The sequence below is a fragment of the Paenibacillus sp. CMM36 genome, assembly GCF_053570945.1.
On sequence record NZ_JBSEDY010000003.1, the window covers coordinates 346,028 to 461,370 of the forward strand.

Consider the following 115,343-nt stretch of genomic DNA (forward strand, 5'->3'; position numbering starts at 1 on the left):
ATCTTTTTTCTAATCCAGGTAAATCTATATACAAATCCTATGGAAGTAAAGGAGGAAAGAACGTGTGGCAGGTCATCGGAACTCATATACCCAAATGGAACGTATGGATAGAAGCTGTCTTTTTGTTCATCATACCTTTGATTATTTTTCTGACGGTACGACAAATTAAAGCGATGGATGGTCGAGAGAGCAGACGTATGGAACGATTAAAGCTTCTAGAAGAAGAAGACCGTTCGGAGCAGGCAGATCGCAACCCGTCTGTAAGTGAGGCAGAGAAGGAAAAGGGAACCTTTACCGAAGATTATGAGGCGAATATAGAAAAAGTCAGACAAGCCGTCGCGGATATGGCAGATGTGAACGAACGATCTATTTTCCTGGGAAAACTGAACGCTGTAGGTACACTTTTTTTTGTGGATGGATTAACAGACAAGGTTGGCATGGATCAGAACATTTTAAAGCCACTGATGGATTGGGGCAGTTCAGGACAAGGCGGGGAGGATCTTCCGAGAGGAAAAGAGCTTCGGGATATGTTTATTCGTCAGGTCATGCTGGTATCGGAGACAGAGTATACGTTAGAGGTGCAGTTCTCCTTGCAAAAGGTGCTGTTCGGTTCTGTCATACTTATAATTCAGGGCATACCCGGCGCTTTTGTGCTGGGTACACCCAAAGGGAATACACGAGGGGTGGAGGACCCGATATCGGAATCGGTGCTGCGAGGACCGCGAGTCGGTTTTACCGAGACCCTCAGCGATAATACGGCAATGCTGCGCAGACATGGAGAAAGTACGGAACTGGCCATGTCGTCCTTCAAAGTTGGAAAAAGAGTGGAGAAGCAGTTGATGGTGGTGTATTTCAGAGACATTGCCGACCCGGAGCTTGTGGATGAGGTGAAGCGGCGGGTCCAAACCATTGATATGGATGAGGTATTGGAGTCGGGCTATGTGGAGCAGCTTATTGAGGATAATTTTCTTAGCCCCTTTCTGCAAATTCAAAATACGGAGAGACCGGATCGGGTCATGGCTGCATTGCTGGAGGGACGTGTGGCGATTCTGCTGGACGGTACACCTTTTGCGCTTCTTATGCCTGTAACGTATGGGATGATGCTCCAGTCCCCCGAAGATTATTATGAACGATGGATACCGGGTTCGCTTATACGATTCCTTCGTTTTATGGCAACTTTCATATCGTTGTTCGCCCCGGCGCTCTATATCTCCTTTATCTCGTTTCATCCCGGATTGATTCCAACCAAGCTGGTCATTTCCATTATCAGTGCGAGACAAGGGGTTCCGTTTTCGACGCTGGTTGAGGCCCTGATTATGGAGATTTCTATCGAAATTTTACGTGAGGCGGGACTTCGGCTCCCCAAACCCATCGGTCCAGCGATGGGCATCGTCGGCGGTTTGATTATTGGACAGGCCGCTGTTAACGCCGGGATTGTAAGCCCGATTCTCGTAATTGTGGTGGCCGTTACAGCGATTTCTTCCTTTTCAGCCCCTGTATACAGCGCTGGGATTTCCATGCGTGTCATGCGCTTTGGAGCCATGTTTACGGCGGCCACCTTCGGGTTGTATGGCGTAATCATGTTTTTCCTAATGCTGAGTATTCATATGGTTAAATTACACAGCTTCGGTGTGCCGTTCCTGAGTCTAACGGTCCCCCGTTCGTTGAAGGACTGGAAAGATTACTTCATACGAGCACCGCTGCAATTTATGAAAAATAGACCCATTCTTTTGAAGCATAAAGACCCTAAGCGACAAGGATGAGCTCAACACAGGAGGGAGCAAGATGGCCCGTGGGAAAAAAGCGGATAAAATTACAACGTTGCAGACAACGGCAATTGTGGTTTCCTTTATGCTGGCTGCCGGGTTGCTTACCCTTCCCAGAGTAGCAACTGAAGTTGCAAAAACACCGGATGCGTGGATATCTGTCATTTTAGCAGGGGGGGGGCACTTTCCTGCTCGGATGGATTATGATCAAACTAAGTTCAAGGTTTCCAGAAAGTACCTTTTACCAGTATGTTCAGCGGATAACAGGCAAAGTCATTGGCAAAGGGATTGGTATGCTGATTGTTATTTATTTTGTTTGTATAGCCGCATTTGAAATCCGATCTGTGGAGGAAGTAACGTCGTTCTTTCTGCTTGAAGGCACTCCGGCGTGGGCAATTTCAGCACCTTTTATGTGGCTCTCTCTGTACCTATGCATGGGAGGAGTAAGCTCGTTAGGGAAAATATGCCAATTAATATTCCCGATTACGACGGCTATCTTTTTGTTGATATGCTTGCTGAGTTTAAATATTTTCGAATTGAATAATTTGCGTCCTGTCTTGTCGGAGGGGGTGATGCCAGTGGTTAGAACGCTCAAGACTACAATCCTGACATTAACGGGGACAGAGTCCTTGCTGATTATTTTTTGTCGGATGGAAAAACCCGAGAAAGCAACCAAGGCAATCGGACTGGCGATCGGGATCGCGGTCGCTTTTTATACAGCAACGCTGATCCTGTGCATTGGCGCTTTTTCGTTCGAAGGAGTCTTGAGCAGAACCTGGCCATTTTTAGATTTGGCTCGCAGTTTTGAAGTGGAGTACCTGTTATTGGAACGGTTCGAATCCTTGTTGTTGACCATTTGGATCATGCAAATTTTTTCCACATTTAGTATTGCTTTTTATTGCGCTTCGCTCGGAGTTTCTCAAATTTTGAATAGCTCTTATTCCAAGACGCTGTTCATTTTGCTTCCGATCATCTACTTCCTATCCCAAATTCCCAAAAATCTGAATGAGTTATTTTCTTTTGGAACGATCCTGGGGAATGGAGCTTTTGTTTTATTCGCTCTGCTTCCACTGCCACTTCTGCTTATTTCTCGCTGGAGGAAGGTGCGGTCATGATGAGGGCACGGTCGGGATTACTCGGAATGACCGCACTCCTAGTATGTTGTACACTTTCAGGTTGTTGGAGCAGCTCGCCGGTGGAGGATCTAAATCTGATGACAGGTATTGCTATGGATGTAGAGGCAGAATCTTCGCAAGAAGAGCAAATTAATCGAAAAGGAGGAGATTATCCAAAAAAAGAGTTAATCACTGGAACCTTCCAATTTGTCATCCCAGAGGAAAGCGGAGGCTCCAATAGCTCCTCCCCGCAAGCTAAAAAATTTTTTAATATTACGGAAACGGGGGATTCCGTTTTTGAAATGCTCAGAGAAATTTCATTGCGGACCAATCGACCTCCCATCGGGCAACATTTGAAAACGATTATTATCAGCTCCAGTCTGCTTCGCAAGATTCCGTTGTATGAGCTGCTGGACTTTTTCTTGGGGGATAATGACATTCGGCCCAGCGTACAGCTACTGATTAGTACAGACAAGGCGGGGAATGCGCTTCAGGAGAAAATTCCTGGTCAGATTCCTGCTTATATATTAAAGGATATATTCCAAAACCGTAAACGGAACGCGCGGTTGATAAAGCCCATGGCTTTGGCTAAAGTGATCGGACCCATGAAGGGTGAAAGAAGCTTTATATTACCTAATGTCATTACGGCGGAGAATGAAATCAAGCTCGCAGGTGCGGGAATCATCAAGGGAAAGACACAAACCTACGGTGGTTATCTGAATGAGTCGGAGGTCGAGGGTCTTATGTGGATCAAAGGCCAATTGGATGGAGGCGTGCTGAAAAGCAGCGATCCGAAAACCGGTAAAAATATAGCATATGAGATCAAAGCGGTGAAAAGCAAGATCAAGGCCATCGTTCAGGGGGATGACATTTCCTTTCAGGTAAAAATGACCTCAGAGGGACGCATTTCGGAGGTGCATATAAAGAATGAAAATTTGCGTAGCAACAATGTGCTTGGACAAGAAGAGAGTCTCTTTCAGGAGAAAGTGAATTCATTAGCTGAACAAACGTTAGCTAAAATGCAAAAGCTGAAGGTTGACGTCGGAGGTTTCGGAGAGGCCTTGAGGATTCAGCATCCTAAAGTTTGGCGTAAGGTCAAAGAGGATTGGGATACCACTTTTAGTACCATTCCTGTACGGTTTAGCACAGATATCCATATTGAAGATTACGGCTCTTCGATTACGACGGCAGACTAGTTTGCACGTACTTATTTTAGAAAAACCTTCAATACCACGAATCTACGTGACGTTGAAGGTTTTTTAGGCTATTCAAACAGGGACAGTGTTTCTTCCAGCCACGTAATATAGCTTTCTTCCCGATTAATGGCACGGCTCAGCACCAGATAATGCCCGAATTGGTTAGAGCCGGGGGATTGAAGATTCTCGTCCAGCTGTTGGAGGGATTTTTTACTTTCGTACAGATACTCCAGCTTTTCTTTACGTTTGGCAATCTGGTCCTCGAACAATCGCTTGTTCTCTTCCTTGGGGATGGCCGCTGAGAAATACAGCATAAGCATAAACTCATCTTTTTCCGTTTCCGGTAACTCCTTGGGGCTTAGCAGCCATTCGGTCAGCTCTTGGGTTCCTTTGGGGGTAATGCAGTACAATTTTTTTTCCAGCTTGGCTCCTGTAATGGAGGTCCGATATTCAATGAGTCCCTCTTCGGTCAGCCTTTTGAGCTCGGGATAAATCTGACTGTGCTTGGCGCTCCAAAATTGTCCGATTTCCTGCTTGAATTGGCTCGTAATATCGTAGCCGCTCATTTCCTCTTTGTGAACCAGGCCCAAAATGGCATATTTTAAAGTGCGTTTCAACGTAGCTCTCCTCGTAAAACGGTATTTGACACTAGTATACCACAGTGCTACAATTTATATGTAGTTAAAAACATGTTTATATTTACATGTTTGAATTGAATATTTATTATCTTTGGTATCCCATTCAATTCATGAAAAATTATAATTTAGGAAAGAAGGATGCAAGATGGACAAGTTTATCGGCAGCCACATGATTTACACCTATGAGAATGGTTGGGAGTATGAAATATATATTAAAAATGAAGATACGATCGATTATCGCATTCATAGTGGTATGGTAGGTGGCCGCTGGGTACGTGATCAGAAGGTCAATCTGGCGAAACTGGTGGAAAACGTGTATAAAGTATCGTGGACCGAACCGACAGGCACTGACGTGTCTCTGAATTTTATGCCTGAAGAAAAACGTATGCACGGCATTATTTTCTTCCCTAAATGGGTTCATGAGCATCCGGAAATCACTGTGCGCTACCAAAACGATTTTATTCCGCTAATGGAAGAATCGCGTGAAAAGTATGAAACGTATCCAAAGTATGTGGTGCCTGAATTTGCAGATATTACATTCATCGAAAATGCGGGTGTGAACAACGAACAATTAATTTCCCAAGCACCTTATGAAGGAATGACAGACGATATTCGTGCAGGTAAACTGCAAGTGTGATCAACTCTGTGCTGAAAGTGTAAAAGCCTGGCCTGTGATAAACAGTCTCAGGCTTTTTTGCATGAACTGAAAGTAGATTGCTAATGGAGTGGTGGACGATATTTAGAATGAATAGTAGACCAGGCCATGCTCGATGAGATACGAACGACTAATCCGAGGGGGGAGGATGGTCGCTAATGGGGAGAGAATGTGCAGGTTCGCATGGGCAGTCAGATCGGATAAGGCAGATAGAGCCAGCTCTGTTTTATCAGGCCCCCAGTGATCAGCGTGGTGCTGAATATATTGCTCAGCCTCGGTTAAGGACAGACCCTTGAGTGAGGTAAACACGGAAGCCCAGCGGACGAGGTCAAAGGCGCCTTTAATTTCAGGTAACTCATATTCTGCCAGACCTTGAGCGCCGTTACACGACATAGTAAGCAAGCCACAGCAATGGTGTTGATAGGGTTTCGAGTCAGGAAATTGACGATAATCGTATTGAATCATTTCCATGGAACCAATGCGTAATTGGGTCGCTTGGGACGTTGTGGGCTGGGCAAGCGTCATGCTCATGCTAGAATGGCCTCCTTCTCGAGTTCACTGTAAATAGGGATGGAAGAATCATACGTCACAGCGGATGTAATGTAAATCACGAATACAAGTGTAAAATGAGGATATGTAGCGGAAAACGATCTTTAATGCCAATGGAAACGGATACTTGCATCCATATCTTTTATTATCTTGGAGAATGTCTTTATATCACAAAAAAACAACCCCGGATCTTCCCAGGGTCGCCTCTACGAGAAATATAGTTTAGCATTTCGCAAAATGCTTGTTTGCTGGTCACACGGGTGTGACGTCTTGAACCGCTTCTTCTTCTTTCCAAATCACGTTCTCGCGATAGTTTGATCCCCAATCGTACATTGCTCTCAGTACCGGAATCAGGCTTTCGCCATGCTCTGTCAGTGAATATTCCACATGCGGAGGGACGACAGGATAGACTTTACGTAGAATGAGTTTATCTTCTTCCAGCTCGCGCAATTGGTTAGTCAGCATTTTTTGCGTAATATGGGGGATCAGCTTCTTCAATTCACCAAACCGCTTGGTGCCTTCCATACCGAGATGCCACAAAATAATCAGCTTCCATTTTCCACCGATGACCGCGAGAGTCAATTCCTTATCACAATTAATCAGCTTCAAATCAATCCGGTCTTTTACAGTAGTGATATTCATCGACCTCCTGTCCATAGTTATTCCAAGTATACTATTTATAGTTACTATACGCAAAAGGATATACATCCATTTTGGAAACTATGCATACGTATATGGATACAGATCGACTGGACAGTGAAGCATGATGATTACGCAGGACCGGAAAACAGGAACGTAATATTCCTAATATATGCATAATTCCAGAAAACTGCGGCGTTAAGAAGGAATCACGATCGTATTAAAGGACTCTGGCTCCAGCTCCAAGCGGTGTGTTGTTTTTCCGAGAGACAGATTCAGTACACGTGATTCCTTGAACGGATTGGCGATGACTAGCACTCTTTGCCCGTCTGTATTTTGAAAAGCAACTGCATTTCCAGTCCATGAGCCACGAAGTCCGATGCGTCGGGCACCCGGTAATACAAAATGAGAAAAATGCTTCATGACATAATACTCTGGATTCAGGACAGGTTTTCGATCCGTTGGATCAACGGTAATCATCGAATTTTGCTCCCAGCCCCATGTGCTCTTGCCTTTCGGTTCCAAAACCATATTCCAGTAAATATAAGCATTCACACCATTGGTGAAGTAGTGCTGGTACAGATTATATACATATTTGGCGTAGTCCCATGAGTTCTCTCCGTTACCGCATTCATTTTCGGTTTGCATGTAACGAAGCTCAGGATAACTGGCAACGGTGCGCTGAATGGCATTTTTGCCTGCCCACTGGTAGCCTACACCTTTAATATATTTGTAGGCCTGGGGGTCACTTAACACGGTATGGGCATACTCATCGAATCCGGTCGAAGTCTTTTTCATTAATTCCTCCCACGGATCGGGTGCGTTAATGGTGCCCAGCCAAATTTCCGTATCCAGTCCGTGTTCCTCAAAAGTAGGACCCAAATAGTCGCGAATAAATTCACGCAGTTGCTCTCCGGTCCATACACAGGAAGGAAACTTCTGATCGGCAATGACTTCATTTTGAACATGAATCTGATGGATCGTAATCCCTGCCTCCCGGTAAGCCTGAACAAATTTGACAAAGTACAATGCATACGCTTTCAAAATATCCTTTTCCCAGCGCAGCGTGCCGTAATTGTAGGCTTTCGGTGATTTCATCCATGTCGGCGGACTCCAGGGTGAAGCGAACAACTTTAAGTCCGGATTGAGTTGTAACGCTTCTCGAATAAAAGGAATGAGATACTGCTGATCGCGCTCGATGGAAAAATGCTTCATCTCCACGTCGCCGTCTGTTTCATTGTGGCTATACCATTCCAGCGCGTAGTCACTCGCTCCAATAGGAAGTCGGCATATCGTGAATTTGTGCTCGCCCTCTGGGTGAAAGAGAGAATGAAGCACCCGATCTCGGTCGTCCTTTTCCAAATGATTCAGGGCCACATAACCTAATTCATTAAAACAGCCACCAAAGCCTTCTACAAGCTGATATGTTTCTCCTGTAAGGATTAGGTTGGCACTCTCTTGGGTATCGGTCAAATGGTGAGCTTGGGATTGCCAAGCTTTAGCTTTGGAAGTGGAAAACCACTGAATGGTTTGATTGCTCATGTGTTACCCTCCTGTCAGGCTTTTTGTATCTCAACTTATTATAGGGTAGGATCTTAGAGGAAGAGATGGTCTGAGCGATGACAAATTTGCCCTAATCCAAGGTGAAATTTGCGGATGAGAACTTTTGCTGATAAGAAGTGTCAAGAACACATAAAGAACACATGTCTTTGATATACTGGTGTCCTAGAATGACCGAAAGAGGGAAGTCGATTGAAGAAAAGAGTTCTTCTTGTCGAGGATGAAATACGTATTCGTGAAGTGATTGCGGATTATTTTAAACAAAATAATTGGGAAGTCTATGAAGCAGGCAATGGAAAAGATGCACTTATCTGGTTTGATTCGGTGCAGCCTGACCTGATTATACTCGATATTATGATGCCGGAACTGGATGGTTGGGAGGTGTGCCGCCAGGTGCGCAGCCGTTCAGGTGTGCCGATCATTTTGTTGACAGCCAAATCCGGTGATGATGATAAAATATTAGGCTTTGAACTAGGAGCCGATGATTACGTGACCAAACCTTTCAGCCCCAAGGTGCTGATCGCCCGCGCCAACGCGCTGATGAAACGGGTGGAAGGACATGTGCAGCCAGAGTCGCATATCTTGCGGTTCGGTAGTGCCATTCTCAACACGATGGCTCATCGGCTTGAGGTGGATCAGGCGGAAGTCGAGCTGACGCCGAAGGAGTATGAGCTGCTGCGGCTGCTTATACATAATAAAGGCATCGTTATTTCACGGGATGCGATACTGAACCGAGTATGGGGCATCGACTTTGAAGGAGATACACGAGTTGTCGATACGCATATCAAAAAGCTGAGAAGCAAGCTGGGACGTGAATCACGCCATATCCGCACGGTTTTTGGTACAGGCTACAGGTTTGAGGAGGAAGAATGAACAAACGGGGAGTTACCTTTAAGTTGTTCATTATGACGGTTGTGTTTTTCCTGTGTTTTTACGGTATGGTGATTTTAAGTCAATTGTTGTTTTTTGAAAATTTTTATCAGAAACAGAAGATTGGGCGTGTGGAAAGTCGTTTGCAAAGCTTCGGTCAAAGTTATGTCCAGGAGGCTTGGGGATCGGGCAGGGTTTCGCGTGAGGCAGCTCGTTTTATGCTTCAGAATAAAAACCAGTTGGCGATTGTAACGCTGGACGGCAAAGTAAAGCTGGATGATGCGTTTCATATCAATGTAAGAAAAGCAGATGGTAAAATCGTTAAAATATCGCTGTCTCTGTTTATGAGTGAGTATGGAGATGAGCTGAGAGCTGCCCGGATTCAGCCTGGCGATACGGTAACGGTTGAAGGTGAGGGATTGGGAACGGAAGGCATATCCTCCGCCAATTTAATTTATCCAACCGGCATACAGAAGCTTGGCTTCAAAAGTATAGGATCAACTTTGGAAGAGGCAAGCACAGGTGGCAGTGTAAGGTTTTCCGGTACGGTGACAGAGATTGTACTGCCGGATCTGAAAACATGGAGTCAGCGACAAGGTTTACTGTTTAGTGCGCTGGAGGAATGGTTCCCTTTATCACAGTCGCATCTGGAGAAGCTTAAGAATTTCGAAGTGTTGGAGGAAGATTGGACGGAACCTTGGACAGGGGTACGCAATGCAGTTATAGTCCATCCTGTTCGTCAGAGCACAGGCGAGATCGACCTCCTGTTCACTGTGACATCGTTGCAGGAAATCAGTGAGACGAATGAGGCTTTGCGCTGGTTTTATCTGTACTTAGGGATCGGAGGATTTGCACTCATTCTAATTTTGTCTCTGTTCTATTCTCGGATGGTGACCCGTCCGCTCATTGCTTTGAATAATACCGCCAAGCGGATGGCTAAGCTCGATTTTACAGCCCATACACCAATCCGGCAGAATGATGAACTGGGCAGCTTGTCCTACAGCATGTATACCCTGTCCCAGAACCTGGACACCGCTTTGCGCGAGCTTCAGGAGGCCAATCAGCAATTAGTGGAGGATATGGAACAGAAGCAGAGGATGGAGGCTGTGCAACAAGACTTTTTTGCCAACGCTTCTCATGAACTGAAAACTCCGCTGAGTATCATTAAAGGCTTCGCAGAAGGATTACAAGATGGGGTTAGCGCCGGGAAGCAGGATCATTATATGAAAGTCATTGTAGAGGAAGCGGACAAAATGGAGCGATTGGTCAAAGATATGCTGGACCTCGCCAAATTGGAATCGGGTACTCTCAAGCTTCGCAAGACGACCTTTATCTTGAGTGAGCTGGTGGAGGAGGTCGTGGACAAGCTATTCCATTTGTTGAAGGAGAAAAAGCTGGAAGTAGTCATTATCCCCGCCAATGAGATGCCGATCCATGCCGATGTAGGATGGATGGAACAGGTGATTATCAACTTTGTTGTCAATGCCATACGACATGCTGAAGAAGGAAGCTCAATCACGATTCGTATCGAAGGTGATGGGGAAATCAGTTCCTTTTCCATTGAAAATAAAGGTGAGACCATTCCTGATGATCAACTGGAGCAGATATGGGATCGCTTTTACCGGGCTGAGCTGTCCCGAAGCCGCCAGACAGGTGGGACAGGGCTCGGGCTGTCGATCGTCAAACGAATTTTGGATTTGCACGAATTCCACTTTAAGGTGGAGAATACCAAGGACGGCGTCCGTTTTGTTGTTATATTCGGAGGCTAAGCTATGGCAAAGGAGTTAAGAGTATGAAATGGAATTGGTTGCCCTCACTATGCACGATTGCAAACCTGGGGGCAGGGGTCTTATCCCTGTATTTCACGATTCATGAGCAATACATGACCGCCTTTATTCTCGTGGTGGTGGCTGCTTTGTGGGATGTATTAGACGGTTTACTGGCAAGGCTGCTGCATTGTTCCAGTGATTTTGGCAAACAGCTCGATTCGCTGGCGGATGTGGTCTCATTTGGGGTTGCCCCTGCTTTCTTGATCTTGTTATACAAGCTGGGAGATACCCATTGGGTAGGACCACTTGTGGCTGTTTTGTTTGTCATATGTGGTGCGGTAAGATTGGCAAGATTCAACCTAATGGCTTTTAGTAAAGGCTTTGTGGGTATGCCGATTACGGCGGCGGGAGTGATTTTGTCCTTTATGTTTTTATGGAGTGAGCATTTGAAGCCGGGGTTGTTGCTTGCGTTAATGGTAGTGCTGTCGTTCCTGATGGTTAGCCGTATTCCCTTCCCGTCCTTCAAAAAATAATCGGTCAGGAGGTGGCGCTCCTATGGAATGGGCCATCAGCATGATTACACAATACGGATATATCGCTATTTTTGCTCTTCTTGCTCTTGGGATTATTGGCCTACCGGTTCCAGATGAAATTATTATGGTGTTTGTCGGCTATTTATCTTCTATTATGGTACTGAATTATTCGGTGTCTATCTTAGTCAGCTTCATCGGTGCAATGACAGGGATGATGATCAGCTACACGCTAGGCAAAAAGCTGGGCCAGCCCTTGGTGGATAAGCACGGCAAGTGGGTTGGATTGACACCGAAGCGATTTGCAAGAGTTAAGGGGTGGTTTGCGCGCTTTGGGTTGTGGACCATTTTGTTTGGTTATTTTATCCCAGGAGTCAGACATGCAACAAGCTATTTGTCAGGGCTTAGTGCGATGCCTGTCCGAAAATATATGCTGGTGGCAAGCGCAGGTTCTCTGATATGGACGCTTATTTTTATCTCCATTGGTTATATTGCAGGGGCGAATATAAACTTTCATTAAGGTGACCCCAAAAGTAATGTAGCATTTTTCACGTATACCACCGATAATATAAATAAAGATGATATTGTACAACCAGTGAGGGGATCTGTATTGAATGCATTAATGAAGTATATTGAGAAGTTACCTGGTTTTCTGCAAATGATCTTAAATATCTCGCTATTTCTGGTCGGGCTGATTTTAAGCTTCTTACTTCTAAAAGAAACATGGTCCATTTTTTCTTATGTTTTTTTGTACACAGAGGCCGACAAAAATTACTATGAATTCACGGAAGAGCTGCTTGTATTTTTCTTGTATTTTGAATTCATAGCATTAATAGTTAAGTACTTTAAAACCAATTTTCATTTTCCATTACGTTATTTCATCTATATTGGGATTACGGCCGTCATCAGGCTCATTATTGTGGACCATGATGATGCTAAAAATACATTCTGGTGGTCCATTGCTATTCTAGTCATGGTAGGTTCTCTATTGATCGCTAACAGTAAATTGTTAAAAAGAGAAAGTTAATGCCGGGAAAGATTGCAAAGGGTGACAGTCAAGTGGGAGAGAGGGAATAAAGACGAATGGTAAGAAACTGGATGAATCATGCGGGCGTCAGGCGGATAGCCGTCCTTGCGATAATCGTTTTGCTGTTGTTTATGTTAAGAAGCATGATGAATATTATGTTGTTAACACTGCTGCTTACGATCTTGATTGGCAGTATATATAACGGAGTGAATAAGCTGGTCAAGCGGTTTGTCAATGTACCGTCAATGGTCGTACTGCTACTGGTGTATGGTCTGCTGATCCTGATTATGGTGTGGGGCGTTTACCGAATGGTGCCGCTAATCATTGTACAGGTCAAGCAGGTGTATCTCATGATTCAGCAAGCGTATATGTATCCTGATCGTAATCAATGGAACGAAACGATTATCGAATTTATGGACACACTGAATGTTCAGCGGCTATTTGAGCCTGGCCTGAGTGCAGTAATGAAGGTCAGTCAATTGGGAACACAGCTTCTGGTGTCAATTATTTTGAGCTTGTTCTTCCTGATGGAAAAATCCTATATTACACGCTTTACAGCTACGTTTGTAGATAGCAAGCTGGGCTGGTTTTTCAAGGAAGTGGGTCATTTTGGCCGTATGTTTCTGGGTACGTTCGGGAAGGTATTGGAGGCTCAACTGCTGATTTCACTTATTAACTGTATATTGACCACGATTGCGCTCTGGATTATGGGCTTCCCTAATCTGCTCGGTCTTGCGCTCATCATTTTCGTACTGGGATTGGTTCCGGTGGCAGGTGTGTTTATCTCACTGGCACCGCTCGGCCTGATCGCTTTCAGTGTCGGTGGCATTCAATATGTAATTTATCTGGTTATATTGATCGTGGTGATTCATGCGATTGAGGCCTATTTCTTAAATCCGAAGCTGATGTCATCCAAAACGAATTTACCGATTTTCTTTACCTTTGTCGTACTTATTTTCTCTGAGCATCTGATTGGAATTTGGGGCTTGATTGTAGGTATTCCGTTGTTTGTTTTCTTCCTTGATCTGATTGGGATAAAACGCAAGCAAGAGAAGGATACTTGATTCAGCAATACAGATTCCGCCCTAGTATAGTGACTATTGATATATCACAAATGCCTGCGAAACCGCAGGCATTTTTTTTATTGCCCTTTTGTTCACAGGAAAAATCGCTGACGCTCATCCACTTTTTAATTCTCTTGTTAGCTATAGTACACTGAATATGCAAGATCAGATCAAGTTCGGAGAAATGAGATGATACGGTTGGAACAGAAAATTAAGGTATTGGCTATATCGGGTAGCCTTCGTCAAAAGTCCTCCAATACAGCACTTATGAAGGCTACTATGGGGCTGGCTTCTGAAAATATGATGTTCACAGTCTATGATGGGTTGGAAGATCTCCCGCATTTTAACCCTGACTTGGATGTAGATGAGGGGCCAGCTTCCGTAAGAGGGCTACGGGAACAATTGAAACAAGTGGATGGAGTGCTGATCTGTACACCGGAATATGGAAATGGGGTACCGGGTGCTTTGAAAAATGCCTTGGATTGGCTTGTATCTTCAGGTGAATTTGTAAATAAACCAACAGCGGTCATTAGCGCGTCACCGTCTCCTATGGGCGGCCATCTGGCGCATGCCTCGCTGCTGCTCACATTGCAAATGATCAACGCAGAGATTGTGGAGAATGGAAAGGTCATTATTCCGCATATCACATTAAAGCTGAACTCAGAAGGCATCATTACAAACGCTGAAACTAGACAGGAAATGGAGGCATTACTTCAAGGGCTTGAGCAAGCATGCAGAGGACAGGTATAGGAAAATCCAAAGCAGATCCTTCATCATAGAAGGATCTGCTTATTTGAATGGCCACCTACTACATATTCAACGGCAGGAATTCACCAGTTATCTAATATTAGTTGTGTCCAGCAAACGCTCATAGACCTTTAATCGGGCATACACCGTTTCAAGTATCGGATATGACATATTACGATTAGCCAATGCCAGAAGTGTTCCGCTCATGCTGGCAACAAATATATACTTTTGCCAAATTTCACGCTGAATGTCATGGCTGTGTGTAACCGTGAAACCTGCTAGCACTTTTTCAGCTGTAAGAAAAAATCATTTCGGCCACGACCTTTTTGATACCCGCAGCATTACGGGTAAACGTACCTAAAAGCGATACTCATATCGCTACTTCGGAAGCATAAGCTCTAATAAGACGCCGTCAGACGTTTCTTCTTATTGCAGACCCAAGCATTAATGCGGCGCGAGAGCAAGATAATAGCGCATATCCTTATTCTCACAAGTTATCTTAAGATAAAAAGAACTGGTATCTAATTATAGGGAGATGAGGGAACGGAAATGATTAATGTAACGAAACTACTTACCGGTATGAAGGGAGAAGGCGATGACCTTCGTTATACCATTAAGCCGGGCCACAAACCTCATGGCGTTTCTGCGGGCAGAGGGCCTGTCGTCGTATGGAATTCGACACGGGCTTGCAACTTAACCTGTAAACATTGTTATGCGAATGCCTGTCCTGCCCATGATCCCGATGAAATGTCGACGGAGGAAGCTAAGGTATTTATTGATAATCTGGCCGCCTTCCAGGTGCCGGTACTGCTTTTTTCCGGTGGAGAGCCTCTGATCCGCAAAGATATTTATGAGCTGATTTCTTATGCGTCAAGCAAAGGGCTTCGGCCGGTAGTATCGACCAATGGCACATTGATTACCATGGACAGAGCGAAGATGCTAAAAGAAGCAGGGGTTAAATATGTCGGTGTAAGCCTGGATGGGCTGGAAGAGCGCCATGATGAATTTCGCGGGCGAAAAGGAGCCTTTAAGCAGGCGCTTCAGGGTATCCGAAACTGCTTGGTCATCGGCCAGAAGGTAGGGGTCCGGTTCACGATCAGCAGACATACATATGAAGACTTGGATGGTGTCCTTGATTTGATCGAGCGGGAAAATATTCCTCGGGCCTGCTTCTACCATCTCGTCTATTCCGGCCGCGGGAGCGCCCTGCAGCAAGAGGATGTTACCCATGAACAATCCCGGCATGCTCTTGACCGGATTATGGCTAAAACGGTGGACCTGCATGGCAAAGGCAAACCGGTGGAATTGCTCACCGTTGATAACCATGCGGATGGCGTTTACTTATACCAGCGGATGATGGAGCGCGACCCGGAGCGCGCAGCTGAACTGCTTGGCTTGCTTCAGAGAAACGGCGGCAACCGTTCCGGAATAGCCATCGGCTGCGTGGATTGGCACGGCAACGTCTATCCCGATCAGTTCACGAGAGATATCGAAATCGGTAATATCCGCAAGCAGAAATTCAGCGAGATTTGGCGTGATGCCGCTCATCCGCTAATGGTCGGCCTGCGCGACCGTAAACCGCTGCTAAAGGGACGCTGCAGAGAATGCAATTGGCTGGATATCTGTAACGGGAATTTCCGGGCCCGGGCTTCGGTAAGCGGTGATTTCTGGGCGGAGGACCCATCCTGTTATTTAAGTGACCGTGAAATTGGAATCGTATAACACTGGAAAGGAAGGCTGAATACGCATGCTCGTTTCCTGGAATGTGACCAAGAAATGCAATTTATACTGCGAACACTGCTATCGCGACTCGGGGCCGACATCGTCTGTAGAAGACCAGCTAACCACGGAGGAAGGCATCCGGCTCATTGATCAGATCAAGCAGGCTGGATTCAAGCTTCTCATATTCAGCGGCGGCGAGCCCTTGATCCGTGAAGATCTCTGCGAATTGATCGCGTATGCCTCGTCTATCGGCCTTCGTCCCGCACTTGGCAGCAACGGCACGCTTCTGACCGCCGCCAAAGCTGCGGAGCTGAAAAAAGCAGGGCTGGGGGGCATTGCGATCAGCATAGACAGCGCCACGCCTGAGTATCACAACCGGTTCAGGAATGCGCCAGAAGGCTGGCAGCAAGCATTGGAGGGCATTCGTTATGCCCGGGAAGCCGGGCTGAGAGTGCAGATTAACATGACGCTGACCGAGGGAAATATGGATGACTTCGTGCAGGTTGCCCAGCTTGCCGAGGAGCTTCATGTGTCCTCTCTGCACCCGTTCTTTCTCGTCCCGACCGGACGGGCCGTCCATATCGAAGAAGACGGGCTGAAGCGGGAACGGTATTACTCGGTTCTGCGCAGTGTTCTGTCCAAACAGAAGTCAACATCCCTTGAAATCAAACCGACATGCGCTCCCCAGTTCATGCCGCTTGCCAAGAGCATGGGGCTGGAAATGCGGTACACGCGCGGTTGTCTGGCCGGGGTCTCCTATTGTTCTGTGCTGCCGAATGGCGAGGTGCATATTTGTCCGTACCTGCCGGTCAAGGTGGGGAATGTTCGCGAGCAGCCTTTTGATGAAATATGGCGGGATAATCCGGTGTTTCGGGATTTAAGGGACTTCAAGAAATATGAAGGAGAATGCGGCTCCTGCCCCGATGTGGGCATTTGTGGCGGCTGCCGGGCGAGATCGTACTATTACAGCGGCGGCAATTTCATGGCCGAAGAGCCGTGGTGTTACAAAAGATCGGCGGCGCTGTAAGCTGGGGAGGTGGGAATAGTGGACCTGGATTCGAACGACCGGAAGCTGCTGAATCGGCTGCAAATCGGGCTTCCTCTGGTCAGACGCCCTTGGAATGCCATTGCGGAGGAACTGGAATTACGCCAGGAAGATGTGCTTCAAAGGCTTGAAAGGCTGAAGAAAGAGGGATTCATCCGGCGGATCGGCGGGGTGTTTAATCCGGCGGGACTGGGATTTAGAGGCTGTTTGTATGCGATGGCAGTCAGGGAGGAGCTTTTTTACCAGACCGCTGCTGTCATCAACAGGTATAGAGGCGTAACCCATAACTACCGCCGGCGCAGCAGGCTCAATATGTGGTTCACGCTGACTTCCCGGACCGAGGAAGAACGGGGGGCTATTCTTGAAACGATCCGTGAAGCGGCGGGAGGGCCGCTGCTATATGAGTTTCCCTCCGAGCAATTATTCAAACTAAAGGTCTTTCTGAATATGGAAGAAACGGCTGATGCATCAGCCATTACACCCAGCCCGAACTTGAATGGAGTCGCAACCTCCAAACAGGAACCATGCAAAATAGAAATAACGGATGTGCAGCTGATCCGCGAACTGCAGGGAGATCTTCCGTTGTCAACTGAACCGTATACCGAGATTGCCAATAAGACAGGTTGCAGCTTGGAAGAGGTGTTTCTGCGCTTGCAGGCACTGCAGGCAGGAGGAGCACTCAAACGAATCGGAGCCGTTCTAAAGCATAGGGAAGCGGGATTTTCAGCAAATGGCCTGTTCATCTGCGTACTTCCTGAGGAGCATATACCTGAGGCAGGAAAAAGGCTGGCCGATTATTCGGAAGTCAGCCACTGCTACAAGCGCCGGACGCACCCCGATTGGCCGTATAATTTATACGCCATGATTCATGGACCCGATGAAGCGTCTGTTCGGAAAGTTGCGGAGCAATTTGTTCGGCGGGAAGACATCAAGGATTACGATATTCTGTTCAGCACGGAAGAATTGAAGAAAACGAGCTTTTCGATCTAAAGCGCTTCTTATATTCACACGGATGCCGTCTCTTCAAGGACAGCGTCCGTTTTTCGTGTTGACAGGTTAACGCTCTTTGACTATATTGAGTTTATTTGTAATGCTTACAATTTTACATAGATCGGAAGTACCGAGCGTGCAGTCTGAAAGCATCGGCAAAGGCCCCGCTAATCTTAATGAACTGACCCCTAGATCCTGTGCAATTTGTGGCAGTAATCCAGCAGGCAGGCTTTCTGTAAGAATGCAGATGAATCCCGCCATGGCTAAAGCCAGCAACCCGACCCACGGGAGACGTTTGGAAGACGACACATTTGCACCGCCTTTTCTTATAAGAGCAGTGTTTGAGTTCACGAAAAAAATCTCCTTTATTTATTTTTTGCCGCTTAAAAAAGCTTTCGCTTCCGTATAAGCTTATATAAATAAAACACTTTTTTACATGGATGATTAAAGGGGGATGAAGTGAATTAAGAGGAAAATAGGCGCTACCTTATTGCGCCTAACAGTAGTCATTATTATTTTTCGCGAACCAGTTATCCTGTCCCATATAGAGCCAATCCGAACAGTGTGTGCGACGGTATCCGTAGTGGTTCACCTTTAGCACAGTTCCCCTAAATGTAGCACGGACTTAGTGTATATGTAGCGTATGAAGGTGATATAATAGGGCGCAAATAGGTAGGTTCGTAGAACAAATAACTCGGAACAGAGGAGAGAAGGCTGGTGTTTGAGCAAATTGTAGCATATGGTTTGAGCCAAAAAGAGGCCGTTAAGGATTACCCGTTTGGTGCTGATCCCCTGGTACTCAAAGTAGGGGGCAAGATGTTTGCTCTCCTGACTGAAAAGGATGGTATTAGCCATGTATCCTTGAAATGTGATCCAGTCATTGCGGTAAATTTGCGTGAACAAAACAAGGCGATTAAGCCAGGCTATCATTTAAATAAAAAGCATTGGAATACGATTGAGGTTGATGCTACCTTCCCACTGGAGGATTTGTACAGCATGATCGACCATTCGTATGAGCTGGTCTTCAAGAGCTTAACCAAAGCGCAACGTGAAGCGATTACGATGAGAATACGGGCAACGGATCTGTAAAGGGCTGAGTGAAGCCCTTTTTTTGTATCCAAAAATACTTATAGTTTTACTTGACAGAAATCACAAATAGATATATTCTTAATTTAAAGATAATTCATTTGAAAATAATATCAAGGAGTGGAACTTAACATGAGCGAACTGGTGAATATTATTCAAGAGAGAAGATCAGCTTCTAAATTTATTCCTGATGTTACTATAGATGCAAAAGAACTAGAAGAAATATTTCAGTTGGTGAAGTTTGCTCCATCGGCTTTTAATTTACAGCATGCGCGTTATATCGTAGTGCAGGATGCGGATACCAAACAAAGACTGCATGATGAGGCAAGTAAGCAGTATAAAATATTAACGGCTTCGGCGACCATTGTAGTGTTGGGGGATACAGAAGCTTATACCAAGGTAGCTGACCTCAACGAAGGATTCCTGAATTTAGGTGTCCTGAGCAAGCAGGAATATGATAGTACAGTGGAATCGGTAACTCAGTTTTATCGCGAGCGGGGACCTGTCTTCCAGAGAGAAGAAGCGATCCGTAATGCCAGCCTGTCGGCTATGCAATTTATGCTGATTGCCAAGGACAAAGGCTGGGATACTTGCCCGATGATCGGTTTTGATCCGGCGAAGGTGCAGGAAGTATTGAATATTCCAGAGCAATTTGTACCCGTGATGATGATTACCTTGGGTAAAGAGGACGAATCGGGTCAGCGGGCACGGGGATACCGCAAGCCGGTTGGACAATTTGTCAGCTACAATGGATTTTGAAATTTGTAAATCATTTGTGTAAATAAATCAACATGTTAATGAAGGAGTGATAAAGATGTCATTGAAAACCGCTGGAATTCACCATATCACGTCCTTTGCAGGCGACCCGCAGGGCAATGTTGATTTTTACGCAGGCGTACTTGGTCTGCGATTGATTAAAAAGACGATCAACTTTGATGCTCCAGAAGTATACCATTTGTACTTTGGTAATGAAGAGGGCAGCCCGGGAACAATCATTACTTTTTTTCCAGCTCCGGGTACACGCAAGGGTAAGATTGGAGGCGGACAGGTTGGGATTACGACGTATGTCGTGCCATCCGGTGCTTTGGAATACTGGGAAAACCGTCTGCACAGCTTGAAGGTATCTTTCACGAAGGCTAATCGTTTTGGCGAGTCATTCATCCAGTTCCGAGACAACGAGGGCTTACATCTGGAGTTGGTGGAGCGGGAAGGTGGCCCGTTGAACACGTGGACAGCCGGGGGTGTGCCTACGGATAAAGCGATCAAGGGCTTTGGCGGGGCGGTACTGTACAGTGCGGATTCCAAACATACGCAAGGGGTGTTGGAGAACGTCCTGGGGATGACTCTCATCGGAGAAGACGCAAATGCAGGCTACATCCGCTATCAGACGACAGGTGATCTGGGCAACCTGATCGATATTCCGGTCAAAGATGTCCCGTGGGGGAATGGCGGTGCCGGTACGGTTCACCATATTGCCTGGCGCGCGCAGGATGATACGGAGCATCAAGCGTGGAACGAATGGGTTCACCAGCAGGGTTTTGGGACTAGTGGCATTGTAGATCGCCAATACTTCAATGCCGTATACTTCCGCGAGCAAGGCGGTATTCTATTCGAGATCGCAACCGATCCGCCCGGATTTACGGTGGATGAGGAATTGAATGAGTTGGGGCACAAGCTGATGCTGCCTGAATGGTATGAGCCTCAGCGCACCCAGATTGAGTCTAACCTGGTTCCCATTGAACCTAGAGTATTAAAACAGGATTAATCTGCTCGATCCAAACAATCATATTAGAAGCAAAAAGGTCCAATACGGGAAGATTTCTACCGTGATTGGACCTTTTTGTGCATGTGGAATTAGCTAGATCATGAGCAGTTCGCGAATCTCCAGCTCGGTCAGTGCCGAAAGGGTTTCTTGCCCCGGCTGAATGACCTGGTCGATCATGTTTTTCTTTTTTTGTTGCAGTTCATACATTTTATCCTCTACTGTGCCTTGGGCGACGAGACGAATAACCTGCACGACTTTTTTCTGGCCCATTCGGTGTGCACGGTTGGTAGCCTGCTCCTCTACAGCGGGATTCCACCATAGATCATACAGTATGACTGTATCTGCGCCGGTGAGGTTCAGGCCAGTACCTCCTGCCTTTAGGGAAATCAAGAACAGCTCGCGTTCTCCTTCGTTGAAGCGATTGCACAGTTCGACTCGTTCCAGAGCGGGAGTCTGCCCATCCAGGTAAAAGTAGGACACTCCTTCTCGAGCAAGCTCGCGTCCGATCATTTGAAGCATCGTGGTGAACTGTGAAAAAATGAGCATCCGTTTCCCGGAGCTGAGACATTCCGTAATGATCTCCAACAGCTGTTCAAATTTGGCGGAGCTTCCCGTATATCCTTCGATGAACAAGCCAGGATGACAGCAGAGCTGACGAAGCCGGGTTAGACCTGCGAGAATTTTGATCCGATTTTTCTGAAATCCTTCCTCGTTGAGATGCTTTAACGTTTCATGCTGGAGCTTGGCCAGATAGGCCGTATACAGCTTTTTCTGATCTGGCAGAAGCCGGGATACCTGCACGGATTCGATTTTTTCCGGCAGCTCCTTGAGGACATCACTCTTGAGACGGCGCAGCAAGAAAGGACGAACCCGCTTGGCAATCACATTTCGAGGCAGGTTGTGAAACGCTCTTTTCCCGCCGGGAAATAACGCAGGAAATACAACGTCAAAGATGGACCACAGCTCTTCCAACGTATTTTCTACTGGCGTTCCTGTCAGGGCAAAACGGTAACGAGCTTTTACATCCTTAACAGCCTGTGCCGTCTGGGTGGCATGATTTTTGAAAGCCTGTGCCTCGTCCAGAATGAGCGTATGAAACGATGGCTTGCTGTACACATCTGCATCGCGCCGTAGCAGCGGATAGGACGTAATGACGACGTCATAACTGGCGGCGTCCCGTATGATCCGGCCGCGTTCTTCCGGGCTGCCATCCGCGATAGTAACGCGGATATGTGGAGCAAACTTCTCCAGCTCATTCCGCCAGTTGTACACCAGTGATGCAGGGGACACGATCATGGCTGGAAGCTGCTGGTTGCGGATTTCCGGCAATACTGAGACAAGGAAGGCGATACTTTGCAGCGTTTTACCCAGCCCCATATCATCTGCCAAAATGCCCCCAAAACTGTAATGCGCCAATGTCTTAAGCCATTGAAAGCCGTAAACCTGATAATCTCTTAAGATTGGGGCAAGCATGTCTGGAACTGGAAAGTCGAGATGGTCTGGGTTGCGTATATTTTCCAGTAGCTGGCGAAAGGTTTTACCCAAAGTCAGGTTTTTCCCATGATCGTGAGGATCAATTAAGTACAGTCCTTGCGTGACGGGAACACGAATTTGCGCTGCATCCAGATCACTTTTGCGGATACCTGTTTCATTCATGAACCGAATCAATTCCTTGTATTCCTCTGTTTCCAGCGGCAGCAAGGCACCATTCGGCAGACGGTGATATCTCTGTTTTTCCTCTAACGATTTGAGCAGTTTGCGAATTTCCGGTTCCGGTATACCCTCCATATCAAATTTAAATTCAAGCCAATCTGTACGTTCATCCCACTCCGCGCGTATCCTTGGGGTAGGCAGAGTATTGTTTATTTTTGCTTTGACTGCACCTGTAGCATAGACGTCCAGCAGCTTTTCCAGTTGCGGAACCGTATGGTACAAAAAATCATACTCTGCATCTTCATCTTCCATAAAATATCCGCTGTCTGTTCTGGCAAAGGAGCTATGCTCCATCAGCTCCAAAATCCGTTGCTCCTGTTCCCCATCACGTATCAGAATTCGGTCGTTACCAGGCGTTCGTGCATCTGTTTCCAGCGGGTTGATGATGATATCCCCATATTGGAACTCCAGCCCTGCCAGCAGCTTGTCTCTTACTCGGTCCAGATACAGCTTGGCCTTCAATGGCTGCTGTGTGACCCGATCTGAGACGGAACGTGTTATATGAACACGTCCGAGCTTCATTAACCCGGGTACAACCTTGTCCATAAAAGATTCCATCTGCTCTGGCGCGATCTGAACTTTTCGCCTGTGGTGTACTTCTACCATCCGTTTTAGCTCGGACAAACGCCGTAAGGGGTCGGCTTTCTGTTTGACAAGCTTGCCATCGGCAATGACGACACCATAGTCTTCCATGATGGTCAAGTCATCCAATCCTTGTATGCTTAGCTGGTAGCCTTCGGTTTCGGCCTCAACCTCATCAAATTCAAATTGCAGCGGAAGCATCAGGTCGGACTGGGGAATACCCTCGTTCATGTTTCCGTGAATTTCAAAGTAGACGCCCTGTGCTGCTGTCAGCAAGGGGAGCAGCTTTTCCCAAGCCGCAGGCGGGATGAGGAGCATTCGCTCGCCGCTCATATGACTACCTGAAGATGAATACGTACCTGAGGTTTCCCGAATCATACGCTCATGGTGGCACACCTGGGATAATTGCTGGAGAATAGCGTCATGTTCAGGTCGGAAGCGGTACAACTCAGGCTCGTATGAGAAGCTTTTCGTGAACATGTAGCTATCCCCACGGTCAATACTATCCAGAAACGGACGAATTTTCTGGACGATATATAATCGTTTGGGTCCAGCCTTCATTTCCACACCAAACATATATTTTTGGTAACCGTAGGCAAAAGGTCGGATCACGAACTGAAAATCCAAGACCGCGCGAGTATCCAGTAGGGTTGGTGTGCTGCGAAGCGGTCGCTTGCGGCCAAATAGCTTTAACATACTGTCGGTCAGCTGGAGATCCCCTTGTGTGATGTCAGAGGATCGTGCTGTTCTAGCAGTGTGATCATATGAAGCATCTGTAGATGTGTACATCCCGTCTGAATCCATGCTTCCTGCTGTATCTGGGGCAGTACCGGGATGAAGTCTGGAGGCGTAGGAGCGCACAGACAGACTCTTTCCACGGCGTATATCATGGGCGTTAAGGAGAACAGCTGCGATATGTTTACAATATCGTCCGGTGCTCTGAAATGTGCTACAGGTGCATTCTGCTCGGATACTTCCATTGGATCGGATCATCGCCGCAACAGCATAAAAGCTGCTTCCTTTGACCGTAGCTTCGTACACCCCTTCATCATGATCTATTTGTGTAAAGGCCACTCTTTTGGCCCGGTAATAGGCATCCCCGTCGTCATAAGCGGCTTGACTGCATAGTTGTCTGATGGCTCGCCGGGTAAGTTCAAAACTCATGGTTCGTAATCCTTTCCTGGGTTATTCCGTTTTCTTACATGATAACAGAACAGACAGGAGGATGGACATGTGGGGAATGTAATTGAAAAATATGGATGATATTATACGAGAAATAAAACTTATCAGCTAAGAACGGAAGGTTTCCACACCGATTTGATACCGTAGACTTAACCCTATCCCATGTCTTATGGCGTATTGATTGTCTTTGGAAAGAAAAGGTACAATTTATAAAAGGGATTTTGTGGATATAAAATGGATGTTACGCATATGAAAGGGATGATTAGGATCAGTCACCGATATCTAAAAGGAATGATGGTGTTGATAGCCCTTATTTTAATACTGGGAGGATGCCACAAGGTGAATAAAGACGAAGATGCTGAACTGATCAGTAAGGCGAAAGCTACGGCTGTTCAATATTTGAAGGAAAAATACGAACTAGACGTTGAAATCACATATGCAAAAAAATTTCCTCCTTATGTAACAAACAAGGTAGATATAAGTGGCAATGTAATAGGTCATGCAGAAGAGGATTTTACGATTTCTGTAAACTATGAAAATCAGGAAACTTCGAATTTTGCTATAAGTCCCGAGCTAAAAAAGGTGCTTATTGAAAATGGGACTTATCCAGGCTTTCAAGATAAAAAGAAAAATCACTAGATCAGAGGAGTGTAAATAGTATGAGTTCACTTCAAGTAAGTGACGAAACTTATAAAATAATGTCTGAAATGGCCTATAAAAAAATGAAAAAAGGTGCTGAACCATCAGAAGAACTCCCCGGCTGGAAAGTGTTAGACACGCTCGATCGCGAGGATTCGGGACTTGCCGCTGTCACATTTTACAACGAAGAAACGGAACAGGCCGTTATCGCCTATCGTGGGACGGAAACGGATGATCCACAGGATCTGTATAACGATGTGACTCTTGCACTTCCTGAAATTAACCGCAAAATTCACGGTAGCTTGAATATTCATTCAGATGAATATAATGAAAAAATGAAAAAAATGGACGACGCTTTAGGGTTCACGGCGTTTAACAACTGGATGGGAGAGAAAGAAAAAAGCGTAGATAAGGCTTTGTTCGGCAGCTCGAACCAGTTCTATCAGGCAGAGGACTATGCGAAGGATATACAAAACAAGTACAAAAACTACAACTTCTCGCTAACTGGACATTCGCTGGGAGGAGGGAATGCACAATATGTAGCTGCTTATACAGGGTTAAATGCGGTTACATTCTGTGCGCCTTCGGTCATTTCCAGTCTGACACCGGAGTACAGAGAGAAAGCAGAAAATGGTGAGTTTGACCATCAAATTACGAATTTTCTGCATCCCAGTGATATGATAGCTAGCTTTATTGGGGGAGGGTACGATCTTCACGTAGGAGCTTCCTACCATATTGACAATAATTATCAAACAGCTAATGAAGGCTTAGGACTAAAAGAGAGAGTGGACAACACGTTGGGTGGGCCTTCCTATCACTCACTCAATCATTATAAGTTTGATAAGAATGGCTATGTATCCAACCCGCTATATGATCCTGTAACAGGCGAACGAATCGCGGAATCTCCGCGTATTCCATCTGACTTTAACCTAATGGAAACGGTGGATGGCTGGATACATCAATTAGGACAGACCTTAACTCAATTCCAAAAGGCAGCGCTGGTAACGGCGGCAACATCTGCTTCAGCAGGTACGATTCAAGTCATGCCGGAGCATCTACTCGCTGTAGCTGAAAAATGGAAGGCGAATGCACAACAATGTGATGCAGATTTCCAACGTGTCAGAGCCAGGCTTTCACGCTATTTGCACAGTAGTCAGAGTCGGCGGTTGCAGCCGATTGTAACACAGCTTGACTCCTCCATGATGGAATTTAGTCAGTGGCATTTACGGACGACTAATGAATTTCTTTACAATCTCGAGTACAAAATAGAGCAGTTTATCCAGGCAGATATTAGCTAATAACGCTAATAACAAGGTACTAACGATATAGAAAAATGAATACATAGGAGGTGGCCAGTAATTTGAACGGACAATTACGGGTCGAACTGGAAGAGCTATTGCTTGCCGAAAAGGAGCTGACCTGGCTACTCGCCAAACTTCGCACAGATGAACAAGCGGCACGTGTATTATATGGGCGTCTGCATGAATGGACTGGGCATTCGGCCAATGCTATCAGAGACCAAATTGAAGCTTTTTTTGTCGGGTTAACGAACAGAATTCATACTTTAGAGCAACAAAAGGCAGAGTTAATTCAGTATGTTGAATTGATGAAACGTACAGACGCTGTACAGTAATGAAGGTAGAGAAGTTTTTACAAGCTGCACATAGCAGGATACAATGGAAGTGTTAGAGAAAGGAGACGGATACTTTTGCAAAATGAAGAGAAAAAGACCGATTCCAAATCCGGCTCATCCAAATGGTACCTTGGTAGTGCAGCAGCATTGCTTCTTCTGAAAGGCAAGTCGTTACTTGCCCTTTTAAAATTCAGTAAATTTGGCGGTGTGCTGATATCTATGGCGATAACGATTAGCACATATGCGATCATTTACCCGTGGGGATTTGCGGTCGGCTTCGTGTTGCTGTTGTTTGTACATGAGCTGGGACATGTATTGGCCGCCAAGCGCAAGGGGCTTCCCGTATCAGCACCATTATTTATTCCTTTTCTCGGTGCGCTGATCACCATGAAACGTCAACCTTTGGATGCGCAGACAGAGGCTTATGTGGCCATGGGCGGCCCGTTACTGGGGACGATTGGGGCTATGGCAGTATACGCAGGAGCCTATGCAACAGACAGTCCCCTGTTGTATGCGCTCTCGTATGTCGGCTTTTTCCTGAACCTGATCAACCTGCTGCCGATTCATCCGCTCGACGGAGGACGGATTTCCACGGCAGTGACGCGTTGGCTGTGGCTGGTGGGTCTATTGGGTGGAATTGTAGTCGTAGTATATTTAAAATCCTTTTTATTTTTCTTGATATGGGCGTTCTTTGCCTACGATTTGTACAAAAAATATGTTAAACGCAATAAAGAAGAGGCTAAGGTCCAATCCTTTTTGCAAAAGCCACTGGTGAACGTACAGCATCTGTATGAACAAGGATATCCGCTGCCTGGACCGGAGCACACGCGCAGATTATCTTTTAATACCTACTCGGATTTAGAGGGGCAGCAATATGTGACGGTGTATATGGAAAGTCTGGATGTGGAGCAGACACTTCTGCTGCCACAGCAGTGTCTTGTCCAGGATGTATGGCTGAACGGTGTGGAACATATACCGACGCCGGATGCGTACCAGCTCAGATTGCTGTGTGGGATTGATTATATTCCGTTTGAAAATGATAAGTATTACGAAGTACCCGCATCATCGCGCTGGAAATTCGGCATCGGTTACTTGGCTTTGGCCGTATTCCTGATGGGGATGATGTATGTGGTGCACCAGCATATAGGGGATATTAGGCTGTGATCCGAATGATGAGAGCTTGGTGAAGATTTTAGATCATTAAGGCAACGGTACAGCTTGTAGAAAATAGAGACAAAAGAGCGCGACAGCCGCAATATTCGGTGTCACGCTCTTTTTTTGGGTTGAATAACACGGTGGAGCCTTTGCTATCCGTCCTTATATCTTAATCCTTTGTTCATTAGTAATCGGTTTTAACGTTTGGCGGTATTTAAGTGGGCTGGTGCCTGTCCAGCGCTTGAACTGTCTGCTGAAATGAGCCAGACTGGAGTATCCGAGCAGGGAAGCTACCTTGTTGAGTGGTAGATTGGGCTGCTGGATCAACACCTTAGCTTCATGCAACTTGGTTTCCGATAGATAGTGACGTGGTGAATAGCCGTATACCTTGCGGAACACTTCCTGGGCATAGCCAGGACTGATCCCGAGAGAAGCCGCCACATCTTCAAGTCGGAACGCTTGCTCGCCAGATTCATCTTCCCGATAAGGCTTAAACCTCGATTGAATAGCTTCCATGATGGCCTTGGCATATTGAACGGATGAAGGCGCAATTCTGGGCTCCAAACTGGTAGATATCATTTGCGAGAATATCCCGAATAGCTCAAATAAGGCAATCTGCATGCGAAAACGGTCTGCTGTCGTATATTCTCCGCTTTTCCGCACCATGCCAATCCAGCTATGGACAACCTTTTGCAGCTTGGCATTCGTTTCAGTACCCGCCGGAAAAAAGAGCTGATTGCTTTTAATCATTTCCTGACGGAATAATGGATCATCGACATTAAAATGAGAGCTAAAATAGTACATGCCGTTTGGGGAAACACACTGACTCACATGTTTAAAACCCGGCGGAATGATTAAAATATCACCTTCTCCAACCGAATATACGTTATTTTCCATAATCGTTTCCTGACGACCTTCTAAAATGAGTGCAATTTCAAAACCGATATGAGATTCCTCCGGCATGCACCAATCCGCTTGGACCCGGTGAATATGGGCGCCAAAAAATTTCACATTCCAGTCAATAATGGGCAGCCATTGGCAATCATGAAATAGAGATGGATCAACATCAGGATTTAATATCATCAGATCACCTTCGATTAGGGTAAATTTTACACCGCTTAGACAATCTCATTGTATCTAACATTTAACTATAATAAAAGAGCGCTTACAAATGCTATTGTATAAGCTTTTATATAAAAGAAAGTGCTTATATATAGACATTTTGAAAGTGATGCGGATTATGTTGACATATCTGTTTCAATTATCAGTACTCTATTTGTACTAGCCCGTATATGGAATGCACTTAGTGCTCCGATCTTCGGAGTGGCTGGAATCGAATTTTGCAAAATCCTGATGAACCTAATTGGAGGACGACTTGATGAAAAAGCTACTGTACGGTGTTGCCTATTATGATGAATATATGCCATATGACCGTTTGGACCAGGATATCCAAATGATGAAGGATGCGGGCATCAACGTGGTGCGGATTGCGGAATCCACCTGGAGTACGCATGAACCGCAAAATGGCGTGTTTGATTTTACTTCTGTGGATCGGGTGCTGGACGCCATGCATAAGGCGGGCATTGAAGCCATTGTGGGGACGCCCACCTATGCCGTACCCACGTGGCTGGTGAAGGAGCATCCTGATGTATTGGCGACAACGCCTCAAGGGCCGGGCAAATATGGTGCTCGCCAGATTATGGACATTACGAACCCGGTGTACCTGTTTCATGCCGAGCGAATCATACGCAAGCTGATCGGACGGGTGAGTCAGCATCCGGCGGTCATTGGCTTTCAGACGGATAATGAGACCAAGCATTACAACACGAGTGGGCCTAATGTGCAATTGCAATTTGTAAAGTATCTGCGAGAGCGGTTCGAATCGCTGGAGGAGCTAAACCGCAAATTTGGTCTGGACTATTGGAGTAATCGCATCAATAGCTGGGAGGACTTTCCTTCAGTGGTCGGAACGATTAATGGAAGTTTGGGCGCAGCCTTTTCCCAATTCCAGCGCAAGCTGGTGACGGACTTTCTGGCATGGCAGGTCGCGCTGGTGAAGGAATATAAGCGGGAGGACCAATTTATTACGCAAAACTTTGATTTTGAATGGAGAGGTCATTCCTTTGGTGTTCAGCCAGACGTGGATCACTTTGCGGCATCGCAAGCCTTTGATGTGACTGGGGTGGATATTTACCATCCATCACAGGATGACCTGACTGGTATTGAAATTTCCTTCGGTGGCGATGTGGCACGTTCGACGAAAAATAACAACTATCTAGTGCTAGAAACGGAAGCGCAGGCTTTTACCCACTGGGTTCCCTATCCGGGGCAATTGCGTCTGCAAGCGTTCAGCCATCTGGCTTCAGGGGCCAATATGGTGGCATACTGGCACTGGCATTCCATCCATAATTCCTTCGAAACCTACTGGAAGGGTCTGCTGAGCCATGATTTTGAGCCGAATCCAGTGTATGAGGAAGCACAGACCATAGGGAAGGATTTTGCAAGATTGTCTCCGCATTTGGTCAACTTGAAAAAGAAAAATAAAACGGCGATTCTGGTCAGCAACGAAGCATTGACGTCAATTGACTGGTTTAAATTTAATATGAGTAGTCCGTTGAATTACAATGACATCGTACGTCGTTTGTATGACGAGTTGTATAAACTGAATATCGGGACAGATATTGTTCATCCAGGTACAGAATCGTTTGACGACTATGATCTCTTGATCGTCCCGGTTCTCTATTCTGCCCCAGATGCACTACTGGAGAAGCTGAACCGATATGTGGAAAAAGGTGGTCATGTAGTATACACATTCCGAAGCGGATTTACCAACGAGCATGTGCAGGTGAGAACGTCCCGACAGCCGGGCGTGATTAGCGAAGCCTGCGGCATTCATTACAGCTTGTTCGTGGAGCCGAAGAAAGTGACGCTTAAGAATAATCCTTTTGGGGTGGCACCAGAGGACAATCAGGTAGATACGTGGATGGAGCTGATTACCCCGACGACCGCCGAAGTATTGGCCTATTACGATCACCCGCATTGGGGCAAATATGCAGCAATTACGCAAAACCGCTATGGTCAGGGAACAGCGACCTATATCGGCTGTATCGTCAGCCCGGCGGTCATCCGCGAACTATTCAGCTCTGTAGCCAAAAAGGCAGGAGTATGGGGACTGGATCAGGAAACGTCTTATCCGATCATTGTTAAATCCGGCACGAATGAGCTAGGACGGACAATCCGGTACTATTTTAACTATTCTGAACAAGCAGGCTCGGTGGTCTATCCGCATGGAGACGGCAAGGAGCTGATTGGGGAGCATGCGGTTACCCAAGGAGAAACGCTTCCATTAGAGCCTTGGGGTGTTATAATTATCGAAGAAGCGTAAATGATGAATAATGAGCTGAAACCAACTTACGAATAATATCATATAGGTTTTCCCCGGGAGTATCCGGTACATGAAGCGCCCCTGCGAATTGCGGGGCGTTTTCGCATATGGCTGAAAGAGGAGTGCATCGCTATGCCAACCCGAGCAGTTCGCTGGTTCCGGGCGCTGACGGCCCCGTATCGACGTAGCATTCAGCTCAAGCTGATCTTGACGATGGTTGTTTTGTCTGTGCTGCCGGTCATTGCTGTCACGGTGCTGGCTGCGGAGAAAAGCAGAGCTTCCATGGAAACGGAAGTGGTAGAGACGAACATGTCCAATATGAAATGGACGGGAATTTATATCAGCGACCAGCTAGATCGTCTGAATCATCTGATTTACAGCATTCAGATCAGCCCTGATCTGAGCGATTATTTGAATGAGCGCGAGCCTGACAATCTTTCAAGCCAATTTAATGCCCAGCGAAAAATGCTGAATACGATGGCGAATGTGTATTATTCGGCTGGGAGTCATGTGATCGGCATCCAGCTTTATTTGAAGCAATCGCAAACCCTGTTTACCTTCAATAGTATGCAAAATGAAATTACGACAGTGAGCGGTATTCCCTCGCAGTATGCCGAGATGTGGCAAGCGAATAAGGATTATTCGATTCGTCCAAGCTCTGCTGACCCGGAACGCTTTACTCTGACGCGCAGTATTCGGCGTTTTGAAGACCAGAAGCAGACGGGGGCTATTTCATTGGATGTATTGTGGTCGCAATTCGATCAGACGCTGGGCCTGCTGGGACGAGGGGATGAGCATCAGGTGCTTATTACAGATGCGGATGGCAGGGGTATGTATCCGGCACAGGCTCGGCAGTCGCCACCGCCTGCAGATGTGCTGACAGCTCTTCGTGACGTTAAGCCGGGCCCCGGAGTGATTCAAACGGCTGAGCATTATGTGTTCTATAATGATCTGGATGTGGTTGGACTGAGGCTAGTCAAAATCGTACCCACTTCCTCTATTAACCACAGCGCTTTTTCAACCATGCTGTACGGTATTATCGTAGGTGTAATTTCTATCCTGGTTTCTATTTGCATTGCCGTTTTCATCGCATGGCGGACTGCACGTCCGATTGTTCATTTGGCACGTTCCGTACAGGAGCTGGATATGATCAAAGGGCCGGTTGGACAGCCAAGTACACGTCCGGATGAGATAGGACTGCTGGAAAGAAGTCTGCATGGGATGGCAGGCCGAATCCGCGAGCATATCCAGACGGAATACAGTATCAATTTGCAAAAAAAGACGGCTGAATTGAAAGCGCTCCAAGCACAGATTCATCCACATTTTCTGCAAAATACACTGCAAATGATCGGAAGTATGGTGTTTTCCCAAAAGCCAGAGGATACCTATGAAGTCATTCGGTCGCTGAGTGAGATGTTCCGTTACGTGGTACGAGAACCTCAGGATTTGGCCTCTCTGCGTGCAGAGCTCGACCATGTGGGACATTATATGAGTATCCAGCAGCGTCGATTTCCGCAAAGATTAGTGTTTCAGGTGGAGACAGAAGAACAGGCGATGGATATTCGTCTGCCTAAGCTATCGCTTCAGCCATTGTTGGAAAACGCGTTTCAGCACGGTCTTGACCGTAAGGCAGGGGCATGGCGAATAGGAATTCGAGTGGAGATTATGAGAGAAGATGTGTGTATTACGGTTTGCGATAATGGAAACGGCATGACCCCGGACAAGCTGGAAAAAGTACGGGCAAGGCTGGAAAACGCGTCGGAGGAACCGATCTGGGCGCAGGGTAGTCATATCGGATTGAGCAATGTTTCTTCACGCATACGGATGAATTTTGGAGTGCACTACGGAGTGACGATAGATAGTGAGCAGGGTGTTGGTACACGTGTTACCATCCGCATTCCATTCATCTCAGCAGAGGAGGGAAAAGTATGATCAGAGTATTAATTGTGGACGATGAGCCGTGGAATCGCGATATTCTGAAGACATTTGGCACATGGGAAAAACTCGGAATGTTGGTAGTGGGTGAGGCTGAGGACGGAGACGAGGCGTTCAGGCTAGTTGGGGAGTTAGCTCCCCATATTGTGATTACTGATATGCACATGCCGGGTGCGGACGGAGTGGAGCTGCTGCAAGCGCTAAATAACCATTGTCCTGATGTGAAAATCATTGTCGTGAGCGGATATGATGACTTTGCATATGCCAAACATGCCATCCGTTACAAGGCCGTCGATTATTTGTTAAAGCCAGTCAATCCTGCCGAGCTGAATGCAGTGCTGCTCAAATGCAAAAACGATCTGGAGGTCAAGGCGGCTGAACAGCAGCAAGAAGCGACAGAGCTGGATTATGAGTTTTTTCACAAGCTGACCCGGTATAAGCAACTGCTGCGTCTTTATTTTAATGAGCTGAACTGTGACGGGGTGAGTATAACCTGCAGGCAGGTTATGCAGGAGCTGGAGAGTTACGGAGCACCGAGTCCACCTATGCTGGGCAGGCTGGTACAGGAGCTTCTTTCCCTGCTGAAAGAGCTCGCAGCGGATAACGGGCTGGATACTTCTACGACAAAGGCAGGATTTCCACTGTCGCAGGATGCCGTATCCTCTGTAGAACATGCGCTGGAATTCGTATCGTCGTGCTATGTTCAGGAGCTGGATCAGCTCATTCGGCAACGGAAATACAAAAACAAGCTGAATTTAGAAGAGGTACGGCGATATATCGACAGTCACTTTGCTGGGCCGGTTACACTGGAGCAGTTGGCGAAAAACTTTTTTGTGAGCAAAGAGTATATGAGCAAGGTATTTAAGCAGGAGTATGGTCAAAATGTAACGGACTATATTGTAGCGCGAAGAATGGAAAAGGCGCGAGAATGGCTGGTCAATAAACAGGTTTCAATTAAAGCAGTTGCGGAGATGGCAGGATATGAGGATGTGTCTTATTTCTATCGGGTATTTAAAAAGCATTTTGGCATGGCACCCGGTGAAATGAGGAAGGAAGTTTAAAAAAGTCCAATCCAATAAGCTAAGGGTGTCCAATGGCAGAAGTGACCTCCCATCCTATAATGAAAGCGTATACAAAAGGAGTGATACAAAGGAATTTGGTCTTTATGAAGTTCGCACAGAGCCGAATAGAGATTGAAGACCGGCGGCATAGCTGCTTTGAATAACAACTGATTTGCCGGTGGATAGCAGTTATTTTCAAAATAGGGGAGGTCATTTTTCATGAAAATGTGGAAAGGTGTATTGAGCACAATGCTGGTTGGCACGTTATTGGCCGGGTGTGGAGCGAATTCTTCAGGCAGTGACAGCAGCGGTTCCGGTGGAGACGGCAAAACGGTGAATCTCAAAATGTTTATTGCTCAGCCCCGTTTGAAGGAGCACTACGATAAATACATTAATGCGTTCGTAGCGAAAGAGAAGAAAGATAAAAATATCGACGTTACAGTGCAACTGGAGATGCCACCTGCGGACAACGCCGCACAAATTTTGAAGACAAGACTCGCATCCAACGATGCGCCGGACGTATTTGCATTACACGCGGTGAATGAAATTCCTCCGTTTTATAAAGCGGGCTATTTGGAGGACTTGTCCGGTCAGCCTTTTGTTAACAAATTGATGGATAGTGTGAAGCCTTCGGTGACAACCAAAGACGGAAAGGTCGTAGCGGTTCCTTTGGAGACGATCTCATGGGGCTACTTGTACAATAAAAAGATATTTAAGGATTTGGATTTGCAGCCGCCAGGAACGTTGACCGAAATGAAGGCTGTGGTCGAGAAGCTGAAAGCGAATAATGTGAAACCGTTCCTGTTGTCCTACAAGGAGTCCTGGATTCCACAGCTGTTCGTGCCGCTGACAGCGGGTGCGATGATGAACACAAAGAATAAGGATTTTATCGACCGGATGAATCAGGATAAAGGCTCCTTTTCCGAAATGAAGAGCATGTTCGACATTATTGATCTGGTGAATAGTAACGGTACAGACAAGGCGCTGGAAATCGGCGGGGATGATGGATCGGCTGCGTTTGCCTCGGGTAAAGCGGCGATGTGGATTCAGGGACCGTGGTTTGCGGAAACGATTTTAAAATCGGATCCGAAGATGGATTTTGGGGTAGCACCGCTGCCGATCAATGACGATCCCAATGCGACACTGATCAATTTGTCCACTTCGACTTCGCTGGCTGTATCCTCTACAAGCAAGAATAAGGAGGTTGCGCTCGATTTTGTTAACTATGTGCTGGATGACAAGGATTCCAGCGCGTTCTATGAAGCATTGAAATTTAACCCGATCTCCAAAGTGCATACGTTTAAAAGCTATCCTTGGGTTAATGACGCTACCGAATATGTGAAAGCAGGCAAGTCGTACCAAGATCCATCGATCCCGCAAGCGGTCAAGGACGAAGCAGGCAAATCGCTACAATCCTATTATGCGGGTCAGCTCTCGCAGGATGACGTCATTAAGGCGCTGGATAAGGCATGGAAATCGTACAACAAAGTGAACAAGTAACGGTAACCTACAGAATTACACCAGGAGGGTGAGACTCCATGCCTTTTAAAATCTATAAAAAATACGTCATGCTACTGGCGTTTACAGCCCCGGCGCTGATCTTTTATGCTATCTTCCTGCTCATTCCAACGATCAGCGGCATGTACTACAGCTTTACAGACTGGAACGGATTGAATCCCAATTACAGCTTTATCGGCTTGGGGAACTTTGTGGAATCGTTGAAGGAAGACCCCGATTTTCTCAATTCCCTTTGGTTTACCCTTAAATACGTATTCGTCATGATTGTGCTGCAAAATGTACTGGCACTGGCTCTGGCCGTGTTGATTGAGTCGCGTACACGTACCAAAGGATTTTTCCGGACAATATTTTTTATGCCCAATATGATCAGTACCATTATTAGCGCATTTATGTGGACATTCGTTTTTTCTTCCGTGCTGCCACAGATCGCCGAAAAGACGGCTATCGCCTTTTTGGGCCAATCGTGGCTGGGCGATCCGAAAGTATCTTTCTTCTCTATCATTATTGTGTCGCTCTGGAATGGGGTCGGCTATATGATGATCATCTATCTGGCGGCGCTTCAAGGTGTACCACAAAGCTTGAAGGAGGCTGCTATTATTGACGGGGCGAACGCATTTCAGACATTGCGAAGCGTAACGATGCCGATGATTACCCATGCGATTACGATCTGTTTCTTCCTCACGCTGAATGGTGCCTTCAAGGTGTATGAGGTCGTATACGGACTGACTGGCGGGGGGCCGGGGCGCAGTACACAGGTGATTACAATGAACATTTATGAGGAGGCGTTCTCCAACAACTTCCGTTATGGTTATGCGAGTGCCAAATCTGTAATTTTGTTCGCGATCGTTCTTATTTTCACCCTGATTCAGCTGCGTGTCATGAAGAAGAGGGAGGTGGAGGCATGAGGTTGAAGAAAGCCAATTCCTTGCTGATTACGCTGATTTTGTGCGTGGGCGCAGTCGTGTCCTTCTTCCCGATCTACATGGCGGTGATTAATTCGTTTAAGACACAGGGTGAGATGTTTGCATCCTTTACGGCGTTGCCGACGAAGCTTCACTTTGAAAATTACAGTCAGGCTTTTCATCAGACTCATTTGCTGAACAGTGCTCTGAATTCCACGATTATTTCTTTTATCGGCATTGGTGGCATTGTGATCTGTTCGGCGCTGGCAGGCTACAAGCTGTCTCGTACACAGGGGAAACTGAGCAGTGCGATTTTCTTCCTATTTGTCGCGTCGATGCTGGTGCCGTTTCACTCCATTATGATACCGCTTACACGAATGGCAAAAGATTTGTCCGTTCAAGGCAGTACGTACGGCTTGGCTCTGATCTATATCGGCTTGGGTGTGAATATGGCGATCTTTTTGTATCATGGATTCGTCAAATCCATCCCGCGTGAGCTGGAAGAATCCGCACAAATGGACGGTTGTAATGAGTTTCAGACGTTCTTTCGCATTATATTTCCTTTGCTGCTGCCGATTACAGTTACCATCGCGATTTTGGATTTTCTGTGGATTTGGAATGACTTTTTGCTTCCATTGTTGATGCTGACGGATGTGAACCATTACACCCTGATTCTTTCGACCAATATGCTGTTTGGAGAGTACAACAAGGAATGGTCGCTTATTCTGGCCGCGCTCGTGCTGACTTCCATCCCGGTTATCCTGATCTATGCATTCTTTCAGAAATTCATTATGGAAGGAATCGCGGAGGGAGCGGTTAAGGGATAAGATGGAGACGGTGGGCAGGCGGATGATACTTCCCATCATCCCCATGACATAAATATCAAAGCCTTCCTATAATTAAGGGAGGCTTTTGTTTTGGAACGACGCAGATCCAACTTTCACTTCGAGAAAATACTTATTATAAAAAATAAAAGCGAAATGATGATCAAAAATAGATATATACTAGAAATCCGTTTTCCGATTGTAGCTCCAAACTCTTTAGGATTTTTATATCCAATGATTAAACTGGGAATAAAAAAAATACTGGATAGATAAATGGTGTAGTGAAACCCAGTATTATCGACAGGATTGGACCATGCGGACAATCCTAAAAAGGAAAGCAACTGGTCTCCCCATATGTAATCGCCAAATTCAAAAGAAACAGCCATACCAAGAAGAGATAACAGCAGTGAAAGTGATCCCCAGCCTACTTTTTTTCTGTTTTTTCTCAACGATTCAAAGATAATTAGTAAAATTGCAATTGCTTGTATGCTGTATGTCAACATGATTGAAAACATAAAGTACCTCCTTGAACATCAGAATCAAATGATAAGATGTCAATTTCGGAAATGAGTATACCATTTTATGGTATGTTTTCATATGCCTTTCAATACAGCGATCGTAAGATCGAATGGAACGCGAAGCGGCCTTAGCCATACAATATTTCATCTGAATGTAAAAGGAGATGATTATGTTGGCTACCTTCTCGGCCGCGCTTCAAGTGAAAAAGCGGATGGCCAAGCGAGTCTTAAAAATGTCCGGTGTCCACGGCATTGGCGTAGGATACAGGGACCCTGCCCATCCCAAAAGGGGAGCCGCTGTCATTGTGTACACGGACCGTTTAGCGTCGGCCTCTACTGGACTCCTGTCGGCCACCGCATTAGGAAAGAAAACGAACGTTCCAGTCCGAATTGTAAAGACTGGAAAGATCAGAGCCAATGCTACGGACTACAGAGTGCGCATACGCCCGGTCATCGCCGGCTACAGTGTCGGGACGATTGAAGGCTCCGGTACAACCGGACTCATCGTTGCCCCAACTGGAGCGCCGGCTACACGTTATCTTTTTAGCAACAACCATGTCCTCAATCCCTCCAATACAGACAATCGGGAGGCTACAATTCAGCCAGGCGGAGCCGATGGGGGGACGGTTGCTCAGGATCGTATAGGACGGCTATATCGTTACGTACGCTTGAATCCCACCGGAACGAACCTGATTGATGGGGCGCTTTCGCTTCCGACCCGTAACAACCTGCTCAATCCGCGTTACGCTACAGTAGGAGCGATCCCGGGTCATGTGACCGCTTATCGCATAGGGGATAGGTTGAAGAAGGTAGGGCGTACGACCGGGCGGGTCAATGGCACGGTAGAGTCCGTCTATACGGACCTGCAAATCAATTATGGCGGAGAGTTGGGCTTACTGACCTTCGAAGATCAGACAGTTATTAGAGGTACGACTCCCGTATCACTACCTGGGGATTCTGGCTCTGTATGGCTCAGACAGTCAGATAATTATGCAGCTGCGGTCAACTATGCAGGCACGGCAGATGGTCGCTTATCCATAGCCTTTCCGGTGCAGTGGGCCATGCAGGTATTTAACACACGGGTAGCCCGCCCCAACGGGGCAGGCAGGGTACTGAGGGTAGATACAGGATCTTCCCCTCGCTCCTATACTAGGCAACTCACCAGTGAGGAACTGGTTCGCTTAAGACCAAGAACGACACGCATTAGACGGAGCTAAACGCCCTCCAGATGGAAAAGCTGCCGCTGATCGTCTCGATAAAGCGGTCGCTTTAAAAGCTTTCCGAAGGACTGCTTGCTTCGGAAGCACTATCTCCCCGGATTTCTCCCCTGATTACAGACTTAACTTAAGAAATCCGGGGGTGGAGCTAATATAGCAAGAATTATTCACGATACCAATCATTTACGACGAAAATGATTCACGACACAAATGATTCACGGTACAAATCATTCACAATCTACAACGTTAACGGCATGAATGAATGCATAAATGTATTCTAATCTGCTCCTTCAGCATATGAACGGGCTCCCACATCATGGGCTGTAATGATGCTACTTGCCGAGGCCAAGCCCCGGATTTCCTGAGCGGTCAGGGCTCTGTTGTAAATGATCAGTTCATCCACTGCGCCGTTCAGATAGGGATCATCGAACTGGGATTTCCCAATATAGTTCCGGTTTGTCAGTCCAAGGCTGGAAGGCTTCAGCGTCATGTTCGTGTTACGCGTCGCCTCTACACCATCCACATACATCATTCCAGTATTGCCTGACAAAGTCACGGCGACATGCTTCCAAACCCCTGTTGCCAGCTCCGGCGCATTCAACTGTTGTTCCTTTCCGTTCCCCGAGATAGTGATAGCGAAGCGCATACCAGTTCCCTCGGCCTTAGGTGTCAAAAACATATACCGATCCGTGCCTGCTCCAAAATCAAACAGGCGTGCCCAGCCGTTATGCGTGTTCACCCGTACCCACGCAGCAATCGTAAAGTCATTTAAGCTGCTAACGATACCACCGGGCAGGCTGGCATAGGCGTCTGTACCGTTAAAGTGCAGGGCATTGCCTTTCCGTCCGGCTCCCCACGTGCCTCCACTTACACTGGCCTGCTGTCCATAACCGGAAGAATCGACTGCGGTAGATCCGGCCGTTTCGTTAAATTCATAACGGGCTATAATGTCTCCAGCGGGAGACGGATTGCCTGTACTCGACTGAATACGGATATCATAGTTGGCTGCCGTACCGATATTCATTCTGACCGTTGTCACAGAGCTGTTAGCAGCCGTGACTGATCCGGTCTTGGTGCCGTCTACGAGCACGTCATACGTACCTGCCGCGAGTCCGGTCAAGCTCATAACGGTGGTATGAGTCGTGCCTGGGGTCATATTTTTCAGTGTCAGGCGCATGTTGTTCTTGGACTTGGACACGATGGCCAAGCTATATTGATCCCGGTTCAACTCCAGACTCAGCTTCTGGGTGATCAGATGCAGACGTTGGAATACGCCGTCTTTTGGAGTAACCGTATAGCTGTTATTGCTTTCTGTAACGTCACAGCCATAACCGAACAAACCGAATATGGGATCGACAGCAACATCCGAGCTTAGAATTTTAATGGCTCCAAACAGCCCTAGATCGGCTTCCCCGGACATGCCACGCCATCCGTTAAAGAGAGGGCCGCCGTCCAGACCCAGGGCGCCGTAATTGCCCTTGCCTGCCTGATATGTCCACGATACCGCCCCGATATTGGCAGGATCAGAGCTGATCTGTCCCGAGTTAATCGCCCCGATGTTTGCCAGCTTGGCGGCATAGGATAGACGCTGATCCACTTCGGGCTTGGGCGAATGCCGACGTGTCCAGTCATCCATCGGATAGCCGGCCAGTGAGGTGGTGTACTGGAAGTTCCACCAATTCTCTCCGGTGATGGTGACCGGATCGGCGTAATAGTACCAGACAGGCATATGACCGCGTGCAGCACGCGTTTTGGCGTTGATTTTGCTCATCATCGTCGTGTTGTTGTTCATTTTGGCGAGTGTATATACGGCTTCTTCGCCTGTATTGTCATAGTTGTACTCAGAGCCATAAGGATAGGTGGTGTTTTTGAAATTGTTGTACTTGGTAGCCATTTTGGCAATCAGGTCGTTAGCCTCGGTGGTCAAGCCTTCTTCCTGAAGCGCTTTAATAATATCAGGTGTAGTTAGCTCACCCATGAGTCCCGTGTTCCAGTTATAGGCAACAGGGCCTTCATACAACGCTTTAAAAATATGATAAGCACGTAGCAAATATGTGTTTTTGCTATTGCGATAGCTGATCAGGTTGGGATACAGCTTGGCAAGTTTATACATGCTAAAAAACGTATTATAAATGTGCGGATAGGCATAGCCCCGGTACGTTGGTGTCGTATTAGGCTGCGGCATCAGGAAATCAGGAACCAGATAATCGCTATGATGGCCTTCCATCAAATTCGTCCAGATGGCCACTTCCAAATAATCATCGACTGCCTTGATCTCAGATGCCACGGGCTTCTGAACGTTTTTCTCCGCCAGAAACTGACCGTGAGTTAGCCCCCAATCGTCACCCCAGCCCCAGTAACCAGCAAAGCTGTTGCGTTTGGCCTTGTACTGCATCATCCAGTCATCAAAGACCTTATCCCTCAGGTCGCCCGGAACGTTCCATTGGGTGCTGTTGACCATGAAGGTAGAGTGACGCTGAAGTGCAGCTTCGATTGGCTCGATGGCATAGAACTGGAGAACGGTTTTTTCGCCGTTACCATAGTTAACCGTAATATTGTTATGTCCCAGTCGTCCCAGTGTAAGTTCATATATTTTATGGTTTGTAGGGGCTGTTTCCAGATAGCTGATGGTCGTTTCCGACGGATATTGCGCGGTGACAGAGGTAATGGATTTGCTGGTATGCAGATCGAATTTAGCCTTGAGATTGGTTGGGAAGATCATACCCGGAACCACGGTCACATCCACATGTCCCTCACTGTACAGCCTGTCCTTTACGGCCTGCTCGTCCGCTACCTTGTAAAATTTAAAAGCATACGTTTTGCTTTCACCAGGAGCCAGCGACAGACTGGTGCTTCCAAGATAGCCACGGTTGGTGCTCTTGATGACATTGGAGTGGATATAGAACACATTCAGTCCTTCGGACCAGCCCCCTTGCTCCATAGCCCATGTGCTGCCGGGATGCTCCTCAGTTCTCCAATGGTCCTGATATTCGAGACCAGCCCCCGTTGAGGCATCAGGGATTAGTAGTACATACGGTCCGATGCCGCTAGGTCGTCCAGCGGTAATAAAGGAACTGTTATGGCCTACAAAGGAGTGTGAGAGTACTCTGGTTTCATAAATTTGTTCATTATTGCCACCCGACCAGTACTCGTTAAACGGAAGTGGCAGTCCCCAATCTCCGATCTCCAGCGTTTGATTAGAGCTGTTCGTTACTTTCATTTGCCAGTGCAAATAATCGTTAACCAACGAATAAGTTTCATGTAAAATGAAATTACGTATTCCCTGATGGTTTGATGAATTCTGATAGGCTACCTGGACACTGTTTCCAGAAGAGGTGATCTGGCGCGCATCAGCAGAATTGCTTGTCCATGCCCGAGTCCACGCTCCGTTGCCGAGACGATAGGTGAACATGAGTTCACCCAGCCATTGATGATCCGACGTATTCTGTTTAGGTGCGTTGGAGCTGTTCATAACATAGTTGGTATTAAAAGTGTCCCCTACCAGTCGCAAGGAAGAGAGATCCCCGTAATCTCCGACAGAGATGGAGAACACTTGATTAGATAGCTGTACTGCCATGTTATCAACCTCCTAACAAAGGTTCGTGAGCGTGCTCACTACGTTAATATATGTGTGAGAAATACTTTTGCTACCCTATGTATGAGAATTGATAGAAAATAGATTCATATAGATATCCTAGAGGGCTCTCAATCGTGGAGGTAGAGATATAATGAAAAATAAAATGGAGCTGCCAAAGATTCCTGCGGATTTACCCGTATTAAATGAAGAAATGCGCTCCATACGATCCAAAGACGAACTCAGTATAGGGTCTGTAGAGGATATCATTTTGGACAATATGGAAGCGGTTAAGGTTTCATTAGAGAAGATGACTTTTAAAAATGTAACGATCATGGAATCGTCATTGCCGGAAAGTGAATGGACAGACGTTATTTTTGATAAATGCGATCTATCGAATGTTAATTTTTCAGGTTCCTTTATCCATCGGGTAGAGTTCAGAAACTGCAAATTGCTCGGAACGGATTTTTCGAGAAGCAGGTTCCAAAACGTTCGTTTTTCGGATTGTTTAGGGGATTATTCGATGTTCCGTTTTGCTAATTTCAAGCAAGTTGGTTTTGAGGATTGTTCTTTGATAAGTGCAGATCTGTATCATTTAACACTACAAAAAACCTCTTTTGCCCGTTGCAATCTGGATCAAGCCACCCTGTCGGGGTCCAAGCTCAAGGGAATTGATCTCAGTGATTGCGAATTTGATGGATTACAAGTAGAGATAGAAGACTTGAATGGCTGCATCATCTCACCGCATCAGGCTTCATCCTTTGTGGGCCTTTTGGGGCTAGTAATTAAATAAGGGGATATATTCGAGTCATCCGCCGCAAATGACGAACGAGTCTCAGGCTACTCTTCATATTCTTCATATCGTTGCCGTCTTAACTTTCGAGCGCGTATATTTTTATCCAGCAGCTTTAATTGTCGTGCTATGGTATATCCTATCAGGTATGCAGCAGCGGATGTGTTGCCATCGACCGTGAAGGGGATGATGGAAGCATCGGCAACGATTAAATTTTTGACTCCATGCACGTTACCTCTGCGATCCACGACGCCTCCTCTATTTAATGGGGCCATGCGAAGAGAGCCTTGCTGGTGATGATTATGGCCAAAATTTTGCTTGATAAACTCCTCCAGGTTAGAGTCGTTGTCAATAACGTCAAGCGTAGGAGAAACGAGCTGATATGATGGATCAATGGCCGTCAGCTCTGCCGCTATGTTTTTGACATAATTTTTATATATGTTTTTCACCGCTTCCATGTCCTCGGGATTCGAGAGAAAGCCTTCATCTGCAAGCACGATTTTCAGAGGGTCGTTGTTTTGCAGTTTGATCGATCCCCGGCTTGCAGGGCGTAAGTAAATCAAACCTAAGGTAAGCATGCCTTCCGAACCTATACCTAGCATTTGAACCGCCCGACGATGGTCCTCCGTTCCATTGGGATCAGGCAAGAAGGCTCCACCCGTATATAGAGCACTTGGATCATTAGAAGGCAGTGCGCGATCCTTGGGATTGGTTGAGAAGGAGGCAAAGTTCAGAGTATGGTTACGCAGGCGTTTGCCTACATTGGGATTATTAAATACTACATGAATCCCTTTGTCTTTAAGCGATTTTTCAGGTCCGATTCCGGATAGCATTAATAACTGGGCGCTGTTAATGCCTGCTGAGACGATAACCTTCTTCCGCGCATAAGCTCGTGTACATATTCCTTCACGGAGGAATTCCACTCCTACAGCGCGCTTGTTAGTAAAAAGAACGCGCAAAGTTGTTGATTTAAAGAAAACCCTCAACTTCCGGCCGTTTACGCCCTGTCCGGAAGAAGTCATGATGCCTGGCGAGAGAAAAGCGGTTGAAGAGCTTTCCCTGTGTCCATTTGGTTTTTGGAACAACTGCCATCGGGTAAAGGGACCAAGGGGAGTTTTAGGATCGTTATAATCGAGGATTTCCGGAAAACCTGTAGCACGTTCAATGGCCAAGGTTAGTTTTTGCGCCATAGACGTGGGATTTACAGGAGCTTGCCTGATATCAATCCGTCCGCTATATCCGTGAACCCTTGGATTATTCGTTTCTCCATTATATTTTTCTAGTTTTTTGAATCGGCGAATGGCTCTTCTAGGTGACCATAATGGGCCTAAAAGTTTTTCCCATTCTCTAAATACAGCCGAAGTAGGCCGTACATACTGCTCGCCGTTAATTGAAGAGCCACCGCCTAGCAGCCGTCCTGTGGTCCATTCGAATGACCGATCGTCTACTCCATTTTGTGGAATGCCTTCCCCTTGCCAAAAGTATTCAGGGAAAAATTGTTCCTCCAGCTCCGGGGCAAAGGTAGAGTCCCTAATGGGTTTATCTTTATCGTTATTTTCCCCTGCTTCCAGCACAAGAACCGATGTTTGCTTATCATCCGTAAGGGTTTTCGCTATTACAGCACCCGCAGGACCTGTTCCTACGACAATATAATCAAAGATTAATTTGTTTTTCATAAAGCTCTCCTTTTAGATAAATGGGCTAATGTAGAATATTAATCTGTTTTGTCCTATGTTCCGCCCATAACAAAAAAAGACCCGCCAAAGCGGATCTTTGCATTTATTGATAGCTTACTTTTTCTTAATAACCGGCCGTACAGGCTTCGTTGTCAAGACATTAAGCGCGTCACGCACTTCTGTGGCGAAAACAAGCGGTTTTTCTACTTTTTCGAAGTGGATGTACCAGAGATTGGGGTTATCAAATAGCCAGTGATTGTGCAGTGCCGTCACTTTGATATCGTGTTTACGAAGTCGAGAAATAAACGGATTAATTTCTGCGGTCAAAATCACGGTTTCACCAAGACATAATCCTTTTCCGTTACGGCCAATACTTTCGAAAGAAAAAGCTTGGGGTATGGCAAGAAAGGATCTGGCCCTTTTCCCTAAAATGATCGGCTTGATGTTATTTCTGACTGTAGATGCAGTACAAACTCCGTTGATGATTTGAGGTGTTGCTTTTAATATAGCTGCAAACTGTCTACAAAGCGGACTAATTGCCATTTCTCTCACTCCAATTCTTTTAAGTTACTAGCATCATATGAAAAAGTAAGAGAGTGGGAAGGGCAATTCTTCTTTATCGTTAGTCTAATTTGCTATATACAAAGCGCGAATGGAGTACCTTTTTAAAGCCTCAGCTTTGCTCCGTGATACTCATGTTTGATACTGTCCCATGCCTGGCGCAGGCGCTTAACACCTTCGATAATTTGCTGCTCCGTTAAGTGAGCAAAGATAAAGCAAGCTGATGGAGGTCCCGGTGTCAGTTGGTAATCAGCGGCATCACGCCATGTGACTCCGTAAAATCGTGCTGTCTGCATCAAATGATGATACTGGGCAGAATCATGCTTCCAGATGGCATAGGCATGTAGTCCGCAATTGTTCTGATGCCAGTGAAACAGTTCATTCAACTGCTGTATTTCCCGCTGGAACGCGTCGTAGTGAGACCTGTATATGCGAGTCATCCGACGCACATGGCGAACGTAGTCGCCGCGCATCATAAAACGTGCCAGTGCGCGCTGTTCCAAGCGGGCAGGCGGCAGGGGATCGTATAGTCGTTTGGCAGCTGTCAGCGCTTGGGCTAATTCAACGGGCAGGATTGCAAACCCGAGCCGAAGGCTGCTGAACATGCTTTTGGAAAAGGAACCGACATAGATGACACATTCTGCGCAATCCAGTGCTTTTAACGGTTCAATGGGTCGTCCTGCCCAGCGGAATTCACTGTCATAATCGTCCTCAATGATCCACGCTCCCTTGGATGCTGCCCATTGCAAAATATGTTGACGTCGTGTTAATGGCAAAACTGCCCCGGTTGGAAACTGTCGTCCAGGTGTAACAAACAGCAATTTGGAATCCCAATCCTGTGGGACAATTCCGTGTTGATCCATTTCGGCAGCGAGTATCTGTCCGCCTGAGGCAGTAACTGCACGGTAGATGCCGGAATAACAAGGATTCTCCAATACAATTCGATCTTGTTCATGAATAAGCAACTGACTTAATAACGTGATTACTTCCATGGAACCACTGCATAATACGACTTGATCCGGGCTGGCCGTAATTCCGCGTGTTCTGCCAACATGATGGCAAATCGCTTCACGTAGCCATTCATCACCGCTCACTGGCGCAGTAGTTTCGTCAGCCGAGGGCTTTTGCAGATCTTTTCCAGCGGCAGTCAGTGCGCTTTTCCATGCGATCTGTGAATTGCCCTCCAATACAACTTCTCCTGCCTGAAAAGAAATCAAAGGCTGTTGTGCACGGTCTCTATCTGTAGCAGAAACAGGAGACGACTGTAAGTTTCGTTCTCTTTCGATCTGCATGATTCGTTGTCCCCATGCTGACAGCGTAGGGGATTTTTGCTTGGAAACGGGTGGATTCTGATTCTGCAGGCCGATTTGAGATGGGTTTGGTAGCACCGCTGTCTGTTGCATAACAAAGGTTCCTCTGCCTACTGCCGAGTCTACATATCCTTCTGCCAGCAGCATATCGTATGCTTCTTTAACACTCCCTCGCGAAATTCCATACATCACAGCCAGATCACGAGTGGAAGGCAGACGCGTACCACTCGCAAGGGAACCATTGAGGATTCCCTCACGAAGAGCATGATACAATGCCAAGTATTTTAGATGATATTTTTGAAGCGCGCGCTGATATGCAATCGTAATATCCATACTCTTCTCCTTCGATTGGGCCACTCACTTTCGTTCATATTGGGTCTTTTTATGAATCCATTTTCAACATAATCTGAAATGTATCATTGGTCAATAGATGGAGGGAGAGTTCTCTATGAGAAGGAAAGAATTTGCGGTGGCAGAACTAGAGGAAATAGAGCAGTTTCTAAGCGAGGTCAGTTTCGGATTTTTAGGCATGAACAGCGAGGATGGTTTTCCGCGTGTGGTTCCCTTGAATTTCGCTTATGGAAATGGCGTTTTTTATATTCATGGCAGCCGTGCTGGAGAAAAGATGGAACAGATGAAAGAGGATAATCGGGTTACTTTTTCAGCCGCCAAAGAATATGCGCTCATTCCATCTTATTTTACGGATGAACATATGGCATGTCCGGCGACTTCATTTTTTAAAAGCATTACCGTTCGTGGTCATGCGGAGCATGTAGTGGATTTGGAAGAAAAAGCATCGGCCTTTTCCATTTTTATGAGTAAGCTGCAACCGGAAGGCGGGTATGACACGATTGATGCTAGCGATTCTCGGTATGCCTCACGTTTGAAAGGGGTCGCTCTGATCAAAATTGTACCGGAGGATTGGACCGCCAAGTTTAAATTCGGTCAAAATGTCAAAGATCAGGAACGTCAGCAAATTATCGACGGCTTGCAACAACGGGGGCTGGATGATGATCTGACGACGATTGAGATGATGCGCAAATATTGTCCTCATCACTGAGCGTAATAAATCCTGCTCGCTCACCGTCAGATTGGTTAATTATACCTTGTAGGGAGATGCCCTTGATTTTCCAAAACTTTCAGTCCTTCTGTATTAGGACTTTTGAAGGACAGGTATATATCATCCTCAAGCCCGTTGTTCTTACTGCAAAGGAACTTTATAATACGATAGATTTGTGGCGTAAGGGGGCAAGACCGTGATGGGAGCAGGAGTCAGAAGTCGGGAGAGTCGACGGTTGTTACTGGAAGCAGGGGCTGAAGAGTTCGCTCAGACGGGGTTTTATCAGACAAAGGTAAGTTCGATCGCGGCACGCGCAGGATTGACGCAGCCGGATTTTTATATTCATTTTGAAAGCAAGGAACAGATGTATGATGAGCTTGTGGAGAGCTTTCGTACTTTGGTGAATGAAACGGTTCAAAGCATGAAGATAGGTCCGGATCAAAGCGAAGCTGAAATTTTGCAACGGGGACAAGTGTTTCTGGAGGCTATTTTTCGCGTGTTGTCTAACAATCCGGCGATCACCCGTGTCGGATTTTACCAGGCGGCAGACTCGGTGCGCATTAAGGCGGAAATGGCCGAGCATATCAAAAAGCATCTGCTGGCTGCGCAACGATGGGGCTCGTGCCGTGAGGAACTGGACCCTGAACTGATAGCAGAATGCGTGATCGGCTTGATTGAACGGCTGACGTTAACGAAATTGCTACCTGGACGTGAAAGTCCGTCTGTGCTTGCCAAGCAGGCACGAAACCTCCTGTATCACGGCATGCTCGGGTCCGAAGAATAACAGGACTATACAATACCAAACCTAGATTTGGGCGGCAGGCGCGGCATTTGTCCCTATCATGAATGATGGCATAAGCATAAGATGCTCTTGTAAACCATGAAGGGAGGAATCACCATGTCTGGAGTAGGCGCTGGTTATGGAGCTTTTACATCTACAGGAGCGATTCTGGTACTTTTCATTCTGCTCGTTATTATTTCCAAAGCATTCGTCATCTAATTCGTAGCTCATGAATCTGATTTCGGGCGATTTGTTGTAATCGACAGAGGGAGGAGGAACTTAAGATGGGTGAAGTAGAAAGAGGTTGCGGTGGTGGCGGCTACAACATGTTTACTTCCACTGGTGTTATTCTGGTACTCTTCATTTTGCTGGTTATCATCACACGTACCATTTTCATCTAAAGCTATATTCATGGGCTTGAGCGCCGATGCTTCGGGTCTATGACCGTGCTAGTCAAAACAGGAACCGTCTCCAATAGAGGCGGTTTCTTTTTATATCAAAGTTTACGTTGACGTTAACGTTATATAGGCGTAGTATTTATATATAATCTTTTTCATAAGGTGGGTGTCATGGTTACGTATAAAATTGATGAGGTCGCCAAGCAAAGTGGTCTGACGAAGCGAACTATTCGTTATTATGAGGAGATCGGATTATTGCCCTCCCCGCAACGCAGTGAAGGAAATATGCGCCTGTATACGCAGGAGGATGTGGATTTACTAAAAAAAATAGTGAGTGCCAAGGAAGTACTTGGATTCTCCTTGCAAGAGCTTCAGCGTTACATGTCCGCAGCGGAAATGCTCAAGGGTCAGCGGGAGGAATATCGCGAGCGAACGGAGCATTTGCAACCGAACGAGCGACGGGCCATGTTGGAGGATATGGAAGGTACACTGAACGAACAGTTGGAATTAATGGAGGGAAAAATCAACAGCATCCGTTTGCTCCAGACTGAGTTGGAGGAGTTGCGGGTCAGGGTTCGTGAACGCAAAACCCTTTTGGATGAGGAACTTGATCACAACCCATCATAACAAGAACATTTACATTCAGATGTGGAGGTAACATCATAATATGAGTTCACAACATGCATTACCTGAAGAGCTAAAAGAACGCTCAGGCTTGCTGTCTCAACCTAAAGCGGTATGGGCGGTCGCCTTTGCTTGTGTTATTTCATTTATGGGCCTGGGATTGGTCGATCCGATTCTTCCGGCCATTGCCGATCAGCTTCATGCTACGAAAAGCCAAGTGTCATTGCTGTTCACCAGCTATAACCTGGTAACAGGCGTTGCGATGCTGATTACGGGCGTCGTATCTAGTCGATTGGGTGTCAAATGGACGTTACTAACCGGGATTTTGTTTATTATTGTGTTTGCTGGACTTGGCGGCACGGCCAATACAGTTGGCGGAATTGTGGGCTACCGGGCAGGCTGGGGCTTGGGGAACGCTTTGTTTATCGCAACAGCGTTATCTGCGATTGTAGGTCTGTCTACTTCTGGAACAGCTAAAGCAATTATTTTGTATGAAGCGGCCTTGGGCCTCGGGATTTCAGTGGGTCCGCTGCTGGGCGGTGAGTTAGGCTCCATTTCCTGGCGTGGTCCGTTTTTCGGTGTAGCCGGACTAATGGTCGTGGGATTTTTGTTCATTACGTTTATGCTGCCTTCGATTCCAAAGCCCAAAAAACGCGGTTCCATTGCCGATCCGTTCAAAGCGCTTAGTTATCCAGCTTTACTCACGCTCGGTATTGTAGCGTTGTTATATAACTTTGGATTTTTTACGTTGATGGCGTATTCTCCATATGTAATGCATCTGGACGAGCATGGTTTGGGTTATGTATTTTTTGGCTGGGGAATTATGCTAGCCTTTACCTCGGTGTTTGTAGCACCAAAGATTCAAGCACGCTTGAGCGTGGTATCTTCCATTAGTATCATGCTGACGCTATTTGCCATTGATTTAGGTGTTATGGCGATTGGGACGGTAGCTGGCTCGCCAACGACTGTCATTGTCGCCGTCATTGTAGCTGGTATTTTTCTGGGGATTAACAATACATTGATTACAACTGCTGTTATGCAGGCTGCTCCAGTGGAGCGCTCGACAGCATCTGCGGCCTACAGCTTCATGCGTTTTTTGGGTGGGGCCATTTCGCCGTGGCTTGCAGGGAAGCTGTCAGAGTGGTACTCAGCAGAAACCCCGTTTTATTTTGGAGCATTGATGGTACTGATTGGTGTAGCTGTGCTGATCGTACGTCGTCGACATATGCAGGATATTCAGGTGGATGCACACTAATATCGAACTTCTGAGGAGGAAAAGAGTATGAACGAATACAAACATATTCTGGTCGCGATTGATGGTTCGGAACACGCGATGAAGGCGTTGGAGACAGCCAAAACGTTGTCTAAACAGCTTCAGGGGAATCCGCATCTGACTGTATTGCATGTAAACCCAGCTCTATCCATGAATGAGCCCCCGATTGGGGTGGATGTGGATGAACGGATCGAAGAGGAGGGGCGTCATATCTTAGAACCTGCATCCGACTATTTAAAGAACGCGGACATCCCTTGCCGTATGCTAGCGGGTCATGGTAATCCAGCGAGTATCATTTGTGAAATTGCAGATCAGGAAAAGGTGGATCTGATCATTATGGGAACACGGGGAAAAGGACTTGTTTCTGAAATGATACTGGGCAGCGTGAGCCATCATGTGATTCAGCATGCACCTTGTCCGGTGCTGACGGTAAAATAGATGGTAAAAGAGACGTTAATATAGAGAAAAGGAGGAAAAAGCATGCAGCAGCATTTATTTATTGGAGGAGAATGGAAGGTAGCTTCAACGTACACGACGTTGAAATCACCGTATTCCGGGGAAATCATTGCTGAGGTGGCAGAGGCCACGCCAGAAGATGTCAAGGCTGCTATTCAGGCGGCCTCTGATGCACGCTCGGAGATGCGAGCCATGCCAGCGCACCAGCGGTCAGCCATTTTGGAGAAACTGGCTGACCTGCTGGAAGAGCGGCGTGAGGATGCAGCGCGCCTCATTGCACGCGAAGCGTCAAAACCATGGAAAGCTGCGCTGGCGGAGGTTGATCGGACGGTGCAAACCTACAAGTTCGCAGCTGAAGAAGCCAAACGGATTCACGGGGAAACCATTCCGCTGGATGCCGCACCGGGCGGCGAGGGCCGTATGGCCTACACGCTCAAAGAACCTGTCGGAGTAGTAGGAGCTATTACACCATTTAACTTCCCGATGAATCTGGTCGCTCATAAAGTGGGTCCCGCGCTGGCAGCAGGCAATACAGTCGTATTAAAGCCTGCGGAGCAGACGCCGTTGTCGGCTTACCTAATCGCGGAGCTGCTGGAGCAGGCTGGATTGCCTGCGGGCGCTCTTAACGTGATCAGCGGCGATGGTAAAACCAATGGCGACGTACTTGTCACTGATCCGCGCGTCAGCTATATCACTTTTACCGGTAGCCCGGCGGTCGGTACAGAAATTCGCTCCAAGGCTGGCTTGAAGCGGGTCACGCTGGAGCTGGGTTCCAACGCGGCCGTTATTATCGACCGTGATACGGATGTGGAAGCGGTCATCGACCGTTGTGTGAGTGGAGCCTTTGCCAATCAAGGGCAGGTGTGCATATCAGTTCAACGTATTTACGTTGTCGATGAACTGTATGATACCTTTGTATCCCGATTTATAGAAGCAACTCAACGTTTAAAAATGGGAGATCCGCTAGAGCCGGACACGGATGTATCCGCGCTTATTTCAGCCAAGGATGTCGAACGTGTCCGTGAGTGGCTGGAAGAAGCCGTTCAAGCAGGTGCGAGGATCGCTCTGGGTGGTCAAGCCAAGGGAGGTATTTTGGAGCCGACGGTTTTGCTTAATGTGGACCCGACTTCCAAGGTATCCTGTCGTGAAGTGTTTGCCCCGCTTGTGCTGATTCATTCTGTTAGCTCTATAGATGAAGCCGTAAACCATGTGAATGATTCGATCTATGGCCTGCAGGCGGGAATTTACACACGTAATATCACGACTGCGCTGGATGCAGCAGACAAGCTTGAGGTTGGCGGCGTGGTGATCAATGACATTCCAAGCTTCCGTGTCGACCATATGCCGTATGGTGGTGTGAAGCAAAGTGGCACCGGACGCGAAGGCGTAAAGTATGCCATGGAAGAAATGCTGGAAACAAAGCTGATCGTTATTAAACGGTAGTAGTTATATAAAAGCCTATCTGATGGACATAGATAATACGTTTTGCGTATGTCTGTTCATTAGATAGGCTTTTTTGGCACCTTCTACGTGATTGTCAGATGAAAATAAAGTGTTTTCTTAGTGCTAGATTAAGATAAGGCTCTTTTAAATCACTACTGCTACCCGCGTATGTTCTTTAATTAATATTTAAAAATGGAATATAATGAAGGATGGTCGTAGCCCCAAAAAGACAATAACAAAATAGACCTAGCCAAATGATTTTTTAAAAAAGGCAGTGCCTGAGAAGGGTTATGAAATTAAAGTATCAAAGATCTTTCAAGGCTAAACGTAAAATGAGGATGGTGCAGCAACCAGAGTAGGCTTAATCTCCCATGAGTTCTTCCCAAAAGGGAGCGACAAGCCACTAAACCCTTTGAAATTGCACGTTTCTCCTTGGAAGTTTACAGCAACAAGGAATTCACCCCAAAAAAGGTTGTTTTAGTTCATTCAAATGATTAAACTAACGGTTAACAGTAGGTTCAAGTAATCGATGAGATGAAGAGGGGGAAACCGAAATGAAGACGATCAAGTGCATGATGGACCACCTGTACTGGGCGGACGGACGCATCTTGGACGCGCTCGAGGAGAGTGAGACGAAGAACAAGGACCTTCTGAAGCTGGTTCGGCACGTCGCGGTCGCGGAACGAGTCTGGCTGTCCCGATTGCAGGGCAAGGGCAGCGCGCAATATTCGTTGTGGGAGGAAGCTGAAGACCTGTCGGCGATCCGGACGATGTTCGAAGAAAACGCCGAACAATATCGTGTCTATATCGAAGGGCTCGAGGAATCCGAGTTGGATGAGATGATCGACTATGCGAACCAGAGCGGGGTTCCGTTCCGAACGTCCGTCCGGGACAGCCTGTTGCAGGTCCTCTTACATGGACAATATCACCGGGGACAGATCAACCGGGCACTTCGGATCGAATCGGCAGAGCCTGCCCAAGTCGATTACATCACGTTCGCGAGGCTCTGAAAAGTTCCGCAATGAGAAGGAATGGAAACTTTCCAGGGCGGCTGGTTGATCTGTTCCTTCTTTGACTACCGTTTCTGAGGTTGTTGGTACTGTTTCATTGGTAGATGTATCTGTTGTTTCCTGCTTTCCACAACCAGCAAACACACTTACACTTACGGAAAGTATAAGAATAGAAAAAATTTGAGCAGGTTTGTTCATATTAGGTTCACACATCCTTTCTCTATCTATAAAACGAATACTATTTTTTTATGAGGAGAAGATGTAATGAAATGACGAAAAACTGACGAAAAGAAAAAGTATAGGATGTTTTACTACAGAAAAATGAATAAATAAATGAAATGACCTTCTCTAATTAAAGAAGGCCATTTTTTAATTCAGGAACACTGCCTTTTGCTATAGGCGTTCTCGCTTGTAAGTCATTCAGTGGGTCTTTATACCTGGTTTGGAATTTTCGCATGGACGTTTTTGCATTTTGTCGGTTAGCTATGCTGCTGCGTATCACGGTTCAAAAGTGCTGTACATGATGAAATCACTGGTGTATATCTATGTAGGGTATCAAGCTGTGGTTATAGCATTTTTTTGAGCTGGGATATACGGGCTTGGGAAACCTCAAGTATTTTGGCATATTCGTGCTGTGCTGCATTGGGGTGTTTTTGCATTAATTCTTTTAGACTTTCGATCATCTGTTGTGTCGATCGCCGCAGACGTTTGGACTCTTTATTAGATCGTTGTGAGTTGGATAAAGCTGATTTGGCTGGTCTTAGGACTGGGCTGAAATTTACCCCCTTCTTTAAACTCTCAATACATTCCACGCAAATAAAGCTGTCTCTAAAATAAGTTAATTGTTCTGTTGAACCACACATTTTACACGTCACCCCAGTATATTTTCGAAAGGCGAGAATACCGGTTTCCTCATCTGCAAAAATCTCAACAGGATCACCCACATTATAATCCATGGAAATTCGCATTTCTTTGGGAATAACGATACGGCCTAACGCATCTAGGGGACGTGTCATACCTGTACTTTTCAAATGATAACCTCCTTTTTTATATCCTTATAATACTAAATAGTTATGATAAAAAAGAATAGGCTTAGAGAAGCAATCGCATATATTTAGTAAACTGTTGAAAAGTATACAAGTAATTACCAATATGTGTTTATTTATTGAGGGGTGTGTGAGGGTAATTATAAAGAATTACCGATATATATTCATAAATAATATTCTAGTTGGCAATAAAATTTTTAGTAATACGGGATAAGGAGCAAGCTGTGGAGGCAATCGATTCCCATGCTGTATGAGGTGGCGTTTGGTGTGTAGAATTGGATGCAATATAAGGCGGTGCGGGTATGAACTCGATTAGCACGTGAAGGTCTTCAGACCGACCAGATTGTGGACGATATTATCAGCCATGTTGACGATTTTGGTTATGAGGCACAAATGCCCACGTTCTATTTTCTGTCCGGACTGACGGGCAATAAGAAGGTTGCCTCGCTGCTGTAAGGTAGTAGGAATCTTAATTTTGCACTCTTTACTATGAAAACTTATACTTATCGTTAAAGCTGACTTGAAGAGAAAATTTAAGAATGAGGAGGGGAATAACCATGTACTCCATTAAAGAAGTTCAAATCAAGAGCGGATTACCCGCATCTACCCTTCGTTATTATGAAAAAGAAGGTATATTACCTGATGTCGGTCGGGATGAAGGGGGAAGAAGGGTATATACCGAAAAACAAATCGATTGGATCAGGTTCCTTATGGCCATGAAAGATACAGGGATGACCATTGAAGAAATTAAGGCATACCTTGAGCTAAATGTAAAAGGAGAAGCCACAATCCAAGAGAGAAGAGATTTCCTTGTAGCCCACAAAAAGAAGGTGGAAGAACATGTGGCACAAACGCAGCACAATTTGGAGAAAATTATTCAAAAGATAGCTTTTTATGATCGTGTGGTTATGGGAAAAAGCCTCTCTTAGGTATCGTTTGATCTGTAAATAGTGGTTAAGTCAAATCGAATATATGGAGCCCCCGGCATATTTGAAAATACGCGTTGGTGGGCTTTTTTTGCATAGTTATCTAAAGATGCCGATTGTAGGTCGCAAGTATGAAAAATGGTTGGTAAATGAGCGGTTCACAATGCGCTTATAGGGTAAAAGTGTAGTACCAAGGTGGGCAAGTGGGGGCGTTGACTCTCACGCCACGTGAGACTGTAGACTGTCAAGCAAGGGAGGTGAAGCGGAATGGCTTATACGGTGAAGGAAGTATCTAATCTGTCGGGAATCAGCGTACGAACCTTGCATTATTATGATGAAATAGGATTGCTGAAACCGCATCATATTGGAAATAATGGATATCGCTATTACGAACAGGAACAACTGTTGAGGCTTCAGCAAATCATGGTATATAGGGAACTGGATTTGCCTTTATCTGAAATTGGAAATGTGCTGGAGCAAACCAAGGAACAAAAGGCCGAGGTTTTGCAAGAGCATCGAGCCAAGGTCGAGGCCAAAGTCTTCCGCTTGCATACTCTCCTACAAACCATCGACGAAACGGTGGCTCATTTGAAAGGGGAACAAGCAATGAAACCAGAGCAAATGTACCAAGGGTTTAACCCGGAAAAGCAGGAAATGTATGAACATGATTTGACAGACCGTTATGGTCAAGAGGCTCAGAAAACAATTCAGGAGAGCAAGACGGCGACGGAGAACTGGAGCAAAGAGGATTATTTGGATTCGCAGGCAGAGGCTGACCAGATTCATCGACGGCTGGCTGAAGCCATGAATAAAGGATTGAAGCATAACAGTGAAGAAGTACAGGCGCTGATCCGCCGTCATCTTCAATGGGTAAGCCGATTTTATACTCCTACCGCAGAAATTTATAGCGGGCTGGGTGACTTGTATGTCGAGCATGAGGATTTCAATAAAATGTATGAAGGCTATCGCCCCGGGTTGGCTGAGTATTTGCGAGACGGAATGAAGGTGCTGGCCGAACGGGAATTAAACTAGCAACAGCTGAGAAAGGGCTTAAATGATATGAAAAAGAGGTGAACAACAAGCCGATCTGACGGCCTGCTGTTCACCCTTTTTTTTGTGTAAAACAGCTTACATGCTGCTTGGTACTGTTCTCATGCCTTGCTGACTGCTGTTTCCGAACTGCTGCATGTTACCACTGCCTGCAAAATGCTGTCCGGTCGTCCCCATATGCTGCGGAAAGCTGTGATTCATGTGGCTTCCTGCACTAAAGGTGGATGGTTGCATACTACGGGAAGCATAGTTATCGCCAAATCCAGGCTGAGTCATTTGGCTACTCGAGCGGATAGTGTTTTCCAGCTGACTACACAGTTGAATAACTTGTTGGTATTGTTGCATAGCTTTTTGGTGGTCCTGGATTGCGGTTTGGATCATTTGAGCTGCATTACGTTCACGTTGCATCAGGTTTTCAAGGCTGGATGCATTTTGTTGCTCTTGTTGCAGCAACTGCTGATACATGGCGGTTCCTTGCTGTGTTTGTTGTGCCAATTGCTGAATAATTTGTTCACATTGATGAAGTTGTTGTTGTGGAGCCATGTTGTTGAACATTGATCATCAATCTCCTTCGCCGGATAGTTTTGGGTTTCAGACCCTCCTATATTGTGGCGAAGGAAGACGATATATATGCGCTATTTTTGGTTATAGGCTGGCTAACAGAATAGCCGTAAATTCCTCTAGGAATACACGATCTTCGTGATCAAAACGACCTTTAAGTGGGCTGTCAATGTCCAGCACTCCTATCAGCTCCCCATTCTTGACAAGGGGAATAACGATTTCACTATTGGAAGCAGCGTCACAGGCAATATGTCCTGGAAACGCATGTACATCATCTATAACAAGCGTTCGTTGTTCTGCTGCTGCGGTACCGCATACGCCACGTCCCAACGGAATCCGTATACATGCAGGTAAGCCCTGGAAAGGACCAAGTACAAGCTCAGTGCCATCATAAAGATAGAAACCGCTCCAGTTAATATTTGGAAGGAAGTGACCGAGTAATGCTGAAGCATTTGCCAGATTAGCAATGGTATTGGATTCATCATGAATCAGTGCCCGGAGTTGCCCGAGAACGGATTCGAATTGTTCATGACGTGTGCCTTCGTAAGGTATAGTTTGAAACATGTAGAGTTCACGCTCCTAACATTAAAATTTCACATGAAGTGCTGTATAAATAGCCGAAAATAGGTAATTATGCAATTCGCTTTTACCATTGGTTAATTAATTTAAGATATAACGATTGTGTATATTCAGTCAAGTGGAAAACTATACGTTTTAGCGGGGCAAACAATATCGAAAGTAATTCAGCAAGGGTTGCCCTCATCTGTTTCCAGCTTATCCACTATGGGTAAAAACAGTGTAACATGGTTGGCCTAGGCCAGGGAGGAGTTACAATTATGCATGCAGATGTTCAGAACTTGTTTATCCGTATACAGATGCTTTCTTATGCACATCAGAACGATCTCACGATAAGAGATATTCAACCTGTGTTGGAAGAGCGCGGTTACCGTGTAGGAGAACGTGAGGTCAAGCAGGAGCTTGAAAACCTGACGCAGGAAAACTTTCTGACACCGCATGATGATATGTACAGCATTACCGGTGCAGGGATCGATGAATTACAGGAAATTCAGTCGATGCTGGACGTACTGTACAAGGATGTTGTGAAGAAAGCGACACGCACCACTACCCGTGTCTCTTCTTAAAAGGCTTAGATGCTCAATACTTTTGATTCGGAAGACAAGCTCTCAAACGGTTTAATCTCTTATAAAATAGAAGATGCCCTTCTAATTCCTAATCCTAGGAACAGAAGGGCATCTTCTATATATATAAGCTTCTCAGCTTTAAATAAGGTTGTGTTTGTTGAAGGTGTGTGCTTAAATGTAGCGTATATTTATTGTCATTTTAAATGCTGGAAGGATGATTGAACATGTGTGCATATGCATGTAAGGGGCATATACCACCGCAGGAAAGTTCGCGTCTTCGGCTGCGAAGGATGGAAAGCGGGGATGCGGCTACGATGTTCGCTTGCTGGTCTGACCCGGAGGTTCACCGTTATATGAACCTTTCTGGTATGTCAGGGCGTGAGGACGCAGAGGATATGATTGAGCTGTTGAATGAGCTGGCGAAGACGGAGGATGCGCTGCGCTGGGGAATAGAGCTGAAGGAGAACGGGAAGTTGATTGGAAGCTGTGGTTTTAATTATTGGCAGACAGAGGGAGCTTATAAAGCTGAGATTGGTTATGAGATAGCCAAGCCTTATTGGCGACAGGGTTACATGACCGAGGCGCTACGCTTGGTGCTGTCATTCGGGTATAACACGATTCGGTTGAATCGGATCGAAGCGCTGGTGGACCCGCGCAATACAGGCTCGCAAGCTCTGCTGTCCTCGATGGGCTGGACACAGGAAGGACTGTTGCGGCAGGTACAGCATACATCTACAGGCTTTAAGGATATGCTGATGTATTCTTTACTGCATGAAGAATGGCTCAGACTGGAGGCACAACGAAATGCTGTTTCAGTATAACGGCGGTTCATCACCACTGCACAGACTAGGGCCGTTAAGTAAGCTAATATGGGTGGGATGCTTTAGCCTCCTGTCGATGGTTTGGGATTCGACGCTGCGGGAAGCAGTTCTCTTGGCTGTACTGATTGCTGTGGCTGGCTTGGGCGCACGTTTGACCTTAGCACGCCAGCTTCGGGCTATGTCATTCCTGATTGGGTTAGGCATCCCATATTTTATATTGTCTATCCTAGCGATTCGAGAAGGACATCCCGTGGCTTCATGGGGACCCATTGTCATTACAGCAGAGGGACTGGACATCGCAGGGGCGTTAACGTTGCGGATTTTTGTGTTGTTTTTGGCGTCTTATATCTATCTCTCGACGACCGATCCCCGAGATTTTGTGCAGGCATTGAATCTGCGCTTGCGTGTTCCTTATCGGTTTGCGTTCGGTATTTCAGTGGCACTGACGTTTCTCCCCTTATTGGAAGAAGAAGGGCGAACCATTATGGCAGCACGGCGTGTTCGTGGACAGGAACCACCACGAGGGTGGAGCCATCGGTTATCATGGTGGAGCGGGTATGCGGCTGCCGTGTTGGTGAATGCTGTAAGACGGGTTCAGCAGACGGCGCTGGCTATGGAGGGCAAAGGTTTCGGTGCTTATGCGGAACGGACTTATCTTCGTACACTGAAGAATGGGCGTTTAGGCAACTTATGTGCTGTGACTGCTGTAGTAGCTACGGCTGTTTTAGGGTGGAGCTTATAAAGTGAAGCCTCTTATTTTTAGTCTTATTGTCAACCTATGAAATATAATTAGGTTGACAATAAGACTGCAGATGAATACATTTATACAGTAGCAGCTTGTATAAGGATCAGAGCTGCAATCTTATAGATTAGATAGGGAGAGGAGTCAAGAATACATATGAAGGAATCTCGTATGTTTGCAAAGTTTACAACGCTGGATATCGTACTCATGGCGATGCTGGCCACGTTGAACGGCGTCATGACCGTGTATTTGTCGCTCATTAACAAAACATTAAACAGTCTGGGAGGGCCTATCGCAACTTCCACTATTGTCGGTCTGTACATGATATACGGTTTGTTGGCCTATTATATTATTCGTAAGCCGGGTACGGCGGTTATTGCTTATGCTTTTGGTGCGGTAGTGCAGTCTTTTATGGGCTCTGCCTATGGAATTGCTTCTATTATTGCGGCGGCTGTCTGCTATATGATTGCGGCTGAGTTGGTATTTGCCTTGTTGCGGTATCGGCGCTGGAACGCAGTTTCGCTGATGCTAGTGGGTGGGGCTATGGTTCCGCTGTGGTTTATTGTGGCAGCCAATATGTTTGGCTATATGCATTGGGGGTGGAAGGTGCTGACGATTGCACTGGTCGTTCGTATCCTGAGCGGCATTGTCCTGTGTGGTCTGCTGACGAAAGTGCTGGGCGATGCCTTAAATCGTACGGGACTGTTAAAACGGTTTGAACTAGGACGCGCTTCACGTGCATAGCCGTGGGTGGCTATGCATGTGGTTATATCTTCAACAATGGGGATCGAGGATATTTCAGTTATGAATGAACATAGCGATTATAATTCGAACAGTAAAATAGCCGTATCCTTGAAGAATTTTGGCTATCGGTATGATGATCAGGTGGAGCCAGCGTTACATGGCCTGACACTGGACATTGCGGTGGGCGAGCATGTAGCCATTGTCGGAGCCAGCGGAAGTGGAAAGTCTACGCTATGCCAGCTGCTTCATGGCGGGTTATCCCGTTCTGGCGAGGGCGAACGAACGGGTGAGTTGACCGTGTACGGGATGGACCCCGATACCGCTGATTTGGCTACTGTCGCCACCACTGTCGGCGTCGTGCTTCAGGACCCGGATGCCCAGCTGGTGCAGGGAATCGTCGAAGACGAGATTGCTTTTGGGCCGGAGAACCTGCGCGTGCCTCCGGCAGAAATAGCGCAGCGCATTGCCGCTGCGCTGGAGGCCGTCGGCCTAGCTCCCGAGCGCGACTCCTTCGTGCGGCGCCTCTCGGGAGGCCAGCGCCAACGCACCGCGATTGCTGCGGTACTGGCGTTGGAAGCGCCGCTGGTCGTGTTCGACGACGCAGCTGCGCAGTTAGACCCGCCGGCTGTCTGCGACTTCGTCCTGTTATGTCGGCGGCTCCATGCCGAAGGCCGGACGGTAGTTACCGCGTCCGGCCGCATAGACGATGGCGCGCGGGCAGCGCAGCGCATCATCGTCCTGAAGGGCGGGACCGTGCAGCTGCAGGGTCCGCCCGAAACGCTGCTGCGCGAACATGGTGCGCAGCTGGCCGCCTTGGGGCTGCTCCCCTCTTCCGCAGAGAGGGGAGACGTGCCGCGTGAGCCGGGCGCGAAGCCCGGGTCAGCGGCGGACCGCGCTGGACAGCCGTTGCTGGAGGTGAAGGGATTGCCCTTCACCTACCCCCGCAGCCAGCGCCCGGCGCTCAAGGGCGTGAGTCTTGCCCTTGCACCTGGCGAACGAGCCGTGCTGTTGGGCGAGAACGGCTCAGGTAAAACCACGCTCGGCAAGCTGCTCATGGGCCTACTCCCCGCACCGAAGGGGTGCATGTGGTGGGAGGGGCAGGATATGGCGAAGCTGCCCATTCACCAGCTGGCTACCGAAATCGGCTATGTGTTCCAGCAGCCAGAGCATCAGTTTGCAGCTGCAACGGTGTGGGAAGAGTGCTTGTACAGCGTTCGCGCCAAGCTTGGTTTACGGACCCGGGAGCCAGTTCCCGCCGCATATGTGGAACGGGCGCATCACTTGCTGGCTGCCGCCAGGCTGGAGCACAGACTGGATGCCTCCCCGTATCTGCTAAGTGGAGGCGAAAAAAGGCTCTTGAGCGTTGCAGCACAGTTTATCTTGCCCAAAAAGCTCTACATTCTGGATGAGCCTACCGCAGGAACGGATTACGAAGGGGCGAATATTCTGCTCCGTATGTGCACAGAGCAGTCTACCGAAGGCGCGGCATTCCTGATCATCACCCACGATATACAGGTAGCTGAACGCTTTGCCAGCCATGTTCTTCGTATGGAAGAGGGGTATCTCTATAAAACGGAAAATAGCTGGAATGATCATACGATTACAGTTGACAAAAATTAAGGATATGTAGACAATAATATATATACATCGTACAAAACAGGCGGCCTATATAGGCCGCCTGTTTACGATTATACAGTGCGGGTAATCATCCATCTGAGAGGGAAAACTGCACAGATACAACACAGTTTTTATAAGGAAAGGATTTGTGATTTGCTTGGGAGACGATAAACCTATGAAGCGCGGACTCGTGCTGACAGGTGTTCTATTGGCCACTTTTTTGGCCGCAATTGAAGGAACGGTTATCGGTCCAGCGGGACCGACGATTGTTAGTGAACTGGGCAGCGTGAATTTGCTCAGCTGGATTTTTACGGCATATTTACTGACGATGGCTGTGACCACACCTATTTTCGGAAAGCTTAGCGATTTGTTTGGCCGAAAACCCATTTTTTTAATCGGCTGTTCGTTGTTTGTACTTGGCTCTTTACTTTGTATGATAGCTGGTACTATGGAGCAGCTTATTATCTACCGGGCCATTCAGGGGATTGGTGCGGGTGGTGTCATTCCTGTTACCTTTACCATCATCGGTGATATATACAAAATGGAGGAACGTGGCAAAGTCCAAGGCATGATCAGCTCAGTATGGGGAATTTCTTCCCTGATCGGGCCACTCTTGGGCGGTTATGTGGTCACCTATTTTGGTTGGGAGTGGATTTTCGGCTTTAACGTTCCCTTTGGATTGCTGGCTATGTTCTTCATCGCCCGTTACTTGCATGAACAGGTAAGCAAGCGTACCGCACGTATCGACGTACCCGGAGCGGTTACCTTTACCATCGGGATGACGGCTCTCTTGCTCGTATTGGCACTGGGCGGACAGTATATCGGTTGGGCTTCTCCTGAATTGCTGGCCTTGGCTGCCGTAGCCATTTTGTTCCTGATTCTGTTTTTGGTTATCGAAAAACGCGCTCAGGAACCGATGGTGCCACTAAAGTTATTTCGGATACGGGATATCGCTTTTTCCTGTGCCGCAGCCCTGTTAGTCAGCACCCTGCTGATCGGATTGACTAGCTATCTTCCACTATGGATTCAAGGTGTATACGGTGGGGATGCCGCTTCATCTGGTCTCGCATTGGCTCCAATGTCCATAGGCTGGCTATTTGGCTCTATGATCGGAGGACGCATTTTGCTGACGCTGGGCTCGCGTCGAACCTCATTGATTGGACTGACCCTGATTGTATTGGGAGCCTTCGTCATGACCTTGATGGGCCAAACGGCTCCAATCTGGCTGCTCTTCCTGTCTACATTGTTGTATGGACTGGGATTCGGTTTCTCGATAACTGTGTTTACGATTATTGCCCAGTCCTCGGTCGGGTTCCAGTTGCGTGGCGCGTCTACAGCTTTGAATACATTCCTGCGCACGTTGGGGCAAACGATCGGGGTTGCTGCCTTCGGTTCATGGCTGAATTATCGCATTGCTGCCCAGACAGCAGAAGGACAGCTTACACAGCAAGGGGTTACGCAGGAGGATATTAACGGTCTGCTTGCACCTCATGCTTCACAGAGTCTAAGTGACAAGGTTGCCGGATTGCTTCGTTCTGTACTGGAAAACAGTCTGCATTCCCTGTTCGTTATCATGGTCGTTATTGCAGTGATTAGCTGGTTTGTCGTGCTCGGACTGCGGAACCGTCCGCCGGGTACGGAAGAAGAGGCAGATCAGCGCGTAAAGACACCACAAAGAGAACACGCATAAAAAATAATATAAATCTTTCATTATAAAAGAGATAGCCCGGACCTTTGAATAAAAGTCCGGGCTATCTCTTTATTCAAAGGTCTCTCCTCCTAATGATTCAACAAAAAAACACCTCGCATAGGACCAATAAATTTCCCAGCATACAAAAAGGAAATAAAAATCCCCTTGAGACTGCGATATATTCATATGGTATAGGTAACAAAATAGTAAAAAAGTCTTAAAAAATTGTAACAAAAAATTTGTTTCTGGATGGAGCTGTAGGGTACTAAGGAACTATTTTTTTGAACCCGCTTACAAATTGGGCTTTGTATGATTTATTTTAGATTGATTTTGCATGTGAATGAAGCAACCAAGCTAGCAATATGAAACACGGAAAAAAATCAAGCAGCAAATTTTTCTGAATGTAATAAGAATGAAAAAAAAGGGATTTTCAGAAAATTACTAGGAAAATATGAGGATGAAATTCATAGAGTAACCTGTTTTCTTATCTCACATAATAGGGCTTTTCAGTCTATATCAATCGTTTGACATACCATATAAAATGGCCCTACCAACCAAAAAGTTGGTTTTCAAATCTAGAAGCATAATTAGATTAAGGGAGATGGAGTACTTGAAGTTTAACAAATGGTTCAGTAAAGCAGCCACTGCAACAGTAGCAACTACCTTGCTGTTAGGAGGCGGCGTTCAGGCTTTTGCCGAGGAAAATGATGCATCTGATCTCAAAACAGACAATGCATTTACACAAATTACGCGTAATGACATGCTGAATATTTTCAAACAGCAAGGCAAAGAGAAATATGAGGTTCCGTCCTTCGATGCGTCTACAATTAAGAATATTCCTTCTGCTATTGGTCGCGACAGCTCAGGCAAGCTGACTGATTTTGATGTCTGGGACTCTTGGCCGTTACAAAATGCCGATGGCACAGTAGCCAATTACAAAGGGTATAATATCGTTTTTGGATTGGCAGGCGATCCTAAAAGAGCAGAGGATACATTTATATATCTGTTCTATCAAAAAGCGGGTAATACCTCGCTGAGCGGCTGGAAAAATGCCGGAAGAGTATTTAAAGACAATGATAAATTACTTGCCAACGATCCGATTCTAAAAAATCAGTCAGAAGAATGGTCCGGTTCTGCTACGTTAACCTCTGATGGACAAGTACGTTTATTTTATACCAGCAGACAGCCCTTTGAGCCAAGTAACCAACTATACGGCAAACAAACCTTGAGCACGGCTCAAATTAATGTCTCTCAGCCTGATGACAAGACACTGAAAGTAGATGGAGTCGAGGATTTGAAATCGATCTATGACGGTGGAGATGGGAAAACCTATCAAAATGTACAGCAAAGCGTCGGAATAGATATGGACAACCATACGTTTAGAGACCCTCACTATGTCGAGGATCAAGGCCACAAATATATTATATTTGAAGCCAACACAGGAACAGAAACCGGCTACCAAGGCGAAGATTCGCTTCAAAACCCAGCTTATTATGGCGGCAATAAGAAATTCTTCACGGAAGAGCAACAAAATTTGTTGCAAAGTCCCAAGAAAAAGGGAGCTGAGCTGGCTAACGGCGCACTGGGCATCGTTGAATTGAATGATGATTATACGTTGAAAAATGTAATGCCTCCTTTGATTGCTTCCAATTTGGTAACAGATGAAATTGAACGGGCAAATGTGTTCAAAATGAACGGTTTGTGGTATTTATTTACGAGTACGAGAGGCTCCAAGGTGACTGTAGATGCGATCGGTGACGATGATATTTACATGCTGGGTTATGTTTCTACTTCCTTGACAGGGCCTTATAAACCCTTGAATGGAACCGGTCTCGTTCTTCATCAGGATCTGGATCGTGATGATATTACCTGGACGTATGCCCATTTTGCTATCCCGCAAGGCAAAGGCAATAACGTAGTCGTTTCGAGTTATATGACCAATCGCGGGCTTTTCCCGGATCACAAATCTACTTTCGCACCAAGCTTCCTGCTGAATATTAAAGGCTCGAAAACCTCTGTTGTGAAAAACGGTATTTTGGAGCAAGGGCAAATCACGATTGATCCAACGAATGACAAAAAAGAATCTCCAAATGAGTATGGAAAGAAATAAGTAAGTATATGTAATGCAGTATGTCCGAAGGCGGCAGATTGGTAGCAACCCGATCTGTCGTCCATCGGACGGTACATAACGATGCAATGAGAGGTAAGGAGGATCGTCATAATGAAAAAAAAAACTCCCAAGAGCATTTGGATACGATCCGTTGTAATCATCACAGGCTTAACTATATTCATAGCTATAGCTATGGGTTGGAGTATGTACCAACAAGATACAGCCGAACCCCCAAAATCTGCTGCAACTCCAAAAAATCAAGCTAAACAGAGTAAGCATACAACACCGACCTATCGGTCAGCCTATCATTTTACCGTTCCGGATAAGTGGAAGAATGACCCCCAACGGCCCATTTATTTTGATGGAAAATATCATTATTACTATTTATATAATCGTGACTATCCCAAAAAGAACGGTACAGAATGGCGACATGCCACATCAACCGACCTGGTTCATTGGAAAGATGAAGGGGTGGCGATTCCCAAATATACGAACCGGAATGGAGATCCTTGGTCCGGTTCGGTCGTGATCGATGATAAGAATACCGCAGGTTTTGGAAAAGGGACGCTGGTAGCCATTGTGACACAGCCCTCCGCAGATGGCGGAAAGCAGGAACAATTTTTGTGGTACAGTAAGGATAACGGCAAGACGTTTACTTCTTACCGCAACAAGCCTGTGATGTCCAATCCCGGTACAAAGGACTTCAGAGATCCCAAAATCATCCGAGATACTGGGCGTAATCAATGGATGATGGTCATGGCAGAGGGAACGAAGATTGGCTTTTATAAGTCTAAAAATTTAAAGGATTGGCAGTTTACGAGTGGCTTTCAAACGGAAAATATCGGGCTTGTGGAATGTCCTGACCTTTACCAGATGCGTGCAGATGATGGAACCTATCAATGGGTTTTGGGCGCGAGCGCCAATAGCAAACCAACAGGCGGACCCAACACGTATGCCTACTGGACGGGAGATTTTAATGGAGAAGCGTTTCTCCCTGATCACAGTGAACCTGAGTGGCTGGATTATGGGTTTGACTGGTATGGTGCAGTTACGTTCGAGGAAGGAAAAGACAAAGATAAATACAGTCACCGTTATGCTCTGGCCTGGATGAATAATTGGGATTATGCCAATAACACGCCTACCCTAAAGGAAGGCTTTAATGGAATGGATTCGATTGTTCGTCAAATTCGGTTAAAGCATACAGCAGATGCTGGGTATCGCTTGGTTTCACAGCCAGTAAAAACTTTGGATCGATTCCAAACTTCTACGAAATCATTTGGACAGATCAAAGTAGACGGTGTTTACTCGCTTCCGGTAGCAGGCGATACCTATCAGTTAGAGGCGGATGTATCTTGGTCAACGATCAAAAATGCGGGACTGAGGCTTCGAGAGTCAGCAGATGGCAAGCGCCATGTGGATGTCGGTGTTTCGGTGGATGGGCAATACTCCTACGTAAATAGAGCCAATACCGGACATCCGGATCAGAGTGGGAAATATGTAGAGAGCAAGGCGCCTTTTGATGCTAATAAGAAAAAGGTCCACCTAAACATTCTCGTCGATAAAACCAGCATTGAAGTGTTTGTAGATGATGGAGAAGTAGCTTATTCCTCCTTAATATTTCCACGATTAGAGGATCAGAAAATTACTCTTTTTTCCGATGGCGGTCCGGCTATGTTTAACAATGTAGTGGTCAAACATTTTAGTCGATAGCAGATACTTATGCTGCTCGTAAGCTTGGGCATATTTCGCTCTATTCAGGTATATAAAAAGTCCACCCATGAATATAAGGGTGGACTTTTCTAGTATAAATCTAATCTACGTTTAGCACAGCTAAAGATTGTTCATTTCTTCACAAATGTTTGTTTGCTAAAATTACTATACATTCTATTTGTGATAAGGTGACAGGTTATCAGCGCTACGACCCAATTTTTTAAGCAAGCCGATGAGTTGATCTCTTTCTGTTTCACTGATTCCGCTAAAGGCACGTTCAATCTGACGTGTATAATCAGGATAAATTTCGTCCATGACACGTTGTCCCTCGTCCGTCAATTCTGCATATATAATCCGACGATCTTGGTCGCACGGGTGACGGTGCAAATAACCGCGACTTTCCAGCTTGTCAATAACATAAGTGACATTTCCGCTTTGCAGAAGCAGCTTTGCTCCAATTTGTTGGATTGGCTGCGCGCCCTTGTGATATAAAACTTCCATCACGGCAAAGGCCGTTGGGTTGAAGCCCACCGTTTTGATGCCAGCAACCGCATGTTCGTTTACACTTTTGAATGACTTGGCAAACACGCTATACAAATGCATGGATTGCTGTGTCACCAATGTTCGGTAATCTATCATCTTCATTCCGCCTTTATGTATGGATTTGGGCATCCTTTGACCGCTCGGCTCGGATGACCGGGCAACCATACCCTTGTTACTAGCATAAAGGGATTTACATAGCGAAAACATGCGATTTGTCACAGTAGCTGCTTTTTTAACTATTTAATTTCAAAGCATTAAAGTAAATTTTTGAAAAATAAAGGATTTGAATGTAAAAATACTGTTCTGGTTGGTTATATTAAAAAAGAACATACCTAACCTAATGAACAAATTAACAAAATAAGCTAATTTAGAGGAGATGAAACACATGGATACGGGTTCTTTCCGTTTTCAATTTCGTGATCCGCAGCAAGCTGCTCAAGCCTGTGAAACATTAAAGGAAATTGGATACTCTGCCAGCACGAACGGTGACACAGGTCTCAATGTACATATTGAGAACCAAGATGTACTGTCTGCATTGGAAATTTGCCAAGCCTATGAAGGAAGCATGATTGAGGTAGGGACTCTTTTCTCTAAACCGGATGAATATCCCGGTTTGCAAGGAAATATAGGTGTACATAATCCAGGTTATAGCCCGGAAGACTGGATTATCCCAGCACATACGATCAACGAAGACTGGAGCGAAGCTTATAAAAATGGCTCCTCTCAAACGTACACTAATACGACGGAGGAGCACAACGTCAGCTCTGATCCTCAACCCGAGGACGATGTGGATGGATTTTCTGGAAGCATCCATACCTAATTTTATCCTAAAAATCATGATTAGAAATTTGAGTCTTCACTGTCCAGCACATTTTAAGGAAAAGTTCCTATAAGACCATGGATTATTGTGGCTTTGAAGGAGCTTTTTTTTGTGTGAGAAAAACTCAGTTAGAGCTTTTGCCAGAACTGAAACTCTGCAGGATTTGCATAAATAGCAGCGATAGCAGGGAATAACAATTTCAGAAAGGAGGTCTTGACCATGCAAAAATTAGGAGTTCACGAAAAATTGGAATTACATGAGCTGCTTACATTTAAAACAACTTGTCTCACAAAAGCCCAAACCATGATTCCTTTAGTGTCAGACACAAACTTAAAAAACATTTTGCAGCAGGATGTCAACGGTGGTACACAAGATATTCAACAGCTTAGAAATCTACTTGTGTAATTTTAAAGGAGGATTAACGTGAATTCTTTTATTGAGAATATGACTGGAACGAGTCCCATGAACGATCAGGTGATTGCTTCTGATTTATTAATTTCAGCTAAAAGCGGAATTAAGAACTATGCTCTTGCGCTGACAGAGTCAACCAGTTCGGAAGTTCGCAATGTTCTTTGTGACCAATTGAGCAAAGCGGTTAATCTTCATGAACAAATCTTTAATTACATGAAGAACAACGGTTACTATAACGCTTATGATCCGGAGCAGCAAATACAAATGGATATTCAAAATGCCGATAAGGCCCTTTCTTTATCTAAAGTTTGATCGTTTGAGTTTCACTTAACCCCTCGGACAATTTTATACATTTACAAAGCACCAGTAAACCTTAACGGGGTTCTGGTGCTTCTTTATTCATAAATAAAGCCAAGTCATGCTTCACATGAAATATGGTGAAATAGGCAATCTTAAAATAGAGAACTCGGTCTCAAATTCAGGAATAGGGTGATTCTCTTTTATGGGTAAGTCTTCGGATCGTATGCAAAAAGAAAAAAAACTAAAATGGTGGCAACTAAGCTTGTTAGGAGTTGCAGGTACCATCGGTACAGGATATTTCCTCGGGTCCGGCTTAGCGATTTCCATCGGTGGCCCAGCCGTACTCATTGCATACTTTTTGGCAGCGGTGGGAACGTATGTGGTGTTTGACGCCCTTTCGCGCATGACGGCAGATCATCCAGAACAGGGCTCTTTCCGTTCCTATGCCCAAAAAGCATTTGGTAATTGGGCAGGCTTCGGTAGTGGCTGGGTGTATTGGTTCTCAGAATTGCTTATCAATGGGAGCCAACTAACGGCGCTATCTATATTCTCACGCTTCTGGTTTCCTCAGGTACCGATGTGGATTTTTGCGGCAGGCTTCGGGATTTTAGGACTTGTGATTGTTTTTTTTGGTAACAAGGGTTTTGATCGAGTTGAAAATGTATTGGCTATTATTAAAATGGCAGCTATTGTTATGTTTCTGGTCTTGGCCGTTGCTCTTTTGGCAGGCTGGATCGGAGGAGGAAAATATAATCCAAAGTTCCCCATCAGTTACAAAGACTTTTTTCCTACCGGCGGTATGGGATTATGGTCATCTTTTATTTTTGCCTTTTATGCATACGGAGGTATTGAAGTGCTCGGAATAATGTCTAATCGGCTTCAAAAACCGGAGGATGCACCTAAAGCAGGAAAAGTAATGTTGATGACGCTCGTTGTAGTATATGTGCTTTCGATTGGTCTGGCTGTGTCTATGGTACCCTTAAGTGCCTTTAACCCGAAAGAAAGTCCATTTGTGCTTGCGCTGAGCAGCGATCATCTGGTTTTTGTACCTCATTTATTTAATGGAGTGCTTATTATTGCAGGGTTCTCAACAATGACAGCCTCCCTATATGCAGAGACATCTATGATGATTACACTTGCACAGGAGGGAGATGCGCCCACATTGTTTTCACGGAAGTGGAAGGGCAAATATCCTCTGTATGCACTTAGTTTGATCTCCGTTGGATTAATCTCAGCCATCGTAATGTCGTTGCTGCTGCCGGGAAAAGTGTATGAATATATTACAACAGCTGCAGGGTTAATGCTGTTGTATAACTGGTGCTTTATTTTGCTGTCTTCAGGTAAGTTACTGAAATCGAGCACATCTAGCAACATTAAACGCTGGGTTGGATTATTGTTGATAGCTATGGCTGTGGTCGGATCCTTTTTTCATAAGCTTAGCCGTCCTGGGGTTTACATCAGCTTACTTCTGGTCTTGTTCATTGCAATATGTGACCTCATTGTACAATGGGTTCGCCGAAAGCACGCCAAGGAATCTCGTTAACTTTGTCAGGGAGTTAATCGTCAGTGTAAAAAAAGTAATTGAAATGCCTGTACACCAAAATAAAAACCAAAACCGATAAGAGATAATCCAGACATCCAAGAGATGGTTTTAAGTAATCCGGTTTTTAGAAACCTCCGGAAAATACTTGAAGCGGCTGCCATGGTTACGTCCCAGAGTAACACACCTAATACAATCGCTCCGCTAAAGATCATTAGCTGTTGTACTGGATATGTATTAGCGACGTTGGCCAGTATGGACCCGTAAATGCCAAGCCAGAAAAGGATGGAGAGAGGATTAAATAATGACATCAGGAAGCCTGCCAAAAATGAATTGGTTAAGGTATTGCCATTTCCCCTTAATTCAGATTCTGAAATCACACCTGCATTTTTGATGCTTTCAACACCTGTATACACAAGTACGAAAAAACCAAATAACCATAAAAAAGCTTTAATAAACGGGGCATTGAGAAGGTGGATCATTCCCAAATAGACAAGCAGCATATAGATTATATCTGCGGTTATTGCCCCAAGCCCGATAAACCAAGCATGCCAAAATCCATTCTTAATACCTCGATCCAACTGTGCAGCATTAATCGGCCCAATGGGGGCCGAAAGTGACAGACCGAGAAAAATATAACTGATAAATGTATTAATGGTGTTTTCCTCCTTGATTTTTTATGGGCTGTTATGTACTTGTCTACTTTAGTTTATTCGGACAAACCCATGGGTAAGACCAATTTTTTGCGTATTTTGTAGGTGTAATCTCGTTATGACCAAACACTCAATAAATCAAATCCCAATAGGAGCTCTAATTCTTCGACAAAAGGATTAGAGCTTTTTGAATGCAGAGTATTAAAAGTTCATTGAATAAATGGGCTTGACACTTTTGGTGAAAGCGCTTATATTTATCCCATAAACAATACGTTATATAACGTTATATAAAAAGGAGAGGTAAAAATGATGAATGTACAACAGACGGTTCAGACGATTTATGAACAATCAAGTGGAGAGATTTCTGAGGTTTATTTAGTAGCTTGCGGGGGCTCATTAGTCGATATGTATCCCTCAAAATATTTCTTGGATAGTGAAGCAAAGAAGCTGGTAGCAGGCATGTATACAGCAAATGAGTTTGTGCACGCGCTGCCAAGACGATTAGGTAAAAACTCAGTTGTCATCGTGTGTTCCCATGGAGGAAACACGCCGGAATCGGTTGCGGCTGCTAAATCAGCCAAAGAGAAAGGCGCTTACACCATCGGCTTAACCCACAATAGTGAAGCGACACTGCTCAATTACTCTGATTATTCATTCCTCTACGAGTGGGGAGATGAGAGCGATGTCAAAAATAACCCGATGGCTATTATTTTGGAGCTTACTGTTGAGCTGCTTCAAGTCGCTGATGGCTATATGCATTATCAAGCTTTCCAGAACGGCTTGGGAGCAATCAATGGAATTATTAACAGGGCCAAAATACAAGTCGAACCGCGTGCCACTGTATTCGCTGACAAATACCGCAATGAAGATCTCTTCTATATCCTGACCAGCGGAGCTTCTTATGGACATGCCTACGGATTTGCTATCTGTTCTCTAATGGAAATGCAATGGCTTCATGCGGCTTCAATCCATTCCGGTGAATTTTTCCACGGTCCGTTTGAAGTAACGGATAAAGAAACTCCATTTATTCTGATGATCAACGAAGGACGCACACGGGCATTGGATGAGCGGGCACAGACTTTCCTGAATCAATATGCCGAGAAAGTAGAAGTGATCGATGCGAAAGAGCTTGGAATCGGAACCATTGCTGACGAGGTTGTCGAGTTCTTTAACCCGGTTTTATTTTATAGCATTGTATGTGTTTATCGTGAAGCACTCGCAAATGTACGCAATCACCCACTGGAAACTCGCCGTTATATGGGCAAAGTAGCTTACTAAGCGCACTTACCAACAGGAGGAAACCATCATGAAAGTTCTAGGCATTGGCGATAATGTGGTAGATAAATATGTTCATCTGCGCATGATGTATCCTGGCGGCAATGCGCTTAATTTCAGTGTGTTTGCCAAAAAAGCGGGAGTAGATGCAGCCTTTATTGGAGTATTCGGGGATGATAACGAAGCACAGCATGTAGAACACATTCTCCGTGAGCTGGAAATCGACATTTCACGGTGCAGATATCACAGCGGTGAGAACGGCTGCGCACGTGTAACCCTGGAAGACGGGGACAGAGTATTTCTGGGCAGCAATGAGGGAGGAGTTACACGTCTCCACCCGCTGAAGCTGAGTGAAGATGACAAGGCCTATGTTGGCGGGTTCGACCTTATTCACACGGGCTTGTACAGTCATACAGGGCACTTGCTGCCTGAATTGGAGACGCTGGGAATCCCTCTTTCTTTTGACTTTTCAGATGATTTCGTAGATGAACAGGTCGAGAGATATATTGCGTACGCCGATTTTGCATTCTTCTCTTGCAGCCATATGACGGATGAAGAGACACAGAACTATATCCGCTCCAATCGAAAAAAAGAGGGGCAAATTCTGGTAGCCACACGCGGCGGAGATAGATCTATTGCCTATGATGGTACCAAGTTCTATTTTCAAACGCCTGATTCCGTGGACGCTGTGGATACGATGGGGGCAGGAGACTCCTATATCACCGCCTTTTTACTGAGTTTTTTGAAAAAAGATAATATTCAGGACGCTATGGCAGAAGGATCGAGGGTTGCCGCCCAGAGCTGTCTGGTAGAAGGTTCATTCGGATACGGCGTCCGTTACTAATAAACTTTTTTCAAACATCTTCACTTGTAAGAATATGTAACATTTGATACTCTAAGTGGGAGTAATATAACGTTATATGACAAGTGAGGGTACATTATGTTGAATTCAGATCAAGCAGAGCCATTATATATTCAATTACAAAAAGCGGTCAAAACTGCTATTCATAATGGAACATATACGCAGGGAAGTCGTATACCGACCGAAACTGAGCTAAGCGAGACCTACAATGTAAGTCGAATTACCGTAAGAAAAGCGATTGCCGAATTGGTTCATGAAGGTTATCTGACCAAACGTCAAGGAAAAGGAACCTTTGTCAATGTACCCAAAATTGGGCGGAAGATTGAACATGTGATCAGCTTTACGGCTGCCTGCAAATCCAACGGCCTCTCTTCACACAGTGTGGTCACAGAACGTGAAATCATAGAAGCAGATGAGGAAATTGCACATCAGTTGCAGTTGCCACAAGGAGAAAAAGTGTTATTTATTCAGCGCCAAAGATACGCCGGTGATCGACCGCTCATGCTGGAGAATAATTTTTATCCTTATGACCGATTTTCATTTCTAATGGAAGAGCAGTTAGAGGGCTCTGTATACGAACTATTGCGTCATAAATACAGCATCGATCCTAACCAACCGGGAGAGACGATATTACAAATCGCTTTGGCGGATGAATACCAGGCAAAGCTGCTAGAGACAGCCATCGGACAGGCGTTGTTCTACATGCATACGATTATTTATGATCAGCATGGAAGCCCCGTTCATGTAGGTAAGCAGTACATCATTGGGGACCGTTATCAATTCTCAATATAAATCCGTTGCCTGTTACGTAATGTTATTCAGGTACGGCGCAGCTTCTGCTTCCACTCCATGAGAGAAGCAGAAGCAATGTTATAACGTTATATTACGTTATGTTATGAAGCGGATAAATAATGAGGAGGTGAAACTGTGCAAGGGAAGAAGGACACATTAGCGGACAAGGTTCTACTGTCAAATGCTATTTTTAATGGCTTAGAAAATGAAGCTTCGCCTGGGTTTATTGCACTGCGGGGAGAATGTATTGCAGCAGTGGGGCGTCCCGAGGAAGCACAAGCTTGGATAGGAACTGAAACGGTTGTCTGTGATTTGGGTGATGCTTTTATCATGCCAGGAGTTCATGACAATCATGTATTTTTTACCGGATATATGTCGATGCATCGGGGCGTGGATTTGACTCATGCAGCCTCGATTGGAGAAGCAGTGGAATCCATGCTGCAAGCGGCAAACAATCTCCCGCCAGGGAAAGATGTAATCGCTTACGGTTGGAGCGAGGAAAGATGGGGCAAGCTGCCGGAACAAAGGTTGTTGGACGAGATGTTCCCTGATCGGGCGGTAATTGCCATTAACCTAAATAAAAGCTACTGCTGGATGAACCGACTGGCTCAGGAGAAATATCAATTTTTGCCGGATCAATGCAGTGCTGAGGCACGCGCTTTGCTACTCCAAGCCATGATGCAGGATCGCAGCCTTGTCAAACAAGAGTTTGTGGAGTTTTGCCGCCTGCTGGCTGCACGAGGAGTTACTTCCATAAAGGATATTGGCTTTGACCGACATAGCGAGCTACTGCCGATTCTAGAAGAATTGAAAGAAGCAGGAGAACTGCCACTCCGATTTCATTTTTCGCTTGAACCCGTTGTTGAACCGTTGGATGTTGGCACCGGTATCAAGTATAAAGCACTTTATAATGGAGACCTTATTCGTTTCCAAGGATACAAGCTGATGCTTGACGGCGTTGTAGCCGATCATACAGGGGATATGTTGGAGCCTTACGCAGATATGCCTGAAGTCACGAATTTAAGAACGGTTGATTATGAAAAAATTGAAGCCTCAGTTCTGGAAGCAGACAGCCAAGGTATCAAATGCTGCCTAACTGCAGAAGGGGATGCTGCAATTCGCCAGGCAGTATCGATGATTGAAAAATGCCGCGAACAACAAGGTAATCACCTTATTAGACATTCGATCAGTGATCTAGAGTATCCTCATCCAGATGATCTGATTAGAATGGGCGAGAACGAAATTTTTGCCGAAGTCTACGCCCAAATCCTGCTACTGAATCCTTCTTACGAGGATGCTTATATGTCTGCTGTGGTAGGTAAAGACAATGAAAACCGCTTTTATAATTATAAATCCATGCTGGAGGCTAACTTGCCAATAACCATTGGGACTGATCTGCCTTTATTTATCACTAGTGTCCCTGATTCACTGTATGCAGCCTCTCACCGATTATTCCCGGATGGCTCGCCTGCAGGAGGCTGGTATCCTGACCAAGGGATGCCGCCATCCGAAGTTTTAAGGGCATGGACCATTAATGGAGCCAAACATTGTTATATGGAAGAGGTTACAGGTACGCTGGAGGCTGGAAAATATGCTGACATCGCCGTTTTTGATCGCGACCTCCTTAACGCATCCGCTGGGGACATCAGGGATGCCCAAGTGATATTGACCATTATGGGAGGGAAGGTTACGTATAACCATTCTTGGAATGAGGGATAAACATGAACATCAAGAATAAGAAATGGAAATTATCCTTGCCCCATAGTTATACTTTAATATTTTTGATTATTATTACGGTCGCTACGTTGACATGGATTGTACCCAGCGGACAGTTTGAGCGTCATGAAGTGACAGTGAACGGTGTGATCAAAACGGCAATCGTTTCGGGAACCTATCACACTGTACCCAAAACGGGTGAGAATGGTGATTTAAGACAGGGAATCCCCCAAATCCTTAGCGCCCCGATTGAAGGGATTATCAATGCTGCCGATGTGGTCTCTTTTGTCCTTATTGTAGGCGGCTCCTTCGGGATTATTCTGCAGACGGGAGCCATCGATCGTGCTCTGACGGCTCTTGCCAGGCGACTGAAGAATAAGGGGATTTTGCTTATTCCAATTGCCATGGTTATATTCAGTCTCGGAGGCTCTACCTTTGGGATGAGCGAAGAAATTATTCCGCTTTATGCAATTTTTATTCCGTTAATGTTTGCCCTAGGCTTCGATTCTATGACTGCTATTCTCATTCTATTTCTGGGAACGCAAATTGGCTATGTTGGTTCGACTGTGAATCCATTTTCAGTATTGATTGCCCAGGGAATCGCAGGAGTGGAGGGGAATCCTCAGCTCTGGCTGAGATTTATTGAATGGCTTGTATTTACTATGATTTCTATTGCCTTTACGATGTGGTATGCGCACCGGGTTAAGAGAAATCCGGAGAAATCCATTGTTTTTCAGAGTGATATTATAAATCGCGAGCAATTTATAAAAGAAAATACAGGTGAGGACGTCGTCTTCACGTTTCGGGACAAATTAATTATAGGTGGATTTATTGTAACGCTGGGAGCCATTGTCTGGGGAATTTTGGTCAAAGGCTGGTATATGACTGAAATCGGCGCCCTTTTCTTCGCACTCGGTCTTTTTGTCGGGGTAGTCACCAAAATGAGCCAGAAGGAGATAGCTGAGAATTTTGTAAAAGGGTGTGGAGAATTCATCTACGCTGCAGTGATTATAGGTCTCGCTCGCGGAATTCTGATCATCGCCGAGCAGGGTATGATCATTGATACCGTATTGAATGCACTCGCAGGCATCCTGGAAGGATTGCCAAATTACTTGTTCACAACCATTATGTTGGTTGCACATAATATTATTACTTTCCTGGTCCCATCTTCTTCGGGGGAAGCAGCACTAACTATGCCTGTACTTGCACCGCTCGGCGATCTTGTAGGCATCAATCGTGAAGCCGTAGTCACAGCGTACCAGTTTGGTAACGGGTTAACCAATCTCATTTCACCGACAGGTGGAGTTCTGCTGGCAGGATTGGCCATTGCCCGGATCAGCTTTGGACAGTGGCTGAAGGTAATCTTCAAGCTATTCCCCATCCTGTGGTTAGTTGCTGCTATTTTCGCTGCTATTTCGGCTGCGGTGGGTATCTAATAAATCAAGTGAGAACCCCTGTCTTTTAGAGACAAGGGTTTCTTTTTGTGTATAAGTTTACGTGGAAAATGAATAATATGGATAGCATTTTTCTAAGGAGGAAATAAACTTGATGCTTGGTGATAATAGATTACTTATTGCTGCTTTAGGCGGTGTGAATGAAATCGGGAAAAACATGTATTTCATCCAATACGATCAGGATATCGTCGTAATCGATTGTGGTTCGAAGTTTCCTGATGAGAACTTGCCTGGTATTGACCTTATTGTGCCCGATGTCACCTATCTGCTGGAAAATCAGGATAAAGTCAGAGCGCTCATTGTGACTCATGGGCATGAGGATCACATCGGAGGTATTCCCTATCTGCTCAAGCAGATTAACATGCCCGTTTATGGGACAAAGCTCACCATCGAATTAATTAAGATTAAGTTAAGGGAACATAACCTTTTGCGTGATGCCGAGCTTCATCTTATAGATGCGGATTCAACCGTTCAAGCGGGAACGATTCAGGCATCCTTTTTCACCACGGTTCACAGTATCCCGGATTGCCTGGGTGTCTTTTTTCAGACACCGGAAGGAAATGTGGTCCATACCGGCGATTTCAAATTCGATATGTCTCCCGTAAGCGGACCTTTTCCGGATCTTCACCGAATGGCTGAAATAGGAAAGAAGGGGGTGAAAGTGCTGCTCTCCGAAAGTACAAATGCGGAAAGGCCAGGATTTACCCCTTCAGAACGTTTGGTTGGCGGGCATATTCTAGATGCATTTGCCAGAGCCAAACAGCAGGTGTTTATCTCCACGTTCGCTTCTAATGTTAACCGTGTCCAGCAAGTCATTGACGCGGCTGTGGAAACAGGCAGGAAACTGGTTTTACTCGGACGCAGTATGATAAATGTGGTGTCAGTGGCCAAGGAGCTGGGCTTCTTGCATATGCCTGAGGATTTACTGATTGAGGCGGGAGAAACAGAGCGGTTTCCCGCAGAAGAAATTGCAGTTTTATGTACCGGAAGCCAGGGAGAGCCGATGGCCGCATTGTCACGTTTAGCCAATTCTCTGCATCCCAAAATCGAAATTTTGCCTGGTGATACGGTCATCATTGCTGCGGGAGCCATACCGGGGAATGAGCGAAACCTATCCCAGGTCATTGACAACCTGTATGTGCTGGGTGCCCAGGTTATTTATGGATCAGGCAGTTCTACAGGGATGCACGTATCCGGTCATGGTAGCCAGGAAGAACTGAAATTAATGATGACTTTGATGAAACCACAGTATTTGATTCCTATACATGGTGAATTCAGAATGCTGTATCAGCATCGGCAACTAGCGGAGTCTGTGGGGATTCCAATGGAGAATGTATTTATCGTCCATAACGGTGACACGATTCAAATTGAAGAGGGAAGGGCATCCTTGGGCCCTAAAGTACCAGCCGGCAATAGCTTGGTAGACGGGTTGGTAACCGGTGATGTAGGTAATATTGTCCTGCGTGACCGTAAAAAACTTTCTTCAGACGGAATGCTGATTATTGTGATGACGTTGAGTAAAAATGAGAAGCAAATGCTCGCAGCGCCAGAGGTCATTTCAAGAGGCTTTGTATATGTTAAGGATTCCGAAGAGCTCATGAGTCAGATCCACGACACGATTATGTCCACAGTGAACGAGCTAACAGAAATCGAAATGAGTCAGTGGGGACTGATTAAGCAGATGTTAAAAGATGATGTTGGTCGGTTCATTTACAATCAGACGAAGAGAAGACCCATGATTTTACCTATCATTATTGAGGTTTAAGATAGCGGCAAATGTCAAAACAAGATGGATATTGTTCTTTACGCCATTTACAAAAAGAGACTTAAATCAGAAATACAACTGATTTAAGTCTTTTTCATTTCCTGTTTTTCCTAAAAATGAGGTTGTAATGGAGGTTTCTAGCGAAGCGGAGGATTTGAATCTGGAGAAGCGAAGCGTTCGCCTTTGCCACGGGATTCTAACCTTCAAATTTTTTTAAATCCAAAAATAATCCCATGGCAACAGCGATCGTAAGATCAAAGTCTACGCGTAGTGCCTCCTACTCCTACAGCATCACGTTTAAAGCCGCTTGTGTTCCTGCTGTATGCCCTGTCGTAAACGCCGCTGTAATATTATAACCACCTGTGTAACCGTGAATATCGAGAATCTCACCGCAGAAGAACAATCCAGGCATCAGCTTGGACTCCATCGTTTTCGGATTAATTTCCTTCAAATTCACACCGCCCCCGGTAACAAATGCTTCCTTCAGAGAGAGCGTACCGTTCACACGGATTGGAAACGCCTTAATGCGATGAGCAAGTTCTTGCCATTGCTGCTTGGGAATATGATCATAGGTCAAGTCCTCACGCAGTTCGGCTTGCTGGAGCAACAATGGAATCAAGCGTTCCGGTAAATAAGGCTTAAGCACGTTTTTGATCGCTTTTTTAGCATCGACCGATGCCAACTCCAGCGTCTCACGGTAGACTTCATCGGCATGTTTATGAGGCTGCAAATCGAGAGTCAATAACACCGTGTTTACCTTATCTTTTTTCATTCCCTTGACGACAAATTGACTGCACCGCAAAGCAGTTGGGCCAGATAGACCGAAATGTGTAAAAATCATATCTCCTTCATGGACGACAACTTTCTTTTGCTTCGCATTCCATACGGTCAGACTGATGTCGCGTAAGGATAGTCCCTGAAGCTCTTTCGTCTGGATGAACGTTTCGCCTGAGGTCAATGGCACCTCTGTTGGATACAGCTCCGTAATGGTATGCCCCGCTTGTTCTGCCCATGCATAGCCGTCACCTTCCGAGCCGGTATGCGGGACGGACTTGCCACCGACGGCTACAATGACATTACGGCTATGTAGGATTTCACCGGAACGCAGCCGTACCCCAGCTGTATGACCTTCTTTGTAAATAACCTCTTGAACAGGACGACTTGTCCGAATTTCGACTCCTTGAGAGCGTACCTTGTTAATCAAAGCATCGACTACTGTTTTGGCTTTGTCCGTCACTGGAAACATACGCCCATTGTCTTCTTCCTTTAAGGCTATACCCAGCTGTTCAAAAAAGGCGATGATATCCCGATTGCCAAAATCCGCCAGTGCACTGTGCAGAAAACGGCCATTGCCGGGGATGTGCCGAATGAGTTCGTCCAGCTCTTTGGCATTCGTGACATTGCAACGGCCTCCACCAGAGATCCCCAGCTTTCGCCCGAGTTTATTTCCTTTTTCAAGTAAAAGCACCTTGGCGCCCTCACTGCTGGCAGCGGCAGCAGCCATTAATCCGGCTGAGCCGCCTCCGATCACAATAACGTCGTAAGTCATAAACCTCTTCCTTTTCGTCGACAAATTTTCAAAAAATTCAGAACGGCGTAACCAATTTTTCATCATATCGCAATACCGTCATTTTAGATAACCTAAGGGCACGGTAAACGTGTATATTTTTCAATTTACAGGATTTTAAAACGCGTAAAAACGATCTTCTTATATACATCTGGTATTTAGCAGATTTTGTCGTTCTATACCGGAATTTTAACACATATATTGTAATATATTGTAGCCTGTGCTTTAATTCAACTAACGGCGTCAAGGAAAGATGATGAGGGGGAGAAGTCCTTGTTAATTGCGTTGAAGGAAAGTGTGCTCCAAGTTCTCCTTGCCGTTATATCGGCGGGTTTTTTCTCTATATTAACGGATTATGGGGATAAGAAAAAGGTTTGGGGCGGCAATCTGCTTCCTGGACCCACTCAAGGAATACTGTATTTGTGTTGCTTACCAGCCATATTGCTATGTACACTCTTTCAATATCAGTCTCCGTATGGTCTACCTTCTAATCTCGGTATTATTCCCCTTGCTGTTGGCATCATGTACGGTAGACGTCGCACTGCCTTTGTGCTCGCTGCTTCCGCACTGATGGGTGTCCTGATTATAGCCCAGTCGACAGAAATGTCCCCAATGTATGTGGGCACTGGTTTTATCCTTTTTCCTTTTATGCTCCTGCATGTCAAGTTTTTTCAAAGAGGAACATTGCTGGACAAAAAGCTCCTGATCTCTGCATATGTTGTGGCTGATATGCTGTTTAAGGCGATATTTCCGCTACTGTGGGGCAAACAGGATGTTTCTGTATACATTCCTGACTTACTTACAACGTTTTGGAATATGGGTGCAGGGGTGCTGGCAAGTTTTACGGTCGTGAGTCTAATGCATAATGCCTTTGAGAAACTGACGCTTCGGCGTGATGTGACTGAGTTTACGAGCAAATACTTAATTGAAGTGGATAAGCTGCGTCAAGTTATGGATTTGATGCCGTTATCTCTTGTTACTCTGGACAGCGAAGAACGAGTTATACATATGAACAAAACGATGCTGGAACTCTATCGAAACTACGATCCCTACATTACACTGCCTGAGATAGTGGGTCGTCCATTGAGCACGTTATATGGTTTTGACACTTTACCTGTGGTTAACGAACGAGTTGCGAAAGCATTGGAAGGAGAGGCGGGTGCTGATTTTATAAATGTTACTCCCAAAGTATTCTTCTCCAGTTTCCTTCCTATTCGGGATAAACATGTAAACCAAACGACAGGCGTCATTATCGCCCTGCAAGATATTACAGAGCTTGAGACGCTGCGCAGTGAGCTGGGCAATTTCGAGAGGCTCAGCCTGGTTGGACAGATGGCAGCGGGCATTACTCATGAAATACGTAATCCGATGGCGGTTGTGCGTGGTTTTTTACAGCTTATGCGTGAGAAAAGCCCAGAATCCCTCAACCATTATTACCGCATTGTGATGGAGGAACTTGACCGGGCGAACGGGATTATTAACGATTTTCTTTCACTGGCCCAGAATCGAATTGTCGAGAAGGAGCAATGTCATCTGCATGATATTATTCGCGAACTGACGCCTTTATTGTGGGCAGATGCGAATCTGAGGGGGCAGACGATTGATCTAAAGCTGGAGGATCATGTGACGATGCTGCATTTGAACCCTAAGGAAATAAAGCAATTGCTGCTTAATTTATCGCGTAATGCGATGGAAGCCATGGGGGAAAAGGGAGTGCTGACCATTTCTACTCATGAGGAAGGGGATTTCGTGGAACTGGAAGTAAAGGATACAGGGCCTGGAATTTCGCAAAAACAGCTTGAAAAGCTGTTCCAACCTTTTTACACCACCAAAACGAAAGGTACAGGTCTGGGTCTGGCCTTATGTCAAAGTATAGTGGAGCGTCATCACGGTACGATTGCCGTAGATTCGGTGGAGGGAATGGGCACGCAGTTTAAAGTTCGATTGCGCAGAACCGTCCCGACTTACCGGGATCATTCTGAGCCTCCTGTCATGAGTCCGATACAGAAATAATCGTTCAAAAATATAGCCGGATTTTTGCAAATTACGTGAAAAAGATTGTATAATGAAATTTAGATGTCCATGCCTTTACTACGGCAAAGGATGAAATTAGAAACGTACTATACATGATTTTCGGAAAAGGAGTGAAAGAATATGTCTATGTCTTTCGATCAATATATGAGAGATTCAGTTCAGCCGATGCGCGATGAACTGACGAATCTTGGGATTCAGGAACTGCGTACCTCTGAAGATGTGGAGGCCAAGCTGCCTAATAGTAAAGGAACAGTGCTGGTGGTTGTGAACTCGGTATGTGGTTGTGCCGCAGGCCAATGCCGCCCGGGTGTGGGTGAAGCACTGAAGCATGATATTACGCCAGATCATCTGTATTCGGTTTTTGCCGGACAGGACAAGGAAGCAACGGCAAAGGCTCGCGAATTTTTCGCACCTTACCCACCGTCTTCCCCTTCTATCGCGCTGTTGAAAGACGGCGAGTTGGTTCACTTCATCGAGCGTCATCAGGTGGAGGATCGTTCGGCAGATCAGATTGCTGCTGATTTGACCAGTGCATTTGATCGTTTTTGCCGGTAAGACTGCTCAAGCTATGCCCCGCATTTTTCGCCTGCGAAACTTGCCGGGGCTTTTGCATGTTGGCTTGTGAAGGAAATTCCTAAAAAAGAGGTGCTTATCTGATGAGTTTGCAGGAACAGATTATTGCTGAATTGGGAGTACAGCCTACGATTAACGTAGAGGCAGAGGTCCGTAAGCGTGTGGATTTCCTCAAGTCGTATGTAACGAAAACGGGAAGCAAAGGGCTGTTGATCGCCATCAGTGGCGGGATTGACAGTGCCGTAGCAGCTGCTTTGTGCAAGCGGGCTACAGATGAATTGACGCAGGAACAAGGAGACGAATACAAAACGTTGGGTGTATTCCAGCCATACGGCCAACAGGAAGATATCGAGCATAGCTACGCGGTTGCCAAAGCGTTCGACCTGAAATATGCCGGGGAAACGAATATTAAGGAAGCCGTGGACAAGGTTGCCGTAGAAGTGGAGCATACGTTAAAGGATATCGGTCTTGAGCGTTCGATTACTCCGCAAGTGAGAGGGAATGTAAAGGCAAGAACACGGATGGTGGTTCAGTACGCACTTGCGAATGAGCTGAATTTGCTCGTTGTTGGCACAGATCATGCTTCCGAAGCCATCACAGGCTTTTATACCAAATGGGGCGATGGTGCGGTCGATATTACGCCACTTAGCACGCTGAACAAACGTCAGGTGCGCTTGCTCGCCAGCTATCTCGGAGTTCCGCAGGCCATTTTGGACAAAGCGCCTACAGCTGGATTGTGGGAAGGCCAGACGGATGAAAAAGAACTGGGGATCTCCTACGAAGCAAACAGTGACTATCTGGAAGGCAAGGAAATTGACCCGGCGGCACGCGAAAAGCTGGAAAGCTTCTTTACACGTACTGCGCATAAGCGGACAAGCATCCCAGGAGTCTAAGCATTAATCATTATGTAATTTTAAAATGCTCAAGCGAGGATTTTGCAAAATTCTGAAGTAAATAAATGCGGCGATCCGCCCGGCGGATCGCCGTTTGTATTGAAGGGGTAATAATTAATTGGCGATCCACTCAATGAAGCGGCGGGTTTCGGTAATCGCCTGATCCAGTGGAAGACTGCCTCCCTGGAATGGATGAACGGTATTAAAGGTATGATTGCCGCCTTGAATTTGTACCCATTCGATGTCGGGACGAACGGATGTGAGCAGGGCAGAGCCTTCTCGTAGACGTTTGGAATCTTCGGTTCCCTGGATCAGTACAGCTGGGAGCTGGCTGTTGGCAAGTCTGTCTACAATGGCAAAACGCTGGCGATTTTGTTCCAGGTCTTCCAGAATGATAGCATCCAGCGGGAGCTGTTGCCCGGTTCTGGCGTTCTCCACATAGCTGCGTCCCTTGGCGCGCATTTCTTCTTTTTGCGGTAAAGTAAACAGATCAAGATCTGTCACGCCATTCCATGAAATGACGCCAGCAATCTCGCCGGGATGATCTAGAGCATATACAAAGCAGCTTCCCGCGCCTCGGCTATGACCTAACAGAAACAACGGCAATTCTCTGAACTCATGACGGGCTCTCAGATTGGATAGCAATAGTTCCAAATCCTCTTGTTCGCGGCTATAGGTGTTGCGTGCGAACTTTTCCAGCTCGGTAAAATTCTCCAGATCCTCACCTATGCCATTATGTGAAAAGTTGAAGGTCACAACATGGTTATCCATACTCAATGCTTCTGCTATATAGGGGAACATGCCCCAATCCTTAAATCCTTTGTAGCCATGAGCGATGATGAGCAGGCTTTTGGCTGTATTTTTAGAGGGAAACCAGGAAGCCCGGATCACCGCATCTGTTCCTGCTTCGGTACCTGCTTCAACAATAATGGTTTCTGACATCCTATCCTTCCTTTCTACGGGGATTTTTTTAAAATGGGCATATCAGCTGAATTTCAAACATTCATCTATAGCCTTTCTTATTTTAACATATTTTGGTGCTGTTTTTACGCCTTTGTGACTCGCCAGGGTGTGGACGCACTGTTACAATAGATCCAGTAAAGTATAAAGGACGGAGAATACCCAAATGATCTACGGAATTGGACATGATGTGCTGGAAATAAGCCGTATGGCTCATATTTTGGCAGGTAAATATGCAGATGCGTTTTTGAATCGAGTGCTGACCCCGGCAGAACGCGAGCTTGCTGTGGAACGCAAGGGTAGACTAACGGAGTTCGTAGCAGGGCGCTTTGCTGCCAAGGAAGCGATAACCAAAGCCTTCGGTTGCGGAATTGGGCAAATCATCGGGTTTGGCGATATGGATATTTTACCGGAACCTGGGGGGAAGCCAGTAGTTTATTTGTCTTCATCCGCGTGGGATCGACTGAGATTGCCGAATACAGGTGACTCAAATTACAGCATTCACTTGAGTATTACACATCAGCCTAACATTGCCTCTGCTTTTGTGATTGTCGAATATAAGGAGACGTGATGTGATGACTACAAATACATTGGAACAAAAGCGTTATTTCAGCTTTGAACTGTTGAATTGGTATACGCGTAACAAACGCGATTTGCCGTGGCGACGTCATCGGAATCCTTTTTATATCTGGATCTCGGAAATTATGCTTCAGCAGACGCGTGTCGATACGGTCATTCCGTATTTTAATCGCTTTATTGCACGCTTTCCTACGATTGAAGCGCTGGCGGAAGCACCCGAGGAGGATGTGCTTAAGCTATGGGAAGGACTGGGCTATTATTCACGGGCTCGGAATTTACAAACTGCGGCAAAACAAGTAGTTGAGCTTCACGGAGGGCAGGTGCCAGATGATACACAAGCTGTTGCTGCACTGAAAGGAGTAGGCCCGTATACGACGGGGGCGATTATGAGTATCGCCTTCAATCGACCAGAGCCTGCTGTGGACGGGAATGTGATGCGTGTGCTGTCGCGTTATTTTCTCATTGAAGAGGATATTATGAAGGGCAGCACGCGGGCGCATATGGAAAGTCTGGTACGGGAGCTGATTCCCGAAGGAAGAGCTTCTGATTTTAATCAGGCTCTAATGGAGCTGGGCGCACTGGTCTGTACGCCGAAGTCGCCTCATTGTCTGACCTGCCCGGTCATGGAGCATTGCTCGGGCAGGCTGGCAGGTCGCGAGGAGACACTGCCAGTCAAGACCAAGGCAAAGCCGCCGCGGCTGGAGCCGCGCTCCGTCGCTCTCATCGAGGGCAGCGGAGCGAACACCGGCCGTCTGCTCGTACGGCAGCGCCCGGCCAAGGGCCTGTTGGCCCGCATGTGGGAGCTGCCGCATGAGCTTGCCGGACCGGAGGGGTACAACGGTCCGGTGCCAGATGAGCCAGCCATGGACCATCTGGCGGCTCATTTGCTGGCAGAGGGCGTGCTTGCGCGCCCGGTGCGGTTTGTACGTGAGGCGGAGCACACGTTCAGCCACATTCACTGGAACCTGCGTGTGTTCCAGTGTGAGGAGGTCGCCGCCCCTGCCGGGGAGGCGGGAGGCCCCCCGCTGGCTGCCGAGCAGCGGGCCAGCTACAGCACCGGAGCGAAGCCAGGTGCGTTAATTGCGCTGGCTGAGCAGGCGGAGCACGCGCATAATGCGCTGCCAGCGGGGTACCGCTGGATCAGCGAAGCGGATATGGCCACCTTGGCGTTTCCCAAGGTGTTCCTCGATCTGATCACCGAGTATTATGCGAAGCAAAAAGAGAACTGATGTTAATGAAATAACTGTCAGTAAAAGACAAAGTGTTTAATTTATCCTATAAAATGGAAACGGCGACAACTAAGGACGAGAAAATAAAGTCCTAGACTGTCGCTGTTTCCCTTGAACTAACGTTTCCCGTTAGCGGAATGCTCGCTAACCGTAACAACATTAGACGTACCTTTCTCGCGTATTGTTCTCTCCACCCCTAGAGTCTTCGCTCTTGTCCCCAATGGGGTTAGATTTGATTTCACATAACAAGCTATCTCCCCCTACCTGAATAAATAATATTCCTTAACTGGATGACCTGACTTTTAAGCTCTTTCTCTCTCTCCAAAAAGTAGAGCGAAGCTTGCAGCAACGGGAAGTTCGGTTCCGCTTTACGAGTTTCGTTCTGGATAAAATGGTAAACCTCTTTCAACTCCGAACGATGTTTTGCGCCGGATGGAAGAACATTAAGGGCCGAATCCATCTCCCGGAACAGCTCGGTAAGGAACTGCTCTCTCTCCCCTTGGCGGTCCTCGAGCCCCCAGCTTAAATACCTCTCGAACGAAGCCTGTTTCAGCAGAGGCTTCAGGTTAGAGGCCATCATATGCTTAACGAGCACATTGAGCTTATCCAAAATGAACCTTGCCGTTTCCTCAAGCGATAGAGACTTTTCTTCATAAACGATCCAAAATAAGTACTCCTTCAGAATCGCACGATAGATGGAAACCAAATCCCACAGGAACGGATAAATTTCTTCGCCATAAACCTGTATCAAGCACTCTTTATGCCATCGGATGAGCCGCCCTCTAACCTTGTGTCTAAGCGGCTGGAACTTGGGATCCTGTTGGATGGGGAGCTCCGTGAATTCGATCAGAATATGCTTGTATTCCATAAAATAACGGAATCGCAGAATGATCTGCTGCAGAAACTGCTCTTCTGGCGAGAGTTCGGGAAAGCGTTTCAGTTCATCGACTTGATCAAAATAGGCGTTATGGCATTGATCAAACACCTCGCTGAAGAGGTCTTCCTTGGAAGGGAAATATTTATAGACTGATCCTTTGGCAATACCGCAATCCTCGGCAATATCCTGTATCGTCGTCGAAAGAAACCCATGTTCCTTAAAAAGCTTCATCGCCGATTTTAAAACCTCTTCCCTTGTCACACTCATAAGAAAAATCTCCCCCTTGACTATTCATGAATGATAGTACAAAATACGGAACATGAAGTCAAATGACTATATGTTCGCGTAATTAGACATACGGTCAAATCGAAGAGATGAGGAGAACATACAGAATGGAACGATTATGGGATCCACAAAAAACAGCGTTGGTTGTTATTGACTTGCAAAAGTGGATAGGAAATCAATACGCCCCTTATTCTGCTGAGCAGGTAGTGTCTAACGCCGCAGCCTTGGCAGATACTTTCCGTGAGCAAAGCTCAATGGTTGCACTGGTCCGGGTATCTAGTAAAGATTTGAAGGATATCCCGCGTCCTAAGTTGGATTCGCCTGGACCACCCCTGAATCTGCCTGAAGGATGGGATCAAATCGTCCCGGAAATGCGGGTCACCGAGACAGACCATATCATCACGAAGAAGCAATGGGGGGCTTTTTACGGAACGGAGCTCGACCTTCAGTTGCGCCGCCGAGGAATTGATACCATCGTCTTATGCGGCATCGCTACTGAGTTGGGCGTTGATACGACTGCGCGGGAAGCGTTTATGCATGGGTATCAGCTGATTTTGGCGATTGATGCTATGACTGGATTTTCCGAAACCGGGCATGATTACGTAAAAAATTTCATTTTTCCACGCATCGGGCGTACCCGGACAACACAGGAAATCCTCTCTGCCCTTTCAGGCAACTGTTTATAGTTGAAAAAATGACTTTCCCATTTCCCGTGTATTATTTGACCGAATACACGAAGAACGCCACAGCTTGAAACTCGCTTTGCGTTTGCTGGGAATCTCATCTGGCCATACTTAAAGGACGATTATGTGTTCCCAGGGTGCACATATTGGCTGACGGCATGGGATACGACCTGCTGCACCAAATATACAAAGTAACCGCTGAATGATATAGAGCGAACGGCTCGTCGCAATTGGCACGCGCTTCTTGTATAGCAACCAGCATGAGTTCCGCAGTGCCCAATGGGACGAGTACGCCTAGTGGCGCAGCGCTAATGCTAATCATAATTGCCAGTGGAATTGGTGGTGCTCTTTTAAACGGTCTTTTCCAATCATGAGCTGCGCTTTTATTGTCTTTCGTAAGGCCATACGATTTATCGAAAGCTTTAAACTATCCTGCCCGTTAGTTAAACAAAGGCAGCCGATCACTATGATCGGCTGCCTTCTTGTCTTTTATGAGCTATCGTTTTCCGTTAGCATAATGACTTACTGTGATACGGTTCACCGTGCTGTTTGTAACGGCAAGTTTAATGGTCATCTACACGGAGGGCCTTCTTAGCGTTATAAGCTACAAACTTTACAACGATTACTCAGATAACGGACGACAGCATCAATAAGAGCAAGTCGGGAGAAACGAACGCGTTCACGAAATGGTTTGTAAAATACGAATGATTTCTTTTTCGATAACGGAATCGTCAACAGTATCCAGATACTCAGGACTAATCACTTGATACTGTTTCATCTTATAAAATTCCATAACGGCTTGTTTCAAGGTGAGATCATACCATTGAATACTAAAGGTCGGTTCCATAATGCGCCGAAGCGTAGCATCGTCTTGAACTAAGGACAGCGCAACGTGCATTCTGTTAAAAATCTTTTTATCCATACCGGATTGAAAAAAAGATTGTAAATTTTTAATTCTATTTTGTTGAGCAACGGAAATATTTTCAAAAAGTCGTGGATAAAATTCCTTAAGGTCTTGCAGGAACAAATCGGATAAATAAATAACACCTATTAACGATTCCAGAAACGTTTTTTGAAAGCGATCAATATATGAAACGGAATCATCATATACAACGGTGTCAGCCTGCTGCAAGTACTGAATTCCATACTCTACAACCTGTTCGATGATTTCATCTTTGGATGAAAAATGCTTGTAAAGCGTCACTTTACTAATATCCATATGTTTTGCGATATCGTCAATTTTCAGTTGGCTGAATCTGGTTCTTCTAATTACAGGTTTGATTTTATTAAGATATTGATCTGCGCTCATGGGTTTTCTCACGATTGAAGCCTCCTCTACCGCTCGTCAAATCATATTATATCAAAATAGAGGTATCAATAAACAATGTTTAAAAAGATTATTAAATTAACTAATTTTATTAAATTAGTTTACTTAGTTTATTTATCCGATGTATAATCTCTCTTGTAATGAATATCCAATCAAGGAAGGGATAACGGTCCCAATAAGCGATATCCATTTCTCGAAATCACATTAAAAAAGGAGATTACACAATGAAAATCACAGTTCTCGGCTCACTCGGCAATATTAACCGCAACTACCTCCCATCCCTAATCGCAGACGGCCACGATGTTACCGTCATCACAAGCTCCAAAGATCGTATCGCCGACATCAAAGCGCTCGGTGCCAAACCAGCGGTCGGCTCAAACCTCGACGTCGAATTCCTCGCGCAGGCTTTTGCAGGTAGCGACGTCGTCTACCTCATGATATCAGGTATCAATTATGCCTCTGGCACCGACATGTGGCAGACCGCCATTGATCTTTCTGAAAATTATAAGGCCGCTGTGCTAAAATCAGGCGTAAAAAACGTCGTCAACCTCAGCTCAGTCGGCGCCGACAACCCAAACGCCGGCATTCTCTACAGCTATCATTTTGCAGAAGAAGCGCTAAACTCGCTTGAAGACGTGAACGTTGTCCACATCCGCCCTGTCGGCTTTTACAGCAATCTTTTTGCCGACATGCAAAGCCTAAAAACCCAGCAGACCATCTTCAGCCCAATTTCAGTTGACATCCCACAAGGCTGGGTCAGCCCCGTTGATATCGCGGACGTCGCTTACGCCCTGATTTCTCACACCCCATCGGGTAAAAGTGCGAAGTTCATTGTTAGTGACTGGGCCACAGGTAACGACTGGCTCAATGCCCTTGCTGAGAATGGTATCGAGGCCAAATACCAACAAATCACCGTTGAAGCTCTTGCTGAGAATATGAAAAAAATCGGCTTCCACGAAAACACTGCCAATGCCTTTGCCCAAATGAACCGCGCCTGCGAGAACGCCGACGAGTTCTACGTCAGCCTCCGTGCCACCGACTACCACCTCGGTAAAGTCAAGGTCGAAGACTTTGCAAAAGTTTTTGCAGATGTGTATATTAAATCTGTTTAAACAGCGAGAATATTGTTTAACCTGCGGATGAGAACGCGCCTAAGTGCGCTATTTCTTTCGATAACTTGAGACCTCGAATAGGGTTTACTATGACTTGGTTTTGACATATAAAGAACAAAGCTCGCTGAAGTGACAGCGAGCTTTGTTCTTTATTGATGAATGCGCACAAAAAAATAACCTTACCTGTGATAAGGTTCATATCGATTGACTTTAAACTAATCTGCTCGTTAGCTTAATGAAATAGCGTCAGTCTAATGTAGTGTAGTGCTTAGGAGAAAGAAAATAAGCCCATCACTTTGATTTGGAGGTTAAATCATTTCCAATTAATAAAGGGATAGGCTCTCTTTGGTATTAAATAAGGCGTGGTAAAAGCCAATTTATTGAGCTATCGTTTCCCCGTTAGCGTAATCAGCGATAAATAAATAAGCTCAAATTTTTTTTAATATACGCGGCGGATATATTTTTGTTCAAATCTTGTTTCTTTACTTATTGTGTAGAAACAGCCCTTTATGCTTATTGAAAAAATCAAAGTACACTTTTGGGTTTTCTAATTCCCACCATTGCTTTATGTCGACTGGATTAGCTTCTAAATCATATATTTTTGTAAACTCCATCGCCAGTAAAAACGGTGAGTGCGTTGCAATGATAAATTGACATCCGCAATAGTGAGCCATTTCCTCTATCATTTTGACAAGTTCAAGCTGCATTTTAGGAGATAGACTGTTCTCCGGTTCATCCAAACAATATAATGTGTCATTTTTAAATTTGGAATTAAAATAACTCAGGGCTGTCTCCCCATTGCTGTTCAGTTTAATTTCGGTGCCGGCGACTCTGCGAATAAACTCCCTGCGTGAAATTGATTTTTTTCTTGAGAGCACCTGTAACCTCAATGCTTCATAATCATCCATGCTATTCATTTTCACTGTATTGCCGAATTTCAGATTTCCCCATTCCGATCTTATATCTTCTGTGCTATCCACGATTTCATCGTTGTTTGTGCGGACTGTAAGCATATAATCAAAAATATCGTCACTTGTGATTATCCTACTTCCATTTGGAATTCGATGTTTAAATCCCTCGTCGTCAAGTCCAAGTTCAAATTTACAATGTTCAACATATGAACTGAACAATTCACTTGAATTGAATGGTGCAATACGATTTAGTTCCAATTTATTCGCTATGAGATTTAGAAGTGTGCTTTTCCCCGAGCCGTTTCCTCCATATAAAATTGTGATTTTTGAAAAGCTCAATTCGGAAAACCGATTTTTTGAGAAAATGCCACATGGGTAAGTTTCGTCGACATATCCAAACCTACCGCCATTGTATGCCATTCTTTGTTCTATCAATGAGGATTCTTCATCTATAGGCAATATGAATTTATCTAAATACATTTTCATTCCTCCGTAATTCATCTAACCTGCTCTTATGTTTTCTCTTCCGTTTCAATTTGAAGTTTTCAACTAGTAAACCTCCCTCAATAATGTGGGAGCTTCCTCTTCTAAAAGCATTGATTGCTCAATCCCCTTCCATTCATAGTCGATGTAGGTATTATAGCAGACGAAATCTACTTATCTTATCTTGGTTGTGCTAATCTGCTCGTTAGCTTAATGAAGCAACGTCAGTCTAATACTTTATTTTTCAGTCTAGAACTTTATTATCTTTTGACAATAGCGACAGTATGGACATGAGGTTGATCCATACTACCGCTATTTTTTGTTTCTGGAACGAATATGCCTAACTTACTTGCGAGCGAAGGTGTTATTTTGGAGAATTTTTTCGGTATTCGGATGGAGTTACCTTGTTGACCGTTTTGAACATTTTGGAGAAAAGGAGTACATCTTTATACCCTACAGACCGAGCAATATCTCCGATTTTAAGGGAAGTATTTCTTAATAGGGAGCACGATTTTTCAATCCTCAAATGCAATAAAAATTCCTGCGGTGACTTATTTAGTTGCTGTTTAAATAAACGATGCAAATACGAACGGTCAATTGAAATGTACTTGGCAATATCACTTACGGTAATGAAGTGTGAATAGTTTTGTTGAATGAAGAGAAGCGCTTCTTTAATATACCGCTGCTGTCTTACCTCAGGGTTGACTTCCTGATTAGGGTAAAGATCAAACATCAGATACAGAAATTCATACAGCTTGGATGCAAGCAACAGGTCCTTGTTGGTTTTCAGCGTAGAAGAAACCACGATGCTCTCCATACAGCGGGCAAGGCTGCCCTCCGCTTCAAACCGGAAAATGGGATTGTCCCTATGGATACAGGTCCGGCTTAGATATTCTTTTGCTTGCACCCCATTAAAACCAATCCAGGCATATTCCCATGGGTCGAGCTCATCCGCTTCGTAGTAAATTAAAACTTTCGGTTCAATAAAGAAAGCATCGTTTTTCTCCAAATGATAGATTTTATCGTTGACTTTAAAGATCCCTTTTCCTTTTAAAATAAAATGCACCATATACCCGCTTCGAATGGCTGGACCATAAGAGTGTTTGCTGGTACAGCTCTCTTTGCCACATGTGTATAGATTGAGATCCAGATTGTTATAGGAATGATTGGAAAAATGCGAACTCATTTGGTTTCACCCCTTAATTCATCTCTGCATATTATCACACTGTTTCATATAGAGTCTACATTATTCCATATAATTATTAAAACTATTCAATTATTATTAGAATGTAAACGATAAGCAAACAACATAATTTATAATTTTGGGAAATCGTACTATTAGCGCTATAAGGGGGTTGCTATGGCTATATACATCGATAAAGAGAAGCTTCTATTCCATTTACAAGGTAGCAATACAAGTTATGTCATGCAGGTTATACGAGGTGGTTATTTATCCCATTTGTATTGGGGAAAGAAAATTCAGAACTATCGGGGGAGCAATAAAATCATCTTTATGGATAGAGGATTTTCGCCCAATCCCGATGGCGAGGATCGAGCCTTTTCACTGGATACCATCCCGCAAGAATATCCGTCATTTGGGAATAGCGATTTCAGGATTCCTGCGTATCAGATTCAATTGGAGAATGGTTCTACCGTGACCGATTTCCGGTATAAAGAACATCGGGTTTTCCAAGGCAAACCAAAATTGAAAGGGCTTCCTTCTACGTATGCAGAGGATGATGGCGAAGTAGCAACACTGGAAATCGTCCTTGAAGACCCATTAATTGATGTAAAGGTTGTATTATCCTATAGCCTATATCAAAAGCGGGATGTCATTACCCGTTCAGTCCGTTTCGAGAATGAAGGTCGGCAACAGCTAAAACTGCTTAGAGCGTTAAGTGCTAGTGTGGATTTCCGTGATGATGAATACGAGCTCATTACCTTGTACGGTGCGCATAATAATGAGAAAAATATAGCAAGGCGAAAAATTGTACCCGGAATTCAAATGGTAGACAGCTGCCGTGGAGCTAGCAGCCCTCAACAGGCACCCTTTATGGCACTTGTAAGAAAAGGGACAGATGAAGAACAGGGTGAAGTGTACGCCTTTAATCTGGTGTATAGCGGGAACTTTACGGCCCAGACTCAGGTAGATTCCTATCGGAACACAAGAATCACGATGGGGATTAATCCTTTTGATTTTACATGGCTGCTTGAACCAGAGGAATCGTTCCAAACGCCAGAAGTGGTCATGGTATACACCGAAAATGGCTTGGGCGGTATGTCGAGAATTTATCATGATTTATACAGGAACAGATTATGCCGTGGGCCTTTTCGTGACAAGGAGCGGCCGATCCTGATTAATAACTGGGAAGCTACCTACTTTAACTTTGATGCCAACAAGATTGAGCAGTTGGCGAAGGAAGCTCAAAGTGTGGGAGTGGAGCTGTTTGTATTGGATGATGGGTGGTTTGGAAAACGAGATGATGACAATACTTCATTAGGCGATTGGGTGGTGGATCGTCGCAAACTTCCAGATGGATTGCCGGATCTTGCAAACCGCATTCGAAATCTGGGTATGGAGTTTGGTTTGTGGTTTGAACCTGAAATGGTATCCATAGACAGCGACTTATACAGAAAGCATCCCGATTGGTGTATCCATGTCCCTGATCGTCCGTATACGTTGGGAAGAAATCAGCTGATGTTGGATTTATCGAGGAAGGAAGTGTGTGAATACGTTATTAAATCGGTTTCCGATATTTTATCGGATGTTCCAATTACTTATGTAAAATGGGACATGAATCGTCACATGACGGATGTGGGTTCGGCAGCCTTGCCACCTGAGAGACAAAGGGAGACTGCGCATCGTTATATCCTGGGACTCTATAATATTATGGAAGAGCTTACATCAAAGTTCCCCAATGTCTTATTCGAGAGCTGTTCTAGCGGAGGAGGCCGTTTTGATGCCGGCATGCTCTATTACATGCCTCAGACCTGGACGAGCGATAATACGGATGCCATTTGCCGACTGAAAATTCAATGGGGAACAAGTCTTGTCTACCCGCCAATTACCATGGGGGCACACGTTTCCACAGTACCCAACCATCAAGTGGGTAGAATAACTCCCTTGGAGACAAGAGGTTATGTCGCCATGGCCGGGAATTTAGGATATGAGCTGGATTTGACGACATTAACCATTGAAGAAAAAGAAGTGGTGAAAAAACAGATAGCTCTATATAAAGAAATGAGATCGCTCATTCAGTTTGGAAATTTTTACAGAATGATTAATCCGTTTGATGAAAATGAAGCCGCATGGAGCTTTGTGTCAGAGGATCAAACGGAAATGGCGGCCAGCTATTTCAAGGTTTTATCCCAACCCGCTGCCGCGATTAAAACGTTAAAATTCAAAGGTTTGAATCCAGACTACGTTTATAGAAATGTAGAAACCGGTGAGCTGTTCGGCGGTGATGAATTAATGCATGTTGGCATAACGCTTGCCAGGGTGAAGCAGGACTTTTTAGGCATGTTCTGGAGATTTGTTAAAGAAGAGATCTGATTCAGCTAGAGGAGGGTTTACTAGATGGAAGCAAAAGAAAAGCGGTATAAGCACATTTCTCAAGAAATTTTAAAATATATCGGTGGTGAAGAGAACATTATCGGTGTGGCCCATTGTGCCACAAGATTAAGAATTGTACTTGAGGACAATGAAAAAGCGGAATTAAAGAAGATTGAAGATATTGATCTGGTTAAAGGTGTTTTCATAGCGGGGGATCAACTGCAGATCATTTTTGGAGCAGGGTTGGTCAATAATATATATGCCGTGTTCTCCAAACTGACCGGAACAGAAGATATGTCATTAAGTGATGTCAAATCAAAGTCCGCACAAAAGCAAAATCCTTTTCAAAAAGCCATTAAATCGCTGTCAGATGTCTTCATTGAGATCATGCCGGGAATTCTCGCCGCCGCATTGTTAATGGGGATAACCGGGCTGTTAGGTCAGAAGGGGTTATTTGGTCCTAAATCGATTGTGGAGATGTATCCAATTTTTCAAGGGATTAATCGCTTTGTTCAAATCGTTTCCACGGGTATTTTCACCATCCTGCCGCTGCTTGTTGTTTATTCTGCAACCAAGAGATATGGCGGTCGTCCTATTCTGGGGCTTGTGCTGGGTGCGATTATGCTGCATCCGGCCCTGGCGGATGCCTTTGAGGTAGCTAAAGGGAGTCAAAATCCGGAATCGATCAGTCTTTTTGGCCTTCCCGTACAGTTGGTTGGATTTCAGGGTGGTATTATTATTGCTCTGATGATGGGGTATGTGGTAGCCAAATTGGATCAATTTTTTAACAAAAAGGTTCCAGACATGATTAAATTATTTTTGGCTCCTTTGCTGACGGTCTTTGTTTCTTCCCTGCTATTGTTCACGATTATCGGCCCTCTTGGGCGAGAGTTGGCCAGTCTGGTCACCGTTTCGCTGCTTTGGATGACGCAAAATCTTGGAATATTCGGTTTTATGTTTTTTGCAGGCATTCAGCAGATCATTGTTATTACAGGCTTACATCATGTTATGGGTGCGGTAGAAGCGCAGCTGTTAACCGATACAGGCAGAAATTTTATCAACCCATTGGCATCAGTAGCTTTGATGGCTCAAGGGGGCGCCGTTTTGGGGTATATTCTTTTGAATCGCAAAGACACTAAAGTTAAAGAATTGGGTTACTCTGCATTCGGGTCTGTACTTTTTGGAATCTCGGAACCAGCGATCTTTGGGGTCACTTTAAAGTATAAGTTCCCCTTAGTTGCTGGATGCCTCGGAGGAATGGTTGCGGGAGCATATGTATATTTAAGTAAACTGACAGCCATAGGATTCGGAACCACGGCTCTTCCGGGCTTTGCAATTGCAGCGTCGGATAATCACGGTCATATCAATTATCTTATCGCTCATCTTATTGCCCTGTTATGTGGAGCATTATTTACATTGGCTTACGGTGCTATCAAGAGCAAGAGGTCACGAGCCTGAACCAAAAGAACATTAGCAGGTTGAAAAAATTAAGCTTTTATGAAAACGGTTAAAGGAGAGAATATTTGTGGAATGGACAAGAGAGCATAGATGAAAAAATTAAAAGGGCCGTCCTCCGTCGTTATAAACGACCGAGGATGGCCCTAAGTTTTACATAGGTATGCATGTACATTCGTTAAAGCTAATCGATGCCACCATCGCTTTCAATCAGCCCTTTGCCGATTACATTGGCCGAAACCGGAGGCTTGCCGAGCTCCCGAGACCATATGGACAATTGCCCAATATGGTGGATTTGGTGGGCAATGACATGGCGCATCACCTCGCCCCAGGCATCCATTACAATTCTGCCGTCCGGGAGGTGATCTTCAAACCTTTTCCGTTCCAGACCATCATGCCAGGCGAGCACGAACGGCTCGACATCGAGTCGAAACTTCCCATCCAGCTCACGGACCTTGTCGAGCGTATCATACAGAGAGAAGTCCTCCTGAAAGTCGGGTTTGCCCTGAATCGTTTGAATCCAGCTCCACTCCACGTCAACGATATGGAAGAGTGTCTTTAGAATGCCGCCGACTCCGCCGACGCGTTGTTTCAGTAATTCCTCCTGCGACACCTCTTCACACCAGCGGTACCATTGTTCCCGAATCAACCAGTTGTAACGAAAAAAAGTCTGCATCCATCAACCTCCAGAGCCATATTTGAGAATCATCTCCACCAGTTTACCATAGGATGCCAAAAGGGCTGTCTCATTCGTAGAAAATCTACTTTTGAGACAGCCCTTTATTATAGGATTAGAATGTTGCTACTGGCTTATTTCTTTGCAGCCGCGTAACGTTTGTTGACTTCATCCCAGTTGATTACATTGTAGAAAGCTGAAATGTAGTCTGGGCGTTTGTTTTGATATTTCAGGTAGTAAGCATGCTCCCAAACGTCCAGTCCAAGTACCGGAGTCAGACCTTCAAACAGCGGGCTATCTTGGTTTGGAGTGCTAGTGATCGCCAGTTTGCCGTCTTTGCCGACAACCAACCAAGCCCAGCCGCTACCAAAACGAGTTGTAGCTGCTTTAGTGAAGTCTTCTTTAAATTTGTCATAGCCGCCCAGTTCATTGTTGATTGCTTCAGCAATTGCACCTGTTGGCTGTCCGCCACCGTTAGGACCGATAACTTCCCAGAACAGGCTGTGGTTGTGATGTCCACCACCGTTATTGCGAACCGCAGTGCGGATGCTTTCTGGAACGCTGTCCAGATTAGAGATCAGATCCTCCAGGCTTTTGCTTTGCAGTTCGGGAGCGCTCTCCAGAGCTGCGTTCAAGTTTGTAACATATGTGTTATGGTGACGATCATGGTGAATTTCCATTGTCTGTGCATCAATGTGCGGTTCCAGTGCGTCTTTTGCGTAAGGAAGTTCTGGTAATTGAAATGCCATAGTAAATCCCTCCTGGTTATATGGTTGGGTAAGTGTTCCTATGTAATAATACCCTCGACAGTTATATTAAACCGCATTCAGCCTATTTAATCAACATTTTTGTTTGTAAAATAGCAAACTGGGCAATACGGCCTGGTAGATAGCATGTCCAAAAACCCGCTTAGAATACACAATACATAGGTAATAAGAGGTAAATTGTGAACATTAAAATGTAAACGCTTTATATACAGCGCTTACATGAGAAAAAGGGATGTATTCCGTCAAAAAGTATGGTTTAATGGTCAAGGAAGCAGAAATTTCGGCTTTTTTGTCGTCTGCTATAATCTGTCATGTCTATGACATGACGAACTTGAGGGCATACACCCTTTTCCTGTTCTTCATTTCATATATAGCAGATCGTATGCATTTTTATCATAATGCCTTGTGATTAACACCATGATAAGAAATTTAAGGATTTATGTAAAAATGACGGTGCTGTCTCAATTTTTTTATTATGCTTACGAAAAGGGAGATATTACTTATGCACGTTCGTTCCTTTCAATTAAGTGATGTGAACTCAGTAACGGAACTCATGCAAATTGCCTTGTCAGAGGAGTGCTACAAAGAGACGGTGAAAGCATTTGCCCGTCAGCTTTCGTGGGATTCCGGTTTGATTATCGTTGCAGAAGAAGAGGGAGAGATCGTGGGTGCTTTGATCGGCACGATCGATCAGAATGATGGTTGTTACTATCGTATCGCTATTCACCCGGATCGTCGTCGGATGGGAATCGGCAAATCGCTTGTGGAGTCCATGGAGCAGCGTTTTCAGCAACGTAAGGTTAGCCGTATTTGGGTAGCAGGGGACAAGCATAACAGTGTGGCCATGCCTTTGTACGAAGCGATGGGCTATGGAGCAAGCCAGATTTTACAGGCTTTTCAGAAGCTGAGTATTTTGGCGCCTCATTAATTGGAAATCGAAATAAAGAGAATTGAATAACATTAAGTATAATATTTACATTTAGAGCATATCTGAGTAACCGTTGCAATCGGGTACGGGATATGCTTTTCTATTTATAACAGGGTTGAGGAGGTTTAATTATGGACGCTTTGGCTCCTTCGTCAGGCCCGCCTCCCTCGCCGGAAACGTCCAAACAAGCAGGTCGCTCTGGTTACATACGCGATTGGTTAGTCACTCTTCTGATCGCTATGGTCGTCTTGCTGCTTCTGAACCTGTTTGTATTTAACTTGTCCACGGTTAGAGGACATTCGATGCAGCCGACGCTAATGGAAAGCCAGCATTTGTTCGTTAACAAGCTGGTTTATAATTTTCATGATCCGGGCAGGGGGGACATTGTGATTTTAAAAGATCCCGATTCCAAGCTGTCGAGCCCAAGATTTTTAGTGAAAAGAGTCATAGGTATTCCCGGAGATGTAATCCGAGTTGAACATAATCATTTGTATGTGAACGGTGAACTGCTAAATGAACCTTACACCAACTCTGACGTGGAGGATGGTGATTATGGTCCTTTTACGGTGGAACCGGGGCACTTTTTTGTCATGGGAGATAATCGCCATACTGCAGCAAGCAAGGATAGCCGCTATTTTGGCAGCATTAAATCTCAAGATTTACTGGGACGTGCAGAATTTATATTTTGGCCGATATCTGAGTGGAAGTGGCTATAGAGCAACTAAAGTCTGAAATCAAGGAAAGGAAGAGGATGATGAAAGAAGTGATGGTATATACCGACGGTGCTTGTTCGGGAAATCCGGGTCCTGGGGGCTGGGGGATCGTTCTGCTGTATGGGGAGCATCGTAAGGAGCTGTCAGGTGCCGAGAAAATGACGACAAACAACCGTATGGAGATTAAGTCCGTGATTGAAGCACTGAAGCTGCTCAAGGAGCCTTGCCATGTGAAAGTACACAGTGACTCTGCCTATGTCGTCAATTGCTTCAAACAGGGCTGGATTAAGAACTGGCTTCGTAATGGCTGGCGCAACAGTAAAAATCAGCCAGTGGAGAATAAGGAATTATGGGAAGAGCTGTGGGAACTGATGGGTAAGCATGAGGTTGAATATGTGAAGGTTAAGGGGCACAGTGACAACGAACTGAATAATCGCTGTGATTTTCTGGCGACCAGTGCTGTTAAAAATTTACGGTAGCATCTGCTGCTATTTTCTGTTGAAATTTGAGATATGAGAATTTTGCAAATCCTCATATCTGTAATGATAAAAAGTGGAAGAGAGGTGAGTATCGGATGCAACGCGGATTGACTCAGGCGGCTGCCGGAACCGCTTCGACTTGGGCTTCGCTCAAGCAGGAAATTATTGAGGCGGCTCCAGGGCTGGGTATCGACTCCATCGGGTTCGCATCCGCCGACCCCTTTCTGTCTCTGAAAGCTATATTGGAAGAGCATCGTGCGAAAGGCTATGAATCCGGCTTTGAGGAGCCAGATATTGATAAGCGGATCTACCCGGAGCTGTATGGCTCACAGCCTGCATCTCTGATTGCTATTGCAGTGGCGTATCCTTCCAAAATGAAGGACCCACCGAAGTCGGACAAGGGCAAGTACCGTGGTATTTTGGCGCGTTCAGCCTGGGGCAAAGATTATCATCTGGTATTGCGCGAAGCGATGGAAAAGCTTGAGGCTTTTATAAGCGAGCGGGTGCCTGATGCCATTATGAAAAACATGGTGGATACCGGAGAACTGTCGGATCGAGCCGTTGCGGAACGGGCAGGGATTGGCTTTAGCGGCAAAAATACGATGATGATTTCACCGACGCTGGGTTCATGGATCTATCTAGGTGAGCTGTTGACGAACATTCCTTTCCAGCCAGATGAACCGGTAACGGAGGGGTGCGGCGAGTGTACCAAATGTTTGGACGCCTGTCCTACGGGCGCGCTTGTGGGTCCTGGACAGCTGAATGCCCAACGGTGTGTGTCCTTTTTGACGCAAACGAAGGGCTTTCTGGATGAGGAGTTTATGCGGAAGATAGGGAATCGGCTGTATGGATGTGATACCTGCCAAATGGTATGCCCTAAAAATCGGGGTCTCAACTGGGATCACCATCCCGAGCTTACACCCGATCCTGAAATTGTGAAGCCGTTGCTGCTGCCGTTATTGGATTTGAGCAATCGCGAATTTAAAGACCGATTTGGTCAAAGTGCGGCGGCCTGGCGGGGGAAGAAGCCGATTCAACGCAATGCAGTCATTGGTCTTGGCAATTTCAAGGATGTTAGCGCGGTGCCCAAATTGACGGAGGTTTTATTGGATGATCCGCGTCCCGAGCTGCGAGGCACGGCGGCGTGGGCTTTGAGTCGAATAGGAGGGGAAAACGCTATGACAGCGATCAAGCAAGCATCAGAGAAGGAACAACATGAGCAAGTACGCGAAATGATCGCACAGGCGCATTCCAAGCTAGAGGAACAAGAGCAGGCAGAAGAGCTAAAGGCATCTGAATTATCAAAATCAGAAGTAACGGCCGGGGATTCACAGAGTCCAACCACCATTTATTATGATGAGATGGAGACACCTGTGGGCACGTTAACGCTGTGCGCTACGGATCGGGGGCTGTGCCGAATAGACTATGGCGTTTTTCATGCGAAGGAAGCACTGCTTCAGCAATGGGCCCGAACATGGATTGGGGAATATGTCTATGTGCAGGAGCCGGAAAAGCTGCGCGAAGCTGCGGACCAACTGCGTGAGTATTTTGCCGGAGAACGGCGGGAATTTAGTATAGCTTATGATTTGAGAGGGACTCCTTTTCAAGAGCAGGTGTGGCGTGCACTGCAAAATATTCCGTACGGACAAAGTGTGTCCTACAAAGATATTGCGGAATCGATCGGACGAGCCAAGGCAGTACGTGCTGTGGGTGGAGCCAATAACAAAAATCCGTTACCCATTCTGTTTCCATGTCACCGAGTATCGGGTGCTAACGGAAGTTTGGTCGGTTATGCTGGAGGCTTGCCAGTCAAGACGAAGTTGCTGGATTTGGAGAAACAATAAGGACATATGTTTGCAAAAAGTGATTTGCTAGCTGTCCCATGTTTTGCTATGATAGGTTCGTGTGTAATTCAAGATGTTTCATATAAATATACAGAGGTGACGACTTCGTGGTGTGGAATATTGTCATTCCGATTATTACCCTGATTGCTGGTTTGGTTGGGGGATTTTTCATCGGTGCTTATTATCTTCGTAAACAGCTTGAGAAGATGCAAAACGACCCTGAAACGCTGCAAAAAATGGCTAAACAGATGGGTTACAACCTGAATGGGAAACAAATGCAAAAAGCCCAGCAGATGATGAAGAACCAACAGTTCTCCAAAAATCAGCCTGGTCCGCGTAAAAATCAGGGCCGTCGGAAATAATGAGCAACGTGAGTACGGATGCCGCATGAGGTTGCTGCATAGAGGAGGATTACTGTGGCTGGCGTAAAAGATTATATTAACCGCAAAGCTGCGGATAACCGGGATAAAATCGAGTACCATGTGGAGCAGATTTTACAACTGATCGGTGAGGACCCCAAGCGTGAAGGGTTGTTGGAAACACCGGCACGCGTTGCGCGCATGTATGAGGAAATATTTGCGGGTTATGAGGTTGATCCCCGGGATGCGCTGGGTGTGACATTTGACGAGAATCACGAGGAGCTTGTGATCGTGAAGGACATCGTCTATTACAGCCAGTGTGAGCACCATATGGCTCCTTTCTTCGGAAAAGTGCATATCGGCTATGTACCCAGCGGCAAAATTGTAGGATTGAGCAAGCTTGCACGCCTGGTAGAGGCAGTGACCCGCCGATTGCAGGTACAGGAGCGTATTACTTCACAGATCGCTGATATTTTAAATGAAGCGGTCTCCGCTCACGGGGTTATGGTAGTCGTAGAAGGCGAGCACCTGTGCATGTGTGCAAGAGGTGTCAAAAAGCCTGGTAGCAAAACAGTAACGTCTGCGGTACGCGGTACGTTTCGTGATGATGCAGCGCAGCGCGCAGAGTTTCTGTCGCTGCTTAAGGATTGATCGAACATCGCAAGACGTTTATGTGATGAACAAAAAAGGGTGGTTTACGCATAGGCGTAGCCACCTTTTTTTGTTAACATCAGATATAAACGACGGGATAGCCGCCTTAAAATTACGATTAGCCTATGGATAACAGTTATTTTTATAGATAGGGGATAACGTATGGAGAATGTACATAGATCAACAGAAAAAACAACAGCTTTGCCTGAGTTGCAGTGGTTTGAAGCACCACTTGCGGACACTCAGGAGGACGTTTTGTCTCCGCTGGCTTGGGAGGAGCTGGCCTGTCGGCAAGTAGGGAAAGGAGCTGCACCCATTTTGCATCTTTGGCGGCATCCGTCAGCGCTTGTGATCGGTCACCGGGACCGCAGGCTCTCTTACGCCCCACAAGCGATGGAGCGAGTGCGCAACGCGGGAACTTCGGTATGCGTACGCCCCTCAGGTGGAGCAGCCGTCATGCTGGACAGGGGGGTGCTGAACCTGTCCTTGATCCTGCCGAATCCACAGCGGGCCATCAGCCTGCATGAAGATTTTCGGCTCATGGCAGCGCTAATTGCCGATGCGCTGGTTCCGTGGTCTGGCGAGGCGCAGACCGGAGAAATCCCCGGGTCCTTCTGTCCCGGGGATTACGATGTCAGCGTCCGGGGCCGCAAGTTTTGCGGCATTGCACAGCGACGTCAAGCCAAGGCGTATATCATCACAGCCTTCGTGATGATTGAGGGCAGCGGTGCAGAGCGTGCACAGGCGGTACAGCAATTCTATACAGAGGCAGCCGGAGATACTTCGACAGGCGTGCAGCAGCAGGATTACCCCCGGGTGAATCCAGCAACGATGGGTAGCCTGGCAGAGCTGGCTGGAGTGCCGTCTGTTGAGGCGTACACGGCATCTTTGCGCCGTGTCGTCGAGAGCCAGACAGCCATTTCACCTGCCGATAGCTGGCTGGTACAACCGGAAGGATGGACCGAACAAATGGCAGCGCTCAGAGAGCTATACGATTTGCAGGTGTAGTTTGTCTTTAGCTTAGAAGCCTATTAGTGCGTGTTCAAAAAGTCGGCTTTTCAGGACCGAGAAAGTTGGATGAAGCTAGGGACTGAGTAGCGGAGCGTAGACAGATCTACGTGAGCAACGGAAGGCCCGGCTGAATTCAAGATTCGACGTCGAATCCGCTTCTTGAATAGCTTCGTTATGGAAAGACGACTTTTTGAACAACCTCTAGAAGGGTTGCCATCTCAGCTTGGAGGCTTGATCGTAGCGTGCTTCCACTTCAGGCCAGTTAACGACATGCCACCAATCCTCAATGTATTTGTTGCGCTCGTTTTGATGCTTTAAGTAATATGCGTGTTCCCACACATCTATCGCCAGCAGCGGAATGGACTCCCATTGAGTCAGATTCTGGTGCTTTTCGGCCTGCAAAATTTCAAGCCGTCCCGCGCGCGGACTCCATACCAGGATCGCCCAGCCGCCACCCTCGACCTTTTCGGCTGCCGAACTGAATTGTTTTTTGAATGCATCGTAGCTGCCAAAATCTTTTTTAATCTGTTCAGCCAGCGGTCCGCTTGGGTTTCCACCGCCTTGAGGACTCATGATCGTCCAAAAAAGAGTATGCAGATAATGGCCTGCGCCGTTGAATGCCAGTTCGCGTTCCCAATGTTTTACGAGATCAAAATTACCTGTTTTTCGGGCTTCTTCCAGCTTCTTTTCCGCTTTATTCAGGTCATTCACATAGCTCAAATGATGCTTGTCATGGTGAATGCGCATCGTTTTTTCATCAATATACGGTTCAAGCGCATTATAGGGGTAAGGGAGCGGTGGGAGTCGATGTCCTCCAATAGGAACCGACCGGCCGATTGAGGTTTTTTCCGTTGCCGAAGGTTGAGCCTGGCTGGATTTGACGCCTTTAGTCGTCCATGTGCCTTCTCCCCTTATGCCTGCCTGACGTTCTCGAAACGCTTCCTCTGGGTAATTCTCACCCTCTGTCGCTACATGATACAACCCAGCAGCCCTTGCGATGGAGCCAGGTTCTTGAAAGGGGGTTGTCGAGATCAGGAAATATTGGCTTTCATGTGCCGCGTGTAATACAACTCCAGCGGATTTTGGCTGCTGACGCAATGCATGACTGTGCTCGCTCAGCAGACCGAGCTGCCGTACATACTCCTGTGACTGGCGGTTTGCGGTTTGTAGCAAATCGTCCAATCGACGATTTAATTCTTGTGAGTCAGGCTGAGCGTTTAATGCTGACTCTGACGATGGCATCTTTACAGATGATGATGCGTCTAATCCCCTTGACTGTTTTGGAGGTTCAGTGAATTCGTGTGTATGTGCTTGTGGGGCAGCCGACAGCTGTTTCCATTCCTGATGCCACGCCTGATCTGCCGGATCAAGTGCGCTCCGTTGCTCTTCAAGCAACTCTATGGCGGTGCGTTCCGTCTGTTCGAATACAGTCCGCCAATCATCCAGCAGCCGTACATAAGTAGGCTCCAGTCCCTCGGTAGCGGATTTAATCACTTCCACATGCCAACTTTCCTGCTGCTTCCAATGCCGAATTTCCTCCAGCACACGTAAGGGCAGGAAAGACCCATAAGTACTCAGCATCGTTTTATACCTCCCGTATCCCACTATGGCTATCCGGCGGATCTGGCAGATCTGCCCTGGATGCATACGTACCCAGTATATTCGCTGTCCTATCGGGAATATGTCTATGAACTCGCTTAATTTGGTCACATCTGTTACGTAGAACAAGAATACCATGGTAAACGAAAAAGAAGCCCAGCTACGGCACGGGTTAGTGTCCGTAGGCAGGCTTCTTCAAGGTGAAGAATTAAATACAGTTTTTTTGAAAAATAATTCTTTACTTTGTAGTCGTTTGTTTGTGGGCATCAGCGATCGTTTTCTTGTCCTCCAGCTCCTGTACACTGCTTAGAAACGTCGATACCCGCCGTAGATATTCACGGGGATGCTCTCTGAAAATAAGCTCATGTATTCCGTTTTTGACAATCCATACACTGGAAAGTGGGTTGGTTTGATTGGCAGCGAGCTTTTCCGCAATAGGATAAGGAGCCTTTTCATCCTGTGTACCATGCACAAACATGATCGGGAACGGATAGTTTTCCTTTTTAACCTCCTGATATGGAATCTGATGCAAGCTGGTGCCGTTCAAGACTGGAAACAGCAACTCCAGAATTTCCAAAGACGGATGTCTTGGCAGGTTAATTTGATTGTGAATGTTATGGTACAGCGTATCCGGCTCCAACAGGAAAGTGCTGTCCAAAATCATTGCGTCCACATCCTTGGTTTGCAAGCCCGCCTGAAGAGCGGTTCCTGCCCCCATGGAGAAGCCCCATACGATAATCTCCGACGAGCCGCGTTGCTTCGCAAGCTGGATCGCTCCGAGAAGCTGCTGGGATTCCGCTTTGCCTCCGGTTGCGACTGATTTGCTGTTTTGTGACGCGAATCCATAATCGAACATGACCACATTAAAGTTCAAACTGTGGGCATAATGCGCCAGATCATACATGGGAATCCAGCTTTCTTCGCGGTTAGCTCCATAACCATGGCTGAAAATAATCGTTTTCCGCGATTGATCCGCCGGGATATACCAGCCTTGTACCATGCGGCTACCATCCTTGGCAGGGAAGCTGACTTCCTCATAAGGCATGTTTTTGGCCTGCATCGGATTAGAGTACAGCGGCGCGACGGTAGGATTCGTAAGTACCCATGCGATGTAAGCATGCAAGGCAATAAAACAAAACAACAGAAAAAAAACGACCGACAGCAGCAGAGCAATCACAACGTGCTTGAACCGCAGCAGACGGGGATTAAAGAGTGGGGTGGACGGCTCCTGAACAGCGGTCTGTAGCTGAGAGTTGCGCTGGGATGTAGAAATCATGTAAGAGCCTCCTTATATAAAATTGATCTTCGTTTCAATAGAATTTAGGTATAATTCCACTTGAAAATGATAGTGTATATCCGTATAGATACCTATTATCGTATGATGGGGGTTATCCAAAGTCAACGCCTGAACCGGAAAAGTAAAAATGATGCAAAGAATTGTCGATGTTTGTTCTCGTTCTGTAATATGGTTGTCACAAAAACATCGGTTTACAGTAGCCGCGACTATTCTATATAATTTATGTAACCATGTTTCATAGTGTGAAACGAATATGGATACAAGAGGAGCGGTTCACGAATGGAAGACCGTAAATTAACCGTTCGCGCTGTAGAGCGTGCACTTGATATATTGCTGTGTTTTACCGCAGATTCGGATCTTGGCCTAACGGAGATTGCCTCCAAAATTGGTCTACATAAAAGCACGGTTCATCGGCTGCTGACTACGTTGGAGGATCGGGGCTTTGTCGTTCGGAATGCCGAAACGGAAAAATATCGACTTGGCTTCCGCATTTGGGAGCTATCCACACATTTGTCCCAAAGTGACGAGCCGGCGGTGTTGTTACAGCCTGCAATGGAAGGACTGCGTGACCGTCTGGGCGAAACGGTCAGCTTGTACTTACGGGACGGCAGCATGCGTATTCGCATACAAGCCGTGCAGAGCAATCAGGCGATCCGCAGGGTTGCGCCTGTGGGTGCGCGTATGCCGCTGGCTGTAGGAGCCTCCAGTAAGGTGCTGGCTGCCTTTATGCCGCCGCAGGAGCTGGAAGCCCTGCTAAGCGGGAATGAATGGCCGCCCTCGGTAGACGCGGAGGTCTATAAAGCCCAGCTGCAGGACATTCGCGAGAAGGGCTATGCGACCAGCTATGAAGAACGGGAGCCAGGGGCCGCTGCTGTGGCAGCACCAATTGTGAACCGGAAGGGACAGGTCACTGCGGCTTTATCTGTATCCGGTCCGGTCAGTCGGCTTGCACCCGAGACGCTACATGACTTTGCTCCGATTTTGATCGAAGCGGCGAAGGAAATGGGGCTTATGCTTCCGTAACAAGAATGAATGCAGTTGAAGCAAGCAAAGTGATTTGGTGAGGAGCGTCTTCTTGCTAAATGGAACCTAGAAGGGTTGCCAAAGCCATAAATTTGAAGTAGTCTGATAAGGATGGCGGGATGTCTGTTATGTCCGCCTCATGTGAATAGAAGTATCGCAGTTACTGGGGGAGCCTGTAATGCCGGGCTGAGATGGAATCGTGTAAGATTCCGGACCCTTTGCACCTGATCTGGATCATACCAGCGTAGGGAAGTAATCGGCCATTGAAATGTATACGCAGCTGCTGTCTACGGTGACGCATTGGAATAGGATTATTCCACATGTGCACGGTCTGGATAGCTGCCTCGTTAGATTAGCCGGTTCCCTCGGGAACCGGCTTTTTTGCATAGATCAGCGCCACCCTGGGAATGGTTCCGGATCGGTGTGTCATTTCATCGAAACAGGAGGAATGGACAATGAAGCCGACAGAAGTAGAAGGAACAAAAGGAACAGAATTTAAATCAGCAGAAGTAAGGTTGGCAGGAACAAGGGAAGTTGGGGTAGAGAAGACAAACGGGGAGCAAGCCAGTGGGGTAACGCCCTTTCCAGGGAGCCGTAAGGTATATATTCAAGGCTCGCGGCCGGACATTGCCGTCCCAGAGCGGGAAATTGCTCTTCATCCTACACATACGCCGCAGGGCACGGAGCATCATGAGCCATTGCGTGTGTACGATACGAGCGGTCCCATGACTGACGAAGCCTATCAGGTCGATATCCGTCAGGGCCTGCCTCCATTACGGCGAGCTTGGGCACTGGAACGGGGCGATGTGGAGGCTTACGAGGGACGCGCCGTCAAACCGGAGGATAATGGACTGAAACCTGGCTCCAAACGGGAGACAGTTGAATTTCCCGGCGTGACCAACCGTCCGCTTCGTGCTTCGCAAGGTCGTACAGTGACGCAAATGCATTATGCACGGCAAGGGATCATTACGCCCGAAATGGAATTTGCGGCGATCCGCGAAGGGGTGGAGCCTGAGTTTGTACGGCAGGAATTGGCGGCTGGACGAGCCATTTTGCCTTCGAATATCAATCACCCGGAAAGTGAGCCGATGGTCATTGGGCGTCATTTTCACGTGAAGATCAATGCGAACATTGGTAATTCTGCGGTTACCTCCTCGATTGAGGAGGAAGTGGAGAAAATGACCTGGGCTGTGCGTTGGGGCTCGGATACAGTTATGGACCTATCCACAGGCCGTAATATCCATACCACACGTGAATGGATCATTCGGAATTCTCCTGTACCGATTGGAACTGTGCCGCTGTATCAGGCACTTGAAAAGGTGAACGGCGAAGCAGAAGCGCTGACGTGGGAGTTGTATCGCGATACGCTGATCGAGCAGGCGGAGCAGGGAGTGGACTATTTTACAATTCATGCGGGTGTATTGCTGCGGTATATACCGATGACGGCGAATAGAATGACGGGAATTGTGTCCCGTGGCGGGTCGATCATGGCAGCCTGGTGCCTTGCGCACCATCAGGAGAATTTTTTGTATACACATTTTGAAGAAATCTGCGAAATTATGAAAGCCTATGATGTGGCCTTTTCTCTCGGGGATGGTCTACGTCCAGGTAGTATCTATGATGCGAATGATGAAGCACAGTTTGCAGAGCTGGAAACGTTGGGCGAGCTAACGCAAATCGCATGGAAGCATGATGTTCAGGTCATGATTGAGGGGCCGGGACATGTCCCTATGCATAAAATCAAAGAGAATGTGGATTTGCAAATGGAGATTTGTAAGGAAGCTCCTTTCTATACCTTGGGACCGCTCACGACGGATATTGCCCCCGGATATGATCATATTACCTCAGCCATCGGGGCGGCGATGATCGGTTGGTTCGGGACGTCCATGCTGTGCTATGTTACGCCTAAGGAGCATTTGGGTCTTCCGAATAAGGATGATGTCCGTGAGGGTGTCATTACCTACAAAATTGCGGCACATGCTGCCGATCTGGCGAAGGGCCATCCACGGGCGCAGCAGCGGGATGATGCTTTGTCCAAGGCACGCTTTGAGTTCCGCTGGCGGGATCAGTTCAATCTGTCGCTTGATCCCGAGCGGGCCTTGTCCTACCATGATGAAACGCTACCAGCAGAGGGAGCCAAGGAAGCACATTTTTGCTCGATGTGCGGCCCCAAATTTTGTAGTATGCGCATCACGCAGGACATTCGCGCCTATGCAGCGGATAAGGGGCTGAACACCGAAGAAGCAGTGGCCGCTGGGATGCGTGAGAAGGCAGAGCAGTATCGGGATGGCGGTCAGTAAAACGAATGTGTGAGTTTAGGAACGCATGAATCAAAAAAAGCCGTGGTTCTCTACAGTCGATGTAGGAAACTACGGCTTTTTGGCTTATGTAAAGCGAGTCATGCAACCGGATAAACGGCGCCTTATTTTTTACCCATTTTTTCATTCAAAATGTCCTGAAAGCTGAGCTTCTTCTCCGAGCTATCTTCTTTCTTCTGCATACTCACCGCGTTGGCACGTTGGTATTGGTGGTGAAAGGGCATCAGGGTGTGGACGGTTAAGTTCATTGTATTCATGTAGATCATTCCTCCAATTCCATATTGTCAAATTCAGATTGAGTTGCTTTGGACGTCTGTATAGGACTATTTGTATGTACTTGATGTCGCAATGCTATGTAGGTTGCTTGGTTATGTTTCAATCATTATACCCACATTTATTCAAAGTAAAACGCTTTTGACATAAAACAGGAAGATGGTCATGTGTGTTCAAAATGCCGATTAGGAGGATGGTCGTTTTAGGGGAAAATGTGCCTAGGTCTAAAACAAGGGCTTGAGGCCCGTTTTCTTAGTTTAGTAGTCGGGATTGTGTTTTTTTGTCGAATAACCTTGTAAAAGGAGGGTTTTGCGGACTCCTCAAGTCAGGATTGAGGCAGTCTGGTGGCGAATTAAAGTGTCAAAGTTGTATTGACTTTATGTTTGGTAGTAGATACCATGAACTGGTTGTCAGCGTATTTTGACAACAAGAGTCAGCCAATCGATCTGGCGATTCATCCTTTGAAATGTTAGAGAGAGGATTAGAGCATATATGAAAAAATGTATTGCAGACATCGCATTTATTATTCTGGGTGCGTTTTTTTTCGCGCTAGCTGTTAATCTGTTTGTGATCCCGAATGAGTTTGGCGAGGGGGGCGTTACAGGGGTCACAATCATCCTGTACTACCTGTTTCAGTGGTCTCCCTCGATCGTTAATCTGGTGATTAATGGCTTGCTGCTGATTGTCGGATATAAATTTTTAGACAAGAGAACGACCTTGTACACTATCATTGCGGTCGCTTTTAACTCGCTGTTTTTACATTTAACAGTCAACTGGCGGATTGATTCGCATGAGCCGACGATTAATGCCGTATTTGCCGGAGTTTTGGTGGGGGTTGGCATAGGCCTAATCGTACGGGTAGGCGGCACTACGGCGGGTACGGTCATTTTAGCACGGATTGCCAACAAGTATCTGGATTGGAATATCAGTTATGGCCTGCTGTTTTTTGATTTGATTGTCGCATTCTCTTCCTATTTTATTATTGGCCCGGAGAAATTGATGCTAACTATCGTTATTTTGTACGTTGGTACGAAGGTGATGGACTTTATGATCGAAGGACTGAACCCCAAAAAAGCGGTCATGATTATTTCGGAGCACCAAGATAAAATTGCCGAGATGGTCATTACGAAAATGGATCGTGGAGTTACTGTCCTGTCAGGCCACGGTTATTACACTAAAAATCCAAAAGAAGTGCTGTATATCGTCATTAGTAAACAAGAGGTATCGGCGCTTAAAAAGATAGTGAAAGCCATCGACACAGCAGCGTTTATCACCATTCATGACGTGCGGGACGTGTTCGGAGAGGGTTTTCTGGATATTTCGAAGTAACTGGTGGTGTGAAGATAAGGTAATAGGAGAATAGGGTGAGAAGTCGGTCCTGAGGGATCGGCTTTTTGTTTTTGTGATGTTTCTTCCATTTTTGGTATTGGGAAATATGCATAATAAAGAGGAGTCACTCAATTCTTGTTATATGGAGGGTTTGGCGGGATGGAGAATAAGGGTAATTATGATGTAAGTTCCGTTGGCTGCTTTCGAATGAAAAGGCATGGAAGAAGACGCATCGTATCTCTGCTTATATTTGGATAGCCTTTGGCTTAATCGGGATCGCTATAGGATTAGGACAGGAAGTTAATGTGTATATGGTGCTCGCTTCTTGTTTACCGACGATGATTAGTTTTGTTACTTCTCTCTTTCTAAGCCATAGGTATAAAAATATAGACTGCTGATATCTGTATAATGCGGATCGATTTAGCATATTAGGGGGATTTCCATGAGGAGTAGATTGAATTTTTCTAATGTATTGTCTTTTCTTATTTCTGTTTTGCCTTTCATTATCTATCTTTTCATGTATCCGAGAATGCCTAGGAATGTAGCAATCCACTACAATTTCAATGATGTGGCTGACCGTTTTGTTGACAAATCCTCCCCTGAGGTATGGTTGTTGTGTGGAATTGGCCTCATATCTTTTATGATTATGCTTATGCTCCAACCCTATTTCAGTCGTCAGTTCAAGAGCGAAGAAGGCTCTGCAATCATGGAAAGCCTGCCTGGTCTCTTCACACTCCTTATAACCCTAGTGTTCTCAGTTCTCGGCATATGTTTCCTTTTAAAGGCTTAAAGCATATAAAAAACCCCCTCTCAATGTGCAGTTTCCACTGCATTTGGAGGGGATTTTGTTATTTATACGCTCTTTACTCTTGAATCATTTGACGCAATACGGTTTGCAGAATACCACCGTTGTGGTAGTAGTCGATGTCGACGGTGCTGTCCAAACGAGCAATTACTGGGAATTCGAACTTCGTGCCATCCTCGCGTTTAGCCACAACCGTAAGCTCTTGACCAGGCTTCACGTCATTGTTAATGCCGAGAATGTCGAAGGTTTCACGACCATTGAGGCCCAAGCTGGACCAGCCATAGCCTTCCTGGAATTGCAGAGGCAGTACACCCATGCCGACCAGGTTACTGCGGTGAATCCGCTCGAAGCTTTCGGCAATGACAGCCTTAACGCCCAGCAGAAGCGTACCTTTGGCCGCCCAGTCACGAGAGCTGCCTGTGCCGTATTCCTTACCAGCGATGACGATCAGGTTCTGATCGGCTGCCTGATATTTCATGGACGCATCATAGATGGACATTTCCT

General features: G+C 46.0%; 106 protein-coding genes, 2 pseudogenes and 1 riboswitch (1 of these 109 cut by a window edge). Of the genes and pseudogenes, 78 read left to right on the forward strand and 30 right to left on the reverse strand.

All coding sequences use genetic code 11. The annotated features are described in order from the left end of the window. Positions 1-62 precede the first annotated feature (62 nt). The 3 genes and pseudogenes from ACWA2B_RS08820 to ACWA2B_RS08830 all read left to right on the forward strand — a co-directional run bounded on the left by ACWA2B_RS08820 (position 63) and on the right by ACWA2B_RS08830 (position 4,077). Positions 63-1,763, forward strand: a complete 1,701-nt coding sequence (locus ACWA2B_RS08820) for a spore germination protein (protein WP_029515876.1) — start codon at positions 63-65, stop codon at positions 1,761-1,763. A gap of 22 nt (positions 1,764-1,785) precedes the next feature. After that, positions 1,786-2,881, forward strand: a pseudogene (locus tag ACWA2B_RS08825) (GerAB/ArcD/ProY family transporter). Next, entirely contained in the window at positions 2,878-4,077 is a 1,200-nt protein-coding gene (locus tag ACWA2B_RS08830) for a Ger(x)C family spore germination protein (RefSeq protein WP_029515874.1), read from the forward strand. The pseudogene ACWA2B_RS08825 and the gene ACWA2B_RS08830 overlap by 4 nt, the downstream one beginning before the upstream one ends. 68 nt (positions 4,078-4,145) lie before the next feature. Here the strand turns inward: ACWA2B_RS08830 and ACWA2B_RS08835 are convergent, their stop codons facing one another. Then, on the reverse strand, positions 4,146-4,694 hold the full coding sequence (locus ACWA2B_RS08835) for a PadR family transcriptional regulator (RefSeq protein ID WP_069010937.1): 549 nt from the start codon (positions 4,692-4,694) through the stop codon (positions 4,146-4,148). A gap of 166 nt (positions 4,695-4,860) precedes the next feature. Here ACWA2B_RS08835 and ACWA2B_RS08840 point away from each other — a divergent pair, with 166 nt between their 5' ends. Further along, positions 4,861-5,352 (forward strand): phenolic acid decarboxylase, encoded by a 492-nt coding sequence (locus tag ACWA2B_RS08840; protein WP_029515872.1) that lies wholly within the window; start codon positions 4,861-4,863, stop codon positions 5,350-5,352. A 102-nt stretch (positions 5,353-5,454) separates the two neighbouring features. Here ACWA2B_RS08840 and ACWA2B_RS08845 read toward each other — a convergent pair whose 3' ends face one another. From ACWA2B_RS08845 to ACWA2B_RS08855, 3 genes are all read right to left on the reverse strand, one after another. Then, positions 5,455-5,901, reverse strand: coding sequence for a hypothetical protein (locus tag ACWA2B_RS08845; RefSeq protein WP_029515871.1), 447 nt, complete (start codon positions 5,899-5,901; stop codon positions 5,455-5,457). 270 nt (positions 5,902-6,171) lie between these two features. Further along, entirely contained in the window at positions 6,172-6,561 is a 390-nt protein-coding gene (locus ACWA2B_RS08850) for a winged helix-turn-helix transcriptional regulator (protein WP_029515870.1), read from the reverse strand. A gap of 195 nt (positions 6,562-6,756) precedes the next feature. Next, a complete protein-coding gene (locus ACWA2B_RS08855; protein ID WP_342434819.1) occupies positions 6,757-8,100 on the reverse strand; it encodes a glycoside hydrolase family 30 protein in 1,344 nt (447 codons plus the stop codon). Between the two features lie 210 nt (positions 8,101-8,310). Between ACWA2B_RS08855 and ACWA2B_RS08860 the strand changes: the two genes are divergently transcribed. The 10 genes from ACWA2B_RS08860 to ahbB all read left to right on the forward strand — a co-directional run bounded on the left by ACWA2B_RS08860 (position 8,311) and on the right by ahbB (position 17,882). Then, a complete protein-coding gene (locus ACWA2B_RS08860; protein ID WP_061831262.1) occupies positions 8,311-8,991 on the forward strand; it encodes a response regulator transcription factor in 681 nt (226 codons plus the stop codon). Beyond that, positions 8,988-10,757: a sensor histidine kinase gene (locus tag ACWA2B_RS08865; protein WP_449291942.1), complete on the forward strand. Its 1,770-nt coding sequence runs from the start codon at positions 8,988-8,990 to the stop codon at positions 10,755-10,757. Before ACWA2B_RS08860 ends, ACWA2B_RS08865 begins: the two co-directional genes overlap by 4 nt. A gap of 23 nt (positions 10,758-10,780) precedes the next feature. Continuing rightward, positions 10,781-11,290 carry a CDP-diacylglycerol--serine O-phosphatidyltransferase gene (gene pssA, locus ACWA2B_RS08870; protein WP_029515866.1) on the forward strand — a complete coding sequence of 170 codons (510 nt, stop codon included), beginning with the start codon at positions 10,781-10,783 and terminating at the stop codon, positions 11,288-11,290. A 22-nt stretch (positions 11,291-11,312) separates the two neighbouring features. Further along, entirely contained in the window at positions 11,313-11,807 is a 495-nt protein-coding gene (locus tag ACWA2B_RS08875; protein WP_029515865.1) for a DedA family protein, read from the forward strand. Positions 11,808-11,897: 90 nt separating this feature from the next. Then, positions 11,898-12,314 (forward strand): phosphate-starvation-inducible protein PsiE, encoded by a 417-nt coding sequence (gene psiE, locus ACWA2B_RS08880; protein ID WP_029515864.1) that lies wholly within the window; start codon positions 11,898-11,900, stop codon positions 12,312-12,314. Between the two features lie 56 nt (positions 12,315-12,370). Next, positions 12,371-13,378 carry an AI-2E family transporter gene (locus ACWA2B_RS08885; RefSeq protein WP_029515863.1) on the forward strand — a complete coding sequence of 336 codons (1,008 nt, stop codon included), beginning with the start codon at positions 12,371-12,373 and terminating at the stop codon, positions 13,376-13,378. A 189-nt stretch (positions 13,379-13,567) separates the two neighbouring features. Next, positions 13,568-14,128, forward strand: coding sequence for an NADPH-dependent FMN reductase (locus ACWA2B_RS08890; protein ID WP_029515862.1), 561 nt, complete (start codon positions 13,568-13,570; stop codon positions 14,126-14,128). Positions 14,129-14,674: 546 nt separating this feature from the next. Continuing rightward, complete coding sequence (locus ACWA2B_RS08895) at positions 14,675-15,847, forward strand: radical SAM/SPASM domain-containing protein (RefSeq protein ID WP_029515861.1); 1,173 nt, start codon at positions 14,675-14,677, stop codon at positions 15,845-15,847. Positions 15,848-15,890: 43 nt separating this feature from the next. Further along, the gene (locus tag ACWA2B_RS08900; protein WP_204366468.1) at positions 15,891-16,874 is read left to right on the forward strand and encodes a radical SAM/SPASM domain-containing protein; all 984 of its coding nucleotides are present in this window, start codon (positions 15,891-15,893) and stop codon (positions 16,872-16,874) included. Positions 16,875-16,892: 18 nt separating this feature from the next. Then, positions 16,893-17,882: a siroheme decarboxylase subunit beta gene (ahbB, locus tag ACWA2B_RS08905; RefSeq protein WP_340954134.1), complete on the forward strand. Its 990-nt coding sequence runs from the start codon at positions 16,893-16,895 to the stop codon at positions 17,880-17,882. 147 nt (positions 17,883-18,029) lie between these two features. Here the strand turns inward: ahbB and ACWA2B_RS08910 are convergent. Beyond that, a pseudogene (locus ACWA2B_RS08910) lies at positions 18,030-18,233 on the reverse strand (MFS transporter); the annotation flags it as partial. Between the two features lie 366 nt (positions 18,234-18,599). On the opposite strand from ACWA2B_RS08910, the gene ACWA2B_RS08915 reads away from it, so the two are divergent. From ACWA2B_RS08915 to ACWA2B_RS08925, 3 genes are all read left to right on the forward strand, one after another. Further along, complete coding sequence (locus ACWA2B_RS08915) at positions 18,600-18,971, forward strand: MmcQ/YjbR family DNA-binding protein (RefSeq protein ID WP_029515857.1); 372 nt, start codon at positions 18,600-18,602, stop codon at positions 18,969-18,971. Between the two features lie 129 nt (positions 18,972-19,100). Continuing rightward, complete coding sequence (locus tag ACWA2B_RS08920) at positions 19,101-19,727, forward strand: nitroreductase family protein (protein ID WP_029515856.1); 627 nt, start codon at positions 19,101-19,103, stop codon at positions 19,725-19,727. A gap of 55 nt (positions 19,728-19,782) precedes the next feature. Beyond that, entirely contained in the window at positions 19,783-20,733 is a 951-nt protein-coding gene (locus tag ACWA2B_RS08925; protein WP_318627595.1) for a ring-cleaving dioxygenase, read from the forward strand. 93 nt (positions 20,734-20,826) lie between these two features. Here the strand turns inward: ACWA2B_RS08925 and ACWA2B_RS08930 are convergent, their stop codons facing one another. Further along, a complete protein-coding gene (locus tag ACWA2B_RS08930) occupies positions 20,827-24,192 on the reverse strand; it encodes a DEAD/DEAH box helicase (protein ID WP_449291943.1) in 3,366 nt (1,121 codons plus the stop codon). Positions 24,193-24,549: 357 nt separating this feature from the next. Here ACWA2B_RS08930 and ACWA2B_RS08935 point away from each other — a divergent pair, with 357 nt between their 5' ends. From ACWA2B_RS08935 to ACWA2B_RS08950, 4 genes are all read left to right on the forward strand, one after another. Continuing rightward, the gene (locus ACWA2B_RS08935; protein ID WP_029515853.1) at positions 24,550-24,849 is read left to right on the forward strand and encodes a hypothetical protein; all 300 of its coding nucleotides are present in this window, start codon (positions 24,550-24,552) and stop codon (positions 24,847-24,849) included. A gap of 20 nt (positions 24,850-24,869) precedes the next feature. Further along, positions 24,870-26,147: a lipase family protein gene (locus ACWA2B_RS08940; RefSeq protein WP_069010945.1), complete on the forward strand. Its 1,278-nt coding sequence runs from the start codon at positions 24,870-24,872 to the stop codon at positions 26,145-26,147. 62 nt (positions 26,148-26,209) lie between these two features. Next, positions 26,210-26,482 (forward strand): hypothetical protein, encoded by a 273-nt coding sequence (locus ACWA2B_RS08945; RefSeq protein WP_029515851.1) that lies wholly within the window; start codon positions 26,210-26,212, stop codon positions 26,480-26,482. A gap of 75 nt (positions 26,483-26,557) precedes the next feature. Next, positions 26,558-27,646, forward strand: a complete 1,089-nt coding sequence (locus ACWA2B_RS08950) for a site-2 protease family protein (RefSeq protein ID WP_449291944.1) — start codon at positions 26,558-26,560, stop codon at positions 27,644-27,646. A 153-nt stretch (positions 27,647-27,799) separates the two neighbouring features. Here ACWA2B_RS08950 and ACWA2B_RS08955 read toward each other — a convergent pair whose 3' ends face one another. Beyond that, a complete protein-coding gene (locus tag ACWA2B_RS08955) occupies positions 27,800-28,720 on the reverse strand; it encodes an AraC family transcriptional regulator (protein WP_029515849.1) in 921 nt (306 codons plus the stop codon). 295 nt (positions 28,721-29,015) lie between these two features. On the opposite strand from ACWA2B_RS08955, the gene ACWA2B_RS08960 reads away from it, so the two are divergent. The 6 genes from ACWA2B_RS08960 (at position 29,016) to ACWA2B_RS08985 (ending at position 37,265) form a co-directional block, all read left to right on the forward strand. Beyond that, on the forward strand, positions 29,016-31,022 hold the full coding sequence (locus tag ACWA2B_RS08960; protein WP_165148306.1) for a beta-galactosidase: 2,007 nt from the start codon (positions 29,016-29,018) through the stop codon (positions 31,020-31,022). 132 nt (positions 31,023-31,154) lie between these two features. Continuing rightward, complete coding sequence (locus ACWA2B_RS08965; RefSeq protein WP_449291945.1) at positions 31,155-32,954, forward strand: sensor histidine kinase; 1,800 nt, start codon at positions 31,155-31,157, stop codon at positions 32,952-32,954. Beyond that, positions 32,951-34,018, forward strand: coding sequence for a response regulator transcription factor (locus ACWA2B_RS08970; RefSeq protein ID WP_069010948.1), 1,068 nt, complete (start codon positions 32,951-32,953; stop codon positions 34,016-34,018). The genes ACWA2B_RS08965 and ACWA2B_RS08970 overlap by 4 nt, the downstream gene beginning before the upstream one ends. Positions 34,019-34,237: 219 nt before the next feature. After that, positions 34,238-35,518 (forward strand): ABC transporter substrate-binding protein, encoded by a 1,281-nt coding sequence (locus ACWA2B_RS08975; protein ID WP_449291946.1) that lies wholly within the window; start codon positions 34,238-34,240, stop codon positions 35,516-35,518. Positions 35,519-35,556: 38 nt separating this feature from the next. Beyond that, entirely contained in the window at positions 35,557-36,441 is an 885-nt protein-coding gene (locus tag ACWA2B_RS08980) for a carbohydrate ABC transporter permease (RefSeq protein ID WP_069010950.1), read from the forward strand. Next, complete coding sequence (locus tag ACWA2B_RS08985) at positions 36,438-37,265, forward strand: carbohydrate ABC transporter permease (RefSeq protein WP_029515843.1); 828 nt, start codon at positions 36,438-36,440, stop codon at positions 37,263-37,265. The genes ACWA2B_RS08980 and ACWA2B_RS08985 overlap by 4 nt, the downstream gene beginning before the upstream one ends. A gap of 113 nt (positions 37,266-37,378) precedes the next feature. Here the strand turns inward: ACWA2B_RS08985 and ACWA2B_RS08990 are convergent, their stop codons facing one another. Beyond that, positions 37,379-37,777, reverse strand: coding sequence for a hypothetical protein (locus tag ACWA2B_RS08990; RefSeq protein ID WP_449291947.1), 399 nt, complete (start codon positions 37,775-37,777; stop codon positions 37,379-37,381). Positions 37,778-37,950: 173 nt separating this feature from the next. Here ACWA2B_RS08990 and ACWA2B_RS08995 point away from each other — a divergent pair, with 173 nt between their 5' ends. Further along, complete coding sequence (locus ACWA2B_RS08995; RefSeq protein WP_449291948.1) at positions 37,951-38,997, forward strand: hypothetical protein; 1,047 nt, start codon at positions 37,951-37,953, stop codon at positions 38,995-38,997. A gap of 277 nt (positions 38,998-39,274) precedes the next feature. On the opposite strand, the gene ACWA2B_RS09000 is transcribed toward ACWA2B_RS08995, so the two are convergent. After that, a complete protein-coding gene (locus ACWA2B_RS09000; protein WP_449291949.1) occupies positions 39,275-42,574 on the reverse strand; it encodes a DUF5695 domain-containing protein in 3,300 nt (1,099 codons plus the stop codon). Between the two features lie 151 nt (positions 42,575-42,725). Between ACWA2B_RS09000 and ACWA2B_RS09005 the strand changes: the two genes are divergently transcribed. Next, entirely contained in the window at positions 42,726-43,364 is a 639-nt protein-coding gene (locus ACWA2B_RS09005; RefSeq protein WP_029515839.1) for a pentapeptide repeat-containing protein, read from the forward strand. Positions 43,365-43,411: 47 nt separating this feature from the next. Here ACWA2B_RS09005 and ACWA2B_RS09010 read toward each other — a convergent pair whose 3' ends face one another. From ACWA2B_RS09010 to pdxR, 3 genes are all read right to left on the reverse strand, one after another. Beyond that, the gene (locus ACWA2B_RS09010) at positions 43,412-45,040 is read right to left on the reverse strand and encodes a GMC family oxidoreductase (RefSeq protein ID WP_029515838.1); all 1,629 of its coding nucleotides are present in this window, start codon (positions 45,038-45,040) and stop codon (positions 43,412-43,414) included. 114 nt (positions 45,041-45,154) lie between these two features. After that, complete coding sequence (locus tag ACWA2B_RS09015; protein ID WP_039270545.1) at positions 45,155-45,583, reverse strand: DUF1259 domain-containing protein; 429 nt, start codon at positions 45,581-45,583, stop codon at positions 45,155-45,157. A 122-nt stretch (positions 45,584-45,705) separates the two neighbouring features. Continuing rightward, on the reverse strand, positions 45,706-47,244 hold the full coding sequence (gene pdxR, locus ACWA2B_RS09020) for a MocR-like pyridoxine biosynthesis transcription factor PdxR (RefSeq protein WP_449291950.1): 1,539 nt from the start codon (positions 47,242-47,244) through the stop codon (positions 45,706-45,708). A gap of 115 nt (positions 47,245-47,359) precedes the next feature. On the opposite strand from pdxR, the gene ACWA2B_RS09025 reads away from it, so the two are divergent. The 8 genes from ACWA2B_RS09025 (at position 47,360) to ACWA2B_RS09060 (ending at position 53,956) form a co-directional block, all read left to right on the forward strand. Next, positions 47,360-47,971 carry a pyridoxamine 5'-phosphate oxidase family protein gene (locus ACWA2B_RS09025; RefSeq protein ID WP_069010955.1) on the forward strand — a complete coding sequence of 204 codons (612 nt, stop codon included), beginning with the start codon at positions 47,360-47,362 and terminating at the stop codon, positions 47,969-47,971. A 199-nt stretch (positions 47,972-48,170) separates the two neighbouring features. After that, positions 48,171-48,755: a TetR/AcrR family transcriptional regulator gene (locus ACWA2B_RS09030; protein ID WP_069010956.1), complete on the forward strand. Its 585-nt coding sequence runs from the start codon at positions 48,171-48,173 to the stop codon at positions 48,753-48,755. 114 nt (positions 48,756-48,869) lie between these two features. After that, complete coding sequence (locus ACWA2B_RS09035; RefSeq protein ID WP_014599460.1) at positions 48,870-48,971, forward strand: hypothetical protein; 102 nt, start codon at positions 48,870-48,872, stop codon at positions 48,969-48,971. A gap of 350 nt (positions 48,972-49,321) precedes the next feature. Beyond that, positions 49,322-49,777: a MerR family transcriptional regulator gene (locus ACWA2B_RS09040; protein WP_069010957.1), complete on the forward strand. Its 456-nt coding sequence runs from the start codon at positions 49,322-49,324 to the stop codon at positions 49,775-49,777. A gap of 40 nt (positions 49,778-49,817) precedes the next feature. Next, positions 49,818-51,029 carry an MFS transporter gene (locus ACWA2B_RS09045; protein ID WP_069010958.1) on the forward strand — a complete coding sequence of 404 codons (1,212 nt, stop codon included), beginning with the start codon at positions 49,818-49,820 and terminating at the stop codon, positions 51,027-51,029. A gap of 27 nt (positions 51,030-51,056) precedes the next feature. After that, a complete protein-coding gene (locus ACWA2B_RS09050; protein WP_069010959.1) occupies positions 51,057-51,485 on the forward strand; it encodes a universal stress protein in 429 nt (142 codons plus the stop codon). A gap of 42 nt (positions 51,486-51,527) precedes the next feature. Then, the gene (locus ACWA2B_RS09055; protein ID WP_449291951.1) at positions 51,528-52,946 is read left to right on the forward strand and encodes an aldehyde dehydrogenase family protein; all 1,419 of its coding nucleotides are present in this window, start codon (positions 51,528-51,530) and stop codon (positions 52,944-52,946) included. Positions 52,947-53,500: 554 nt separating this feature from the next. Further along, positions 53,501-53,956 carry a DinB family protein gene (locus ACWA2B_RS09060; RefSeq protein WP_029515829.1) on the forward strand — a complete coding sequence of 152 codons (456 nt, stop codon included), beginning with the start codon at positions 53,501-53,503 and terminating at the stop codon, positions 53,954-53,956. A 566-nt stretch (positions 53,957-54,522) separates the two neighbouring features. On the opposite strand, the gene ACWA2B_RS09065 is transcribed toward ACWA2B_RS09060, so the two are convergent. Further along, positions 54,523-54,987, reverse strand: coding sequence for an AbrB/MazE/SpoVT family DNA-binding domain-containing protein (locus ACWA2B_RS09065; RefSeq protein ID WP_340884321.1), 465 nt, complete (start codon positions 54,985-54,987; stop codon positions 54,523-54,525). Between the two features lie 572 nt (positions 54,988-55,559). Here ACWA2B_RS09065 and ACWA2B_RS09070 point away from each other — a divergent pair. Then, a complete protein-coding gene (locus ACWA2B_RS09070; protein ID WP_029515827.1) occupies positions 55,560-55,931 on the forward strand; it encodes a MerR family transcriptional regulator in 372 nt (123 codons plus the stop codon). A gap of 264 nt (positions 55,932-56,195) precedes the next feature. Then, positions 56,196-56,960: a MerR family transcriptional regulator gene (locus ACWA2B_RS09075; protein ID WP_029515826.1), complete on the forward strand. Its 765-nt coding sequence runs from the start codon at positions 56,196-56,198 to the stop codon at positions 56,958-56,960. A 96-nt stretch (positions 56,961-57,056) separates the two neighbouring features. Here ACWA2B_RS09075 and ACWA2B_RS09080 read toward each other — a convergent pair whose 3' ends face one another. Together ACWA2B_RS09080 and ACWA2B_RS09085 are read right to left on the reverse strand one after the other, a co-directional pair. After that, on the reverse strand, positions 57,057-57,533 hold the full coding sequence (locus tag ACWA2B_RS09080; protein WP_069012145.1) for a hypothetical protein: 477 nt from the start codon (positions 57,531-57,533) through the stop codon (positions 57,057-57,059). A gap of 90 nt (positions 57,534-57,623) precedes the next feature. Beyond that, the gene (locus ACWA2B_RS09085; protein WP_029515824.1) at positions 57,624-58,103 is read right to left on the reverse strand and encodes a GAF domain-containing protein; all 480 of its coding nucleotides are present in this window, start codon (positions 58,101-58,103) and stop codon (positions 57,624-57,626) included. Between the two features lie 272 nt (positions 58,104-58,375). Here ACWA2B_RS09085 and ACWA2B_RS09090 point away from each other — a divergent pair, with 272 nt between their 5' ends. From ACWA2B_RS09090 to ACWA2B_RS09125, 8 genes are all read left to right on the forward strand, one after another. Further along, entirely contained in the window at positions 58,376-58,681 is a 306-nt protein-coding gene (locus ACWA2B_RS09090; RefSeq protein WP_029515823.1) for a hypothetical protein, read from the forward strand. 224 nt (positions 58,682-58,905) lie between these two features. Continuing rightward, the gene (locus ACWA2B_RS09095) at positions 58,906-59,502 is read left to right on the forward strand and encodes a GNAT family N-acetyltransferase (RefSeq protein ID WP_069012144.1); all 597 of its coding nucleotides are present in this window, start codon (positions 58,906-58,908) and stop codon (positions 59,500-59,502) included. Next, positions 59,486-60,244: an energy-coupling factor transporter transmembrane component T family protein gene (locus ACWA2B_RS09100; protein ID WP_029515821.1), complete on the forward strand. Its 759-nt coding sequence runs from the start codon at positions 59,486-59,488 to the stop codon at positions 60,242-60,244. The genes ACWA2B_RS09095 and ACWA2B_RS09100 overlap by 17 nt, the downstream gene beginning before the upstream one ends. Positions 60,245-60,400: 156 nt before the next feature. Beyond that, a complete protein-coding gene (locus tag ACWA2B_RS09105; protein ID WP_029515820.1) occupies positions 60,401-60,988 on the forward strand; it encodes an ECF transporter S component in 588 nt (195 codons plus the stop codon). Positions 60,989-61,048: 60 nt separating this feature from the next. Next, the gene (locus tag ACWA2B_RS09110) at positions 61,049-62,608 is read left to right on the forward strand and encodes an ABC transporter ATP-binding protein (protein WP_069012142.1); all 1,560 of its coding nucleotides are present in this window, start codon (positions 61,049-61,051) and stop codon (positions 62,606-62,608) included. A 172-nt stretch (positions 62,609-62,780) separates the two neighbouring features. Next, the gene (locus ACWA2B_RS09115; RefSeq protein ID WP_029515817.1) at positions 62,781-64,295 is read left to right on the forward strand and encodes an MDR family MFS transporter; all 1,515 of its coding nucleotides are present in this window, start codon (positions 62,781-62,783) and stop codon (positions 64,293-64,295) included. 610 nt (positions 64,296-64,905) lie between these two features. After that, positions 64,906-66,405: a glycoside hydrolase family 68 protein gene (locus tag ACWA2B_RS09120; protein WP_029515816.1), complete on the forward strand. Its 1,500-nt coding sequence runs from the start codon at positions 64,906-64,908 to the stop codon at positions 66,403-66,405. Positions 66,406-66,516: 111 nt separating this feature from the next. Further along, complete coding sequence (locus tag ACWA2B_RS09125; protein ID WP_449291952.1) at positions 66,517-68,115, forward strand: glycoside hydrolase family 32 protein; 1,599 nt, start codon at positions 66,517-66,519, stop codon at positions 68,113-68,115. A 174-nt stretch (positions 68,116-68,289) separates the two neighbouring features. On the opposite strand, the gene ACWA2B_RS09130 is transcribed toward ACWA2B_RS09125, so the two are convergent. Next, a complete protein-coding gene (locus ACWA2B_RS09130; protein WP_013369372.1) occupies positions 68,290-68,754 on the reverse strand; it encodes a MarR family winged helix-turn-helix transcriptional regulator in 465 nt (154 codons plus the stop codon). 289 nt (positions 68,755-69,043) lie between these two features. Between ACWA2B_RS09130 and ACWA2B_RS09135 the strand changes: the two genes are divergently transcribed. The 4 genes from ACWA2B_RS09135 to ACWA2B_RS09150 all read left to right on the forward strand — a co-directional run bounded on the left by ACWA2B_RS09135 (position 69,044) and on the right by ACWA2B_RS09150 (position 71,732). After that, positions 69,044-69,478, forward strand: coding sequence for a hypothetical protein (locus ACWA2B_RS09135; protein ID WP_029515814.1), 435 nt, complete (start codon positions 69,044-69,046; stop codon positions 69,476-69,478). Positions 69,479-69,697: 219 nt separating this feature from the next. Beyond that, the gene (locus tag ACWA2B_RS09140; protein WP_029515813.1) at positions 69,698-69,883 is read left to right on the forward strand and encodes a hypothetical protein; all 186 of its coding nucleotides are present in this window, start codon (positions 69,698-69,700) and stop codon (positions 69,881-69,883) included. An 18-nt stretch (positions 69,884-69,901) separates the two neighbouring features. After that, the gene (locus ACWA2B_RS09145) at positions 69,902-70,201 is read left to right on the forward strand and encodes a spore coat protein (protein ID WP_029515812.1); all 300 of its coding nucleotides are present in this window, start codon (positions 69,902-69,904) and stop codon (positions 70,199-70,201) included. A 190-nt stretch (positions 70,202-70,391) separates the two neighbouring features. Beyond that, the gene (locus ACWA2B_RS09150) at positions 70,392-71,732 is read left to right on the forward strand and encodes an amino acid permease (protein WP_029515811.1); all 1,341 of its coding nucleotides are present in this window, start codon (positions 70,392-70,394) and stop codon (positions 71,730-71,732) included. Between the two features lie 20 nt (positions 71,733-71,752). Here the strand turns inward: ACWA2B_RS09150 and ACWA2B_RS09155 are convergent, their stop codons facing one another. Continuing rightward, a complete protein-coding gene (locus tag ACWA2B_RS09155) occupies positions 71,753-72,385 on the reverse strand; it encodes a LysE family transporter (protein WP_449291964.1) in 633 nt (210 codons plus the stop codon). 303 nt (positions 72,386-72,688) lie between these two features. Between ACWA2B_RS09155 and ACWA2B_RS09160 the strand changes: the two genes are divergently transcribed. The 6 genes from ACWA2B_RS09160 (at position 72,689) to ACWA2B_RS09185 (ending at position 80,246) form a co-directional block, all read left to right on the forward strand. Then, complete coding sequence (locus tag ACWA2B_RS09160) at positions 72,689-73,660, forward strand: SIS domain-containing protein (RefSeq protein WP_245231471.1); 972 nt, start codon at positions 72,689-72,691, stop codon at positions 73,658-73,660. A 28-nt stretch (positions 73,661-73,688) separates the two neighbouring features. Then, complete coding sequence (locus ACWA2B_RS09165) at positions 73,689-74,501, forward strand: fructoselysine 6-kinase (protein WP_165148393.1); 813 nt, start codon at positions 73,689-73,691, stop codon at positions 74,499-74,501. 96 nt (positions 74,502-74,597) lie between these two features. After that, complete coding sequence (locus ACWA2B_RS09170) at positions 74,598-75,311, forward strand: GntR family transcriptional regulator (protein WP_318627582.1); 714 nt, start codon at positions 74,598-74,600, stop codon at positions 75,309-75,311. 135 nt (positions 75,312-75,446) lie between these two features. Next, a complete protein-coding gene (locus tag ACWA2B_RS09175; protein ID WP_449291953.1) occupies positions 75,447-77,030 on the forward strand; it encodes an amidohydrolase in 1,584 nt (527 codons plus the stop codon). A gap of 2 nt (positions 77,031-77,032) precedes the next feature. Further along, positions 77,033-78,463: a YfcC family protein gene (locus tag ACWA2B_RS09180; protein WP_449291954.1), complete on the forward strand. Its 1,431-nt coding sequence runs from the start codon at positions 77,033-77,035 to the stop codon at positions 78,461-78,463. 112 nt (positions 78,464-78,575) lie between these two features. Further along, positions 78,576-80,246: a ribonuclease J gene (locus ACWA2B_RS09185; protein WP_029515804.1), complete on the forward strand. Its 1,671-nt coding sequence runs from the start codon at positions 78,576-78,578 to the stop codon at positions 80,244-80,246. Between the two features lie 283 nt (positions 80,247-80,529). On the opposite strand, the gene ACWA2B_RS09190 is transcribed toward ACWA2B_RS09185, so the two are convergent. Further along, complete coding sequence (locus ACWA2B_RS09190) at positions 80,530-81,795, reverse strand: NAD(P)/FAD-dependent oxidoreductase (RefSeq protein ID WP_449291955.1); 1,266 nt, start codon at positions 81,793-81,795, stop codon at positions 80,530-80,532. A gap of 291 nt (positions 81,796-82,086) precedes the next feature. Here ACWA2B_RS09190 and ACWA2B_RS09195 point away from each other — a divergent pair, with 291 nt between their 5' ends. The 3 genes from ACWA2B_RS09195 (at position 82,087) to nadE (ending at position 85,313) form a co-directional block, all read left to right on the forward strand. After that, positions 82,087-83,826 carry a two-component system sensor histidine kinase NtrB gene (locus ACWA2B_RS09195; RefSeq protein WP_039270619.1) on the forward strand — a complete coding sequence of 580 codons (1,740 nt, stop codon included), beginning with the start codon at positions 82,087-82,089 and terminating at the stop codon, positions 83,824-83,826. Positions 83,827-83,967: 141 nt separating this feature from the next. Further along, a complete protein-coding gene (locus tag ACWA2B_RS09200; protein WP_029515801.1) occupies positions 83,968-84,402 on the forward strand; it encodes a BrxA/BrxB family bacilliredoxin in 435 nt (144 codons plus the stop codon). 101 nt (positions 84,403-84,503) lie between these two features. After that, positions 84,504-85,313: an ammonia-dependent NAD(+) synthetase gene (nadE, locus tag ACWA2B_RS09205; RefSeq protein WP_025722646.1), complete on the forward strand. Its 810-nt coding sequence runs from the start codon at positions 84,504-84,506 to the stop codon at positions 85,311-85,313. 114 nt (positions 85,314-85,427) lie between these two features. On the opposite strand, the gene ACWA2B_RS09210 is transcribed toward nadE, so the two are convergent. Further along, positions 85,428-86,255, reverse strand: a complete 828-nt coding sequence (locus tag ACWA2B_RS09210) for an alpha/beta hydrolase family protein (protein WP_029515800.1) — start codon at positions 86,253-86,255, stop codon at positions 85,428-85,430. Between the two features lie 184 nt (positions 86,256-86,439). Between ACWA2B_RS09210 and acpS the strand changes: the two genes are divergently transcribed. Together acpS and mutY are read left to right on the forward strand one after the other, a co-directional pair. Beyond that, a complete protein-coding gene (gene acpS, locus ACWA2B_RS09215; RefSeq protein ID WP_029515799.1) occupies positions 86,440-86,844 on the forward strand; it encodes a holo-ACP synthase in 405 nt (134 codons plus the stop codon). A 4-nt stretch (positions 86,845-86,848) separates the two neighbouring features. Beyond that, positions 86,849-88,081, forward strand: coding sequence for an A/G-specific adenine glycosylase (gene mutY / locus ACWA2B_RS09220; protein WP_069012132.1), 1,233 nt, complete (start codon positions 86,849-86,851; stop codon positions 88,079-88,081). A 250-nt stretch (positions 88,082-88,331) separates the two neighbouring features. On the opposite strand, the gene ACWA2B_RS09225 is transcribed toward mutY, so the two are convergent. Then, positions 88,332-89,225: a TetR/AcrR family transcriptional regulator gene (locus tag ACWA2B_RS09225; protein ID WP_165148399.1), complete on the reverse strand. Its 894-nt coding sequence runs from the start codon at positions 89,223-89,225 to the stop codon at positions 88,332-88,334. A gap of 125 nt (positions 89,226-89,350) precedes the next feature. On the opposite strand from ACWA2B_RS09225, the gene ACWA2B_RS09230 reads away from it, so the two are divergent. Then, the gene (locus ACWA2B_RS09230; RefSeq protein ID WP_029515795.1) at positions 89,351-89,929 is read left to right on the forward strand and encodes a hydrolase; all 579 of its coding nucleotides are present in this window, start codon (positions 89,351-89,353) and stop codon (positions 89,927-89,929) included. Between the two features lie 94 nt (positions 89,930-90,023). Here ACWA2B_RS09230 and ACWA2B_RS09235 read toward each other — a convergent pair whose 3' ends face one another. Beyond that, positions 90,024-90,248, reverse strand: coding sequence for a hypothetical protein (locus ACWA2B_RS09235; RefSeq protein WP_141695485.1), 225 nt, complete (start codon positions 90,246-90,248; stop codon positions 90,024-90,026). 357 nt (positions 90,249-90,605) lie between these two features. Then, entirely contained in the window at positions 90,606-91,247 is a 642-nt protein-coding gene (locus ACWA2B_RS09240; RefSeq protein ID WP_029515793.1) for a TetR/AcrR family transcriptional regulator, read from the reverse strand. Between the two features lie 230 nt (positions 91,248-91,477). Here ACWA2B_RS09240 and ACWA2B_RS09245 point away from each other — a divergent pair, with 230 nt between their 5' ends. Next, the gene (locus tag ACWA2B_RS09245; protein ID WP_069011272.1) at positions 91,478-92,365 is read left to right on the forward strand and encodes an NAD(P)H-binding protein; all 888 of its coding nucleotides are present in this window, start codon (positions 91,478-91,480) and stop codon (positions 92,363-92,365) included. Between the two features lie 482 nt (positions 92,366-92,847). Here the strand turns inward: ACWA2B_RS09245 and ACWA2B_RS09250 are convergent, their stop codons facing one another. Continuing rightward, positions 92,848-93,777 carry an AAA family ATPase gene (locus ACWA2B_RS09250; RefSeq protein WP_090738462.1) on the reverse strand — a complete coding sequence of 310 codons (930 nt, stop codon included), beginning with the start codon at positions 93,775-93,777 and terminating at the stop codon, positions 92,848-92,850. A gap of 346 nt (positions 93,778-94,123) precedes the next feature. Next, on the reverse strand, positions 94,124-94,945 hold the full coding sequence (locus tag ACWA2B_RS09255; RefSeq protein WP_069011274.1) for an AraC family transcriptional regulator: 822 nt from the start codon (positions 94,943-94,945) through the stop codon (positions 94,124-94,126). Positions 94,946-95,119: 174 nt separating this feature from the next. Between ACWA2B_RS09255 and ACWA2B_RS09260 the strand changes: the two genes are divergently transcribed. After that, positions 95,120-97,312 carry an alpha-galactosidase gene (locus ACWA2B_RS09260; RefSeq protein WP_069011275.1) on the forward strand — a complete coding sequence of 731 codons (2,193 nt, stop codon included), beginning with the start codon at positions 95,120-95,122 and terminating at the stop codon, positions 97,310-97,312. Between the two features lie 24 nt (positions 97,313-97,336). Continuing rightward, positions 97,337-98,770, forward strand: coding sequence for a PTS transporter subunit EIIC (locus tag ACWA2B_RS09265; protein ID WP_069011276.1), 1,434 nt, complete (start codon positions 97,337-97,339; stop codon positions 98,768-98,770). Between the two features lie 181 nt (positions 98,771-98,951). Here the strand turns inward: ACWA2B_RS09265 and ACWA2B_RS09270 are convergent, their stop codons facing one another. Beyond that, the gene (locus ACWA2B_RS09270) at positions 98,952-99,443 is read right to left on the reverse strand and encodes a DinB family protein (protein ID WP_069011277.1); all 492 of its coding nucleotides are present in this window, start codon (positions 99,441-99,443) and stop codon (positions 98,952-98,954) included. Between the two features lie 134 nt (positions 99,444-99,577). After that, positions 99,578-100,192, reverse strand: a complete 615-nt coding sequence (locus ACWA2B_RS09275; protein ID WP_029515786.1) for a superoxide dismutase — start codon at positions 100,190-100,192, stop codon at positions 99,578-99,580. A 520-nt stretch (positions 100,193-100,712) separates the two neighbouring features. Here ACWA2B_RS09275 and ACWA2B_RS09280 point away from each other — a divergent pair. From ACWA2B_RS09280 to ACWA2B_RS09310, 7 genes are all read left to right on the forward strand, one after another. Next, positions 100,713-101,138: a GNAT family N-acetyltransferase gene (locus tag ACWA2B_RS09280; protein WP_029515785.1), complete on the forward strand. Its 426-nt coding sequence runs from the start codon at positions 100,713-100,715 to the stop codon at positions 101,136-101,138. 131 nt (positions 101,139-101,269) lie between these two features. Further along, positions 101,270-101,854, forward strand: a complete 585-nt coding sequence (gene lepB / locus ACWA2B_RS09285; protein WP_029515784.1) for a signal peptidase I — start codon at positions 101,270-101,272, stop codon at positions 101,852-101,854. 38 nt (positions 101,855-101,892) lie between these two features. Then, positions 101,893-102,330: a ribonuclease HI gene (rnhA, locus tag ACWA2B_RS09290; RefSeq protein WP_023986996.1), complete on the forward strand. Its 438-nt coding sequence runs from the start codon at positions 101,893-101,895 to the stop codon at positions 102,328-102,330. 95 nt (positions 102,331-102,425) lie between these two features. Further along, entirely contained in the window at positions 102,426-104,174 is a 1,749-nt protein-coding gene (gene queG, locus ACWA2B_RS09295; protein WP_209949421.1) for a tRNA epoxyqueuosine(34) reductase QueG, read from the forward strand. A gap of 107 nt (positions 104,175-104,281) precedes the next feature. After that, positions 104,282-104,536 (forward strand): YneF family protein, encoded by a 255-nt coding sequence (locus ACWA2B_RS09300; RefSeq protein WP_013308742.1) that lies wholly within the window; start codon positions 104,282-104,284, stop codon positions 104,534-104,536. Between the two features lie 54 nt (positions 104,537-104,590). Further along, positions 104,591-105,184: a GTP cyclohydrolase I FolE gene (gene folE / locus ACWA2B_RS09305; RefSeq protein ID WP_013308743.1), complete on the forward strand. Its 594-nt coding sequence runs from the start codon at positions 104,591-104,593 to the stop codon at positions 105,182-105,184. Between the two features lie 162 nt (positions 105,185-105,346). Further along, entirely contained in the window at positions 105,347-106,192 is an 846-nt protein-coding gene (locus ACWA2B_RS09310) for a lipoate--protein ligase family protein (protein ID WP_069011279.1), read from the forward strand. A gap of 204 nt (positions 106,193-106,396) precedes the next feature. Here the strand turns inward: ACWA2B_RS09310 and ACWA2B_RS09315 are convergent, their stop codons facing one another. Next, positions 106,397-107,776, reverse strand: coding sequence for a Fe-Mn family superoxide dismutase (locus ACWA2B_RS09315; protein WP_029515780.1), 1,380 nt, complete (start codon positions 107,774-107,776; stop codon positions 106,397-106,399). A 256-nt stretch (positions 107,777-108,032) separates the two neighbouring features. Further along, entirely contained in the window at positions 108,033-109,070 is a 1,038-nt protein-coding gene (locus ACWA2B_RS09320; protein WP_029515779.1) for an alpha/beta hydrolase, read from the reverse strand. A 300-nt stretch (positions 109,071-109,370) separates the two neighbouring features. Between ACWA2B_RS09320 and ACWA2B_RS09325 the strand changes: the two genes are divergently transcribed. Together ACWA2B_RS09325 and thiC are read left to right on the forward strand one after the other, a co-directional pair. Continuing rightward, positions 109,371-110,114, forward strand: coding sequence for an IclR family transcriptional regulator (locus ACWA2B_RS09325; protein ID WP_039270658.1), 744 nt, complete (start codon positions 109,371-109,373; stop codon positions 110,112-110,114). Positions 110,115-110,269: 155 nt separating this feature from the next. After that, a riboswitch (TPP riboswitch) is annotated at positions 110,270-110,382 on the forward strand. 187 nt (positions 110,383-110,569) lie between these two features. Beyond that, positions 110,570-112,414 (forward strand): phosphomethylpyrimidine synthase ThiC, encoded by a 1,845-nt coding sequence (gene thiC, locus ACWA2B_RS09330; protein ID WP_069011280.1) that lies wholly within the window; start codon positions 110,570-110,572, stop codon positions 112,412-112,414. A gap of 122 nt (positions 112,415-112,536) precedes the next feature. On the opposite strand, the gene ACWA2B_RS09335 is transcribed toward thiC, so the two are convergent. Next, positions 112,537-112,689, reverse strand: a complete 153-nt coding sequence (locus ACWA2B_RS09335; protein ID WP_010348453.1) for a hypothetical protein — start codon at positions 112,687-112,689, stop codon at positions 112,537-112,539. 508 nt (positions 112,690-113,197) lie between these two features. Here ACWA2B_RS09335 and ACWA2B_RS09340 point away from each other — a divergent pair. The 3 genes from ACWA2B_RS09340 (at position 113,198) to ACWA2B_RS09350 (ending at position 114,824) form a co-directional block, all read left to right on the forward strand. After that, on the forward strand, positions 113,198-114,034 hold the full coding sequence (locus ACWA2B_RS09340) for a YitT family protein (RefSeq protein ID WP_029515776.1): 837 nt from the start codon (positions 113,198-113,200) through the stop codon (positions 114,032-114,034). Between the two features lie 197 nt (positions 114,035-114,231). After that, the gene (locus ACWA2B_RS09345; RefSeq protein WP_341071914.1) at positions 114,232-114,432 is read left to right on the forward strand and encodes an SdpI family protein; all 201 of its coding nucleotides are present in this window, start codon (positions 114,232-114,234) and stop codon (positions 114,430-114,432) included. A 44-nt stretch (positions 114,433-114,476) separates the two neighbouring features. After that, positions 114,477-114,824 (forward strand): DUF1648 domain-containing protein, encoded by a 348-nt coding sequence (locus tag ACWA2B_RS09350; protein ID WP_449291956.1) that lies wholly within the window; start codon positions 114,477-114,479, stop codon positions 114,822-114,824. Between the two features lie 73 nt (positions 114,825-114,897). Here the strand turns inward: ACWA2B_RS09350 and acnA are convergent, their stop codons facing one another. Then, a protein-coding gene (acnA, locus tag ACWA2B_RS09355) for an aconitate hydratase AcnA (RefSeq protein WP_449291957.1) crosses the window boundary here: on the reverse strand, positions 114,898-115,343 show its 3' end. 2,266 nt of this gene lie beyond the right edge of the window; 446 of the gene's 2,712 nt are visible here — the last part of the coding sequence; its start codon lies off the right edge, out of view; the stop codon is at positions 114,898-114,900.

Bases quoted from the DNA above. Each gene is read 5' to 3' on its own strand.
- ACWA2B_RS08830 (WP_029515874.1), top strand. From the start codon at position 2,878: ATGATGAGGGCACGGTCGGGATTACTCGGAATGACCGCACTCCTAGTA.
- ACWA2B_RS08840 (WP_029515872.1), top strand. From the start codon at position 4,861: ATGGACAAGTTTATCGGCAGCCACATGATTTACACCTATGAGAATGGT.
- ACWA2B_RS08845 (WP_029515871.1), bottom strand. From the start codon at position 5,901: ATGAGCATGACGCTTGCCCAGCCCACAACGTCCCAAGCGACCCAATTA.
- ACWA2B_RS08850 (WP_029515870.1), bottom strand. From the start codon at position 6,561: ATGAATATCACTACTGTAAAAGACCGGATTGATTTGAAGCTGATTAAT.
- ACWA2B_RS08855 (WP_342434819.1), bottom strand. From the start codon at position 8,100: ATGAGCAATCAAACCATTCAGTGGTTTTCCACTTCCAAAGCTAAAGCT.
- ACWA2B_RS08865 (WP_449291942.1), top strand. From the start codon at position 8,988: ATGAACAAACGGGGAGTTACCTTTAAGTTGTTCATTATGACGGTTGTG.
- pssA (WP_029515866.1), top strand. From the start codon at position 10,781: ATGAAATGGAATTGGTTGCCCTCACTATGCACGATTGCAAACCTGGGG.
- ACWA2B_RS08875 (WP_029515865.1), top strand. From the start codon at position 11,313: ATGGAATGGGCCATCAGCATGATTACACAATACGGATATATCGCTATT.
- ACWA2B_RS08885 (WP_029515863.1), top strand. From the start codon at position 12,371: ATGGTAAGAAACTGGATGAATCATGCGGGCGTCAGGCGGATAGCCGTC.
- ACWA2B_RS08890 (WP_029515862.1), top strand. From the start codon at position 13,568: ATGATACGGTTGGAACAGAAAATTAAGGTATTGGCTATATCGGGTAGC.
- ACWA2B_RS08895 (WP_029515861.1), top strand. From the start codon at position 14,675: ATGATTAATGTAACGAAACTACTTACCGGTATGAAGGGAGAAGGCGAT.
- ACWA2B_RS08920 (WP_029515856.1), top strand. From the start codon at position 19,101: ATGAGCGAACTGGTGAATATTATTCAAGAGAGAAGATCAGCTTCTAAA.
- ACWA2B_RS08925 (WP_318627595.1), top strand. From the start codon at position 19,783: ATGTCATTGAAAACCGCTGGAATTCACCATATCACGTCCTTTGCAGGC.
- ACWA2B_RS08930 (WP_449291943.1), bottom strand. From the start codon at position 24,192: ATGAGTTTTGAACTTACCCGGCGAGCCATCAGACAACTATGCAGTCAA.
- ACWA2B_RS08940 (WP_069010945.1), top strand. From the start codon at position 24,870: ATGAGTTCACTTCAAGTAAGTGACGAAACTTATAAAATAATGTCTGAA.
- ACWA2B_RS08955 (WP_029515849.1), bottom strand. From the start codon at position 28,720: ATGATATTAAATCCTGATGTTGATCCATCTCTATTTCATGATTGCCAA.
- ACWA2B_RS08960 (WP_165148306.1), top strand. From the start codon at position 29,016: ATGAAAAAGCTACTGTACGGTGTTGCCTATTATGATGAATATATGCCA.
- ACWA2B_RS08965 (WP_449291945.1), top strand. From the start codon at position 31,155: ATGCCAACCCGAGCAGTTCGCTGGTTCCGGGCGCTGACGGCCCCGTAT.
- ACWA2B_RS08970 (WP_069010948.1), top strand. From the start codon at position 32,951: ATGATCAGAGTATTAATTGTGGACGATGAGCCGTGGAATCGCGATATT.
- ACWA2B_RS08975 (WP_449291946.1), top strand. From the start codon at position 34,238: ATGAAAATGTGGAAAGGTGTATTGAGCACAATGCTGGTTGGCACGTTA.
- ACWA2B_RS08980 (WP_069010950.1), top strand. From the start codon at position 35,557: ATGCCTTTTAAAATCTATAAAAAATACGTCATGCTACTGGCGTTTACA.
- ACWA2B_RS08985 (WP_029515843.1), top strand. From the start codon at position 36,438: ATGAGGTTGAAGAAAGCCAATTCCTTGCTGATTACGCTGATTTTGTGC.
- ACWA2B_RS08990 (WP_449291947.1), bottom strand. From the start codon at position 37,777: ATGTTTTCAATCATGTTGACATACAGCATACAAGCAATTGCAATTTTA.
- ACWA2B_RS08995 (WP_449291948.1), top strand. From the start codon at position 37,951: ATGTTGGCTACCTTCTCGGCCGCGCTTCAAGTGAAAAAGCGGATGGCC.
- ACWA2B_RS09000 (WP_449291949.1), bottom strand. From the start codon at position 42,574: ATGGCAGTACAGCTATCTAATCAAGTGTTCTCCATCTCTGTCGGAGAT.
- ACWA2B_RS09005 (WP_029515839.1), top strand. From the start codon at position 42,726: ATGAAAAATAAAATGGAGCTGCCAAAGATTCCTGCGGATTTACCCGTA.
- ACWA2B_RS09010 (WP_029515838.1), bottom strand. From the start codon at position 45,040: ATGAAAAACAAATTAATCTTTGATTATATTGTCGTAGGAACAGGTCCT.
- ACWA2B_RS09015 (WP_039270545.1), bottom strand. From the start codon at position 45,583: ATGGCAATTAGTCCGCTTTGTAGACAGTTTGCAGCTATATTAAAAGCA.
- pdxR (WP_449291950.1), bottom strand. From the start codon at position 47,244: ATGGATATTACGATTGCATATCAGCGCGCGCTTCAAAAATATCATCTA.
- ACWA2B_RS09025 (WP_069010955.1), top strand. From the start codon at position 47,360: ATGAGAAGGAAAGAATTTGCGGTGGCAGAACTAGAGGAAATAGAGCAG.
- ACWA2B_RS09030 (WP_069010956.1), top strand. From the start codon at position 48,171: ATGGGAGCAGGAGTCAGAAGTCGGGAGAGTCGACGGTTGTTACTGGAA.
- ACWA2B_RS09035 (WP_014599460.1), top strand. From the start codon at position 48,870: ATGTCTGGAGTAGGCGCTGGTTATGGAGCTTTTACATCTACAGGAGCG.
- ACWA2B_RS09040 (WP_069010957.1), top strand. From the start codon at position 49,322: ATGGTTACGTATAAAATTGATGAGGTCGCCAAGCAAAGTGGTCTGACG.
- ACWA2B_RS09045 (WP_069010958.1), top strand. From the start codon at position 49,818: ATGAGTTCACAACATGCATTACCTGAAGAGCTAAAAGAACGCTCAGGC.
- ACWA2B_RS09050 (WP_069010959.1), top strand. From the start codon at position 51,057: ATGAACGAATACAAACATATTCTGGTCGCGATTGATGGTTCGGAACAC.
- ACWA2B_RS09055 (WP_449291951.1), top strand. From the start codon at position 51,528: ATGCAGCAGCATTTATTTATTGGAGGAGAATGGAAGGTAGCTTCAACG.
- ACWA2B_RS09060 (WP_029515829.1), top strand. From the start codon at position 53,501: ATGAAGACGATCAAGTGCATGATGGACCACCTGTACTGGGCGGACGGA.
- ACWA2B_RS09070 (WP_029515827.1), top strand. From the start codon at position 55,560: ATGTACTCCATTAAAGAAGTTCAAATCAAGAGCGGATTACCCGCATCT.
- ACWA2B_RS09075 (WP_029515826.1), top strand. From the start codon at position 56,196: ATGGCTTATACGGTGAAGGAAGTATCTAATCTGTCGGGAATCAGCGTA.
- ACWA2B_RS09080 (WP_069012145.1), bottom strand. From the start codon at position 57,533: ATGTTCAACAACATGGCTCCACAACAACAACTTCATCAATGTGAACAA.
- ACWA2B_RS09085 (WP_029515824.1), bottom strand. From the start codon at position 58,103: ATGTTTCAAACTATACCTTACGAAGGCACACGTCATGAACAATTCGAA.
- ACWA2B_RS09090 (WP_029515823.1), top strand. From the start codon at position 58,376: ATGCATGCAGATGTTCAGAACTTGTTTATCCGTATACAGATGCTTTCT.
- ACWA2B_RS09095 (WP_069012144.1), top strand. From the start codon at position 58,906: ATGTGTGCATATGCATGTAAGGGGCATATACCACCGCAGGAAAGTTCG.
- ACWA2B_RS09100 (WP_029515821.1), top strand. From the start codon at position 59,486: ATGCTGTTTCAGTATAACGGCGGTTCATCACCACTGCACAGACTAGGG.
- ACWA2B_RS09105 (WP_029515820.1), top strand. From the start codon at position 60,401: ATGAAGGAATCTCGTATGTTTGCAAAGTTTACAACGCTGGATATCGTA.
- ACWA2B_RS09110 (WP_069012142.1), top strand. From the start codon at position 61,049: ATGAATGAACATAGCGATTATAATTCGAACAGTAAAATAGCCGTATCC.
- ACWA2B_RS09115 (WP_029515817.1), top strand. From the start codon at position 62,781: ATGAAGCGCGGACTCGTGCTGACAGGTGTTCTATTGGCCACTTTTTTG.
- ACWA2B_RS09125 (WP_449291952.1), top strand. From the start codon at position 66,517: ATGAAAAAAAAAACTCCCAAGAGCATTTGGATACGATCCGTTGTAATC.
- ACWA2B_RS09130 (WP_013369372.1), bottom strand. From the start codon at position 68,754: ATGATAGATTACCGAACATTGGTGACACAGCAATCCATGCATTTGTAT.
- ACWA2B_RS09135 (WP_029515814.1), top strand. From the start codon at position 69,044: ATGGATACGGGTTCTTTCCGTTTTCAATTTCGTGATCCGCAGCAAGCT.
- ACWA2B_RS09140 (WP_029515813.1), top strand. From the start codon at position 69,698: ATGCAAAAATTAGGAGTTCACGAAAAATTGGAATTACATGAGCTGCTT.
- ACWA2B_RS09150 (WP_029515811.1), top strand. From the start codon at position 70,392: ATGGGTAAGTCTTCGGATCGTATGCAAAAAGAAAAAAAACTAAAATGG.
- ACWA2B_RS09160 (WP_245231471.1), top strand. From the start codon at position 72,689: ATGATGAATGTACAACAGACGGTTCAGACGATTTATGAACAATCAAGT.
- ACWA2B_RS09165 (WP_165148393.1), top strand. From the start codon at position 73,689: ATGAAAGTTCTAGGCATTGGCGATAATGTGGTAGATAAATATGTTCAT.
- ACWA2B_RS09170 (WP_318627582.1), top strand. From the start codon at position 74,598: ATGTTGAATTCAGATCAAGCAGAGCCATTATATATTCAATTACAAAAA.
- ACWA2B_RS09180 (WP_449291954.1), top strand. From the start codon at position 77,033: ATGAACATCAAGAATAAGAAATGGAAATTATCCTTGCCCCATAGTTAT.
- ACWA2B_RS09185 (WP_029515804.1), top strand. From the start codon at position 78,576: ATGCTTGGTGATAATAGATTACTTATTGCTGCTTTAGGCGGTGTGAAT.
- ACWA2B_RS09190 (WP_449291955.1), bottom strand. From the start codon at position 81,795: ATGACTTACGACGTTATTGTGATCGGAGGCGGCTCAGCCGGATTAATG.
- ACWA2B_RS09200 (WP_029515801.1), top strand. From the start codon at position 83,968: ATGTCTATGTCTTTCGATCAATATATGAGAGATTCAGTTCAGCCGATG.
- nadE (WP_025722646.1), top strand. From the start codon at position 84,504: ATGAGTTTGCAGGAACAGATTATTGCTGAATTGGGAGTACAGCCTACG.
- ACWA2B_RS09210 (WP_029515800.1), bottom strand. From the start codon at position 86,255: ATGTCAGAAACCATTATTGTTGAAGCAGGTACCGAAGCAGGAACAGAT.
- acpS (WP_029515799.1), top strand. From the start codon at position 86,440: ATGATCTACGGAATTGGACATGATGTGCTGGAAATAAGCCGTATGGCT.
- mutY (WP_069012132.1), top strand. From the start codon at position 86,849: ATGACTACAAATACATTGGAACAAAAGCGTTATTTCAGCTTTGAACTG.
- ACWA2B_RS09225 (WP_165148399.1), bottom strand. From the start codon at position 89,225: ATGAGTGTGACAAGGGAAGAGGTTTTAAAATCGGCGATGAAGCTTTTT.
- ACWA2B_RS09230 (WP_029515795.1), top strand. From the start codon at position 89,351: ATGGAACGATTATGGGATCCACAAAAAACAGCGTTGGTTGTTATTGAC.
- ACWA2B_RS09235 (WP_141695485.1), bottom strand. From the start codon at position 90,248: ATGATTAGCATTAGCGCTGCGCCACTAGGCGTACTCGTCCCATTGGGC.
- ACWA2B_RS09245 (WP_069011272.1), top strand. From the start codon at position 91,478: ATGAAAATCACAGTTCTCGGCTCACTCGGCAATATTAACCGCAACTAC.
- ACWA2B_RS09250 (WP_090738462.1), bottom strand. From the start codon at position 93,777: ATGAATTACGGAGGAATGAAAATGTATTTAGATAAATTCATATTGCCT.
- ACWA2B_RS09255 (WP_069011274.1), bottom strand. From the start codon at position 94,945: ATGAGTTCGCATTTTTCCAATCATTCCTATAACAATCTGGATCTCAAT.
- ACWA2B_RS09260 (WP_069011275.1), top strand. From the start codon at position 95,120: ATGGCTATATACATCGATAAAGAGAAGCTTCTATTCCATTTACAAGGT.
- ACWA2B_RS09265 (WP_069011276.1), top strand. From the start codon at position 97,337: ATGGAAGCAAAAGAAAAGCGGTATAAGCACATTTCTCAAGAAATTTTA.
- ACWA2B_RS09270 (WP_069011277.1), bottom strand. From the start codon at position 99,443: ATGCAGACTTTTTTTCGTTACAACTGGTTGATTCGGGAACAATGGTAC.
- ACWA2B_RS09275 (WP_029515786.1), bottom strand. From the start codon at position 100,192: ATGGCATTTCAATTACCAGAACTTCCTTACGCAAAAGACGCACTGGAA.
- ACWA2B_RS09280 (WP_029515785.1), top strand. From the start codon at position 100,713: ATGCACGTTCGTTCCTTTCAATTAAGTGATGTGAACTCAGTAACGGAA.
- lepB (WP_029515784.1), top strand. From the start codon at position 101,270: ATGGACGCTTTGGCTCCTTCGTCAGGCCCGCCTCCCTCGCCGGAAACG.
- rnhA (WP_023986996.1), top strand. From the start codon at position 101,893: ATGAAAGAAGTGATGGTATATACCGACGGTGCTTGTTCGGGAAATCCG.
- queG (WP_209949421.1), top strand. From the start codon at position 102,426: ATGCAACGCGGATTGACTCAGGCGGCTGCCGGAACCGCTTCGACTTGG.
- ACWA2B_RS09310 (WP_069011279.1), top strand. From the start codon at position 105,347: ATGGAGAATGTACATAGATCAACAGAAAAAACAACAGCTTTGCCTGAG.
- ACWA2B_RS09315 (WP_029515780.1), bottom strand. From the start codon at position 107,776: ATGCTGAGTACTTATGGGTCTTTCCTGCCCTTACGTGTGCTGGAGGAA.
- ACWA2B_RS09320 (WP_029515779.1), bottom strand. From the start codon at position 109,070: ATGATTTCTACATCCCAGCGCAACTCTCAGCTACAGACCGCTGTTCAG.
- ACWA2B_RS09325 (WP_039270658.1), top strand. From the start codon at position 109,371: ATGGAAGACCGTAAATTAACCGTTCGCGCTGTAGAGCGTGCACTTGAT.
- thiC (WP_069011280.1), top strand. From the start codon at position 110,570: ATGAAGCCGACAGAAGTAGAAGGAACAAAAGGAACAGAATTTAAATCA.
- ACWA2B_RS09335 (WP_010348453.1), bottom strand. From the start codon at position 112,689: ATGAATACAATGAACTTAACCGTCCACACCCTGATGCCCTTTCACCAC.
- ACWA2B_RS09340 (WP_029515776.1), top strand. From the start codon at position 113,198: ATGAAAAAATGTATTGCAGACATCGCATTTATTATTCTGGGTGCGTTT.
- ACWA2B_RS09350 (WP_449291956.1), top strand. From the start codon at position 114,477: ATGAGGAGTAGATTGAATTTTTCTAATGTATTGTCTTTTCTTATTTCT.